The sequence below is a fragment of the Mycolicibacterium vulneris genome, assembly GCF_002104765.1.
Lineage (GTDB): Bacteria > Actinomycetota > Actinomycetes > Mycobacteriales > Mycobacteriaceae > Mycobacterium > Mycobacterium vulneris.
Genome location: NZ_NCXM01000002.1, coordinates 57,672 through 173,014 on the forward strand (window position 1 = coordinate 57,672; position 115,343 = coordinate 173,014).

General features: G+C 68.7%; 84 protein-coding genes, 1 tRNA gene and 7 pseudogenes (1 of these 92 only partly in view). 60 read left to right on the top strand and 32 right to left on the bottom strand.

Annotated features, from left to right (window positions below; genetic code table 11):
* Both B8W69_RS02215 and B8W69_RS02220 read right to left on the bottom strand, forming a co-directional pair.
* Positions 1-794: the 5' end (the start) of a hypothetical protein gene (locus tag B8W69_RS02215; RefSeq protein WP_085288559.1), read on the bottom strand. It extends 1,039 nt beyond the left edge of the window; only the first 794 of its 1,833 coding nucleotides appear in the window; its start codon is at positions 792-794; the stop codon falls past the left edge of the window.
* A gap of 112 nt (positions 795-906) precedes the next feature.
* A complete protein-coding gene (locus B8W69_RS02220; protein WP_085288379.1) occupies positions 907-1,098 on the bottom strand; it encodes a hypothetical protein in 192 nt (63 codons plus the stop codon).
* 134 nt (positions 1,099-1,232) lie between these two features.
* Here B8W69_RS02220 and bioB point away from each other — a divergent pair, with 134 nt between their 5' ends.
* The 3 genes from bioB to B8W69_RS02235 are packed head-to-tail and all read left to right on the top strand — an operon-like array spanning position 1,233 to position 3,183.
* On the top strand, positions 1,233-2,270 hold the full coding sequence (bioB, locus tag B8W69_RS02225) for a biotin synthase BioB (protein WP_085288560.1): 1,038 nt from the start codon (positions 1,233-1,235) through the stop codon (positions 2,268-2,270).
* A 29-nt stretch (positions 2,271-2,299) separates the two neighbouring features.
* Positions 2,300-2,527 carry a biotin synthase auxiliary protein BsaP gene (gene bsaP / locus B8W69_RS02230; RefSeq protein ID WP_085288380.1) on the top strand — a complete coding sequence of 76 codons (228 nt, stop codon included), beginning with the start codon at positions 2,300-2,302 and terminating at the stop codon, positions 2,525-2,527.
* On the top strand, positions 2,524-3,183 hold the full coding sequence (locus tag B8W69_RS02235; RefSeq protein ID WP_085288381.1) for a DUF2567 domain-containing protein: 660 nt from the start codon (positions 2,524-2,526) through the stop codon (positions 3,181-3,183). The genes bsaP and B8W69_RS02235 overlap by 4 nt, the downstream gene beginning before the upstream one ends.
* Here B8W69_RS02235 and B8W69_RS02240 read toward each other — a convergent pair.
* Together B8W69_RS02240 and B8W69_RS02245 are read right to left on the bottom strand one after the other, a co-directional pair.
* Positions 3,178-4,518, bottom strand: a complete 1,341-nt coding sequence (locus B8W69_RS02240; RefSeq protein WP_085288382.1) for a lipase family protein — start codon at positions 4,516-4,518, stop codon at positions 3,178-3,180. The genes B8W69_RS02235 and B8W69_RS02240 overlap by 6 nt on opposite strands.
* 161 nt (positions 4,519-4,679) lie before the next feature.
* A complete protein-coding gene (locus B8W69_RS02245; protein ID WP_085288383.1) occupies positions 4,680-5,405 on the bottom strand; it encodes an NUDIX hydrolase in 726 nt (241 codons plus the stop codon).
* A gap of 46 nt (positions 5,406-5,451) precedes the next feature.
* On the opposite strand from B8W69_RS02245, the gene nadA reads away from it, so the two are divergent.
* The 3 genes from nadA to nadC are packed head-to-tail and all read left to right on the top strand — an operon-like array spanning position 5,452 to position 8,935.
* On the top strand, positions 5,452-6,501 hold the full coding sequence (gene nadA, locus B8W69_RS02250; protein WP_085288384.1) for a quinolinate synthase NadA: 1,050 nt from the start codon (positions 5,452-5,454) through the stop codon (positions 6,499-6,501).
* On the top strand, positions 6,498-8,078 hold the full coding sequence (locus tag B8W69_RS02255) for an L-aspartate oxidase (RefSeq protein ID WP_085288385.1): 1,581 nt from the start codon (positions 6,498-6,500) through the stop codon (positions 8,076-8,078). Before nadA ends, B8W69_RS02255 begins: the two co-directional genes overlap by 4 nt.
* Complete coding sequence (gene nadC / locus B8W69_RS02260) at positions 8,075-8,935, top strand: carboxylating nicotinate-nucleotide diphosphorylase (RefSeq protein WP_085288386.1); 861 nt, start codon at positions 8,075-8,077, stop codon at positions 8,933-8,935. The genes B8W69_RS02255 and nadC overlap by 4 nt, the downstream gene beginning before the upstream one ends.
* A 130-nt stretch (positions 8,936-9,065) precedes the next feature.
* On the opposite strand, the gene B8W69_RS02265 is transcribed toward nadC, so the two are convergent.
* On the bottom strand, positions 9,066-9,479 hold the full coding sequence (locus tag B8W69_RS02265; protein ID WP_085288387.1) for a nitroreductase family deazaflavin-dependent oxidoreductase: 414 nt from the start codon (positions 9,477-9,479) through the stop codon (positions 9,066-9,068).
* Between the two features lie 98 nt (positions 9,480-9,577).
* Here B8W69_RS02265 and hisD point away from each other — a divergent pair, with 98 nt between their 5' ends.
* The 8 genes from hisD to hisI all read left to right on the top strand — a co-directional run bounded on the left by hisD (position 9,578) and on the right by hisI (position 16,055).
* A complete protein-coding gene (gene hisD / locus B8W69_RS02270; RefSeq protein ID WP_085288388.1) occupies positions 9,578-10,924 on the top strand; it encodes a histidinol dehydrogenase in 1,347 nt (448 codons plus the stop codon).
* Positions 10,921-12,063, top strand: coding sequence for a histidinol-phosphate transaminase (locus tag B8W69_RS02275; RefSeq protein WP_085288389.1), 1,143 nt, complete (start codon positions 10,921-10,923; stop codon positions 12,061-12,063). Before hisD ends, B8W69_RS02275 begins: the two co-directional genes overlap by 4 nt.
* The gene (hisB, locus tag B8W69_RS02280; protein ID WP_085288390.1) at positions 12,060-12,680 is read left to right on the top strand and encodes an imidazoleglycerol-phosphate dehydratase HisB; all 621 of its coding nucleotides are present in this window, start codon (positions 12,060-12,062) and stop codon (positions 12,678-12,680) included. Before B8W69_RS02275 ends, hisB begins: the two co-directional genes overlap by 4 nt.
* Positions 12,677-13,300, top strand: coding sequence for an imidazole glycerol phosphate synthase subunit HisH (gene hisH / locus B8W69_RS02285; RefSeq protein ID WP_085288391.1), 624 nt, complete (start codon positions 12,677-12,679; stop codon positions 13,298-13,300). Before hisB ends, hisH begins: the two co-directional genes overlap by 4 nt.
* 82 nt (positions 13,301-13,382) lie before the next feature.
* Positions 13,383-14,114, top strand: a complete 732-nt coding sequence (priA, locus tag B8W69_RS02290; protein ID WP_085288392.1) for a bifunctional 1-(5-phosphoribosyl)-5-((5-phosphoribosylamino)methylideneamino)imidazole-4-carboxamide isomerase/phosphoribosylanthranilate isomerase PriA — start codon at positions 13,383-13,385, stop codon at positions 14,112-14,114.
* A gap of 6 nt (positions 14,115-14,120) precedes the next feature.
* Positions 14,121-14,921, top strand: coding sequence for an inositol monophosphatase family protein (locus B8W69_RS02295; protein WP_085288393.1), 801 nt, complete (start codon positions 14,121-14,123; stop codon positions 14,919-14,921).
* A gap of 1 nt (position 14,922) precedes the next feature.
* On the top strand, positions 14,923-15,711 hold the full coding sequence (gene hisF, locus B8W69_RS02300; RefSeq protein ID WP_065030132.1) for an imidazole glycerol phosphate synthase subunit HisF: 789 nt from the start codon (positions 14,923-14,925) through the stop codon (positions 15,709-15,711).
* Positions 15,708-16,055 (top strand): phosphoribosyl-AMP cyclohydrolase, encoded by a 348-nt coding sequence (gene hisI, locus B8W69_RS02305; RefSeq protein ID WP_085288394.1) that lies wholly within the window; start codon positions 15,708-15,710, stop codon positions 16,053-16,055. The genes hisF and hisI overlap by 4 nt, the downstream gene beginning before the upstream one ends.
* 4 nt (positions 16,056-16,059) lie before the next feature.
* Here hisI and B8W69_RS02310 read toward each other — a convergent pair whose 3' ends face one another.
* Complete coding sequence (locus B8W69_RS02310) at positions 16,060-17,586, bottom strand: serine/threonine-protein kinase (protein ID WP_085288395.1); 1,527 nt, start codon at positions 17,584-17,586, stop codon at positions 16,060-16,062.
* A 145-nt stretch (positions 17,587-17,731) separates the two neighbouring features.
* Here B8W69_RS02310 and B8W69_RS02315 point away from each other — a divergent pair, with 145 nt between their 5' ends.
* Positions 17,732-18,823, top strand: a complete 1,092-nt coding sequence (locus tag B8W69_RS02315; RefSeq protein WP_085288396.1) for a calcium:cation antiporter — start codon at positions 17,732-17,734, stop codon at positions 18,821-18,823.
* 3 nt (positions 18,824-18,826) lie between these two features.
* On the opposite strand, the gene B8W69_RS02320 is transcribed toward B8W69_RS02315, so the two are convergent.
* The gene (locus B8W69_RS02320) at positions 18,827-19,285 is read right to left on the bottom strand and encodes a peroxiredoxin (RefSeq protein WP_085288397.1); all 459 of its coding nucleotides are present in this window, start codon (positions 19,283-19,285) and stop codon (positions 18,827-18,829) included.
* A gap of 73 nt (positions 19,286-19,358) precedes the next feature.
* Between B8W69_RS02320 and B8W69_RS02325 the strand changes: the two genes are divergently transcribed.
* The 10 genes and pseudogenes from B8W69_RS02325 to B8W69_RS31180 form a co-directional block, all read left to right on the top strand.
* Positions 19,359-20,897 carry an anthranilate synthase component I gene (locus tag B8W69_RS02325; protein ID WP_085288561.1) on the top strand — a complete coding sequence of 513 codons (1,539 nt, stop codon included), beginning with the start codon at positions 19,359-19,361 and terminating at the stop codon, positions 20,895-20,897.
* Entirely contained in the window at positions 20,890-21,576 is a 687-nt protein-coding gene (locus B8W69_RS02330; RefSeq protein WP_085288398.1) for a TIGR02234 family membrane protein, read from the top strand. Before B8W69_RS02325 ends, B8W69_RS02330 begins: the two co-directional genes overlap by 8 nt.
* A gap of 112 nt (positions 21,577-21,688) precedes the next feature.
* The gene (gene trpC, locus B8W69_RS02335; RefSeq protein ID WP_007776189.1) at positions 21,689-22,507 is read left to right on the top strand and encodes an indole-3-glycerol phosphate synthase TrpC; all 819 of its coding nucleotides are present in this window, start codon (positions 21,689-21,691) and stop codon (positions 22,505-22,507) included.
* Between the two features lie 69 nt (positions 22,508-22,576).
* Complete coding sequence (trpB, locus tag B8W69_RS02340) at positions 22,577-23,839, top strand: tryptophan synthase subunit beta (RefSeq protein WP_181447324.1); 1,263 nt, start codon at positions 22,577-22,579, stop codon at positions 23,837-23,839.
* Positions 23,836-24,651 carry a tryptophan synthase subunit alpha gene (trpA, locus tag B8W69_RS02345; protein ID WP_085288400.1) on the top strand — a complete coding sequence of 272 codons (816 nt, stop codon included), beginning with the start codon at positions 23,836-23,838 and terminating at the stop codon, positions 24,649-24,651. The genes trpB and trpA overlap by 4 nt, the downstream gene beginning before the upstream one ends.
* Entirely contained in the window at positions 24,648-26,201 is a 1,554-nt protein-coding gene (locus B8W69_RS02350) for a prolipoprotein diacylglyceryl transferase (RefSeq protein WP_085288401.1), read from the top strand. Before trpA ends, B8W69_RS02350 begins: the two co-directional genes overlap by 4 nt.
* A gap of 166 nt (positions 26,202-26,367) precedes the next feature.
* Positions 26,368-26,721: a DUF2752 domain-containing protein gene (locus B8W69_RS02355; RefSeq protein ID WP_342744671.1), complete on the top strand. Its 354-nt coding sequence runs from the start codon at positions 26,368-26,370 to the stop codon at positions 26,719-26,721.
* 65 nt (positions 26,722-26,786) lie between these two features.
* Entirely contained in the window at positions 26,787-28,205 is a 1,419-nt protein-coding gene (gene pyk, locus B8W69_RS02360; protein ID WP_085288403.1) for a pyruvate kinase, read from the top strand.
* Positions 28,206-28,297: 92 nt separating this feature from the next.
* Entirely contained in the window at positions 28,298-29,158 is an 861-nt protein-coding gene (locus B8W69_RS02365; RefSeq protein WP_110881820.1) for an acyl-CoA thioesterase II, read from the top strand.
* A 503-nt stretch (positions 29,159-29,661) separates the two neighbouring features.
* A pseudogene (locus B8W69_RS31180) lies at positions 29,662-30,603 on the top strand (bifunctional lysylphosphatidylglycerol flippase/synthetase MprF); the annotation flags it as partial.
* Between the two features lie 2 nt (positions 30,604-30,605).
* Here B8W69_RS31180 and cydC read toward each other — a convergent pair.
* From cydC to B8W69_RS02410, 7 genes and pseudogenes are all read right to left on the bottom strand, one after another.
* A pseudogene (gene cydC, locus B8W69_RS02375) lies at positions 30,606-32,343 on the bottom strand (thiol reductant ABC exporter subunit CydC).
* A complete protein-coding gene (gene cydD / locus B8W69_RS02380; protein WP_085288405.1) occupies positions 32,330-33,943 on the bottom strand; it encodes a thiol reductant ABC exporter subunit CydD in 1,614 nt (537 codons plus the stop codon). Before cydD ends, cydC begins: the two are co-directional and overlap by 14 nt.
* Positions 33,944-34,005: 62 nt before the next feature.
* Complete coding sequence (gene cydB / locus B8W69_RS02385; protein WP_085288406.1) at positions 34,006-35,046, bottom strand: cytochrome d ubiquinol oxidase subunit II; 1,041 nt, start codon at positions 35,044-35,046, stop codon at positions 34,006-34,008.
* A gap of 35 nt (positions 35,047-35,081) precedes the next feature.
* Positions 35,082-36,554: a cytochrome ubiquinol oxidase subunit I gene (locus B8W69_RS02390; RefSeq protein ID WP_085288407.1), complete on the bottom strand. Its 1,473-nt coding sequence runs from the start codon at positions 36,552-36,554 to the stop codon at positions 35,082-35,084.
* Between the two features lie 87 nt (positions 36,555-36,641).
* A complete protein-coding gene (locus B8W69_RS02395) occupies positions 36,642-37,253 on the bottom strand; it encodes an HdeD family acid-resistance protein (protein ID WP_439330577.1) in 612 nt (203 codons plus the stop codon).
* Between the two features lie 27 nt (positions 37,254-37,280).
* Positions 37,281-38,612 carry an adenylate/guanylate cyclase domain-containing protein gene (locus B8W69_RS02400; RefSeq protein WP_085288409.1) on the bottom strand — a complete coding sequence of 444 codons (1,332 nt, stop codon included), beginning with the start codon at positions 38,610-38,612 and terminating at the stop codon, positions 37,281-37,283.
* Positions 38,613-39,336: 724 nt separating this feature from the next.
* A tRNA-Leu gene (locus B8W69_RS02410) sits at positions 39,337-39,413 on the bottom strand.
* Positions 39,414-39,525: 112 nt separating this feature from the next.
* Between B8W69_RS02410 and B8W69_RS02415 the strand changes: the two genes are divergently transcribed.
* Positions 39,526-40,143: a two-component system response regulator PdtaR gene (locus B8W69_RS02415; protein ID WP_085288411.1), complete on the top strand. Its 618-nt coding sequence runs from the start codon at positions 39,526-39,528 to the stop codon at positions 40,141-40,143.
* A 26-nt stretch (positions 40,144-40,169) separates the two neighbouring features.
* Here B8W69_RS02415 and B8W69_RS02420 read toward each other — a convergent pair whose 3' ends face one another.
* Both B8W69_RS02420 and B8W69_RS02425 read right to left on the bottom strand, forming a co-directional pair.
* Positions 40,170-41,372, bottom strand: coding sequence for a lipid-transfer protein (locus tag B8W69_RS02420; protein ID WP_085288412.1), 1,203 nt, complete (start codon positions 41,370-41,372; stop codon positions 40,170-40,172).
* Between the two features lie 10 nt (positions 41,373-41,382).
* Positions 41,383-41,877 carry a Zn-ribbon domain-containing OB-fold protein gene (locus B8W69_RS02425; protein ID WP_085288413.1) on the bottom strand — a complete coding sequence of 165 codons (495 nt, stop codon included), beginning with the start codon at positions 41,875-41,877 and terminating at the stop codon, positions 41,383-41,385.
* A gap of 164 nt (positions 41,878-42,041) precedes the next feature.
* Here B8W69_RS02425 and polA point away from each other — a divergent pair, with 164 nt between their 5' ends.
* From polA to coaE, 4 genes are all read left to right on the top strand, one after another.
* Positions 42,042-44,702 (top strand): DNA polymerase I, encoded by a 2,661-nt coding sequence (gene polA / locus B8W69_RS02430; protein ID WP_165762539.1) that lies wholly within the window; start codon positions 42,042-42,044, stop codon positions 44,700-44,702.
* A 29-nt stretch (positions 44,703-44,731) separates the two neighbouring features.
* Positions 44,732-45,178 (top strand): DMT family transporter, encoded by a 447-nt coding sequence (locus tag B8W69_RS02435; RefSeq protein ID WP_085288415.1) that lies wholly within the window; start codon positions 44,732-44,734, stop codon positions 45,176-45,178.
* Positions 45,179-45,365: 187 nt separating this feature from the next.
* Positions 45,366-46,802, top strand: a complete 1,437-nt coding sequence (gene rpsA, locus B8W69_RS02440) for a 30S ribosomal protein S1 (RefSeq protein WP_085288416.1) — start codon at positions 45,366-45,368, stop codon at positions 46,800-46,802.
* Positions 46,803-46,820: 18 nt separating this feature from the next.
* A complete protein-coding gene (gene coaE, locus B8W69_RS02445) occupies positions 46,821-48,035 on the top strand; it encodes a dephospho-CoA kinase (protein ID WP_085288417.1) in 1,215 nt (404 codons plus the stop codon).
* Positions 48,036-48,041: 6 nt separating this feature from the next.
* On the opposite strand, the gene B8W69_RS02450 is transcribed toward coaE, so the two are convergent.
* The 4 genes and pseudogenes from B8W69_RS02450 to B8W69_RS02465 form a co-directional block, all read right to left on the bottom strand.
* On the bottom strand, positions 48,042-48,455 hold the full coding sequence (locus tag B8W69_RS02450; RefSeq protein ID WP_085288418.1) for a hypothetical protein: 414 nt from the start codon (positions 48,453-48,455) through the stop codon (positions 48,042-48,044).
* A gap of 56 nt (positions 48,456-48,511) precedes the next feature.
* Positions 48,512-49,198: pseudogene (locus B8W69_RS02455) on the bottom strand (DNA-formamidopyrimidine glycosylase family protein).
* A 78-nt stretch (positions 49,199-49,276) separates the two neighbouring features.
* A complete protein-coding gene (locus B8W69_RS02460) occupies positions 49,277-49,717 on the bottom strand; it encodes a ribonuclease FAU-1 family protein (protein WP_085288419.1) in 441 nt (146 codons plus the stop codon).
* A 96-nt stretch (positions 49,718-49,813) separates the two neighbouring features.
* Positions 49,814-52,570, bottom strand: coding sequence for an ATP-binding cassette domain-containing protein (locus tag B8W69_RS02465; RefSeq protein ID WP_181447317.1), 2,757 nt, complete (start codon positions 52,568-52,570; stop codon positions 49,814-49,816).
* A gap of 415 nt (positions 52,571-52,985) precedes the next feature.
* Here B8W69_RS02465 and B8W69_RS02470 point away from each other — a divergent pair, with 415 nt between their 5' ends.
* The 3 genes from B8W69_RS02470 (at position 52,986) to B8W69_RS02480 (ending at position 58,696) form a co-directional block, all read left to right on the top strand.
* Positions 52,986-54,950, top strand: a complete 1,965-nt coding sequence (locus B8W69_RS02470) for a serine/threonine-protein kinase (protein WP_245843075.1) — start codon at positions 52,986-52,988, stop codon at positions 54,948-54,950.
* A 110-nt stretch (positions 54,951-55,060) separates the two neighbouring features.
* Positions 55,061-57,220, top strand: coding sequence for an excinuclease ABC subunit UvrB (gene uvrB, locus B8W69_RS02475; protein WP_085288421.1), 2,160 nt, complete (start codon positions 55,061-55,063; stop codon positions 57,218-57,220).
* A gap of 57 nt (positions 57,221-57,277) precedes the next feature.
* On the top strand, positions 57,278-58,696 hold the full coding sequence (locus B8W69_RS02480; protein WP_085288422.1) for an MFS transporter: 1,419 nt from the start codon (positions 57,278-57,280) through the stop codon (positions 58,694-58,696).
* Positions 58,697-58,718: 22 nt separating this feature from the next.
* On the opposite strand, the pseudogene B8W69_RS02485 reads toward B8W69_RS02480, so the two are convergent.
* Together B8W69_RS02485 and B8W69_RS02490 are read right to left on the bottom strand one after the other, a co-directional pair.
* Positions 58,719-58,858: pseudogene (locus B8W69_RS02485) on the bottom strand (MgtC/SapB family protein); the annotation flags it as partial.
* 13 nt (positions 58,859-58,871) lie between these two features.
* Positions 58,872-60,455 (bottom strand): mannosyltransferase, encoded by a 1,584-nt coding sequence (locus tag B8W69_RS02490; protein WP_085288423.1) that lies wholly within the window; start codon positions 60,453-60,455, stop codon positions 58,872-58,874.
* Positions 60,456-60,739: 284 nt separating this feature from the next.
* Here B8W69_RS02490 and B8W69_RS02500 point away from each other — a divergent pair, with 284 nt between their 5' ends.
* Positions 60,740-61,183, top strand: coding sequence for a universal stress protein (locus tag B8W69_RS02500; protein ID WP_007776105.1), 444 nt, complete (start codon positions 60,740-60,742; stop codon positions 61,181-61,183).
* Positions 61,184-61,190: 7 nt separating this feature from the next.
* Here B8W69_RS02500 and B8W69_RS02505 read toward each other — a convergent pair whose 3' ends face one another.
* Positions 61,191-61,868 (bottom strand): MBL fold metallo-hydrolase, encoded by a 678-nt coding sequence (locus tag B8W69_RS02505; RefSeq protein ID WP_085288425.1) that lies wholly within the window; start codon positions 61,866-61,868, stop codon positions 61,191-61,193.
* A 133-nt stretch (positions 61,869-62,001) separates the two neighbouring features.
* On the opposite strand from B8W69_RS02505, the gene uvrA reads away from it, so the two are divergent.
* Positions 62,002-64,917: an excinuclease ABC subunit UvrA gene (gene uvrA / locus B8W69_RS02510; RefSeq protein WP_085288426.1), complete on the top strand. Its 2,916-nt coding sequence runs from the start codon at positions 62,002-62,004 to the stop codon at positions 64,915-64,917.
* Positions 64,918-64,923: 6 nt separating this feature from the next.
* Here the strand turns inward: uvrA and B8W69_RS02515 are convergent, their stop codons facing one another.
* Positions 64,924-65,172 carry a PspA/IM30 family protein gene (locus B8W69_RS02515; RefSeq protein ID WP_085288427.1) on the bottom strand — a complete coding sequence of 83 codons (249 nt, stop codon included), beginning with the start codon at positions 65,170-65,172 and terminating at the stop codon, positions 64,924-64,926.
* A gap of 275 nt (positions 65,173-65,447) precedes the next feature.
* On the opposite strand from B8W69_RS02515, the gene B8W69_RS02520 reads away from it, so the two are divergent.
* From B8W69_RS02520 to B8W69_RS02530, 3 genes are read left to right on the top strand one after another with little or no spacing between them, the layout of a single operon-like run.
* Entirely contained in the window at positions 65,448-66,164 is a 717-nt protein-coding gene (locus B8W69_RS02520; protein ID WP_085288428.1) for a hypothetical protein, read from the top strand.
* A 31-nt stretch (positions 66,165-66,195) separates the two neighbouring features.
* A complete protein-coding gene (locus tag B8W69_RS02525) occupies positions 66,196-68,316 on the top strand; it encodes an Rv1355c family protein (protein WP_085288429.1) in 2,121 nt (706 codons plus the stop codon).
* 6 nt (positions 68,317-68,322) lie between these two features.
* Positions 68,323-70,200 carry a putative bifunctional diguanylate cyclase/phosphodiesterase gene (locus B8W69_RS02530; RefSeq protein ID WP_181447318.1) on the top strand — a complete coding sequence of 626 codons (1,878 nt, stop codon included), beginning with the start codon at positions 68,323-68,325 and terminating at the stop codon, positions 70,198-70,200.
* On the opposite strand, the gene B8W69_RS31925 is transcribed toward B8W69_RS02530, so the two are convergent.
* The 3 genes from B8W69_RS31925 to lysX form a co-directional block, all read right to left on the bottom strand.
* Entirely contained in the window at positions 70,197-70,463 is a 267-nt protein-coding gene (locus B8W69_RS31925) for a hypothetical protein (RefSeq protein ID WP_342744669.1), read from the bottom strand. The genes B8W69_RS02530 and B8W69_RS31925 overlap by 4 nt on opposite strands.
* A 158-nt stretch (positions 70,464-70,621) precedes the next feature.
* On the bottom strand, positions 70,622-72,106 hold the full coding sequence (locus B8W69_RS02540; protein ID WP_181447319.1) for an alpha/beta hydrolase: 1,485 nt from the start codon (positions 72,104-72,106) through the stop codon (positions 70,622-70,624).
* A gap of 77 nt (positions 72,107-72,183) precedes the next feature.
* A complete protein-coding gene (lysX, locus tag B8W69_RS02545) occupies positions 72,184-75,516 on the bottom strand; it encodes a bifunctional lysylphosphatidylglycerol synthetase/lysine--tRNA ligase LysX (protein WP_439330578.1) in 3,333 nt (1,110 codons plus the stop codon).
* A 471-nt stretch (positions 75,517-75,987) separates the two neighbouring features.
* Here lysX and infC point away from each other — a divergent pair, with 471 nt between their 5' ends.
* The 4 genes from infC (at position 75,988) to B8W69_RS02565 (ending at position 78,152) form a co-directional block, all read left to right on the top strand.
* Positions 75,988-76,593, top strand: a complete 606-nt coding sequence (gene infC, locus B8W69_RS02550; RefSeq protein WP_085288431.1) for a translation initiation factor IF-3 — start codon at positions 75,988-75,990, stop codon at positions 76,591-76,593.
* Positions 76,594-76,656: 63 nt separating this feature from the next.
* Positions 76,657-76,851, top strand: coding sequence for a 50S ribosomal protein L35 (gene rpmI / locus B8W69_RS02555; protein ID WP_065026668.1), 195 nt, complete (start codon positions 76,657-76,659; stop codon positions 76,849-76,851).
* Positions 76,852-76,931: 80 nt separating this feature from the next.
* The gene (gene rplT / locus B8W69_RS02560) at positions 76,932-77,327 is read left to right on the top strand and encodes a 50S ribosomal protein L20 (RefSeq protein ID WP_007776071.1); all 396 of its coding nucleotides are present in this window, start codon (positions 76,932-76,934) and stop codon (positions 77,325-77,327) included.
* Between the two features lie 24 nt (positions 77,328-77,351).
* Positions 77,352-78,152, top strand: a complete 801-nt coding sequence (locus B8W69_RS02565) for a TrmH family RNA methyltransferase (protein ID WP_085288432.1) — start codon at positions 77,352-77,354, stop codon at positions 78,150-78,152.
* Here the strand turns inward: B8W69_RS02565 and B8W69_RS02570 are convergent.
* Positions 78,139-79,218 (bottom strand): oxygenase MpaB family protein, encoded by a 1,080-nt coding sequence (locus tag B8W69_RS02570; RefSeq protein ID WP_085288433.1) that lies wholly within the window; start codon positions 79,216-79,218, stop codon positions 78,139-78,141. The genes B8W69_RS02565 and B8W69_RS02570 overlap by 14 nt on opposite strands.
* Before the next feature lie 210 nt (positions 79,219-79,428).
* On the opposite strand from B8W69_RS02570, the gene B8W69_RS02575 reads away from it, so the two are divergent.
* The 17 genes and pseudogenes from B8W69_RS02575 (at position 79,429) to B8W69_RS02655 (ending at position 111,844) form a co-directional block, all read left to right on the top strand.
* Positions 79,429-80,340, top strand: coding sequence for an adenylate/guanylate cyclase domain-containing protein (locus tag B8W69_RS02575; protein WP_085288434.1), 912 nt, complete (start codon positions 79,429-79,431; stop codon positions 80,338-80,340).
* Positions 80,341-80,349: 9 nt separating this feature from the next.
* Positions 80,350-81,168, top strand: a complete 819-nt coding sequence (locus B8W69_RS02580) for a rhomboid-like protein (protein WP_085288435.1) — start codon at positions 80,350-80,352, stop codon at positions 81,166-81,168.
* Positions 81,169-81,315: 147 nt separating this feature from the next.
* Entirely contained in the window at positions 81,316-82,359 is a 1,044-nt protein-coding gene (gene pheS, locus B8W69_RS02585) for a phenylalanine--tRNA ligase subunit alpha (protein ID WP_085288436.1), read from the top strand.
* Positions 82,359-84,854 (top strand): phenylalanine--tRNA ligase subunit beta, encoded by a 2,496-nt coding sequence (pheT, locus tag B8W69_RS02590; protein WP_085288437.1) that lies wholly within the window; start codon positions 82,359-82,361, stop codon positions 84,852-84,854. The genes pheS and pheT overlap by 1 nt, the downstream gene beginning before the upstream one ends.
* Positions 84,855-84,884: 30 nt before the next feature.
* A pseudogene (gene argC, locus B8W69_RS02595) lies at positions 84,885-85,944 on the top strand (N-acetyl-gamma-glutamyl-phosphate reductase).
* Positions 85,941-87,149, top strand: coding sequence for a bifunctional glutamate N-acetyltransferase/amino-acid acetyltransferase ArgJ (gene argJ / locus B8W69_RS02600; protein ID WP_085288439.1), 1,209 nt, complete (start codon positions 85,941-85,943; stop codon positions 87,147-87,149). Before argC ends, argJ begins: the two are co-directional and overlap by 4 nt.
* Entirely contained in the window at positions 87,146-88,093 is a 948-nt protein-coding gene (gene argB / locus B8W69_RS02605; RefSeq protein ID WP_085288440.1) for an acetylglutamate kinase, read from the top strand. The genes argJ and argB overlap by 4 nt, the downstream gene beginning before the upstream one ends.
* Entirely contained in the window at positions 88,081-89,283 is a 1,203-nt protein-coding gene (locus B8W69_RS02610; protein WP_281255195.1) for an acetylornithine transaminase, read from the top strand. Before argB ends, B8W69_RS02610 begins: the two co-directional genes overlap by 13 nt.
* 51 nt (positions 89,284-89,334) lie before the next feature.
* Positions 89,335-90,261 (top strand): ornithine carbamoyltransferase, encoded by a 927-nt coding sequence (gene argF / locus B8W69_RS02615; protein WP_085288567.1) that lies wholly within the window; start codon positions 89,335-89,337, stop codon positions 90,259-90,261.
* Positions 90,258-90,752, top strand: coding sequence for an arginine repressor (locus tag B8W69_RS02620; protein ID WP_065126766.1), 495 nt, complete (start codon positions 90,258-90,260; stop codon positions 90,750-90,752). The genes argF and B8W69_RS02620 overlap by 4 nt, the downstream gene beginning before the upstream one ends.
* Positions 90,753-90,778: 26 nt before the next feature.
* Complete coding sequence (locus tag B8W69_RS02625) at positions 90,779-92,002, top strand: argininosuccinate synthase (protein WP_085288441.1); 1,224 nt, start codon at positions 90,779-90,781, stop codon at positions 92,000-92,002.
* Positions 91,999-93,417 (top strand): argininosuccinate lyase, encoded by a 1,419-nt coding sequence (gene argH / locus B8W69_RS02630; RefSeq protein WP_085288442.1) that lies wholly within the window; start codon positions 91,999-92,001, stop codon positions 93,415-93,417. The genes B8W69_RS02625 and argH overlap by 4 nt, the downstream gene beginning before the upstream one ends.
* Positions 93,418-93,528: 111 nt before the next feature.
* Complete coding sequence (locus B8W69_RS02635; RefSeq protein ID WP_085288443.1) at positions 93,529-94,590, top strand: type III polyketide synthase; 1,062 nt, start codon at positions 93,529-93,531, stop codon at positions 94,588-94,590.
* A 141-nt stretch (positions 94,591-94,731) separates the two neighbouring features.
* A complete protein-coding gene (locus B8W69_RS02640; protein WP_085288444.1) occupies positions 94,732-101,127 on the top strand; it encodes a type I polyketide synthase in 6,396 nt (2,131 codons plus the stop codon).
* Positions 101,128-101,146: 19 nt separating this feature from the next.
* Positions 101,147-107,509 carry a type I polyketide synthase gene (locus B8W69_RS02645; protein WP_181447320.1) on the top strand — a complete coding sequence of 2,121 codons (6,363 nt, stop codon included), beginning with the start codon at positions 101,147-101,149 and terminating at the stop codon, positions 107,507-107,509.
* Between the two features lie 2 nt (positions 107,510-107,511).
* A complete protein-coding gene (locus tag B8W69_RS02650; RefSeq protein WP_085288446.1) occupies positions 107,512-110,625 on the top strand; it encodes a type I polyketide synthase in 3,114 nt (1,037 codons plus the stop codon).
* 157 nt (positions 110,626-110,782) lie between these two features.
* Positions 110,783-111,844, top strand: coding sequence for a type III polyketide synthase (locus B8W69_RS02655; RefSeq protein WP_085288447.1), 1,062 nt, complete (start codon positions 110,783-110,785; stop codon positions 111,842-111,844).
* Positions 111,845-111,880: 36 nt separating this feature from the next.
* On the opposite strand, the gene B8W69_RS02660 is transcribed toward B8W69_RS02655, so the two are convergent.
* Entirely contained in the window at positions 111,881-113,671 is a 1,791-nt protein-coding gene (locus tag B8W69_RS02660) for an ABC-F family ATP-binding cassette domain-containing protein (protein ID WP_085288448.1), read from the bottom strand.
* A 17-nt stretch (positions 113,672-113,688) separates the two neighbouring features.
* A pseudogene (locus B8W69_RS02665) lies at positions 113,689-114,090 on the bottom strand (ANTAR domain-containing protein); the annotation flags it as partial.
* Positions 114,091-114,276: 186 nt separating this feature from the next.
* Between B8W69_RS02665 and B8W69_RS32385 the strand changes: the two are divergent.
* A complete protein-coding gene (locus tag B8W69_RS32385) occupies positions 114,277-114,537 on the top strand; it encodes an Mtp family mycobacterial-type pilin (RefSeq protein WP_085288569.1) in 261 nt (86 codons plus the stop codon).
* Between the two features lie 31 nt (positions 114,538-114,568).
* Here B8W69_RS32385 and B8W69_RS02675 read toward each other — a convergent pair whose 3' ends face one another.
* Positions 114,569-114,811 (bottom strand): hypothetical protein, encoded by a 243-nt coding sequence (locus B8W69_RS02675; RefSeq protein ID WP_181447321.1) that lies wholly within the window; start codon positions 114,809-114,811, stop codon positions 114,569-114,571.
* Positions 114,812-114,984: 173 nt separating this feature from the next.
* Positions 114,985-115,275, bottom strand: a pseudogene (locus B8W69_RS02680) (ATP-binding cassette domain-containing protein); the annotation flags it as partial.
* Positions 115,276-115,343: the final 68 nt, after the last annotated feature.

Consider the following 115,343-nt stretch of genomic DNA (forward strand, 5'->3'; position numbering starts at 1 on the left):
GTCAGAGCCGCCGCGCCGGCGATCAGCATGGGCTGGAACACCAGGCGGAATTGTGGAACGCCGAAGTCAAACTCGATCTGATACACCGATAAGCCGATGAACAACCCGCCGAAGGACAGGTAGCGCAGGAAGGTGATGAAGACGCCGTGGTAGACATCCTCGCCTTCGGCGGCCTCACCTTCGCGTTCCAGCATCAGCACCGCGAACAGCGAAAAGCAGGCACCGCCGATCATCATCAAATGCGTTGGCCCCCAGAGGGTTACGTCTTGGCCGAAGATGCGGTGCCAGATGTCGTCGAGCGGGAACCCGACCATCGCGTACAGCCCGCAACCGGCCATCAGCACGCCGCCCACGGGTGCGTGCCAGTTTCGCGTGATGCGCACCGCCGCCGGGCCGGGCTGGTCGAACGGCAGCACGACCGCCGTCATCCCGCCCAGGAAGATGCCGAACAGTCCGATGATGATGAAGTAGTGCGCCGGATTGGCCAGCGGCCCGGGGTCGCGGCCGTTGCCGATATGCCAGCTGACGTCCCAGATGAAACCGAACAGCGCGCAGATGATGGATGTGGTGAACACCAGAACCGGCAGGGCGACCCAGCCGGGCCGGTGGAATTTATCGCCGACTTTGTCGGCGACGCGCGTCAACCAATGAATGCGGTGGGTGCGATGGGCATAGCCCACCCATAGCAATAGCAGGGTGATCACCACCGCGGCGATCGACAGCCCGATCACCTGATTCAGCCCCGCGCCGCGCGCGGGTGCCTCAGCAACAATCACCAGTTCATTCGACCGCATCGTCGTGCCTCCCAACCGCGCCGGGCTGCCCCGGAGGATCCGATTCCGTCAACCGCTTATTACTGCCAAGTAGGGTCGTGATTGTTTGTTTAATGCCCGGATCCAGGGCGCGTCAATCCCGCTCTTTGTCGAACGTGTCGGGATGGGAAGCGTCCTTGCCGCCGCCCGGGGTGTTCCGGCCTTCCCTGCGGTCGCGCAGCGCGATGTACAAGACCACCCCGACGACGATCACCGCAGGCAGAAACGCCGGCGCCGCCAACAGCAGGTAGTGGTGCGCTAGGAATTCGGCGTGCGGAGTCACCATGGTCGTATACCCATAGGTAGGTCGTGTACTTGGGCCGTTACCCTACTTTGAACACCTTTCATTCACCGCTGCCATCACACGTGGCAGATGTGTCCCCACGCGCGGACACGAAAAAGAGGCAAGGGGAGTACCTGGTGACTCAAGCGGCAACTCGACCAACGGCCGAAATCGGCAACGACGAGGACATCCTGGCGGTGGCCCGGCAGCAGGTGCTGGAGGATGGCCAGGGATTGAGCCGGGACCAGGTGCTGCGGGTGCTGCAACTGCCCGACGACCGCCTTGACGAGCTGTTGGCGCTGGCCCACGACGTGCGGATGCGCTGGTGCGGTCCCGAGGTCGAGGTCGAGGGCATCATCAGCCTGAAGACCGGCGGCTGCCCGGAGGACTGTCACTTCTGCTCGCAGTCGGGGCTGTTCGCGTCGCCGGTGCGCAGCGCGCGGCTCGACATTCCCAGCCTGGTCGAGGCGGCTAAGCAGACCGCCAAGTCCGGCGCCACCGAGTTCTGCATTGTGGCCGCCGTGCGCGGGCCCGACGAGAGGCTGTTGGCCCAGGTCGCGGCCGGCATCGAGGCGATCCGCAATGAGGTCGAGATCAACATCGCCTGCTCGCTGGGGATGCTGACGGCCGAGCAGGTCGAGCAGCTCTCCGAAATGGGAGTGCACCGCTACAACCACAACCTGGAGACCGCCCGGTCGTACTTCACCAACGTGGTGACCACCCACAGCTGGGAAGAGCGCTGGGAGACGCTGTCGATGGTCCGCGACGCTGGCATGGAGGTCTGCTGCGGCGGCATCCTCGGCATGGGCGAGACCCTGGAACAGCGCGCGGAATTCGCCGCCGAACTGGCCGAACTCGGCCCCGACGAGGTGCCGCTGAACTTCCTCAACCCGCGGCCCGGCACCCCGTTCGGCGACTTGGAGGTCATGCCGGCGAGCGAGGCGCTGAAGTCGGTGGCCGCGTTCCGGCTGGCGCTGCCCCGCACCATGCTGCGATTCGCCGGCGGCCGGGAGATCACGCTGGGCGACCTGGGTGCCAAGAAGGGCATCCTGGGCGGCATCAACGCCGTCATCGTCGGCAATTACCTGACCACGCTGGGCCGGCCCGCCGAATCCGACCTGGAATTGCTGGACGACCTGCAGATGCCCCTCAAGGGGCTCAACGCCAGCTTGTAGGCCGGCTTCGCGGCTAGGGTTGGAGACTTGTGGTTGGCGATCTGGGCGCTGCGGTGGGTGCCGGCGTCTACAACGTCTACACCGGGGAATTAGGGGGCACCTCAGTGCCGACAGCGGCTCAGTTGGGTCTCGAGCCTCCGCGGTTCTGCGCGGCGTGCGGTCGCCGGATGGTGGTGCAGGTTCGCCCCGACGGCTGGCGCGCGCGCTGCTCGAGGCACGGTGAGGTCGATTCCGGCGATCTGGAGACGCAGCGGTGACCGAGCCGGCCAAGTCCGATGCGCCCCTCGTCACCGTTTCTCGGCGGGCCCGCCTGCGCGCGCTCCTAATCGTGGCCCTGGGCTCGGCGGTCACCGGCCTGGTGATCGGTGGAGTGTGGGCGTGGATCGCCCCGCCGATTCGCGCCGTGGTGGCCCTCACCCGTTCGGGCGAGCGGGTCCATGACTATCTGGGCAACGAGTCGGAGCACTTCTTCGTCGCGCCGGCCCTGATGCTGGGGCTGCTGACCGTGCTGGCGGTGGTCGGCTCGGTCGGGGTGTGGCAGTGGCGCGAGCACCGCGGGCCGGCAATGGTCATCGCCCTGTCGGGCGGCATGGTTGCGGCGGCCGCCCTGGCCTCGGCGGTGGGGGCCGGGCTGGTTCGGCTGAGCTACGGCGACCTGAACTTCGACGCGGTCCCGCTCACCAAGAGCCCGTCGGTCGCGTACGTCACGCAGGCGCCGCCGGTGTTCTTCTCGACCGGTCCGCTGCAGATCGCGGTGACCCTGTTGTGGCCGGCCGGCATCGCGGCCCTGGTCTACGCCGTGCGGGCGGCCGCGGACGCCCGCGACGACCTGGGTGCGCTCCCGCCGGAGCCTAGGCCTTCCGAAGCGCTGCCGGTCGGAGGCGGAGGCGCCGCGGAAGCGCCCGTGTCATAGCGGGCGGCGGCCGATCTTGCGGCCCGTGACGACCTTGGCCGCGATCTTGAGCAGCCGGGCCATGCCGACGTAGGTCATCGGGTTGAACATCGTCGGCCACGTGGTGCGGACCAGGTGCTCGGTCAGCGGGCGGCCTTCGAACCGATCCGTCAGCCAGCGCAGCGTCATCGGCGCCGACAGCGGGTGCAGCATCATGTGCTCGTTGAAGGCGTCGCGGTGGTAGGTGACGTGCGCGCCGCCGGCCGAATACGCGTCGGCGAGCATGTCGATGTCGTGGACGTCGATCAGGTAGTCGTGCACGGCCTGCACGATCAGCACGGGGGGCGTGGGGACGGCGGCACCCAGCTTGATGTGGTCGAAGACGTAGGTGACTTCGGGGGTGGACAGGATCTGCTCGAGCGGCTGGTCGAGATAGTCGCCCATGTTCTTGCCGGCCATCCGCACCACGGCTTCCACCGTCGTCATCTTCTCCAGCGAGTCGAGCAGGGCACGCCCCTCCTCGTTGGTGTGCTCGCGGATCACCCGGTCCAGATCGGGGTAGATGTGCGCGAGCGCGGCCACCACCAGCGCGGGAAGCCCGGACAGGAAGCTGCCGTTGAGCCGGCGGAAGGTATTGCCCAGGTCGCCGACGGGTGAGCCCAGCACCGCGCCGACGATATTCAGCTCGGGCGCGTATTCGGCGCACATCTCGGCGGCCCAGGCGCTGGCCAGTCCGCCACCGGAGTATCCCCACAGCCCGACGGGGGCGGCGGAGGACAGGTTGAGGCGCTCCGAGTTGCGCGCGGCCCGGATGCCGTCCAGGACGCGGTAGCCGGGTTCATACGGCGCGCCCCACAGGCCGCGCAGCCCTTCGTGGTCGGGCACGGAGACGGCCCACCCCTCGGCCACGGCGGCGGCGATCAGGAAGAGCTCGAACTGGCCGATGGCGCCCAGCGCCTTCGCCCGGCGCCGCAGCGCATAGGAGGGGAAGCAGCGCGACGAGACGGCGTCGATCGCGCACTGGTAGGACAGCAGCGGGCAGGCCTGGCCCGCAGCGAGGTCGGCGGGGGCGATCACCGTCGTGGCGGTGGCCTCCGGCTCGCCGTTCATGTCCATGGTCCGGTACAGCAGCTGGACGGCCTTGATGGGCTGCGGGATCAGGCCGAGGAACGCGAGCTCGACGTCGCGCGAGCGCAGCACGGTGCCGGGCTCGGCGTGCTGGAAGCCCAGCGGCGGTTGGTAGAACGGGTCGTCCGAAGGCAGCAGCGGACGCACCTTGTGCTGCAGTTCCTCGTGCGGCGGCCGGGCGATCCATTCCGCGCCCTGCGTGCCTGCGAGGTTGCCGAGCTCAGCCATTGAGGCTCCCTTCGTGGACCACCCGGCATTCTCGCGCACGAACGGCAGGTAACCAAACGTAATCGCCGCAGTGTGCGCGACTCCTCGTCACTCCGGCCAGGTCAGAACGCTACTGAAATTCGAATCGCCCCCACGTCGCCCGATGACGCTTTTCTGCCAGCCTAGCCTGGCAGCCCCGGCGGCCTGAGCGCGGCGAACTCGTCGGTGACCCGCAACGCCGCGTCGGTGAACCGGTACAGCGCGGCCGGGCGTCCGCCGCTGCGCCCGGATTGTGCGATGGTGCCGGTCGCCCGGATGACGCCGCGCCGGGCCAGCACTCGCTGCAGGTTCGTCGCGTCCACCTGATAGCCCAGCGCGGCGCCGTAGATGTCGCGCAGCGTGGAAAGCGCGAATTCCCTTGGCGCCAAAGCGAAGCCGATATTGGTGTAGGACAGCTTGGCGATCAGCCGGGTGCGGGCGTTGTCCACCATCTGACCGTGATCGAAGGCCATCGGCGGCAGGGAGTTCACCGGATGCCAGCGGGTGTCCGGCGGCAGCTCGGGGCTGGCGGGGGAGGGCACCAGGCCCAGGAACGTGGACGCGATCACGCGGGTGTCCGGCACCCGGTGCGGGTCGGAGAACACCGCGAGCTGTTCCAGGTGGGCCAGCTCTTTGAGGTCGACCTTCTCGGCCAGTTGGCGCCGGACCGAGGTGATCATGTCCTCGTCGTTGCGCAGCTGCCCGCCCGGCAGCGACCACTTGCCCTGTTGCGGCTCCCGGGCGCGCTGCCATAGCAGCACGTTCAACTGCGGTTTCGCCGTCCGGCGTCCCTTCGTAACCTGTCCGGTCACTTCGCGAACCTGGAACACGACCGCGAGCACTTCGTGAGCGGTGCTACCATGGACCATGTTTTCGATTATAAGTCGAAAACCTCCTGGGCCGAAAGGAGCCGCCATGACGGTTATCAATCGCATGGACACGCTCGCCGAAAGCATGGTCGCCGACCTCACGAATTCACCCGCCGGGTACGCCGGTGTGGCCGGTGATGAGCAATGGGCCGCCGAGGTTCGCCGCCTGGCCGAGCTGCGCGGCGCCACCGTGTTGGCGCACAACTATCAACTGCCCGAGATCCAGGACGTCGCCGACCACGTGGGCGACTCACTCGCACTGTCGCGGATCGCCGCCGAGGCGCCCGAGGACACCATCGTCTTCTGCGGCGTGCACTTCATGGCCGAGACGGCCAAGATCCTGAGCCCGGACAAGACGGTGCTCATCCCGGACCAGCGCGCCGGCTGCTCGCTGGCCGATTCCATCACCGCCGACGAGCTGCGGGCCTGGAAGGACGAACACCCTGGTGCGGTCGTCGTCTCCTACGTCAACACGACGGCGGCCGTCAAGGCGCTCACCGACATCTGCTGCACCTCGTCTAACGCGGTCGAGGTCGTCGAGTCCATCGATCCCGACCGGGAGGTGCTGTTCTGCCCGGATCAGTTCCTCGGCGCGCACGTCCGCCGGATGACCGGTCGCGAGAACCTGCACGTGTGGGCGGGCGAATGCCACGTGCACGCCGGGATCAACGGCGACGAACTCAACGACCAGGCCCGCGCCAACCCCGATGCCGAGCTCTTCGTGCACCCCGAATGTGGTTGCGCCACTTCGGCCCTGTATCTCGCGGGCGAGGGCGCCTTCCCGCCGGACCGGGTGAAGATCCTGTCCACCGGCGGCATGCTGGAGGCCGCCCACCACACCAACGCACGCAAGGTGCTGGTCGCCACCGAGGTCGGCATGCTGTACCAATTGCGCCGGGCCGCACCGCAAGTCGACTTCCGCGCGGTCAACGACCGCGCTTCCTGCAAGTTCATGAAGATGATCACCCCGGCCGCGCTGCTGCGCTGCCTCGTCGAGGGGGCCGACGAGGTTGATGTCGATCCCGACGTGGCCGCCGCCGGCCGGCGCAGCGTGCAGCGGATGATCGAAATCGGCCAGCCGGGCGGTGGCGAGTGACCGCCCGTCCCCAGTGGACGCACAGCGCCGACGTCGTCGTAGTCGGTACCGGCGTCGCGGGATTGGCCGCGGCGCTGGCCGCGCACCGCGCCGGGGGCAGCGTCGTCGTGCTGAGCAAGGCCGACCAGGCCCGCGGGGCGACCGCCACGCATTACGCGCAGGGCGGTATCGCGGTGGTGCTGCCCGACAATGACGATTCGGTGGAGGCCCACGTCGCCGACACGGTGGTCGCGGGCGCCGGTCTGTGCGACCCCCAGGCGGTCTACTCGATCGTCGCCGACGGCTATGCGGCCGTCGCCGAATTGGTCGGCGACGGAGCACGATTCGACGAAGCCGCGCCGGGCAAGTGGGCGCTGACCCGCGAGGGTGGACACTCCCGGCGACGCATCGTGCATGCCGGCGGCGACGCCACCGGCGCGGAGGTGCAGCGGGCACTCGACCACGCCGCGCGCACCCTGGACATCCGCACCGCCCATGTGGCGCTGCGGGTTCTGCACGACGGTGCGGCCGTGACCGGCGTCCTGGTCGGCACCCCCGACGGGTCCGGAATCATCAGCGCGCCGTCGGTGATCCTGGCCTCGGGCGGCCTCGGGCACCTGTACGGCGCGACCACCAACCCCGAGGGCTCCACCGGCGACGGCATCGCGCTCGGCTTGTGGGCCGGTGTCCCGGTCAGCGATCTCGAGTTCATCCAGTTCCACCCCACGATGCTCTTCGCCCCCGATGCCGCCAGCGGGCGGCGTCCGCTGGTCACCGAGGCCATCCGCGGTGAGGGCGCGAAATTGATTGACCGACAAGGCGATTCGGTGACGGCAGGTGTTCACCCGATGGGGGACCTGGCGCCCCGCGACATCGTCGCCGCGGCCATCGACGCCCGGCTGAAGGCCACCGGCGATGCCTGCGTCTTCCTCGACGCACGCCACATCGGCGACTTCGCCAACCGATTCCCGACGGTGACGGCCGCCTGCCGGGCCGCCGGCATCGATCCCGTCCGGCAGGCCATTCCGGTTGTGCCCGGGGCGCATTACAGCTGCGGCGGCATCGTCACCGACGTCTACGGCCAGACCGAACTGCCCGGGTTGTTCGCCGCGGGCGAGGTGGCGCGCACCGGACTGCACGGTGCCAACCGGCTGGCGTCCAACAGCCTGCTGGAAGGTCTGGTGGTCGGCGGGCGGGCCGGCAAATTGGCGGCCGCGCATGCCACCACGATCGGGCGGGTGCACATGGTCGCGCCCGAGCCGCTCATCCACACCGCGCCCGAGCGCCCCGAGCTGCAGCGCGCGATGAGCCGGGACGCGTCGGTGGTGCGCGATGCCGCCGGGCTGACCCGGCTGTCCACCATGCTGTCGCAGGCGCAGCTGCGTCCCGTGTCCGGCCGCCGCGACTTCGAGGATGTCGTGCTGGCCGTCGCCGCCCGCGCGGTCACGGCCGCGGCCCTGGCCCGCACCGAGAGCCGGGGCTGCCACCATCGCGAGGAATATCCGCAGACCGCGTCCGAGCTGGGACGCAGCAACGTGCTGCGCCTGGCCGACGACCAGAACGCGGTGCTGGTGGAGGCGTTGGCGGCGGTCGTATGACCACGATGTCCGACTGTGAACTGACCGCCGCGCGCGAAACCATCAAGCGGGGCCTGGTCGAGGACCTGCGCTACGGGCCCGACATCACCACCCTGGCCACGGTGCCCGCCGAAGCGGTCGCGACCGCCTCGATGGTGCCCCGCGAGCCCGGCGTGATCGCCGGCATCGACATCGCGCTGCTGGTGCTCGACGAGGTGCTCGGCGCCCGCGGCTACGAGGTGCTCGACCGCGTCGAGGACGGGGCCCGGCTGGAGCCGGGCCAGCCGGTGCTGACGCTGCGCGCCGAGACCCGTGGACTGCTGACCGCCGAGCGGACCATGCTGAACCTGATCTGCCACCTGTCCGGGATCGCCACCGCGACGGCGCACTGGGTGGCCGCCGTGCACGGCACCAAGGCCCAGGTGCGCGATACCCGCAAAACCCTGCCCGGCCTTCGCGTCCTGCAGAAATACGCCGTCCGGGTCGGTGGCGGCGTGAACCACCGCCTAGGCCTCGGCGACGCGGCCCTGATCAAGGACAACCACGTGGTGGCCGCGGGATCGGTGGTCGACGCGCTGCGGGCCGTGCGCGAGGCGGCACCGGATCTGGCGTGCGAGGTGGAAGTGGATTCACTCGAGCAGCTGGACGAGGTGCTGCCCGAGAAGCCCGAGCTCATCCTGCTGGACAACTTTCCGGTGTGGCAGACGCAGATGGCCGTTCAGCGCCGCGATACGCGGGCACCCGCAGTGCTGCTGGAATCCTCGGGCGGGCTCAGCCTGGAGAACGCGGCCGCGTATGCCGCGACCGGGGTGGACTACCTGGCTGTCGGCGCGCTGACCCATTCGGTGCGGGTGCTCGACATTGGCCTCGATATGTAGGTGAATGCCGCTGCGCGCCCCGTCGAGTGTGCATGCTGGGCGTCACTTCTCGGCGTGTCGCCGCCCTCAGCGCACAGTCAACGCCACCAGCGCACACTCAACGCTGCGGTGCTCTCCGCGGGCGATCGCCTCAGGCGATATCGCCGACGAAAACGCCGATCCGGCGCAGCTGCATGCGCGCCAGCGCCGGCAGGCCGTCCCCGTCCGAGCCGGCGGGCAGAATTCGCGGGTTGATCAGGTGCACCGACCGGTTGCGGCTGAACTCCACGTCCGCCTCACCGGCGGCCAGCACGTTCTTCACCCAGTTCGTCTTGCCGTGGCCCAGCGCGATTGCCAGGGTGTTGCCCTTGCGATACGTGGTCACGATGGTCTCGTAGGGCTTGCCGGAGGTGCGGCCTCGGTGCTTGATCGTCGCGGTTCCGGGCAGGTATCGCACGAAGGGCTTCAGTGCCGGGTTGAAGTATTTGATCTGGAAGCGCTCAAACCAGGGCGGGAAGACCATCGGGATGCCCGGGGCGTTGTTGGGGTGATCCTTCGCGGACATGGCGGCTCCCTGGGGCGGCTCTTCTTTTTTCGACGCGGGGTATGGCCTCGATACCGGCACTGTACCGGTCGGATATTGACTTGAGTTCCTCTGGGACAATGGACACCGTGAGCACCACCCGACCGTCGCCGATGGCCCGTATCGACCTGCGGGGCGCGGAGTTGACGGCTGCCCGATTGCGGGCGGCGTTGCCCCGCGGCGGCGCCGACGTGGAGGCGGTGCTGCCCAAGGTCCGGCCGATCGTGCAGGCCGTCGCCGAGCGCGGCGCCGAAGCCGCGTGCGAGTTCGGGGCCACGTTCGACGGGGTGCGGCCCCCGGCCGTTCGGGTGCCCGACGCCGCGCTCGAGAAGGCCCAGGCCGAACTGGACGTGAGGGTGGCCGACGCGCTGCGGGTGATGATCGAACGCACCCGCGCCGTGCATGCCGACCAGCGTCGCACCGACGTCACGACCATCCTCGGCCCGGGCGCCACCGTCACCGAGCGGTGGGTTCCGGTTGACCGGGTGGGCCTCTACGTGCCCGGCGGCAACGCCGTCTACCCCTCCAGCGTGGTCATGAACGTGGTCCCGGCCCAGGCCGCCGGCGTCGGCTCGCTGGTGGTGGCCAGCCCGCCGCAGGCTGCATTCGACGGGCTGCCGCACCCGACGATCCTGGCCGCGGCCCGGCTGCTGGGCGTCGACGAGGTATGGGCCGTCGGCGGCGCGCAGGCGGTGGCGCTGCTGGCCTACGGCGGCACCGACCTCGACGGCGCCGAGCTGGCGCCCGTCGACATGATCACCGGGCCGGGCAACATCTACGTCACCGCCGCCAAGCGGCTGTGCCGGTCGCACGTCGGGATCGACGCCGAAGCGGGCCCGACCGAGATCGCGATCCTGGCCGACCACACCGCCGATCCGGCGCACATCGCCGCCGACCTGATCAGTCAGGCCGAGCACGACGAGATGGCGGGCAGCGTCCTGGTCACCCCCAGCGCGGACCTGGCCGCCGCCACCGACGCGGAGCTGACCAACCAGCTGCAGACGACCGTGCACCGCGAACGGGTGACGGCCGCCCTCGGCGGTCGCCAATCGGCCATCATCCTGGTCGACGACCTGGACGCCGGCGTCGAAGTGGTCAACGCCTACGCCGCCGAACATCTGGAGATCCAGACCGCCGACGCGCCCGCCGTGGCGGGCCGAATCCGTTCGGCCGGAGCCATTTTCGTCGGCCCGTATGCGCCGGTGAGCCTCGGTGACTACTGCGCCGGATCCAATCACGTGCTGCCCACCGCGGGCACCGCCCGGCACTCCAGCGGCCTGTCGGTGCAGACCTTCCTGCGCGGCATCCACGTCGTCGACTACACCGAGGCGGCCCTCAAAGACGTGTCCGGACATGTGATCGCGCTCGCCGAGGCCGAAGACCTGCCGTCGCACGGCGAAGCGGTACGGCGGAGGTTCGAGCGATGAGCGGACAATCGGAGCCCATGCTCGACGACCTGCCGCTGCGCGACGACCTGCGCGGAAAATCGCCTTACGGCGCACCGCAATTGGACGTCCCGGTGCGGCTGAACACCAACGAGAACCCGCACCCACCGAGCAAGGCGCTGGTGGACGACGTGGTGCGGTCGGTGGGCGAGGCCGCGGCCGACCTGCACCGCTACCCGGACCGCGACGCGGTGGCCCTGCGGACCGACCTGGCCGCATACCTGAGCGCCCAGACCGGCGTTGAGCTCGGAGTCGAAAACCTCTGGGCGGCAAACGGTTCCAATGAGATCCTGCAACAGCTGCTGCAGGCTTTCGGGGGTCCGGGGCGCACCGCGATCGGTTTCGTCCCGTCCTATTCGATGCACCCGATCATCTCCGACGGCACCCGTACCGAATGGCTGCAGGCCGCCCGCGCCGACGACTTCGGTCTGGACGTCGACGCCGCCGTGGCCGCCATCGCCCAACGCCGGCCCGATGTGGTCTTCGTCGCCAGCCCGAATAACCCGTCCGGGCAGAGTGTTCCGCTGCCGGACCTGCGGCGGCTGCTCGACGTGACGCCGGGCATCCTGATCGTCGACGAGGCCTACGGCGAATTCTCTTCGCAGCCCAGTGCCGTCGAACTGGTGGGGGAGTACCCCACCAAACTGATCGTCTCGCGCACCATGAGCAAGGCGTTCGCGTTCGCCGGCGGCCGGCTGGGCTACCTGATAGCCACCCCGGCGGTGATCGACGCGATGCTGCTGGTGCGGCTGCCGTATCACCTGTCGGTGCTCACCCAGGCCGCCGCGCGCGCCGCGCTGCGGCACGCCGATGACACCCTGGGCAGTGTGGCGACGCTGATCGCCGAACGCGAGCGTGTCTCAACCGCCTTGGCCGGCATGGGGTTTCGGGTGATTCCCAGCGACGCGAACTTCGTGCTGTTCGGCGAATTCGCCGATGCGCCGGCCACCTGGCAACGTTATCTGGACGCCGGTGTGCTGATCCGCGACGTCGGCATCCCCGGCTATCTGCGCGCCACCACCGGACTGGCCGAGGAGAACGACGCCTTCCTGCGCGCCAGCGCCCAGATCGTCGCCACCGAACTGGCACCAGTTACCCCCAGCCCCGTAGGAGCACCGTGACAGCGACCGCTACCCGTCGTGCGCGCATCGAGCGCCGCACGAAGGAATCCGACATCGTCATCGAACTCGACCTGGACGGCACCGGACAGGTCGACATCGAGACCGGTGTGCCGTTCTACGACCACATGCTCACGGCCCTGGGCAGTCACGCCAGTTTCGACTTGACCGTGCGCACCAAGGGCGACGTCGAAATCGAAGGACACCACACCATCGAGGACACCGCCATCGCGCTGGGGCAGGCGCTCGGCCAGGCCCTGGGCGACAAACGGGGCATCCGGCGGTTCGGCGACGCGTTCATCCCGATGGACGAAACGCTGGCCCATGCGGCGGTCGACGTGTCCGGCCGACCCTATTGCGTGCACAGCGGAGAACCGGATCACCTGCAGCACACCACCATTGCCGGCAACTCGGTGCCGTATCACACGGTGATCAACCGGCACGTGTTCGAATCGCTGGCGATGAACGCGCGCATCGCGTTGCATGTGCGCGTCCTGTACGGGCGCGACCCGCACCACATCACCGAGGCGCAGTACAAGGCGGTTGCCCGTGCGCTGCGTCAGGCGGTCGAGTCCGACCCCCGGGTGTCGGACGTGCCGTCCACCAAAGGGGTTCTGTGACGGCACTCAAGAAAGTTGTTGTCCTTGACTACGGCTCGGGCAACCTCCGGTCGGCTCAGCGTGCGCTCGAGCGGGTCGGCGCGTCGGTCGAGGTGACCGGCGACGCCGGTGCCGCGGCCGCCGCCGACGGCCTGGTGGTGCCCGGCGTCGGTGCCTACGAGGCCTGCATGACGGGGCTGCGCAACATCGGCGGCGAGCGCATCATCGCCGAGCGGATCGCCGCCGGGCGCCCGGTGCTGGGCGTCTGCGTCGGCATGCAGATCCTGTTCGCCCGCGGGGTCGAATTCAGTGTCGAGACAGAGGGATGCGGCCAGTGGCCGGGCTACGTCACTCGACTGCAGGCGCCGGTCATCCCGCACATGGGCTGGAACGTCGTCGAATCCGGGCCCGGCACCGTCTTGTTCAAGGGACTCGATGCCGACACCCGGTTCTACTTCGTGCACTCCTATGCCGCGCAGCAGTGGGAGGGTTCGTCGGAGGCGGTGCTGACGTGGGCCACCCACGAGGGCCCGTTTCTGGCCGCGGTCGAGGACGGGCCGCTGTCGGCCACCCAATTCCACCCCGAGAAGAGCGGGGATGCGGGCGCGGCCGTGTTGAGCAATTGGGTCCAGGGATTGTGAAGGGCCTCGCGAAAGCGCTTTCTAACAAGCAACAGCCGGGGATGCGCGTAACGCGTTGCGATCTCGGCACACAGGAGGGAATGTGTTGATCTTGTTGCCCGCGGTCGACGTGGTCGACGGCCGCGCCGTGCGTCTGGTGCAGGGCAAGGCGGGCAGTGAAACCGAGTACGGCTCGGCGCTGGACGCCGCGCTGACCTGGCAGCGCGATGGCGCCGAATGGATCCATCTGGTCGACCTGGACGCGGCGTTCGGGCGCGGCTCCAACCGCGAACTGCTGGCCGAGGTGGTCGGCAAGCTCGACGTGCAGGTGGAGTTGTCCGGCGGGATCCGCGACGACGATTCGCTGGCCGCCGCCCTGGCCACCGGCTGCGCCCGGGTGAACCTGGGCACGGCGGCCCTGGAGGACCCGCAGTGGTGCGCCCGGGCGATCAGCGAGCACGGCGACAAGGTCGCCGTCGGCCTGGACGTCCAGATCGTCGACGGCGCGCACCGGCTGCGCGGGCGGGGCTGGGAAACCGACGGCGGCGACCTGTGGGAGGTGCTGGAACGCCTTGACGGGCAAGGGTGTTCGCGGTTCGTGGTCACCGACGTGACCAAGGACGGGACGCTGGGCGGCCCCAATCTGGACCTGCTGGCATCCGTCGCCGACCGCACCGACGCACCGGTGATCGCCTCCGGCGGCGTGTCCAGCCTCGATGACCTGCGCGCGATCGCCACCCTCACCGGCCGCGGGATCGAGGGCGCGATTGTGGGCAAGGCCCTCTACGCGGGCCGGTTCAGCCTGCCTCAGGCGCTGGCCGCGGTGGCGGAGTAGCGCCGCATGGACGTGCACACGCTGGTGGCGCAGGCGTCGGCGATTCTCGACGACGCGGTCGAACCGTTCCTTGCCGGCCACCGCGCCGATTCGGCGGTCCGCAAGAAGGGCAACGACTTTGCCACCGACGTCGACCTCGCGATCGAGCGAGCGGTGGTCGCCGCACTCGTCGAGGCCACCGGGATCGGGGTGCACGGCGAGGAATTCGGCGGTTCGGCCGTCGACTCGCCATGGGTGTGGGTGTTGGATCCCGTCGACGGCACCTTCAACTACGCGGCCGGATCGCCGATGGCCGGAATCCTGCTCGGCCTGCTGCACCACGGTGACCCGGTGGCCGGACTGACCTGGTTGCCGTTCATCGACCAGCGCTACACCGCGGTGGCGGGCGGCCCGTTGCGCAAGAACGGGGTGTCGCAGCCTCCGCTCGCCGACATCGATTTGGCCGACGCCCTGGTCGGCGCTGGGTCGTTCAGCGCGGACGCGCGCGGCCGGTTCCCGGGGCGCTACCGAATCGCGGTGTTGGAGAACCTCAGCCGGGTCTCCTCGCGACTGCGCATGCACGGCTCCACCGGGCTTGACCTGGCGTTCGTCGCCGACGGAATACTGGGTGCGGCAGTAAGTTTCGGTGGCCATGTATGGGACCACGCCGCCGGGGTGGCGCTGGTCCGGGCCGCGGGCGGTGTCGTCACCGACCTGGCCGGCGAGCCGTGGAGTCCTGATTCGGATTCCGCGCTGGCGGCCGGTCCCGCCGCGCACGCCGAGGTCCTGGAAATACTGCGCGCCACCGGCCGACCGGAGGACTACTGAGATGGCCCCGAATCCGCACGGCCTCGCGGTGCGAGTGATCCCATGCCTGGACGTCGACGGCGGCCGGGTGGTCAAAGGTGTCAACTTCGAAAACCTCAGGGACGCAGGCGATCCGGTGGAACTCGCGGCCGCCTATGACGCCGAAGGCGCCGACGAGCTGACCTTTCTCGACGTGACCGCGTCGTCGTCCGGGCGGGCCACCATGCTCGATGTGGTGCGCCGCACTGCCGAGCAGGTCTTCATTCCGCTGACCGTCGGCGGCGGGGTGCGCACTGTGGCCGACGTCGACGTCCTGCTGCGTGCGGGCGCCGACAAGGTGTCCATCAACACCGCCGCGATCGCCCGGCCCGAGCTGCTGGCCGAGATGGCACGCCAGTTCGGATCCCAGTGCATCGTGCTGTCCGTCGATGCCCGCACGGTGCCGCCGGGCGCGGTGCCGACGCCGTCGGGCTGGGAGGTCACCACGCATGGCGGGCGGCAGGGCACCGGGCTGGATGCGGTCGAGTGGGCTTCGCGCGGAGCCGATCTGGGGGTCGGGGAGATCCTGCTGAACTCGATGGACGCCGACGGCACCAAGGCCGGGTTCGACTTGGAGATGCTGCAGGCGGTGCGGTCCGCGGTAACCGTGCCCGTCATCGCCAGCGGCGGCGCCGGGGCGGCCGAACACTTCGCGCCCGCGATCGCGGCCGGCGCCGATGCGGTGTTGGCGGCCAGCGTGTTTCACTTCCGGGAGCTGACCATCGGTCAGGTGAAGGCCGCCATGGCCGCAGAAGGGATCACTGTGCGATGACGCTCGACCCGCAGATCACCGCGCGGCTGAAGCGCAACGCCGACGGCCTGTTCACCGCCGTCGTGCAGGAGCGCGGCAGCGGTGATGTGCTGATGGTCGCCTGGATGGACGACGCGGCGCTGGCCCGGACCATGGAAACCCGCGAGGCGACGTATTATTCACGATCTCGCGGTGAGCAGTGGATCAAGGGCGCGACGTCCGGCCACACCCAATACGTCCACTCGGTGCGCCTGGACTGCGATGGCGACACCGTCCTGCTGACGGTCGATCAGGTCGGCGGCGCCTGCCACACCGGCGATCACAGCTGCTTCGATGCCGACGTGCTGCTGGCACCGGAGCGCTGACCGCCTAACCCGGCATTGCATCGAGTCCGTTGGCCGCGGCCACCGCGGCGCGGGTCCATTCCCGGCGCGCGACGGCCGGTTCGATCCGGTCGCGGCGAATGGCTTCGACATCGATCGCCGTTCCGCTGATCGCCGCGCCGGGCACCCGGAAGGAAAAGCCGCGTTCATCGGTGGCGACGGCCAAAATCGCGTCGCTGTCGGTGAAACCGTTGGCGCGCATGGTGTCCTCGGCCCAGCGGAATGGCTTGAGGCCGGCGAAATCCTTGACGTACACCACCCATAGTCGAATGCCGCGGTGGGTGTGCAGGTTGTTCAGTGCCCGTTCGACCGTGTTGTGCTCGACGGGGCCGAGCACCCCCGACTGATCGGTGATCTGGCTGGACAGCTTCAGGGCCGGCTTCGACGGCGGCGCAACGGTATTCGCGGTGGTCCGCGCGGAGGGCGCCGAGGCGCCGGGGTCCGGCTGGTCGTCGTGGCCGTTCAGCAGGCGGACCCCGACGACGGCGGCAACCGCGACCAGCGCCGCTGCGACCAGCACCACCACCAGTGCCATCGCCCCGACCCGGCCGCCGCGTGCCGGTGGCGCGGCGCCTTCCGGGGACGGCGGTTTTACGATGACTTCCGTTGGTGCAGCGATGATCTCGGTGGGGCCCGCCGCATCGGGCGGTGCGGTGCCCGCTTGGCCCGCCAGCGCCGCGGCGAAATCCGCGCACGACGCGTAGCGCTCGGACGGGTGCTTGGCGAGTGCCTTGGCGATGACGGTGTCGAGTTCGGCCAATTCGGGCCGCCGCTGGCTGATCAGTGGTGGCGGTGCGGACAGGTGCTGGCCGATGACCACCGCCGGGTTGGAATGATGAAACGGGGCCGACCCGGTCAACAGGTTGTAGGCCGTGCACCCCAGCGCATATTGGTCGGCCTGCGCATCGAGGTCCGCACCCTGCAGTTGCTCGGGCGCGCAGTAGGCGGTGGTGCCCACCAACATGTTCGTCGCGGTCAGGCCGCTGATCTCACCCAGCTCGCGGGCGATACCGAAATCGGCCAGCAGGATCCGCCGCCGCGGGTTGGCGTCACCGAGCAAGATGTTGGCGGGTTTGACGTCGCGGTGCAGCAGGCCCCGCGAGTGGGCGTAATCGAGTGCATCGGCCACCGCCGAAATGATCTCAATAACGTCAACTTTGGGCATGCCGGACCGATAGCGGCTGCGCAGCAGCTCCGCGGCGTCGATACCCTCCACGTAGTCCATCGACAGCCACAGCTTTCCCTCGAACTCGCCGCGGTCGTGGATGCCGACGATGTGCTCGTTGTACAGGCTGGCAGCCAGATCGGCCTCGCGGTTGAAGCGTTGGCGGAACTCGTCGTTCGCGGTCAGCTCGCCGGACAGCACCTTGAGCGCGTCGCGGCGGGGCAGCCGCGGGTGCTGGGCCAGATAGACCTTGCCCATGCCGCCGGCGCCCAGCCGCCGAACGATGGTGTAGCCGGCAAACACCTGTCCTGGGGTCAGGCCTTCGCCGTCGGCACCGCTGTCGAGCATGTGAGCATGCTACTGACGCCGTCGCGGCCGCAACCGGTTATCGCCGACCGAGCCGCGTCCGGCGCTGGCCGTGGGTGACCAGCAATCGTGTCTGCGGTCACTTTCCGCAGGCGCGGGCGCGCGCCTTCGACAAGAATGGCGGTCAATGTCGAAATGGTCGTCCTGGAACGTCGTTGTGCCGGTCCTTTCCATTGTCGTGCTGGCATTGATCTGGGGCAGGACGCTCGGGCCGGTGCTGGTCGGGATGACGGCGCTGTTTCTCATCGGTGCGGTGGTGGCCGCGGTGCATCACGCCGAGGTGGTCGCACACCGGGTCGGCGAGCCGTTCGGCTCGTTGGTGCTCGCGGCCGCGGTGACGGTCATCGAGGTCGCCCTGATCGTCGAACTGATGTCGTCCGGCGGTAACGAGACGGCGACCCTGGCCCGCGACACGGCCTTCGCCGCGCTGATGATCACCACCAACGGCATCGCCGGTCTGTCGCTGCTGCTCGGTTCCCGGCGCTACGGCGTGACGCTGTTCAACGCCGAAGGCACCGGCGCCGCCCTGGCCACCCTGACCACGCTGGCGACCTTGAGCCTGGTGCTGCCCACGTTCACCACCAGCGAACCGGGCAACGAGTTCTCGCCCGGCCAGCTGGCCTTCGCCGCGGTCGCCTCACTGCTGCTTTACCTGCTTTTCGTTTTCACGCAGACGGTGCGGCATCGCGACTTCTTCCTGCCGATTGCGCAGAAAGGCCAGAAACGCCTCTTCGAGGACGAAAGCCACGCCGACCCGCCCAGCGGCCGGACGGCACTGACCAGCCTGGGGCTGATGCTCGGTGCGCTGGTGGCGGTGGTCGGCCTGGCCGAGCAAGAAGCGCCGGCCGTCGAGCACGCGGTCACCGCGGCGGGATTCCCGCAGACCTTCGTCGGTGTGGTGATCGCCGCGCTGGTGTTGCTCCCGGAGACCCTCGCGGCGGTGCGCGCGGCCCGGCAAGGCCGCATCCAGATCAGCTTGAACCTGGCCTACGGCTCGGCGCTGGCCAGCATCGGGTTGACCATCCCGGCGATTGCGCTGGCGTCGATCTGGCACGAAGGCCCGCTGGCACTCGGTCTCGGCGCCACTCAGCTGGTGTTGCTCGCGCTGACCGTCGTGATCAGCATGCTGACCGTCGTCCCCGGCCGGGCCACCCGGTTGCAGGGCGAGGTCCACCTGGTGCTGCTGGCCGCCTACGTGTTCCTGGCGATCAGCCCCTGACGGTCAGGCCCGGGCGCGCAACGTCGCCAGCGCCTTGTCGGCGTGGCTGTCCATGTTGAACTCGCTGGAGATCACCTCGAGCACGGTGCGGTCGGTGTCGATGACGAACGTGGTGCGCTTGACCGGCATCAGCTTGCCGAGCAGGCCGCGCTTGACGCCGAACTGGTTGGCGACGGTGCCGTCGGTGTCCGACAGCAGCGGGTAGTCGAATTTCTGCAGGTCGGCGAACTTAGCCTGCTTCTGCACGGCGTCGGCGCTGATGCCCACCCGGTTGGCCCCCACCGCGGCGAATTCGGAGGCCAGGTCGCGGAAGTGGCACGCTTCCTTGGTGCAGCCGGGCGTCATCGCGGCCGGGTAGAAGAACAGCACCACGGGCCCGCCGGAGAGCAGTTCGCTGAGCTTGCGCGGCGTCCCGGTCTGATCGGGCAGTTCGAAGTCCGCGACGGTGTCACCAGGTTTCATGGCGGACACGCTACGCCCGCTAGCTTCGTCGGGCTGGCCCGAAGCACAGCGACCCGTCTGGGAGGATGGTTCGGTGCACGCCCACCTCGCCGCGACGACCTCACGAGAGGATTTCCGCGGGCTGGCAGCCGAGCACCGCGTGGTTCCGGTGACCCGCAAGGTGCTGGCCGACAGCGAGACGCCGCTGTCGGCCTACCGCAAACTCGCCGCCAACCGCCCGGGCACCTTTCTGCTGGAGTCGGCCGAGCACGGCCGGTCCTGGTCGCGGTGGTCATTCATCGGCGCCGGAGCGCCGTCGGCGCTGACCGTGCGCGACGGTGAGGCCGTCTGGCTGGGCGAGGTGCCACAGGACGCGCCGACCGGGGGCGACCCGCTGCAGGCGCTCCGCGCCACATGCGAGCTGCTGGCCACCGGGCCGCTCGAAGGGCTGCCGCCGCTGTCGGGCGGCATGGTCGGGTTCTTCGCGTACGACATGGTGCGGCGCCTGGAACGGCTGCCCGAACTGGCCGTCGACGACCTGCAGCTGCCCGACATGTTGCTGCTGCTGGCCACCGACGTGGCGGCGGTCGACCACCACGAGGGCACCATCACGCTGATCGCCAACGCCGTGAACTGGAACGGGACCGACGAGCGGGTGGACGAGGCCTACGACGACGCGATCGCCCGCCTGGACGTGATGACCGCGGCGCTGGGCCAGCCGTTGCCGTCGACGGTCGGCACGTTCGAGCGGCCCGAGCCGCGCTACCGCGCGCAGCGCAGCGTCGAGGAGTACGGAAAGATCGTCGACTACCTCGTCGAGCAGATCGCCGCCGGTGAGGCCTTCCAGGTGGTGCCCTCGCAACGGTTCGAAATGGACACCCACGTTGACCCGATCGATGTGTACCGGATGTTGCGGGTCACCAACCCGAGCCCCTACATGTATCTGCTGCAGGTACCGAATGGTGCTGGCGGAACTGACTTTTCGATCGTCGGCTCCAGTCCGGAGGCGCTGGTCACCGTCGCCGACGGCACGGCGACCACCCACCCGATCGCCGGCACCCGGTGGCGCGGGGACACCGACGAAGAGGACCAGCTGCTGGAAAAGGAGCTGCTGGCCGACGAGAAGGAACGCGCCGAGCACCTGATGCTCGTCGACCTGGGCCGCAACGATCTGGGCCGGGTCTGCGCGCCGGGCACCGTGCGCGTCGAGGACTACAGCCACATCGAACGCTATAGCCACGTCATGCACCTGGTGTCGACGGTGACCGGCACGCTCGACGAGGGACGCACCGCGCTGGACGCGGTGACGGCCTGCTTCCCGGCCGGCACGTTGTCCGGCGCACCGAAGGTCCGGGCCATGGAGCTCATCGAAGAGGTCGAGAAGACGCGCCGCGGCCTGTACGGCGGCGTGGTCGGCTACCTGGACTTCGCCGGCAATGCCGACTTCGCGATCGCCATCCGCACCGCCCTGATGCGCGACGGCATCGCCTATGTGCAATCCGGTGGCGGCGTGGTGGCGGACTCCAACGGCCCCTACGAGTACACCGAGGCGACCAACAAGGCCCGCGCGGTGCTGGGCGCGATCGCGGCCGCCGAGACGCTGACCGAACCCGGCCCCAGCGGCCATGAGTGAGGCCGGCGCGGACACCGGCCGGCCGAACAGCCGGTGGCTGATCCGGATTGCCCAGGCAGTGCTGGTGATTGCCGCCGGGACGTTGTGGGTGGCGTCGCGCCTGCCGTGGGTCGTCATCCGGTCGTTCGACGGGCTGGGGCCGCCCAAACAGGTGACCTTGGCCGGTGGGGCGTGGTCGGCGGCGCTGCTGCCGTTGGCGCTGCTCCTGCTTGCCGCGGCCGTCGCCGCCATCGCCGTGCGGGGTTGGCTGCTGCGCGCGCTGGCGGGCCTGCTGGCGGTGGTCAGCCTGGCGGTGGGCTACCTGGGGATCAGCCTGTGGGCGCTGCCCGACGTGGCAGTACGCGGCGCCGAGCTGGCGCACGTCTCGGTGATGTCGCTGGTGGGAAGCGAGCGGCGGTACTGGGGCGCGGGCGTCACCGTGGCCGCTGCGGCGTGCACGCTGATCGCCGCCGTCCTGCTCATGCGCTCCGCGTCCGACTCGGGGTCGGCCCGCTCGAGCGCAATAAAGTACGCGGCACCGGCGACGCGCCGGTCGAATGTGCGACGCGAAGAGGCCGACGGGGCGATGCTGGAGGAGCCGGAGACGCCGGGAATGTCGGAGCGGATGATCTGGGATGCGCTTGACGAGGGACGCGACCCAACCGATCGGCCGAACGAGCCTGACACCGAGGGTCGGTGACGGACCGCAAGCCGCGGGCCGCTACCCTTCATTCACGTCGTCGCAATCGGCCGGGGACAACACAGTGGCCGTGGGATGACAGCGGGCGACAGGGCGAAGGGAAACGACAGGCATGAGTCCGGCAACCGTGCTTGACTCCATCCTCGAGGGAGTCCGGGCCGACGTTGCCGCGCGTGAAGCGCTGATCAGCCTGTCCGAGATCAAGGCCGCCGCAGCGGCCGCGCCGCCGCCGCGCGACGTGATGGCCGCCCTGCGCGAGCCCGGAATCGGTGTCATCGCCGAGGTCAAGCGCGCCAGCCCGTCGGCGGGTTCGCTGGCGACCATTGCTGACCCGGCGAAACTGGCGCGGGCCTACGAAGACGGTGGCGCCCGCATCATCAGCGTGTTGACCGAGGAGCGTCGCTTCCACGGCTCGCTCGACGACCTCGACGCGGTTCGCGCGGCCGTCTCGATACCGATTTTGCGCAAAGACTTTGTCGTGCAGCCCTATCAGATCCACGAGGCGCGCGCGCACGGCGCCGACATGTTGCTGCTGATCGTCGCGGCGCTGGAGCAGTCGGCGTTGGTGTCGATGCTGGACCGCACCGAATCACTGGGCATGACGGCGCTCGTCGAGGTGCATACCGAGGAAGAAGCCGACCGGGCGCTCAAGGCCGGGGCCAACGTAATCGGCGTCAACGCGCGCGATCTGGCGACACTGGAGGTGGACCGGGATTGCTTCGCGCGCATCGCTCCGGGGCTGCCCAGCAACGTGATCAGGATCGCCGAATCCGGTGTGCGCGGTACGGGAGACCTGCTGGCGTACGCCGGTGCGGGCGCCGACGCCGTCCTGGTCGGCGAAGGCCTGGTCAAAAGTGGTGATCCGCGTGCCGCGGTTGCCGACCTGGTCACCGCGGGCACCCATCCGTCCTGTCCGAAACCGGCTCGCTAGTCACTACGTCACTGAAGAGCCCCAGCGCTGAAACGTTGAACCCATGAGCCATCCCTGCGTAGAGACTTGGTGATGGTGGACCTGTCCCGCCCGGACCTTCCGCTCGCGAGCGCAGCCATCGCCGAACCCACCCGCCACGAACCCGATGCGGGTGGCCATTTCGGTGTGTACGGCGGCCGCTACGTCGCCGAGGCGTTGATGGCCGTGATCGAAGAGGTCACCGCGGCCTACGAGAAGGAACGTGTCAACCAGGATTTCCTGGACACGCTGGATTACCTGCAGGCGAACTACGCCGGCCGGCCGTCGCCCCTTTACGAGGCCCGCCGGCTGTCCGAACAAGCCGGCGCGCGCATCTTCCTCAAGCGAGAAGACCTGAACCACACCGGTTCTCACAAGATCAACAACGTGCTCGGCCAGGCGTTGCTGGCCCAACGGATGGGCAAGAAGCGAGTGATCGCCGAGACAGGGGCCGGTCAGCACGGCGTCGCGACCGCCACCGCGTGCGCCTTGCTCGGCCTGGAGTGCGTGATCTACATGGGGGCGGTGGACACCGAGCGTCAGGCGCTCAACGTGGCGCGGATGCGCCTGCTGGGAGCGACGGTCGTCTCGGTGGAAAGTGGTTCCAGGACGCTCAAGGACGCCATCAACGAGGCGTTCCGGGATTGGGTTACCAACGCCGACAACACCTTCTATTGCTTCGGCACCGCGGCCGGCCCGCATCCCTTTCCAGCCATGGTGCGCGACTTTCAGCGGATCATCGGCCTCGAGGCGCGCGCCCAGATCCAGGCCCAGGCGGGCCGGTTGCCCGACGCCGTGGTGGCCTGCATCGGCGGCGGTTCCAACGCCATCGGGATCTTCCACCCGTTCATCGACGATCCGAATGTGCGGCTGGTCGGATTCGAGGCGGCCGGCGACGGCGTCGAAACCGGCAGGCACGCCGCGACCTTCAGCGGCGGCTCGCCCGGCGCGTTTCAGGGATCGTTCTCGTATCTGCTGCAGGACGAGGACGGGCAGACCATCGAATCCCATTCCATCTCAGCGGGTCTCGACTATCCGGGAGTTGGTCCAGAACATGCGTATCTGCGCGAGACGGGCCGCGCCGAGTACCGTCCGATCACCGACTCCGAGGCGATGGATGCATTCCGGGTCCTGTGCCGCACGGAGGGAATCATCCCGGCCATCGAATCCGCGCACGCCGTGGCGGGTGCGCTGAAATTGGGCCCCGAGTTGGGGCAGGGCGCGATCATCGTGGTGAACCTGTCCGGGCGCGGCGACAAGGACGTCGAGACCGCTGCGAAGTGGTTCGGGCTGTTGGGATCCAGCGATCGATGACGGTCAAACACAGCGAAGCGGGCAAGCTCGAGTCGATCTTCGATGACTGCCGCAAGGACAACCGCGCGGCGCTGATCGGCTACCTTCCCACCGGTTACCCCGACGTGCCGACGTCGATGAAGGGGATGACGGCACTGGTCGAATCGGGTTGCGACATAATCGAAGTCGGGGTTCCCTATTCGGACCCGGGCATGGACGGCCCGACCATCGCCAAGGCCACCGAGATCGCGCTGCACGGGGGAGTGCGCGTTCGCGACACCCTTGCCGCGGTCGAGGCGATCAGCGCGGCCGGCGGCCGCGCCGTGGTGATGACCTACTGGAACCCGGTGCTGCGCTACGGGGTTGACGCGTTCGCCCGGGATCTGGCATCCGCGGGCGGGTTCGGCCTGATCACGCCGGATCTCATCCCCGACGAAGCCGAGCAGTGGTTGGCGGCCTCCGACGAGCACCGGTTGGACCGGATCTTTTTGGTGGCGCCGTCCTCGACGCCGCAGCGGTTGGCGATGACGGTCGACGCGTCGCGTGGATTCGTCTACGCGGCCTCGACGATGGGCGTGACCGGGGCGCGCGACGTGGTGTCCAACGCCGCGCCCGAGTTGGTGAGCAGGGTCAAGGAGGTCTCCGACATACCCGTCGGTGTCGGTCTGGGGGTGCGCTCGCGAGAGCAGGCCGCCCAGATCGGCAGCTACGCCGATGGTGTCATTGTCGGGTCCGCGCTGGTATCGGCACTGGGGGACGGGGGGGTGACTGCATTGCGTGCACTGACTGAGGAACTCGCCGCCGGTGTTCGTCAGAGGGCGGCCGCCTCGTGACGAAGCTACTGGCCTATTTCCCGAGCCCGCCACAGGGCGTGTGGCACCTCGGCCCGCTGCCAATCCGGGCCTATGCGCTGTTCATCATCGCCGGCATCGTGGCCGCACTGCTGATCGGTGACCGGCGCTGGGAGGCACGCGGCGGTGAGCGCGGCGTGATCTACGACATCGCCCTGTGGACGGTGCCGTTCGGCTTGATCGGTGGCCGGCTCTATCACTTGGCCACCGACTGGCGCACTTATTGGGGCCCCGGTGGTGCCGGATTCGGGGCGGCCGTACGGATCTGGGACGGCGGCTTGGGCATTTGGGGCGCGGTGGCGCTCGGCGCCGTCGGCGCCTGGATCGGCTGCCGCAGGCATGGGATTCCGCTTCCGGCCTTCGCCGACGCGCTGGCCCCGGGAATCATTCTGGCGCAGGCCATCGGCCGGCTCGGCAATTACTTCAACCAGGAGCTCTACGGTCGCGAAACCACGCTGCCGTGGGGCATGGAGGTCTTCTACCGCCGAGACCCCTCGGGTTACATCGACCCGCACTCGCTGGATGGCGTCTCGACGGGCCAGATCGCGTTCGTGGTGCAGCCGACCTTCCTCTACGAATTGATCTGGAACCTCCTGATTTTCGTCGCGCTGATCTATGCGGACCGGCGCTTCACACTGGGCCACGGCCGGCTGTTCGCCCTGTACGCGGCGGGCTATTGCGTGGGGCGGTTCTGTGTCGAGTTGCTGCGCGACGACACCGCCACCCACATCGCCGGCATCCGGATCAACTCGTTCACATCGACTTTCGTGTTCATCGGGGCCGTGGTGTATCTGATGGCGGCGCCGAAGGGCCGCGAAGATCCCGAGAGCCTGCGCGGCAACCAGTACCTCGACGAGGAGGAGGCCGAAGCCGAACCGGAGGAGGAGCCCGCGACGGTGGCCGCAGCGACGACCGCGGCGGGCGCTGCGGGCGTCGCGGCAGCCGATGCGCCGACATCGTCGCTGGGGACGGCGGAAGCTGACGAAACCGCCGCCGCCGATGCGGAAGCCGAAGAACCGGTGGCGGACTCGGCGGAGGCCATCGAGGCGGAGCCCAGCGCGGCCGAGGTCGAAGAGCCCGAGGCCGACCAGCCCAAGGTCGAGGAGTCCGAAGAGGCCGAGGCGGAAGCGGAATCCGACGAGACGGAAGCCGAGGCCGAGCCTGAAGAGGTCGAAACGGAAGATGTCGAAACTGAGGATTCCGAAGCGGAGGAGCCTGAAGCCGAAGCCGAAGAGCCCGAAGCCGTAGAGCCGGAAGCCGAAGCCGAAGAGCCCGAAGCCGTAGAGCCGGAAGCCGAAGAGCCCCAAGTGAAAGCCGAGGAGTCGGAAGCCGAGGAAGCGGAAGCGGAAGAGGCCGAGCCCGAAGCCGAGGCCGAAGAGCCGGAGGCCGCAACGGAAGACGAGCCGGCCGCCGAGACACCGGAGGCCGAGACACCCGAACCCGAGAAGCCCGAAGCCGCAACGAGCCCAACCCAGCCAGAAACCCGTCGGCGATGGGGCTCGCGACTGAGGAACCGGCTGTCGGGCCGGTAACCACCGGCGTGCCCCGATGTCACCGCTCGGGGCGCAACGGATCTGGCATGCTGAGAAGCGTGACCAACGCGAGGTCGGCGGCTAGATGAGGCAACCTCGTCCACCCGCGCAACACCACCCGCGCGGCCTGCGGCGCCATCGCCTCTCCATCGCGGCCGGGACCGGCGTGGCGCTGGGTGGCGCGCTCGGCTACGTCGCGCTGGCCGACCCGCACAGCCCGAGTGCGATCTACCCGACGTGTCCGTTCAAATGGCTCACCGGCTGGAATTGCCCGTTTTGCGGCGGGCTGCGGATGACGCACGACGTGCTGCACGGCGACCTGATGGCCGGCGTCCACGACAACGTCTTCCTGCTGGTAGGAATCCCGCTGCTGGCCGCATGGCTGCTGGTGCGCCGCGCCCGCGGCAAGGGGTTGCCGCCCAGGGCCGCGTTGCTGACCGTCGTAATTGCGACGATCGCGTGGACCGTGCTGCGTAACCTGCCCGCCTTCCCCTTGTTTCCCACCGTTCTTGGTGGGTAAAAGCACACTGCGCGGCGGGCGCTATCTGCGGGCCGTGCGGGTTACAGCGACTATGCTGGGTCGGCGTGAGTAGACGCGGAAAGATCGTCTGCACCCTTGGCCCTGCGACCAATTCGGATGAATCGATCCTGGCCCTGGTTGAGGCCGGAATGGACGTCGCAAGGCTGAACTTCAGCCACGGCGACTACTCCGATCACAAGGCCGCCTGCGAGCGCGTCAGGTCCGCTTCCGACGCCACGGGCCGCGCCGTCGGCGTGCTCGCCGACCTGCAGGGCCCCAAGATCAGGCTGGGGCGTTTCGCGACCGGGCCCACGTACTGGGCCGACGGCGAAACGGTGCGGATCACCGTCGCCGACTGCGAGGGCGACCACGACCGGGTGTCGACCACTTACAAGAAGCTGGCCGAGGACGCCGCCGTCGGCGACCGGATCCTGGTCGATGACGGCAAGGTCGGCCTGGTGATCGAAGGCATCGAGGGTGACGACGTCATCTGCACGGTCGTCGAGGGCGGGCCGGTCAGCAACAACAAGGGCATCTCGCTGCCCGGCATGAACGTGTCCGCACCGGCCTTGTCGGAGAAGGACATCGATGATCTCACCTTCGCGCTCGAGCTCGGTGTCGACCTGGTCGCGCTCTCATTCGTGCGTTCGCCCTCGGACGTCGAGTTGGTGCACGAGGTGATGGACCGGGTCGGCCGGCGGGTGCCGGTGATCGCGAAGCTGGAGAAGCCGGAGGCCGTCGACAATCTGGAGGCCATCGTGCTGGCCTTCGACGCGATCATGGTGGCACGCGGCGACCTGGGCGTCGAGCTGCCCCTGGAAGAGGTCCCACTGGTGCAGAAGCGGGCCATCCAGATGGCCCGGGAGAATGCGAAACCCGTGATCGTGGCGACCCAGATGCTCGATTCGATGATCGAGAGCTCACGGCCGACCCGGGCTGAGGCCTCCGACGTCGCCAACGCCGTCCTGGACGGCGCCGACGCGGTGATGTTGTCCGGGGAAACCTCGGTGGGGAAGCATCCGCTGGCGGCCGTTCGGACCATGGCGCGCATCATCTGCGCGGTCGAGGACAACTCCACGGCCGCGCCGCCGCTGACGCACGTGCCGCGCACCAAGCGCGGCGTGATCTCGTATGCGGCCCGCGACATCGGTGAGCGGCTCGACGCCAAGGCGCTGGTCGCTTTCACCCAGTCCGGCGACACGGTCAAGCGCCTCGCGCGCCTGCACACCCCGCTGCCGCTGCTCGCCTTCACCGCGTGGCCCGAGGTGCGCAGCCAGCTGGCCATGACCTGGGGCACCGAAACGTTCATCGTCCCGATGATGACCTCCACCGACGGCATGATCCGCCAGGTCGACAAGTCGCTGCTGGAACTCGGCCGCTACAGGCGTGGCGACCTGGTGGTCATCGTCGCCGGCGCGCCACCTGGCACAGTAGGGTCAACCAACCTCATCCATGTGCATCGGATCGGGGAGGACGACGTCTAACTAGAGGAGAGCGTGTGCCGGCCGGCTGTGAGTCTCAAGAGCCGAATGCGGTTGACGAACCCGCGACACAGACCCATCCGGACTTCGCGGAGCTGCTGGCGACACTCGACCTCCACCGCGTCGACGACGACGTGTTCATCGGCTCGCATCCCAGCAAGAATCCCATGCGGACCTTCGGCGGTCAGCTCATGTCGCAGTCGTTCGTCGCGAGCAGCCGCAGCCTGGTTCGCGACGACCTGCCGCCGGGCGCGCTGTCGGTGCACTTCATCAACGGGGGAGACACCACCAAGGACATCGAATTCCGCGTGACGCGGCTGCGCGACGAGCGCCGCTTCGCCAATCGGCGCGTCGACGCGATGCAAGACGGCATGCTGCTGTCTACGGCCCTGGTCTCCTACATGGCCGGCGGCCGCGGCCTGGAACACGGCGTCGAGCCGCCGGAGGTGGCTGACCCGCACACGCAGCCCACCATCGGTGAACTCCTGCGTGGCTACGAAGAAACCGTTCCACACTTCGTCAACGCCCTGCAGCCCATCGAGTGGCGTTACACCAACGACCCTGCCTGGGTGATGCGCACGAAGGGCGATCGGCTCCCGCACAATCGGGTCTGGGTCAAGGCTTTGGGAGAAGTTCCCGACGACCCCGTATTGCACACGGCGACAATGGTGTATTCGTCGGACACCACGGTATTGGACTCGGTTATCACCACACACGGACTTTCCTGGGGATTCGACCGCATATTCGCCGCCTCGGCCAATCATTCCATTTGGTTTCACCGGCAGGTCAACTTCAACGACTGGGTGTTGTACTCAACATCGTCGCCGGTGGCGGCCGATTCGCGGGGACTGGGCACCGGACACTTCTTCGACCGATCCGGGCAACTGCTCGCCACGGTAGTGCAAGAAGGCGTGCTGAAATACTTCCCATCTTCCGGCCGACAAAACGTGACCTAATAGCTACGAAATCTCCGCGCGAATCCGTTCCCTAAACGGCCGTGATCGGGCGTAGCGTTGACGTAGTCGGGTATTCGGTGCAGAGGCGGTGATCTCAACCCGCCCAGCTGGTGTCAGCGCATCGGGAGGTGATTGTGAACGGGCCAGTGGTGGACGTCACGGCAGCAAGACCCCGCGCGCGCGAACGCGTTGTCGTGTCGGTCGATTCGCTCGCGGTCCGCTTGATCGGCGCGTTGGCGCTGTTCGGCGCGGCATGCTGGCTCATCGAGATCCTCGCCCGGCACCACAGCCACCCGAGCTGGAACTACACCGACCGGTTGGCCTGGTCGCTGACCGTGCTGGTCGCGGTGGCCTGGATGGCTCGCGGCATCTTCCTCGGCCGGCCCGTGACGACCTTGCACGCCGCCGCCGCCGCCTTTTTCGTGCTGGCGGGACTGGGCCTGCATGTGCTGTCGTTCGATTTGCTCGGTGACCTGGTGATCGCAAGCTCGGGCATGGCGTTGATGTGGCCGACGACCTCGTATCCGCGGCCCGGTGACCTGCCGCGTGTCTGGAAGCTGATCAACGCGACCGGCGGCGACGCGCTCGCGCCGTTCACCATGCAGACCGGCAAGAGCTATCAGTTCACCGCCGACGGCAGCGCGGCGCTGGCCTACCGGACGCGGATGGGAATCGCCGTGGTCAGCGGTGACCCGATCGGTGACGAGGCCCACTTCCCGGAACTGGTTGCCGATTTCGTCGCCACCTGCCACGCCCACGGATGGCGCATCGCCGTGGTGGGATGCGGCGAGCGGCGACTTGGCCTGTGGACCGATTCGACGGTCGTGGGACAATCGTTGCGGCCCATACCGATTGGCCGCGATGTGGTGGTCGATGTGTCCGGCTTCGACATGGTGGGCCGCCAGTTCCGCAACCTGCGCCAGGCGGTGAAGCGCACCCACAATTGCGGCGTGACAACGGAAATCGTGTCGGAGCAGGAACTCGACGACAAGCTGCTGGCCGAGCTGACCGAGGTGGTGCGCGAGTCATCCAAGGGGGCCCACGCCGATCGCGGATTCCACATGAATCTCGACGGCGTGCTGGAGGGGCGCTTCCCGGGAATCCAGCTCATCATCGCCCGAGACAAAGCGGGCACGGTGCAGGCGTTCCACCGGTACGCCACGGGCGGCGAGGGCAGCGACATCACCCTCGATGTACCGTGGCGCCGGCGGAGCGCCCCCAACGGCCTCGACGAGCGGCTCAGCGTCGACATGATCATGGCCGGCAAAAAGACCGGGGCGCAGCGGGTATCGCTTGCGTTTGCCGCGTTCCCGGAGATTTTCGACGACAAGAACCGCGGCTGGACGCAGCGCGTCTTCTACCGGTTGATCCACATTCTCGACCCGTTGATCGCGCTCGAGTCGTTGTACCGGTATGTGCGCAAGTGGCACGCGCTGGACGCCCGGCGCTACGCGGTGATCTCCATGACGCAGATCGTCCCGCTACTGTTCGTGCTGCTGTCGCTGGAGTTCATGCCGCGCCGGCGACACCTCTGAGTCCGCCCGCGCCACCTCGTCATCGACGCGTAGTTGCCGACAGCCCAGTCCCTCGGGCAGGTGGTGCGTCGCCACCACCACCGTCCGCTGTGCGGACATCAACCGCGAATCCGGGGCCAACAGGTCGCGGAGAACCTGTTCGGCGTCGGTGGCATCGAGGTGTTCGGTGGGCTCGTCGAGCAGCACGATCCGCGTGGGCGAGATCACCGCCCGGGCCAGCAACAGCCTTCTGCGCTGACCGGCCGAAAGGGCTTGCGCCCCAGCGGTGAGCACCGTGGACAAGCCGTCGGGCAGACGGGCAAGCCAGGCGCCCAGGCCGACCGCGTCCAGTGCTGCCGTCAATTCGTCGTCGGGACAGTCTCCGCGGGCGACCAACAGGTTGTCGCGGATGGTGGTGGCGAAAATATGGGCGTCCTCGGCGAAAAACCCGATCGCGCTGCGTAAGTCGGCCTCGCCGAACTCGTTCACGGCGGTACCGTTCAGCGTCACCCGCCCGTCCAGGGGCGGCAGCAGGCCGGCGAGCGTCATCAATAGCGTCGTCTTGCCGGAACCGCTGGCGCCCGTGACGGCCAGCCGCGCACCCGGCGGCAGATCCACCGCTATCCGAGTCAAGCGTGCCGCGCCGTCATGACCGGAATGCACGTCGGCCGACAACCGCCCGGTGCCTAAGGGTGCGCTCGCCGTCGCGAACCCGGGTCCGGGCGGGGTCAGCTCGAGCAGGCGGCGCGCGGCGATCCGCGACCGCGTCAGTTGGACCGCGGCGGCCGGTAACGGCGTCATCGCCTCGAAGGCGGACAGCGGCAGCAGCATCAGCACGGCCAGCGTGGTGGGCGCGACCGCGTGCGCCAACCCGATCCCGCACACCACCGCCCCCAGCACGCTCGCCCCGATCGCGGCGGTCGGCATCGCCTCGGCAATGGCCGCCGGTTTGGCGGCGGCGTCCAGGGCATCGCCCCAAGCGCGTTGCCGGCGTTGTGATTCGGCGATGACATCGGGTAGCAGGCCGGCGACCCGAAGCTCGGGGGCATGTTCGAGGGCGGCCATCGCGGACGTGTCGCGTTCGGAATGATGCTGCCGCGCAACGTCTTCCTGGGCTGCGGCGGCTCGGCCGGCGATCCGGGGCGCGACCAAGCCGGCGATCAGCAGGCAGACGGCCAGCACCAGGGCCGCCGCCGGTGAGATGGCCGCGACGACCGCGGTTGCCGCCGACGCCAGCACCACCGCGACCCCGATCGGCACCAGGGCGCGCACTAGGACGTTGGCCAGCTCGTCGACGTCAGCGCCCACCCGCGCCACCAGTTCACCGCTCTGCAGCCGCACGGCGGCCGCCGCCGGTCCGCGCGCCAGCCGTCGGTAGATCTGTACCCGTGCGGTGCCCGCCGCACGCAGGGCCGCGTCGTGGGTGGCCAGTCGCTCGCAGTAGTGCAGCACGCCACGCGAGATCGCGAACATCCGAACCGCGACCGCCGCCACCGACAGGTCCAGCACGGGCGGCATCTGCCAGGCCCGGGTGATCAGCCATGCCGAAACACCGGCCAGGGCCAGCGCACTACCCAGCGAGAGCACCCCGAGCGCAATCGCCGCCAGGATGCGGGGCAGCCGCGGGCGCAGCAGCATCAAAGCGCCGATGAGCGGATCAGGCTGACGCATAACGCACCCCCCGGTCGGCGACGACTTCGATGACCCGGTCGCCGATGGCCACCACCGGCGCACGATGGCCGACGACGATCACGGTCGCACCGGCCCGGGCCCGCTCGACGATGGCCCGCAAGACGCGTTCCTCGGTGGCCGCGTCCAGGTGCGCGGTCGGCTCGTCGAGCAACAGCACGGCGGCCGTCGAGCCGAGCGCACGGGCCAGACTCAGCCGTTGCCGCTGCCCCAACGACAGCCCGACACCGTCGCGCCCGAGCGCGGTGCCGCCGCCATTCGGCAGCTCGGCCAGCACCGCCTCGAATCCAGAATCGGCACAGGCCTTTTCGGCGTCGTGCAGATCTCCGAGCAGCTTCAGGTTGTCGTCGACGGTGCCCGGCACGAGCACCGGTTGCTGGGGGAGCCAGGACAGCTGCGCCCACCAGCCGGCCGGCTCCAGGTCGGCGACGTCAACGCCGTCCACGACGACCCGGCCCGACGACGGCACGCTGATGCCGGCGATCGCCTGCAGGGTGGTGCTCTTGCCGGCGCCGTTGTGCCCGGTCAGCACGGTCACCGACCCGGGTTCGATGACCGCGCTCAGATCGTGCGGTGCGTGGCCGTCGCGGCCATCCACGGTCAGATGGTCGAGGCGGATCCGCGCGCCGCGCGCGATGACCGTCTGGGTCCCGGCCGTCGACGCGGCCGGCTCGCCGATGAGCGCGAACGCGGCACCGGCGGCGGCCCTGCCGTCTTGCGCGGCATGGAATTCCACGCCGATCCGGCGCAGCGGCCAGTACACGTCCGGCGCCAGCAACAGAACGGTCAAACCCGTGGTCAGTGTCATCTCGCCGAAGACCAGTCGAAGGCCTATTCCGACGGCGATCAACGCCACCCCGAGCGTGGCCAGCAGCTCCAGCACCAGGGCCGACAGGAACGCGATCCGCAGCGTCGCCGTGGCCGAGCGGCGGTGCGCCGCGGCCAGTTCGGCGATGCGATGTTCGGGGCCCGAGCTGCGGCCCAGCGCCCGCAGGGTGGGGATGCCGGCGATCAGGTCCAGCAACCGCGCCTGCAGCGTGGTCATCGCGGCCAGCGCCGCGGCCGACCGGTCGGCGGTCGCCAGTCCGATCAGCACCATGAAGATCGGTATCAGGGGCAGTGTAATCGCGACGACCACCGCCGATTTCAGGTCGTAGGCCGCGACCACGGCGACGGTGGCCGGGGTCAGGATCGCGGCGAGCATCAACGTCGGCAGGTAACCGGTGAAGTAGGGGCGCAAGCCATCCAGCCCGCGGGTGACCACGACAGCGGCGGTGTCGCGTTCCGCCGCGAGTTCGCTGGGTTGCCTGGCGGTCACCGCGGCAAGCACCTGGCCGGACAGATCGGCGATGACCGCGCTGGCTCCCCGTTGCCCCAGCCGGGCCTGAAGCCAATGCGTCACCGCGCGGACTACCCACAGCGCCAACAGAATTGACAGCGGACCCAGCCAGACATGCAGGCCCCGGGGGGCGGGTTGGCCGACGACGCCGGCAACGATGTGCGCCAAGACGATCGCCGATCCGATCGCGCAGCCGGAGATCAGCACGCCGCAACCCACCACGGCGACGAGGTAGCGGCGCACCGCCGCCGAGGCTCGCCACAGTCTCGGGTCTAGCGGCGCCCGGCTGGTGCGGTCCGTGCCGCTCAGGACGGGCGCCTTGCCAGTCCGATCGGCGCGGGTATCCGGTCGGCCGAGATCCGTTGCCGGAAGATCCAATACGACCAGGCTTGGTAGATGACGGTCAGCGGGGCCATGAACGCCGTCACCCATGTCATGACTTTGAGGGTGTAGTGGGTGGAGGAGGCGTTGTAGATGGTCAGGCTCCACTGCTTGTTCAGCGTCGAGGGCACCAAGTTCGGATACAGCGAGCCGAAGAGCAGGATCACCACGGCCGCGACGACCAGCGCGACGCAGGCGAACGCCCAGCCGTCGGACGCCCGGCGCCACACCAGCAGCACCGCCGCCAGTTGAGCCAGCACCGCCACGGCCAGCACCAGCCAGGTCCAACCCTTGCCATGAGCCAGTTGCGTCCAGAGGCCGAATGCCGCAACCAGTCCGGTGACCGGAAGCGATAGCCAGACGCCGAACCGGTATGCGTCCTCGCGGATGGCGCCGGAGGTCTTCAACGCGACGAATGTCGCGCCGTAGAACAAGAACAGTCCGGCGGTGGCCAAGCCGCCCAGCAGGGTGTAGGCGTTGAGCACATCGGTGATCGAGAGGTGAATGTGGCCGTCGGCCTCGACCGGGAGTCCGCGCACCAGGACGGCGAACGCGACGCCCCACAAGACGGCCGGCAGCCAGGACCCGGCCGCGATGGCGACGTCGGCCCAGCCGCGCCATTTGGTGTCATCGATCTTGCCGCGCCACTCGATCGCCACGGCGCGCACGATCATGCCGAAAAGGATCGCCAGCAGCGGCAGGTACAGCATGGAGAACACGGTGGCATACCACACGGGGAAGGCGGCGAACATCGCCGCGCCGCCGACGATCAGCCAGACCTCGTTGCCATCCCACACCGGTCCGATGGTGTTGAGCGCCGTGCGGCGCAGCGGTTCGGGTTCGCCGATGCCGACGCGGGCGAACGGCTCCATCAACATGCCCACGCCGAAGTCGAAGCCCTCGAGGATGAAGAAACCCAGGAACAGCACCCCGATGATGCCGAACCACACTTCCTGCAGTCCCACCGTCGCAACTCCTTTCGGCGTCGGGTAAGCCCTCGTCAGTACGCGAACGACAGAGGTGCCACCTCGTCATCGCTGGGCACTTGTGGGGGAGCGGGTTCGGCGTCGTGTTCCAGCGGCCCTTCGACGGTGTAGCGCTTGAGCAAGAAGAACCAGAGGACCGCGAGCACCGCGTAGACCAGGGTGAAAGTCACCAGAGAGGTGATGACCATGCCGGGCACGTGATGCGACACCCCTTCGCGGACAGTCATCCGAATCAATTGGTCCCCAGTGGGATTGGGCGCCACCACCCAGGGCTGGCGGCCCATCTCGGTGAACACCCAGCCCGATATGTTGGCCAGGAACGGCATGGGGATGGTGAGCAGGGCGAACCAGGACATCCAGCGGCTCTTGGGTGTTCGCCCGCGGCGGGTGACCCACAATACGGTCAGGGCGAACAACACCGGGATCGCCAGGAATCCGATCATCGCCCGGAAGGACCAGTAGGTGACGAACAGGTTCGGCCGGTAGTCGTCGGGTCCGAAGCGCTGCTGATACTCCTGCTGCAACTCGTCCACCCCGCGCAGCGTCACGCCGCTGAACTTGCCTTCGGCCAGGAACGGCAGCACGTAGTGCACCTTGATGATCTCGGCGACGCTGCCGCAGTTGTTGTGCGTTCCGATCGTCAGCACCGAGAAGTCGGGGTCGGTCTGGGTGTGGCACAACGCCTCCGCCGACGCCATCTTCATCGGCTGCTGGACGAACATCAGCTTGCCCTGCCGGTCACCGGTGAAGAACAGGCCGACAGTGGCGAGCAGCACCACCCCGCAGCCCAGGATGGCCGCCGGGCGAAACATGGTGCGGGCATCGGTTTGCGCTTCGGGCGTGGTGGACCCCTGCCTGCGTGAGCGCACCATCCACCACGCGCTGACCGCGGCGACGAAGGTGCCCGCAACCAGGAGCGACCCGGCCACGGTGTGCGAAAACGCCGCTTGCGCAGTGTTATTGGACAGCAGGGCGAAGACGTCGTCCAGCTCGGCGCGTCGCGTCGCCGGGTTGTAATGCGCGCCGACCGGGTGCTGCATGAACGAGTTCGCCGCGATGATGAAGAACGCCGACGCGTTGACGCTGAACGCCACGATCCAGATGCAGGCCAGGTGTATCAGCTTCGGCAACCGGCTCCAGCCGAAGATCCACAGCCCGATGAACGTCGACTCGAAGAAGAAGGCGAACAACCCCTCCATCGCCAGTGGCGCACCGAAGATGTCGCCGACGAACTTCGAGTACTCCGACCAGTTCATCCCGAACTGAAACTCTTGGACGATCCCGGTCGCCACGCCGATGGCGAAGTTGATCAGGAACAGCTTGCCGAAGAATTTAGTCAGTCGGTACCACGCGGCGTTGCGGGTGGCCACCCACACCGTCTGCATGATGGCGATCAGCGGCGCCAAACCGATGGTGAGCGGCACGAAGATGAAGTGGTAGACGGTTGTGATACCGAACTGCCACCGCGAAATATCGACGACATTCATCTGTCATCTCCCGAGACTGCGGAGGGCCGATCAACGGCTACGACAGAGTGTAGTAGATGAGTCGGCGCCTCCGCTACCGGTGGCCTGTCAGCCGGTGAGGGTTTTGGACGCCTTGCGGATTCCGAACGACGAAATGATCTCGAACACGCCGATGACCGCGAACCACGCACCGACCACATAGGCCAACGTGACAATCGACGCGAACGGCGACGCCAGCACGACGATGCCGGCGAGCAGGCTGATCACGCCGATGAAGATGTTCCAGCCCCGGCCCGGCAGGTGCGGGTCACTGACGGCCGAAACCGTCGTGCCGACGCCGCGGAAGATGAACCCGATGCCAATCCAGATGGCCAGCAACAGGATTGCGGTCAGGGGGTCCTTGCCGAAATGGCGGAAGGCCAGCAACGCCAGGATCAACGACGCTGCGCCACTGATGAACAGCAGGATCCGGCTGCCCGCCGACACGTGAAGCGAGAACGCAAAGACAACCTGCGCGATACCGGTGATCAAAAGATAAACGCCGAAGGCGACGGCGGCGACCAGGATAGAAATTCCCGGCCACGCCAGCACCAGGACACCGAGGACAAGAGACAGAATTCCTGACAGCAGAGCGGATTTCCACAGATGCGGCAGCAAGCTTGGAACGGGGTGGGTTCCAGCAGAGCCAGGGGAGATAGTCATGGCCGCAGTCTGGCACAAACGCGAGCCGTGGTACAGGGACTTTCGTCAGACGTGGACGGTGCGCGGATCTTCGGCACGCAGGTCGGTGGGTTCTTCGCCTGCCTTGCGGCCGATTAGATACCAGGTGCGCATAACGCCCTTGCCCTTGATCTCGATCCGGCCGCGCTCCTGCAGAACGAAGTCGTGTTTGAGGCGTTCATACATCGCCTCGGGCACTTGAATTCGGCCCACCGAATCGGTGGACTCCATCCGCGACGCGACGTTGACGGCGTCACCCCACACGTCGTAGAAGAACCGGCGCGAACCCACGACGCCGGCCACGACGGGTCCGCAGGCCATGCCCATCCGCAACGGGATCGCGTGACCATGCGGATCCTTCAGTGCCGCAGCAATATTGGCCATGTCGAGCGCCAAATCGGCCAGGGCGAAGGCGTGATCCGGCCGCGCGCGCGGCACCCCGCTGACCACCATGTAGGAGTCGCCGCTGACCTTGATCTTCTCCAGACCGTGCCTGTCCACCAACTCGTCGAAGGCGCCGTACAGCAGGTCGAGGAACCGCACCAAATCGGCCGGGCTGGTGCTGCTGGCACGTTCGGTGAAGCTGACGATGTCGGCGAACAAGACGGAGGCCTCGTCGTACTTGTCGGCAATCACGTTCCGGTCCGCGCTTTTGAGACGCTCGGCGATGCTGCCCGGCAGCATGTTGGCCAGCAGCGCCTCCGACCGCTCGTACTCGGATTCCATCACCGCCTCGGCGCGCTGGGTGTCGCGCAGCGCGAACCACACCGTGATGAACACCATCACGCAGGCGGAGACGATGGTGACGACGAACATCATGGACTGCGCCCAAGCCGGCACCAGCCCGGTATCGCGGGGAACCAGGAATTCCAGGGCGATGATCAGGCCGGCGGCGATCGCCGCCAGGATTGCGGCCAACACGATGTGATCAAGCCCCAGCACCAGCACCACCAGGCAGGCGCCCACCACCAAGAAGAACTGGGCACCCGAGGCGGTGCCCGAATCCCAGCAGGTGGCGAAGACCGTGACGTAGGCGGCGCCGATGAAGGTCAGCGGTGCAACCAGATCACCGAAGCGGTGCAGCCACGGCACACACGCGAAGATCACCGCCGAGACGACATTGAGGAGCAGCATCTGCCAGATCCAGGCGCCGGTAACGACCTGCAGTACGACGAAAGTGGTGCAGACTGCCACGGCCAGCCAGGCCGCGATCGTGAGCACTCGGTACTGGCGTGCGGCGCTGTCGGCGTAGTGCTGATTGCGGTCGCGTGACTGGGCCCGCACCGCGGCCACGCAGTCCGGGTGCTTCGAGGAGCCGTCTAGGCGTGTTGGTGGGGCACCACACTTCTTGGCCGCCACGGGTGTAAGCCTAACCGCTGAGCAGCGAATTTTGTCGGCCGCCGGATGAATATTGCCGTTTTCGCTCCCGCAAGTTTCCCGAGTCTGATAACAACTTTGTTATCGGGTTGTAATCGGGCTTGCGAATGGATCGTTATGGTTATTTAACACGTGTTCGGCAGTGCTGTTAGACACGTGTTCGCCTCGACTAAGGGGTGCCTGATGGCGGGTCTCAGGAGATTCGTTCTTGCGTCAATCCTTGCCCTCACCGCTGTGCTCATGGACGGCTGTAGTGCCGCCTGTAGCGAGCCGAGTTGGCTCCTCCGGGTCGCCGGCGACTCCATCGGCAACGATGCCACGGGGCTGAATGTCTCTGCGTCAGACCAGGTCTGCATCACCCGATCATTCGGCGACTGAACCGGACGGTGGGCCTCGACGAGGGGTGAGGCCCACCCCAACGGTCCGGTCTGCACGGGGATCCCCGAGCATTGGCTCTCTCGATCGAAGCCAGTGCTGGAAGCATTTCCGCGCGTGGCCGCGCGCGGGCGGAAAAGCAATATGAATTCATCGCGCTCGTGCTGAATGCAATGCTTTTCATAATTGCGCGAAGTTTATTAAATACGCAGAATCCATACCGTTGGACGGTATTTGGCGGCAGTAACAGACCGCCGGGTTTGGGGGGCCCGCGGAGGCGCAACTTTGGTACCGGAAGCGGCAGCGGCTCGCGCCAAGTACACGCGGTGTCTGGTGCCCTCGGTGAGATTCGAACTCACACTGGACGGGTTTTGAATCCGTTTCCTCTGCCAGTTGGGATACGAGGGCGCGCGGCCTCTTACCTTAGAGGCAGCCTCCCACCATAGAGGATCATGAGTGCTCAACTGCCTCACCGCCCCCGAGGTCGCTGGTCTGAGGCGATCACGACACAATATGCGTCATGACAGGCCCCACGACCGACACCGACGCCGCTGTGCCGCGCCGGGTCCTGATCGCTGAAGACGAAGCGCTCATCCGAATGGATCTCGCCGAGATGCTCCGAGAGGAGGGGTACGAGATCGTCGGGGAGGCCGGCGACGGACAGGAAGCCGTCGAATTGGCCGAGCGCCATCAGCCGGACCTGGTGATCATGGACGTGAAGATGCCACGCCGTGACGGCATCGACGCGGCCTCGGAGATAGCCAGCAAGCGGATCGCCCCGATCGTGGTGCTGACCGCGTTCAGCCAACGCGACTTGGTGGAGCGGGCGCGCGACGCCGGGGCGATGGCCTACCTGGTGAAGCCGTTCACCATCAGCGACCTCATCCCGGCCATCGAGTTGGCCGTCGCCCGCTTCAGCGAGATCGCCGAGCTCGAACGCGAGGTGGCCTCGTTGTCCGACCGGCTGGAGACACGCAAGCTCGTGGAGCGCGCGAAAGGGCTGCTGCAGAGCGAGCAGGGCATGACCGAGCCCGAGGCCTTCAAGTGGATTCAACGGGCCGCCATGGACCGCAGGACCACGATGAAACGGGTGGCCGAAGTCGTGCTGGAGACCCTGGATCCGTCCAAAGACGCTTGAGGGTTTAACACCGGCGGCCGTAGGCCCTAAAGCGCGACGATCACCGACGAGCCGTGCCCGAACAGGCCCTGGTTGGCCGTCACCCCGACGGTGGCGTTCTCCACCTGCCGGCCGGTGGCCTGGCCACGCAGCTGCCACGTCAACTCGCAGACCTGAGCGATCGCCTGGGCGGGGATCGCCTCGCCGAAGCACGCCAGCCCACCCGACGGGTTGACCGGGACACGCCCGCCGATCGTGGTGGCGCCGCTGCGCAGCAGCTCCTCCGCTTCGCCCTTGGCGCACAACCCCAGGTGCTCGTACCAGTCGAGTTCCAGCGCGGTGGACAGGTCGTAGACCTCGGCCAGGCTCACGTCCTCGGGCCCGATGCCCGCCTCGGCATAGGCCGCATCGAGGATCTGATCCTTGAACACCCGCTCCGGTGCGGCCACGACAGCGGTGGAATCCGTTGCGATGTCCGGCAATTCGGGCAGGTGCTGCGGATAGCGCGGCGTGACCGTGCTGACCGCGCGCACCGACGGCACGCCCTCGAGTGAGCCGAGGTGCTTGCGGGCGAACTCGGCGCTGGCCACGATCAGCGCCGCGGCGCCGTCGGAGGTGGCGCAGATGTCGAGCTGCCGCAGCGGGTCGGAGACCACCGGACTCGCCAGCACGTCCTCGACCGAAGATTCCTTGCGGTAGCGGGCGTTCGGGTTCTGCAGGCCGTGCTTGGAGTTCTTCACCTTCACCGCGGCGAAGTCCTCGGACGTCGCGCCGTAGAGGTCCATCCGGCGCCGCGCCAGCAGCGCGAAGTACACGGGGTTCATCGCACCGATGAGGTGGAAGCGCTGCCAGTCGGGATCGTTCTTGCGCTCGCCGCCGACCGGGGCGAACGCGCCCTTCGGGGTGGTGTCGGCGCCGATCACCAGCGCGACCTCGCAGAAGCCCGCCAGGATGTGGGCACGGGCGCTCTGCAGCGCCTGCGAACCGCTGGCGCAGGCCGCGTAGCTGGAGCTGACCGGCACGCCGTTCCAGCCGAGCTTCTGCGCGAACGTCGACCCCGCGATGAAGCCCGGATAGCCGTTGCGGATGGTGTCGGCGCCGGCGACCAGCTGGATCTGCTGCCAGTCCAGCCCCGCCTCGGCCAGCGCGGCGCGCGCGGCGACCACGCCGTATTCGGTGAAGTCGCGGCCCCATTTGCCCCACGGGTGCATCCCGGCGCCGAGGATGTAGAGCGGTTCCGGAGCGCTCATTTCGCGATCCTCATTTGTGCCGCTCCTCCTCATCGCTGCGCTCTGCATCGTCGTCGGCACGCTTCCACGCGTGCACGAGGCGTTCGACGCCGTCGGCGTCGGTGAACAGGGTCATGGTCGCCAGCTCCATCTCGATGCCGACCTTCAGGTCGGCGGCCAGGGTGCCCTCGACCACCTTGCCGAGCACGATGATGCCCTCGTCGGCCAGCTCCACCGCGGCGATGGCGAACGGCTCGAACGGGTCCGCCGCCGGGTAGGGCGCGGGGGGCGGGTACCGGTTCTCGGTGTAGCTCCACAGCGTTCCCCGGGTCGACAGAGCGACGGACTCTAGGGTGTCGCTGGCGCACGCCGGGTTGGGGCAGTTGTTCTCTCGCGGCGGGAAGACGTAGGTGCCGCACTCGGGGCACTTACTGCCGATCAGATAGGGGCTACCGGCCCCGTCAGGAGTCGAGTCGGTGGCGAACCACCCGTCGATCGCGGGCTCTTGGCTGGTGACCTCTGGCACTGGGCCAGACTACCCAGCCCAAACTCAAAACTGAAACGTGTTGCAGTTCTCCTGGTGGCACGGTCGGGACGCCTGGCCCGTCACACCGGGTGCTTAGAGTGAGAGCCGTGCCCGCCACGAAAACCACGACGAAGGCCAGCGAGGAAGAAACCACGCCGACGCTGATGCTGCTGGACGGCAACTCGCTGGCGTTTCGGGCGTTCTATGCGCTGCCCGCCGAAAACTTCAAAACCCGCGGCGGGCTGACCACCAACGCGGTCTACGGCTTCACCGCCATGCTGATCAACCTGCTGCGCGACGAAGCCCCGACGCACATCGCCGCGGCGTTCGACGTGTCGCGGCAGACCTTCCGCTCCGAGCGCTACCCGGAGTACAAGGCCAATCGGTCGGCGACGCCCGACGAGTTTCGCGGCCAGATCGACATCACCAAGGAAGTCCTCGCGGCATTGGGCATCACGGTGCTGGCCGAGGAGGGTTTCGAAGCGGACGACCTGATCGCAACGCTGGCCACACAGGCCGAAAACGAGGGCTACCGGGTGCTGGTGGTCACCGGCGACCGTGACTCGTTGCAGCTGGTCAGCGACAACGTGACGGTGCTGTATCCCCGCAAGGGCGTCAGCGAGTTGACCCGCTTCACCCCGGACGCCGTCGTCGAGAAATACGGGCTGACGCCCAAGCAGTACCCCGACTTCGCCGCCCTGCGCGGCGATCCCAGCGATAACCTGCCCGGCATTCCCGGCGTGGGGGAGAAGACCGCCTCCAAATGGATCGGCGAGTACGGGTCGCTGCAGGCGCTGGTCGACAACGTCGATTCGGTGCGCGGCAAGGTGGGCGACGCGCTGCGCGAACATCTGGCCAGCGTCATCCGCAACCGCGAGCTGACCGACCTCGTCAAAGACGTGCCGCTGGCCCAGACCCCGGACACGTTGCGGCTGCAGCCGTGGGATCGCGACCAGATTCACCGGCTCTTCGACGACCTGGAGTTCCGGGTGTTGCGGGACCGGTTGTTCGAAACCCTGGCCGCGGTGGAGCCCGAGGTCGACGAGGGCTTCGACGTGCGCGGCGGTGCGCTTGAAGCCGGCGAGCTCGCCTTGTGGCTGGCCGAGCACAGCTCCGGAAAGCGGTTCGGCCTGGCCGTCGTCGGCACGCACCTGGCCTACGACGCCGACGCCACCGCGCTGGCCATCGTCTCCGCCGACGGTGAGGGCCGCTACATCGACACCGCGACGCTGGATCCCGAAGACGAAGCGGCGCTGGCGTCTTGGCTTGCCGACCCCGGTCCGCCCAAGGCGCTGCACGAGGCCAAGCTGGCGATGCACGACCTGGCCGGACGGGGCTGGACGCTGGCCGGCGTCACCTCCGACACCGCGCTGGCGGCCTACCTGGTGCGGCCCGGGCAGCGCAGCTTCGCCCTCGACGACCTTTCGCTGCGCTACCTGCGCCGCGAGCTGCGCGCGGAAAATCCCGAACAGCAACAACTTTCGCTGCTCGATGACAACGAGGGCGCCGACGACCAGGCGGTGCAGACACTGATTCTGCGCGCCGTCGCGGTGCTCGACCTGGCCGACGCGCTCGACGAGGAGTTGGCCCGCATCAACTCCACGTCGCTGTTGAGCGGCATGGAGCTCCCGGTGCAGGCGGTGCTGGCTGGCATGGAAAATGCCGGTATCGCTGTCGATTTGGAGCTGCTCAACGAGCTGCAAAGCGATTTCGCCCATCAGATCCGCGACGCGGCCGAGGCGGCGTACGCGGTGATCGGCAAGCAGATCAACCTGGGCTCGCCAAAACAGTTGCAGACGGTGCTCTTCGACGAGCTGGAGATGCCGAAGACCAAGCGCACCAAGACCGGCTACACCACCGACGCGGACGCGCTGCAATCGCTTTTCGACAAGACCGGCCATCCGTTCCTGCAGCATCTGCTGACGCACCGCGACGCCACCCGGCTCAAAGTCACCGTCGACGGGTTGCTGAACTCGGTGGCCTCGGACGGGCGCATCCACACCACGTTCAACCAAACCATCGCCGCCACCGGCAGATTGTCGTCGACCGAGCCGAACCTGCAGAACATTCCGATCCGCACCGAGGCGGGCCGGCGGATCCGCGACGCGTTCGTCGTCGGCGACGGCTACAGCGAGCTGATGACCGCCGACTACAGCCAGATCGAGATGCGGATCATGGCCCACCTGTCCAAGGACGCGGGCCTCATCGAGGCGTTCAACACCGGCGAGGACCTGCACTCGTTCGTCGCCTCGCGGGCATTCGGCGTGCCGATCGAAGAGGTCACCGCCGAGCTGCGCCGCCGGGTCAAGGCGATGTCCTACGGCCTGGCCTACGGATTGAGCGCCTACGGGCTTTCCGCGCAGCTGAAAATCTCCACCGAGGAAGCCAAAGACCAGATGGAGCAATACTTCGCCCGGTTCGGCGGGGTGCGCGACTACCTGATGGACGTCGTGGAGCAGGCCCGCAAGGACGGCTTCACGTCGACGGTCTTCGGCCGCCGTCGCTACCTGCCCGAACTCGACAGCAGCAACCGTCAGGTGCGCGAGGCCGCCGAGCGGGCGGCGCTCAACGCGCCGATTCAGGGCAGCGCGGCCGACATCATCAAGGTGGCGATGCTCCAGGTCGACAAGGCGATCAAGGACGCCGGGCTGTCCTCCCGGATTTTGCTGCAGGTGCACGACGAGCTGCTGTTAGAGGTCGCCACCGGCGAGCGAGAAGAGCTGGAGGCGCTGGTACGCGACAAAATGGGCGGCGCGTACCCGCTCGACGTCCCGCTGGAGGTGTCGGTGGGTTACGGCCGCAGCTGGGATGCTGCGGCGCATTAGACGACTAGCGCGCCGACCCAGGGAGTGTCATGAACGCAGGCTGGATCGTTCCGTTCATCGTCCTGGGCGGCGCGCTGCAGACATGCGGAGCCGCTATGAACGGCCAGCTCTACAAGCACCTGATCAACCCGTGGCTGGCTTCGGCGATTTCATTCGCGGTGATCACCGTTTTCTTCATCGCCGCATTCGCGTTGATGCCGAGACCGCTGCCCACCGCCAGGGATGTCGCGTCGATGCCTTGGTGGGCCGTGATCGGCGGCCTGGTCGGGGCCGTCCAGGTCTATGCCGGCCTCACCCTGGTCAACCGGGTCGGGGCCGGCACGTTCATGGGCATCACCGTCACGTCAGCGCTCATCATGTCGCTGGTGATCGACCATTTTGGCTGGTTGCGGCTGGATCCTCACCCGATCACGCTGCTCAGGGCCGTCGGCGGCGTGCTCATGGTGTGCGGAGTAGTGCTGATCGCCAAGTTTTGACAGGCGGCTCGTCGCGAGCGGAACGCCACGGTGAAAGCGGACCAAAATTTGCCCGCACGTCATACCCGCGTCAGATATGCAGAGGTATGAGCGGCCGAGTTTGGCCAGCATGAGCACAGTCGAGTAGCCTCGACAGGTAAATCCCAATTGTCCCTACGACCAAACCTGTCCGGAGCAACCCAACAACATGCCGAGTCCCGCCGTCACCTCGCCGCAAGTAGCCGTCAACGACATTGGCTCGAGCGAGGACTTTCTCGCCGCAATAGACAAAACGATCAAGTACTTCAACGATGGCGACATCGTCGAAGGCACGATCGTCAAAGTGGACCGGGACGAGGTGCTCCTCGATATCGGCTACAAGACCGAAGGGGTCATCCCCGCCCGCGAACTCTCCATCAAGCACGATGTCGACCCCAACGAGGTCGTTTCCGTCGGTGATGAGGTCGAAGCCCTGGTCCTCACCAAGGAGGACAAAGAGGGTCGTCTGATTCTCTCCAAGAAGCGCGCGCAGTACGAACGCGCCTGGGGCACCATCGAGGCGCTCAAGGAGAAGGACGAGGCCGTCAAGGGCACCGTCATCGAGGTGGTCAAGGGTGGCCTGATCCTCGACATCGGGTTGCGCGGCTTCCTGCCCGCCTCGCTGGTCGAGATGCGCCGGGTGCGCGATCTGCAGCCGTACATCGGCAAGGAGATCGAGGCCAAGATCATCGAGCTGGACAAGAACCGCAACAACGTGGTGCTGAGCCGCCGCGCCTGGCTGGAGCAGACCCAGTCCGAGGTGCGCAGCGAGTTCCTCAACCAGCTGCAGAAGGGCGCCATCCGCAAGGGTGTGGTCTCCTCCATCGTCAACTTCGGTGCATTCGTCGACCTCGGCGGTGTGGACGGTCTGGTGCACGTCTCCGAGCTGTCCTGGAAGCACATCGACCACCCGTCCGAGGTCGTGCAGGTGGGCGACGAGGTCACCGTCGAGGTGCTCGATGTCGACATGGACCGCGAGCGGGTTTCGTTGTCGCTGAAGGCGACTCAGGAAGACCCGTGGCGCCACTTCGCCCGCACCCACGCCATCGGCCAGATCGTGCCCGGCAAGGTCACCAAGCTGGTTCCGTTCGGTGCGTTCGTGCGTGTCGAGGAGGGCATCGAGGGTCTGGTGCACATCTCCGAGCTGGCCGAGCGGCACGTCGAGGTCCCCGACCAGGTGGTCGCCGTCGGCGACGACGCGATGGTCAAGGTCATCGACATCGACCTGGAGCGCCGCCGAATCTCGTTGTCGCTCAAGCAGGCCAACGAGGACTACACCGACGAGTTCGACCCGGCGAAGTACGGCATGGCCGACAGCTACGACGAGCAGGGCAACTACATCTTCCCCGAGGGCTTCGACTCCGAGACCAACGAATGGCTCGAGGGCTTCGAGACGCAGCGCAACGAGTGGGAAGCCCGCTACGCCGAGGCCGAGCGCCGGCACAAGATGCACACGGCGCAGATGGAGAAGTTCGCCGCCGCCGAGGCTGCCGGGCACACCGAGCAGTCGCCGGGCAACGGCGCTCCTCCGGAGAAGGCGGGCGGATCGCTGGCCAGCGACGCCCAATTGGCCGCTCTGCGGGAGAAACTCGCCGGCAACGCGTGACGCTCTGCTGAGCACGCCATGCTGCGGATCGGGTTGACCGGTGGCATCGGCGCCGGCAAGTCGGCGTTGTCGTCCACTTTCGAGCAATGCGGTGCCGTCATCGTCGACGGTGACGTCATCGCGCGTGAGGTGGTGCAGCCGGGAACCGAGGGCCTGGCCGCGCTGGTCGAGGCGTTCGGAAGCGACATCCTGCTTGCGGACGGATCGCTGGATCGACCGGCGTTGGCCGCCAAGGCCTTTCGCGACGACGAGGCACGCAAGACGCTGAACGGGATTGTCCACCCGCTGGTGGGCAATCGCCGTTCGGAGATCATCGCCTCGGTGCCCGAGGATTCCGTTGTGGTCGAGGACATTCCGCTGCTGGTGGAGTCCGGGATGGCGCCGCTGTTCCCGCTCGTCGTCATCGTCTACGCCGACGTGGAGGTGCGGCTGCGGCGGCTGGTCGACCAGCGCGGCATGCCGGAGGATGACGCCCGCGCGCGGATCGCCGCGCAGGCCAGCGACGAGCAGCGCCGCGCGGTCGCCGACATCTGGCTGGACAACTCGGGCAGCCCCGAGGATCTGGTACAGCGGGCGCACGACGTGTGGAACACCCGCATCGTCCCGTTCGCGCACAACCTGAGCGCCCGCCAGATCGTCCGGGCTCCGGCCCGGTTGGTGCCGCCCGACCCGAGCTGGGCTGACCAGGCGCAACGAATTGTGAACCGCCTCAAGACCAGTTGCGGTCACCGCGCGCTGCGCGTCGATCACATCGGCTCGACCGCCGTGCCGGACCTCCCGGCCAAGGACGTCATCGACGTCCAGATCACCGTCGAATCCCTCGCCGTCGCAGATGAACTCGTCGAGCCGTTGCTGTCCGCCGGGTACCCTCGCATCGAGCACGTCGCCGAGGACGTGGCCAAGTCCGACGCCCGCAGCACCGTCGAGAGCTACGACCACCGCGACGATGCGGAGCTGTGGCTCAAGCGAATTCACGCCTCGGCCGATCCCGGTCGACCCACCAACGTGCACATCCGGGTGGACGGCAGGCCCAACCAGCAGTTCGCCCTGCTGTTCGTGGACTGGCTGACGGCCAACCCCGACGCCCGCGCCGAGTACCTGAACGTCAAGCGCGCCGCCGACGAGGGGGGCGGCGGAGACACCGCGGCTTACGTCGAGGTCAAAGAACCGTGGTTCCACGACGCGTACCGACGCGCCTGGGAGTGGGCCGACTCGACCGGCTGGAAGCCCTGACCCGGATCAGGGCAACGGCGCGCCGCACTGCAGCGCCCCGTTGTTGGGATCGCTGTTACCGGCCGTCGGTCTCACCATTTGGTCGGTCTGGGTGAAAACGTTGTCGTCGGCGTCGATCTCGCAGTGCACGTTGGCCGCGTAGGGAAAATGCAGCACAATCCGCAGGCCGGCCTGCGCCGGGTCGGGAAGCACGGTGTTGGCCTCGAATACGTTGCCGGGCATGGAAGGAAGGCCGGTCGTGCTCGTCTGGCCGCCGTTGGTCACGAACGTGGCCTGGCTACCGGTCGTCAGAGCGTCGATCCTCGCTCGGTAGGTGATGTTGTGCAGATCCGCTCTTACGATCGGGGGATTCAGCTGGGCGACGGCGGCGATGACCGTCAGGGCGGCGATCGGCATCCACCTGCGGGATTGGGAGCTCATAGCAGCTGAGATTACGCGTAACGTCGTCTGGCCCACCAGGCTGTTCGGTGGAGCTCCTAGGGCTGGCAATGGGGACACCAGAACGACATCCGGCCGCCGATCCGGCCGTGGCGAACCTCCGTGTGCAGCACCTGCGTCATGGCGCGATGCAAGTCCTTGACGGCTTCGTCGTCCAACTCCGCAACCGGAACGAGGGGCCGTATCCTGGCGCGCCAGCAGATTCGTCGACAAGCAGATGGCCGAGACCCGCGATCACCGACTGGTCCATCAGCGTCGGCTTCACGCGACCGCGTCGCCCGGCCATCACGTCGCGAAACTCTCGCAGGTCCATGCGTAGCGCGTCGGGCCCCTGCGGGCCCAGTACGTCCGCCAGATCGTCCTCGTCGTCGGCCAGCCAGATCCCGCGCAGCTTGCGCAGGTCGGCGTAGCGCAGTTCACCCTTATCGAGCGACACCACCAGGCGCTCATACTTTTCCGGTTCGGCGCCCGCGTCGGTGTAGTACGGGTGTCCGGTCATCCCCACTGTGGATCAGGAGCGCCGGGCCATCGGTCGGCAGTATCAGCCATTTGCCGTGCCGGCACGGCGCGCGGAATCGATGCCCGGCAAGGCGCCGGGCGAGCGCGCCGGCGGACGCGTTCCGCAAAATTCCGGGGTCGAGCATAGCTACGTGTTCAATCCGGCGGCGGGGCAAGGCTTTAGCAAGCTCGCGCCGGAACCCTTCGACATCCGGCAGTTCAGGCACGAAGTTTCGCCGTCATCACGCGGTGCCGGGCGACGAAAGGCATTTCACGTGAATACCCGCCACCGGCCGGGAAAACGGCTACGGCCCGCGCCAGGTCAGCGCCATGCCGTGGTGCGCCAGCCACCGCGACAGGTCATAGCCGTTGCAGGCCAACCCATCGACGGCGGTCACGGCGCGTCGCACCGCCTGCTCGGCGGCCTCGGGGGTCAGCAATCCGTGCCGGACGGCATCGAGCAACTCGTCGACGTCGGTGAGCTCGGCCCTGGCACCGGTGCGGACCTCGATGTCCAGGTAGTGGTCCTCGGAATGCCACGCGGTGGGACCGGGTGAGTATTCGCCCACATCCAGGTAGTAATCGTGGTCACGTTCATGCCCGGGATTGAAGTGAAACACGGTGGCGCGCAAGCCCAACGACGGCAGCAGCCAGGACTCGAGGTAATGGAACTGGACGCGACCGGGAGTGGGGCGGGCGATGTAGAGGCCCCACGGGTGCACCGCGTACTCGTCGACGGTCCGCACGATGCCCTTGGGATCGGTGTTCGTGCGGGCCAGCAGGTCGAACGTCTCGTGCTTCGGCGCGTGAATGATGTCACCCTACCGCCGCGGGGCGATTCCCTACCGGCGCAACCGGATCTTCCACCGCACGAACCCGGCGTAGAAGAGCGACAACGCGGCCAGCATGCCCATGTCCAGCAGCCAGATGTTCGGCGTGTGTTGCCAGAACCGGTCTTGGGACAGCAGCGAATCGGGCACCAGGTGGCGCAGATCCACCGTCGACGACGCCGCCGCATAACCCCAGCGCGCCGGCATCGCCCACGACAGCTGGTTCAAACCGAGCCGGCCGGTCACTGGGACCATCCCGCCGCACAGCACCAGCTGCGCCATCACCGTCACCACGAACAGCGGCATGATCTGCTCGCTGGACCGAACCAGCGACGAAATCGCCAGGCCCAGAATGGCCGAGGCGACACACGTCGCCGCCACGGTGGCGAACAGTTCGAAGGTGGCCCCGACAGTCGAGTGGCCGAACAGCACCGCGCCGCGCGTCGGGGCGCCCTTGCCGATCACCACGATCGCCGTCACGATCGCCGACTGCAGTATCGCGAACCCGCAGAACACCGCGCTCTTGGCGAGCAGGTAGGCGGTGGTCGACAACCCGACCGCCTGCTCACGCTGGAAGATGGCGCGTTCGCCGACCAGGTCGCGAATTGTCAAGGCGGTACCCATGAACGCCGCGGCCGGCATCAGCAGGGCCAGTATCTGCGCGGCCTCGTCGGGCGTCCCCGCGTTGGGTGCCGGCACATGGAATCCGTTGCTGCCCGGGACGGTCAGCGACAGCGAGCCGAGGATGAACGGCAGCAGCGCCAGAAAGACGAAGTAGGCGCGGTCGGCGATCACCAGGCGGATTTGGCGGCGGGCGATCGTCGAGATCTGGCGCCGCACGCTGGTGTGCACCGGTTCGCCGAGGCTGCTCGGCTCGTCGGTCTTGTCCGGCAGGTACTTCTGCGGCCGCTTCTGCGCCTCGTTCTGCTCCAGGAAGCGGCGGTTGGCTTCGTCGGGGTCGGCGCCGACCTGGGTGAAGATCTTCGCCCAGTTGGTGGTGCCCATCGCCCCGCCGATCTGGTCGGGCGCGCCGCAGTAGGCCGTCTTGCCGCCGGGCGCCATCAGCAACACCTGGTCGCAGACGTCCAGGTAGGACAGCGAGTGCGTCACCACCAGCACGACACGACCGGCGTCGGCCAGCTGGCGCAGCATCGTCATCACCTGCAGGTCCAGCGCGGGATCCAGGCCCGAGGTGGGCTCGTCCAGGATCAGCAACGACGGCCCGGTCAGCAATTCGAGGGCCACCGAGGCGCGTTTGCGTTGGCCGCCGGACAGCTTCTCGACGCGGGTATCGGCGTGCTTGGTCAGGTCGAGCTCCTCGAGCACCTGGGCGACGACGTTGGCGCGGTCCGCTTTGCTGGTGTCGGGCGGCAGCCGTAGCTCGGCCGCGTAGCCCAGCGCCTGATTGACGGTCAGCTGGCGATGCACCACGTCGTCCTGCGGGACGATGCCGATCCTGCTGCGCAGCGAGGCGTATTCGGCGTGAATGTTGTGGCCCTCGAACGTCACCGAGCCGGACGTCGGGGTGGTGTAGCCGGCGATGAGCCGGGCCAGGGTGCTCTTTCCGGCGCCCGAACCGCCGATCACCGCGGTCAGGGTGCCGGGGCGCGCGGTCAGCGAGATGTCGTCCAGTAGTTGTTTGCCGTTGTCGACGACGTACTTGACGTCGCGCACTTCCAGGCCGCCGGTACGGGTGGCGGCGCGGCCGTGTTCGGTCAGGGTGCCGTCGCGGAACACCAGGTCGACGTTGCCGATGGTGACGATGTCGTCCTCGGACAGGATGGCCGACCCGATCCGGGTGCCGTTCACAAACGTTCCGTTGACGCTGTTGTCCCGAATCTCGGTGCCCAGCTGGGTGGGCACCAGGGTCGCGTGCTGACGCGACGCCAGGACGTCGGAGACGACGATGTCGTTCTCGGCCGCCCGGCCGATCGTCATGGCACCGGCCGTGCCGGCGGCCGACGACGCGCGCGGGGAGAGCAATCTCACAAAACGCGTCGCCAGGTTCGACACGTCCGCCGTCTTGGCGTCGATGACGGTGAATTCTGCTGCGGGCGTGGCGGATGGCTGCGGCGGTGCGGCGGTTTCGCCCGCCACGGGCGGCGTGACCTGCAACCTTGCCGGCGAGCCGGGGTCGATGGCGGTGACCTGGTCCGGCGGTGTGCCACGCGGCGCCGGTGGCGGCGGCACGCGGGGCGGCGGCGCCTGACGGGGCGGTGTCGACGGCTGTCGCGGCGGTGCGTTCGGCGGTCTGGCCGGCTGCCGGGGTGGCACGGGGCGCGACGGCGCCCCCTGCGGACCGCCGCGCGCCGGGCTCCGGCCCAGGCCGCCCGGCCGGGCCTGCGGTGGCCGCGGCGGGTGGGTCGGGTTGGTTTGCTCAGCAACCGCGGACCACGGCAGGGTCGGCGGTCCGGAATCGTGGCTCGGCCGGGTCCGTGGCGGATGCCCGGCATGACCCTGCTGCGGCCCGATCACGAAGGTCAGACGTGGGCCCTGCGGGTTTCCGATGTGAATGCTCTGGCCGTCGTGAATATCGACCACCGGCATCCGGTAGCCGTTCAGGTAGGTCCCGTTCAGCGAGCCGTTATCGATTGCCAGCCAACGGCCTTGGTCGAATCGCAGGATCAGATGCGCGCGCGAGATCCGCGGATCGGCGATGCGCACATCGGCCTGCACGTCGCGCCCGACGACCACCTCGTGGCCGGCCGCGAAGGATCGTTGGGACCCGTCGTGCCGGATTGTCAGGATGGGCGGGGCGGGTCGAGTCACTACACAAGTATCGGCCCGCGTTGGCAGTGCGCTCTATTGGACCCAGCTGTGACTTCGCTTTGTTTCGATTCGGCCACTCATAGCCCTTTCATAGCCTGCTGCGACGAATCGCCTACGGCGGTGCGGCATTATTCGAACGGGAGGAGAAGTTCGATTGTGTCCGCGCGCCGAGCACAGCGTTGTGCCGGCAGCTGGCGAGACGGAGTAGAGGGCCCAATCGCTATGCGCATGCCCATGGTGTGCGATCCGCATCACAGTGCGGTGACACCTGGGCGGTGCAGGAAAACGAGGGGGCAAGGCATTGACGAACGAACACAAGGGAACTACGCGGCGCATCGGCGCCGGACGACGGCTGCTGAGCAACCCGCGACAAGCGAGTGAGGCGTTGCGCGCGGGTTTTCAGTCGTTGCCCGCCATGCCCATCGGGCAGCTGTTCCGCCGGATACCCCCCGTCGAATCCACGCCGAACGTGGAACCCGTAGTGGCGCAACAGCCCAACGAGTCGTCGGGGTCGCGCCTTGCGGTGGGTAACGGCGCGTCGTTCGCCGGCTACACGATTCTGCGGCAACTGGGTGCGGGCGGCATGGCCGAGGTCTATCTCGCGCTGCACCCCAGGTTGCCCCGCCGCGACGTGATCAAGGTCCTGGCCGAGGCGGTGACCGCCGACCCGGAGTTTCGCGAAAGGTTCAACCGAGAGGCCGATCTCGCGGCGACGCTGTGGCACCCGCACATCGTCGGTGTGCACGACCGGGGCGAATTCAACGGGCATCTGTGGATTTCGATGGACTACGTCGAGGGCACCGACGCCTCGCGGCTGGTCAAGGAGAACTACGCCGACGGGATGCCGATCCACGAGGTGTGCGCCATCGTGCAGGCGGTCGCGGGCGCGCTGGACTACGCCCACGACCGTGGGCTGCTGCACCGCGACGTCAAGCCGGCCAACATCCTGCTCACCCATCCGGACGAGGGGGAGCGCCGAATCCTGTTGGCGGACTTCGGCGTCGCGCGTCACCTCGGCGACATCAGCGGGATCACCGAAACCAACGTCGCGGTCGGAACCGTGGCATACGCCGCGCCCGAGCAGCTGACGGGTTCCCCCATCGACGGCCGGGCGGACCAATACGCTTTGGCCGCAACGGCTTTCCACCTGCTCACCGGGGCGCCGCCGTTCCAGCACTCCAACCCGATCGCGGTGATCAGTCAGCACCTGCACGAGGACCCGCCCCGACTCAGCGATTTCCGCCCCGATCTGGCCGAGCTCGACGAGGTGTTCTTCCGCGCCCTCGCCAAGCAACCCGAGGACCGATTCGAGCGCTGCCGCGCGTTTGCCGCCGCCGTCAGCGAACCGGCCGGCGGTGCCTCCGAGGCCGGCTCCGGCGGCCAGCCGCGCGCCGCCGTGTCTACACCGCATCGCCGGCGCGGACCCGTCGGCGTCCTTGCCGGCCTGAGTCGCCGGTTTTCGGCGAAGACCCGGTGGGCCACCGCGCTGGTGGGTGCGGTGCTCATCGCCGTCGCGGCGACCTGGTCGCTGCTCTACTCGTTCCAGCCCGACACGCCGCCGAGCAACCCCGCGCTCGCGTCGAGGCCGTCCGCCCCCGCCGCCAGTGCCGCGCCCACCGCGGGCGGACCGGTGCTGAACGGGACCTACAAGCTGGACTACGACCAGACCAAGCGCACCACCAACGGCATCTCGATCCGGCACGACGGGGCCGCCACCAGCTGGTGGGCATTCCGGTCCGCGTGCACCACCAACGGATGTGCAGCCACCGGGACCCAGCTGGACGATGCCACCCATCAGGTGGCCGACACCACCGACGGGGGACTGACCGACACCTTGCGCTTCGTCGGGGGCTACTGGCAGGGCGCTCCGGCGCAGCAGCGGGTGGGCTGCACTCAGCCCAATGGCCAGGTCCGGGCCACCCAGCAGGAAACCATTGCCTGGTCGCTGGCGCCGCAGGCCGACGGCACGCTGCGCGGCACGCTGACCGAGACCGTGCTGAGCAACGAGTGCGGCGCCCAGGGGGCGGTGGTGCGGGTGCCCGTGGTGGCCACCCGGACCGGCGACGTGCCCGCCAAGGTGACGTTGGGCGACCCCACCCAGGTCATCAATACCTCGACCACCGCGTCCGCCCCGGCGCCGCCGGTGCTCGGCGGGCTGTGCAGCGACGTCGGCAAGGTCGCCTACGACCCGACCAACAACGAGCAGATCGTCTGCGAGGGCAGCAGCTGGGCCAAGGCGCCGATCACGATGGGCGTGCACGCCGCCGGCAGCTCATGCGACCGGCCGGGCACGTCGGTGTTCGCCATGAGCACCTCGAGCGACGGCTACCTGCTGCAATGCGATCCGGTCACCCGGACGTGGACGCGGCCGGCGGGCTAGCCAACGCCGCCGTCGGGGCGGTCGGTCTCCGGGTACCGTGCCTTGGCGGGTCCTGACCTGGGCGGACCACCTCCAAAGCACGTGTCGGTGATCGGTTCTACCCTGGTGGCATGGCATTCGCCACGGAGCATCCCGTACTAGCGCATTCGGAGTATCGCGCTGTCGACGACGTCGTGCGCGTCGGCGGCGACTTCGAGGTGGTCAGCCCGCACGATCCCGCCGGTGACCAGCCGGCCGCTATCCAGGAGCTGGAACGCCGGATCAGGGCGGGCGAGCGCGACGTCGTGCTGCTGGGCGCCACCGGTACCGGCAAGTCGGCCACCACCGCGTGGCTGATCGAGCGGCTGCAGCGGCCCACCCTGGTGATGGCACCCAACAAGACGCTGGCCGCCCAGCTGGCCAATGAGCTGCGAGAGATGTTGCCGCACAACGCGGTTGAATACTTCGTCTCGTACTACGACTACTACCAGCCAGAGGCGTACATCGCCCAGACCGATACCTACATCGAGAAGGACAGCTCGATCAACGACGACGTGGAGCGGCTACGGCACTCCGCGACGTCCTCGCTGCTGTCGCGCCGCGATGTGGTCGTGGTGGCGTCGGTGTCGTGCATCTACGGCCTGGGCACGCCGCAGTCCTACCTGGACCGCTCGGTCGAGGTGCGGGTGGGCGCCGAGGTGCCGCGGGATGCGCTGCTGCGGCTGCTGGTCGACGTCCAGTACACCCGCAACGACCTGTCGTTCACCCGCGGCTCGTTCCGGGTGCGCGGGGACACCGTGGAAATCATCCCGTCCTACGAAGAGCTGGCGGTGCGCATCGAGTTCTTCGGCGACGAGGTCGAGGCGCTTTACTACCTGCACCCGCTGACGGGCGACGTGATCCGCCAGGTGGACTCGCTGCGGATCTTCCCGGCCACCCACTACGTGGCCGGCCCCGAGCGGATGGCGCACGCGATCTCGACGATCGAGGCGGAGCTGGCCGACCGGCTGGCCGAGCTGGAGGGCCAGGGCAAGCTGCTCGAGGCGCAGCGGTTGCGGATGCGCACCAACTACGACATCGAGATGATGCGCCAGGTCGGGTTCTGCTCGGGCATCGAGAACTACTCCCGGCATATCGACGGCCGGGGTGCGGGCTCGCCGCCGGCGACCCTGCTGGACTACTTCCCGGAAGACTTCCTGCTGGTCATCGACGAATCGCACGTCACCGTCCCGCAGATCGGCGGCATGTACGAGGGCGACATGTCGCGCAAGCGCAACCTGGTCGAATACGGGTTCCGGCTGCCGTCGGCGTGCGATAACCGCCCGCTGACCTGGGAGGAGTTCGCCGACCGGATCGGGCAGACGGTGTACCTGTCGGCTACCCCCGGCCCCTACGAACTCAGCCAGTCCGGCGGCGAATTCGTCGAGCAGGTGATCCGGCCCACCGGTCTGGTGGACCCGAAAGTGGTGGTCAAGCCGACCAAGGGGCAGATCGACGACCTGATCGGCGAGATCCGGAAGCGCACCGAGGCCGACCAGCGGGTGCTGGTCACGACGCTGACCAAGAAGATGGCCGAGGACCTCACCGACTACCTGCTCGAGATGGGCATCCGGGTGCGCTATCTGCACTCAGAGGTCGACACGCTGCGCCGGGTCGAGTTGCTGCGCCAGCTGCGGCTGGGCGAGTACGACGTGCTGGTCGGCATCAACCTGCTGCGCGAGGGCCTGGACCTTCCCGAAGTGTCTCTGGTGGCGATCCTGGACGCGGACAAAGAGGGCTTCCTGCGGTCGTCGCGCAGCCTGATTCAAACCATCGGCCGCGCCGCGCGCAACGTCTCCGGTGAGGTGCACATGTACGCCGACACCATCACCGATTCGATGAAAGAGGCCATCGACGAGACCGAACGGCGGCGGGCGAAGCAGGTCGCGTACAACGAGGAACACGGCATCGACCCGCAGCCGCTGCGCAAGAAGATCGCCGACATCCTCGACCAGGTCTACCGCGAGGCGGACGACAGCGAGACGGTGGGGATCGGCGGGTCAGGGCGCAATGCGTCCCGCGGCCGGCGCGCGCAGGGTGAGCCGGGCCGCGCAGTTAGCGCGGGGGTGTTCGAGGGCCGCGATACGGCCAGCATGCCGCGCGCCGAGCTTGCCGACCTGATCAAGGACCTCACTGCCCAGATGATGGCCGCGGCCCGTGACTTGCAGTTCGAGCTGGCGGCGCGGTTCCGCGACGAGATCGCCGACCTCAAGAAGGAACTGCGTGGGATGGACGCCGCCGGCCTGAAATGAGTTTGCTGGCAACAGATCTCCGGCTCTTATCTCCGCGTGACCCCATACGGTAGAGGGGTGACCGACGCGGCGACTATCAACGGCGGCTGGCGCGAGCTGCTGGGCCCGAGGTACCTGAGAACTTCCATCCTGCTGGCCGGCGGGGTGGCGCTCTACGCCACAAATGAGTTCCTGACCACCAGCTTATTGCCCAACACCATCGCGGAAATCGGCGGCAGCCGGCTCTACGCGTGGGTGACGACGCTGTACCTCGTGGGGTCGGTCGTCGCGGCGACGATGGTCAATCCGATGCTGCTGCGCATCGGGGCGCGGTCGTCATACCTGATGAGTCTCGCGGTGTTCGGCATCGCCAGCCTGGTTTGTGCTGCCGCGCCAACCATGCATGTTTTGATTGCTGGACGGGCCATGCAGGGGGTGGCCGGCGGCTTGCTGGCCGGCCTGGGTTACGCGGTCATCAACTCCGCCCTGCCCCGCTGGTTGTGGACGAGGGGCTCGGCGCTGGTGTCCGCGATGTGGGGGGTCGCGACCGTGGTCGGGCCCACCACGGGAGGCCTGTTCGCGCAGCTCGGGATCTGGCGATGGGCTTTCGTCGCGATGGCCATCGTGACCTTGCTGATGGCCCTGCTGGTTCCGGTCGCACTGGCCCGCGTCAACCCGACGTCCGGCCTCTCCAGGATGAAGGTCCCGGTGTGGTCGCTGCTGATCATCGGGGTGGCGGCGCTGGCCGTCAGCGTCGCGCAGATTCCGCGCAACGCCGTCGCGACGTATGGGCTGCTCGCGGCGGGCATCGGGCTGGTTGGTGTCTTCGTGATCGTCGACTGGCGGATGCATGCGGCCATCTTGCCGCCCAGCGTGTTCTCGCCCGGCCCCCTGAAGTGGATCTACCTCACCATGGGCGTGCTGATGGGCGCGGCGATGGTGAACACCTACGTACCGCTGTTCGGGCAGCGGCTGGCCCACCTGACGCCGATCGCGGCCGGATTTCTGGGGGCGGCGCTCGCGCTGGGCTGGACGGTGAGCGAGATCGTCAGCGCATCGCTGGAGAACCCGCGGACGATCGGGCGGGTGGTCATGGTGGCGCCGATGGTGGCCGCGTCGGGCCTGGCGCTGGGCGCCGTCGCCCGGCACGGCGACGACTCGGCCTGGACCGCCGCGCTGTGGGCGGTGGCCCTGCTGGTCGCCGGCATCGGAATCGGGATGGCCTGGCCGCACCTGTCGGCCCGCGCGATGGCCTCCGTCGCGGACCCGGCCGAAGGCAGCGCCGCTTCCGCGGCGATCAACACCGTCCAGCTGACGTCCGCCGCGATCGGTGCCGGATTGGCCGGTGTCGTCGTCAACACCGCGACCGGCGGCGAGGAGATGGCGGCGCACCTGCTGTTCACGGTGTTCACCGCGTTGAGCGCGGCCGGTGTGGCGGTGTCCTACGCCGCGACGCGGGCCACCCGGCAGGCCGAGCCGGTCGCCACCGGGGGCTGAGGCTCAGTCGGGGGCGTCCTCGGGTCGTCAGCCCGTGCACCGCCCCCCGCGCCGGGTGATGATGATGCTCGCACCCAGGAAGTCGATCCCCCAAACCACTTGGGCCGCAACGCGTGACGGGTCCAGCACATTCGTACCGGCGGACAGGACGTCGATGAAGCCGGCGAAGCGCAGATCACCGCGTGGACTTGACAACCTGCGAGTAGTGGAACTGCCACCGCTCGACGATGTGGAAGCCGAGGTAGCCCGGGAACCGGTACGCCGGGGCGCGCCCGAATGCGCTTCCGGGCGGTAGCGATTGCCCGGCCTGATGGTCGGGCAGCGAGTTGTCTTTGTCGGTGATGGTCCAGATCGCCGGGCATTTATTGATTTTGGCCGTCGTCAGCCACACGGCGACGTGCCCGTCCCACAACGATCCGACCTTCGGGCCGTACACGCCGCGCTCCACGTCGATCAACGAGCGGAAGGCCGCCGGGCGGGTGGCCAGCAGCGCACGAATCGGCCCGGGCTTCCACGTCACGGTGTTGTCCACCATCAGACAGTCGCCGGGGGTGGCGTGGGAGCTGATCAGATCGGCGACCTGGCTGTAGTCCCAGCCCTCTTTGGCATACGGCCAGCGTTGAACGAACAGGTAATTGGGCACGGCGGCTAAGGCGAACAGCAGCACCCCGCCGGCGATGGGCCAGGGTCGGCGGGCGACGGTGACGAGGCAGACGGCCAGGACGACGGCCATCGCGGGGGCGGTGAAGATCAGGTAGCGCGGGTAGTAGATCGGCTCGCTGACGGCCGAATAGATGACGACCAGCGCGGTGGGGATCACCATCCACGCCGTGGCGATGAGCAACAACCGGCGCAGGTCGCCGGCCGGGGCCGGCACGCCGGCCAACCGTGTCACGGCCGCCGCGACGATCAGGACCGCGCTCGCGACGGCGAAGGCCACGCTGTGGTCGAAATACTGGCGGAGGATGATGTCGAACGCGTAATGCCAGCTGACGGGGTAGATCCAGTTGACCTGCCAAACCTGATTGTGCGCGAAGACCAGGAAGGGCGTCATGGCCGCCACGGCGACGGCCGACGCGGCGGCCCACCAGAGCGCCGGAGACCTGCGCGCGCCCTTGGGTGCCAGCAGCAGCAGCATCGCGCCGTACACCGGCACCAACAGCACCAGGTTGAGGTTGAGCAGTATCGACAGCATCAATCCCAGCGCGTACCAGACCCACCCGCGCGGCCGATTCCGCCGGACGGTCACGACGAACAACACCGTCAGCCAGACGGCCGCGGCGGCCACGAAGGCGTACGGACGCGCTTCCATGCCCGCCCAGGTCGTGCGGGGCAGGATCGCGAAAATCGCCCCCGCGCACACCGCCGCGGGCCGCGTCGAGAACTGCCTGGTGAACACCGTGACGCCGGCGGCGGCGGCTCCGATCGCCAGGGAACTGGGGAATCGCGACCAGAATTCGGTAGGCGGGAACAGCGCGAACCAACCGTGCATCAGCAGGTAATACGCGCCATGGACGGCGTCGATGTGACCCAGCAACCGCCACAGCTCTGGCAAAGTCCGGCTGGCCGAGGCCGATATCGTCGCCCCTTCGTCGAACCAGAGCGACGGCCGGCAGGCCCACGCGGCGCTGAGCACGGTGGCGAACAGGGCGATTGCCCACGGATCGAGCAACCCACCGCGCGCACGCCCGGACGCGGGCTCGGCCCCGAAATCCCCGGCACGGGGCTCGACGGTGGGCTCGAGGGTGGGCATGGACATGATGCTTGTTACTGTAAGGCGCCGTTGATGGAACGGGTCACAAACCGCGTCCGGTGCATTCGCACGTCGTGATCACTTTTCCGAAAAGCGGCGTAATGCAATGCCTTCCGCGTTGGCCCTGCACATTCGATTGTTTTGCCATTGGCGATAGTGTCCGTTGTTGCAGCCAGCGCCCGCAAATTGCGGACGCGCCACGCCACGCTGTGTCGTTAATCTGCCTCCTGCGCATCGAGTAAACGCGCTACTGTCTTGGGTTGGCTGACCAACCGAAACTGGGAGGGTAAATGGGCGCCTATCGGACTGTGGTGGTAGGAACCGATGGCTCGGATTCGTCAATGCGCGCGGTGGAGAAGGCGGCGCAGATCGCGGGAGCGGACGCCAAGCTGATCGTGGCTTCGGCGTACCTGCCCCAACATGAGGACGCCCGGGCCGCCGACGCCCTGCGGGACGAAAGCTACAAGGTTTCGGGCACCGCCCCGATTTACGCGATCCTGCGTGACGCCAAGGACCGCGCCCACGCCGCCGGCGCGCAGAACATCGACGAGCGACCCATCGTCGGGGCGCCGGTCGACGCGCTGGTGCACCTCGCCGAGGAGGAGCAGGCCGATCTGCTCGTGGTCGGCAACGTCGGCCTGAGCACGATCGCCGGCCGCCTGCTGGGGTCGGTGCCGGCCAACGTCTCGCGTCGGGCCAAGACCGACGTGTTGATCGTGCACACCACGACGTAGCCGCGCGCTACCAGCCGCGCTCGCGCCATTCGCTCAGGTGCGGGCGCTCGGCGCCTAACGCCGTGTCGTCGCCATGGCCGGGATAGATGATCGTGGAGTCGTCATACACGTCGAACACCCGGGTGCTGACGTCCTCGATCAGCTGGGTGAAATCGCCCGGCTGCCACGTCTTCCCGACGCCGCCCGGAAACAGGCAGTCGCCGGTGAACAACTGGGTGACCCCGCCGGTCGCGGGCCCGTCCAGGGCCAGCGCGATCGAGCCCGGGGTGTGCCCGCGCAGGTGGATGACGTCGAACGTCAGCTCGCCGATCTGCACGGTGTCGCCGTTGCCCAGCAAACGGTCCGGTTTGACCGGCAGCGGTTCCGCGTCGATCTCGTTGGCGGCGGTCGGGGCCCCGGTGGCGGCCGCCACCGCCTCCAGCGCCTGCCAGTGATCGAAGTGCTGGTGGCTGGTCACGATCAGCGACACCTTCGGCGCGTGCTGCCGGATCAGGTCGATCAGCACGTCCGCGTCGTTGGCGGCGTCGATCAGCAGTGTTTCGCCGGTAGCGGAACAAGTGACCAGATATGCGTTGTTGTCCATGGGGCCGACAGAGGCCTTTAAAATTGTGGCGCCGGGTAGGGTCCGGCGGGCCGCGGTACCGGGGTCAACGTGTCCGGTGTAGTTGTCGTCCACTGCTGTCATACCGGTCACGCTACTGGTCAAAACATGCTTGTCGGTATGGGCACATAGCATGGAATGCGCCGTGCGCAATTCCGGTTCGGATTCCGCAGTGCGGCTACCAGAAGTCGCCAGATAGTTCCTGAGAGGGGCAGCGTTGGCTGACCGTCTGATCGTCAAGGGCGCCCGCGAGCACAACCTGCGCGGCGTCGACCTCGACCTGCCCCGCGACGCGCTGATCGTCTTCACCGGGCTGTCGGGTTCGGGCAAATCGTCGCTGGCCTTCGACACGATCTTCGCCGAGGGGCAGCGCCGGTACGTGGAGTCGCTGTCCGCCTATGCCCGTCAGTTCCTGGGCCAGATGGACAAGCCGGACGTCGACTTCATCGAGGGCCTGTCCCCGGCGGTGTCCATCGACCAGAAATCCACCAACCGCAACCCGCGCTCGACCGTCGGCACCATCACCGAGGTGTACGACTACCTGCGGCTGCTCTACGCGCGAGCTGGCACGCCGCACTGCCCGATCTGTGGCGAGCGGATCGCCCGCCAGACCCCGCAGCAAATCGTCGATCAGGTGCTGGCGATGCCGGAGGGCACCCGATTCCTGGTGTTGGCCCCGGTGGTGCGCACCCGCAAGGGCGAGTTCGCCGACCTCTTCGAGAAGCTCAACGCCCAGGGCTACAGCCGGGTGCGGGTCGACGGCGTCGTGCACCCATTGACCGATCCGCCGAAGCTGAAGAAGCAGGAAAAGCACGACATCGAAGTGGTGGTGGACCGCCTGACCGTCAAGGCCTCCGCCAAGCAGCGGCTCACCGATTCGGTGGAAACCGCGCTGAACCTGGCCGACGGCATCGTCGTGCTCGAGTTCATCGACCACGAACACGACGCACACAACCGGGAGCAGCGGTTCTCCGAGAAGCTGGCCTGCCCCAACGGGCACGCGCTGGCGGTCGACGACCTGGAACCGCGGTCGTTCTCGTTCAACTCGCCCTACGGCGCCTGCCCGGAGTGCAGCGGCCTGGGGATCCGCAAGGAAGTCGACCCCGACCTGGTGGTGCCCGACCCCGAGCGCACCCTGGCCGAGGGCGCGGTGGCGCCGTGGTCGGCGGGCCACACCGCGGAGTACTTCACCCGGATGATGGCCGGGCTGGGCGACGAGATGGGCTTCGACGTCGACACCCCGTGGCGCAAACTGCCGGCCAAGGCCCGCAAGGCGATTCTCGAGGGCTCCGATCACCAGGTGCACGTGCGGTACCGCAACCGGTATGGCCGGACCCGGTCCTACTACGCCGATTTCGAGGGCGTGCTGGCCTTCCTGCAGCGCAAGATGGCCCAGACCGAGTCCGAGCAGATGAAGGAACGCTACGAAGGCTTCATGCGGGACGTGCCGTGTCCGGAGTGTGACGGAACCCGGCTCAAGCCGGAGATTCTGGCCGTCACGCTGGCCGCGGGGGACCGGGGCACGAAGTCCATCGCCGAGGTCTGCGAGCTGTCGATCTCGGACTGCGCGGACTTTCTGAACGGGCTCACCCTCGGCCACCGCGAGAAGGCGATCGCCGGGCAGGTGCTCAAGGAAATCCAGTCGCGGCTTGGCTTTTTGCTCGACGTGGGGCTGGAGTACCTGTCGCTGTCCCGCGCCGCGGCAACGCTGTCCGGCGGTGAGGCGCAACGGATTCGGCTGGCCACCCAGATCGGGTCCGGTCTGGTCGGCGTGCTCTACGTGCTCGACGAGCCGTCCATCGGACTGCACCAGCGCGACAACCGCCGGCTCATCGAAACCCTAACGCGGTTAAGGGGTTTGGGTAACACGCTGATCGTCGTCGAGCACGACGAGGACACCATCGCGCACGCCGATTGGATCGTTGACATCGGCCCGCGAGCCGGTGAGCACGGGGGCGAGATCGTGCACAGCGGCACCTACAGCGAGCTGCTGGCAAACAAGGATTCGATCACCGGCGCCTACCTGTCGGGCAAGGAACGCATCGAGATGCCGGCGAAGCGGCGCGCGGTCGACCGCAAGCGTCAGCTGACCGTGGTCGGCGCCCGCGAGCACAATTTGCGCGGCATCGACGTGTCTTTCCCGCTCGGTGTCCTCACCTCGGTGACCGGAGTGTCCGGATCCGGCAAATCGACGCTGGTGAACGACATCCTGGCCGCGGTGCTGGCCAACCGGCTCAACGGTGCCCGGCAGGTCCCCGGCCGGCACACCCGGGTCACCGGGCTGGATCACCTGGACAAGCTGGTGCGGGTGGACCAGTCACCGATCGGTCGCACGCCGCGATCCAACCCGGCCACCTACACCGGGGTGTTCGACAAGATCCGCACCCTGTTCGCCGCCACCACAGAGGCCAAAGTCCGTGGCTATCAACCGGGCCGGTTCTCGTTCAACGTCAAGGGCGGCCGCTGCGAGGCCTGCACCGGCGACGGCACCATCAAGATCGAGATGAACTTCCTGCCCGACGTGTACGTGCCGTGCGAGGTCTGCCACGGCGCCCGGTACAACCGGGAAACCCTGGAGGTGCACTACAAAGGCAAGACCATCTCCGAGGTGCTGGACATGTCCATCGAGGAGGCGGCGGAGTTCTTCGAGCCGATCACCGGCATCCACCGCTACCTGCGCACCCTGGTCGACGTGGGGCTGGGATATGTGCGGCTCGGCCAGCCCGCCCCGACGCTGTCCGGCGGCGAGGCGCAGCGCGTCAAACTGGCCGCCGAACTGCAGAAGCGTTCGACCGGGCGCACGGTGTACATCCTCGACGAGCCCACCACGGGCCTGCATTTCGACGACATCCGCAAGCTGCTGAAGGTCATCAACGGCCTTGTCGACAAGGGCAATACGGTCATCGTCATCGAGCACAACCTGGACGTGATCAAGACCTCGGACTGGATCGTCGACATGGGGCCGGAAGGCGGCGCCGAGGGCGGAACCGTTGTCGCGGAAGGCACTCCGGAGGACGTCGCCGCCGTGCCGGAGAGCTACACCGGGAAGTTTCTCGCCGAGGTGATCGGCCGCAGCCCGGCGCCATCCAGCGCTCCGCGGCGATCGAACCGGCGCCGCAAAGTCACCGCCTGAGCCCGGTCATCCCTGATCGGGGCGCATCGATTCCCGGATCTGGGCCAGCCGCTCGGCCGCGGCACGCTGGCGTTCGTCGTATTGTTCGTCGACCGAACGGCCTTCGGGTGATTCCGCGTCGAGTTCGGCGGCGCCTTGCGCCGTCGCATACCGCGCCTCGATCTGGTCGCGCACCGACTCGAAGGTCGGCACACCGGCGTCGTCGTATTCGGGGACGGGCCCGGTGGAGCCGGGCGTGACTGGTTCGTCGGGCATGCCGTCACGGTACTGCGACGACGGATCGAAAATGCCGCATCACCGTTTCGATGCGGCAGCGTCAATATCGACGTCGCGGCACTACACCGAGTCCCGGCGGCCAAACAAATGCGCCGCAAGAGCCCTTTCGTGACCCATAGCCTTCGCGCTGCAGTCGAATTCGTCTTTTTATGTCACAATCCCTTTGGTTAAATTGTCGCGAGTCAAATTAACAAACGATTCAGAGGCGTTCAAAAAATTACTCGTTAGTAACAGCGAATAGGCGGAGGTCACGTATGGAAGCGGTGCAAATCACGGGGCTCGGGATTGACGGTCCGTGGTCGGAAGCGGGGCTTGGTTGGCGTGATCACGCGACGGGGTGCTGGATCACCGCGGCGACGCCGGCCACGGAGCCCGATCTGTGGAATCAGTACCTGGAAGGCGCGCTGAACAGCTATCGCCGGCACGGGCTGGATTGGGTGCTCGACCTCGGCCAGATTCAGGATGGAACCGATACGTCCCTGTTTTTTGCTGCGCGTGACCCACAGGGGCGAGTCGTCGGAGGTACGCGTGTTGTCGGGCCTTTGCGCTCGCCGGAGGACTCCCACGCTCTCGAGGAATGGAAAGGCAACCCGGGCCTTCCGTTACTGCGCCATATGATTTTCAACCGGCTTCCGTTTGGCGTCGTGGAGGTGAAAGGCGCGTGGACCAATTCGCGCGAATATGGCAATCGCGCGCTGTCCACCATGCTGGCCCGTACCGCGCTGCCGACGATGACTTTGCTGGGTGTCCAGTTTGTGATGGCGACCGCGGCGGCCCACGTGCTGGAGCAGTGGCAGTCCTCCGGCGGCGTCGTGGCTAACCGCGTACCGGCTGCGGCCTATCCCACTGAGGACTACCGGACCAAGGTGATGTGGTGGGATCGCCGCACCCTTGCCACACATGCCGAGCCGGCACAATTTAAGCTGATGTGCGCCGAGAACGCCGAAATCCTCAGCCGCATCTCGGCGTAGGTGAGGTCGGGTCTACGCCGTTGGGAGTTGGATGGGCCATAGCTACGAGCGCCACCAGACCGGCGGTGCAGTGGTTCTCGCTGGCGATATCGCCGCGGACCGCGAGGTACTGGAACGGCTCAGAGCGACACCGGGTATCGACTTCATCGACCGGTCAGGGCCCGATCCGGCGGGTGGGGACGCCGCTGGCCGCTGGGCGTACTTCCCGTGGCGCAACGCCGTTGTGCGGATCGCCGGCCCGCGGGCTTTTGCTGCCGCCCGACTCGACCGCAACCGGCATCTGATCACCTCCGCCGAGCAGGAGCGGCTGCAACGCCTGCGCATCGGCATCGTCGGCCTGAGTTCGGGTCACGCGATCGCGTACTGCCTGGCGGCGCAAGGGCTTTGCGGCGCATTGCGATTGGCCGACGGTGACACGCTGGAGCTGTCCAATCTGAATCGCGTCCCGGCGACGGTCCTCGATCTCGGCCTCAACAAAGCCACCGTCGCCGCACGGCGGATCGCGGAACTCGATCCGTACCTGAGCCTGGAGGTCTTCACCTCCGAGGTGACCGCCGAACTCGTCGACGAGTTTCTGGACGGCCTGGATGTGCTGATCGACCAAGCGGATTCGCTGGACATCAAGGTTTTGCTGCGCGAGGCGGCCCGCAACCGTGGCATCCCGGTGCTCATGGCCACCAGCGATCGGGGTCTACTCGATGTGGAGCGCTTCGACCTGCGGCCGCAACCCGCGGTGATGCACGGGTTGCTGGGCGATATGGACACGACGGCGCTGAGCGGATTGTCGACCCGGGACAAGCTGCCATACCTGTTGCGGCTTTTGGACGCTCGGCAATTGTCCGCCCGAGGGGCGGCCTCGCTGGTCGAGGTCGGACAGACGTTGGGCGGGTGGCCTCAGCTGGCCGGCGACATCTGGGTAGGTGCCGCCGCGGTGGCCGAGGCGGTGCGCCGGATCGGACTGGGCGAGCCGCTGCGGTCCGGCCGGGTCCAGATCGACATCGCGGGCGCGCTCGACGGTCTCGTCTCGCCCGTGCCGCGGGATGCCGCCCTGCCGGCACCGGCCGATGACGTCGCCGGAGTCACCGGGCCGGGCGCAACAAAAGCCGGGATCGCCGAAGCCGTTGCGAGCGCGGCGATCCGCGCCCCTTCCGGCGGCAATGTCCAGCCGTGGCGGATCGCCGTGGACGACACCTCGATTCAGCTGCTGCTGGCTGCCGAGGATTCGGCGACCATGGACGTCGAATTTCGGGCCAGCGCGGTCGCGCTGGGCGCGGCCATGTTCAACGCGCGCGTCGCGGCGGCCGCGCACGGCGCACTGGGCCCGGTCAGCTTTCGTGACGACCACCCGCACACGGTGCTGCACGGCGAGATGCGGTGGGGCGACGGTGACGACCCCGAACTGGCGCAGCAATACCGGGCGATGCTGGCCCGGCAAACAAATCGCCACCCGGGTTGTGCCGTCGCGGTCCCCCCGGAAACCGCCGAGCGCCTGGCGGCCGCCACGGCCGGTGAGGGCGCGCGGCTGCGACTCATCACCGATCGCGACCAAATCGTCGCCGTCTCAGGCATACTGGCCGAAGCCGACCGTATCCGTTATCTGACCCCTCGCCTGCACGCGGAAATGGTGTCGGAGCTACGTTTTCCGGCTGATCCGTCACCGGAGACAGGAATCGATGTCCGTGCCCTGGAACTGGATGCCGGTGAGTTGGCGGCCCTGGAACTCGTCCGGCGCCCCGATGTCATGGTCGAGCTGGCGCGCTGGGATGGCGGTGGGGTGCTGGGCGACGTCACCCGCCAGCGAGTCACCGCCAGCGCGGCGCTGGCGGTGGTCACGGTGACGGGTTCCGCGCTCACCGATTACGCCCGCGGCGGCGCCGCGCTGGAGGCGCTCTGGATCGCCGCGGAACGCAGCGGCTTCGGCGTGCATCCGGTGTCGCCGGTGTTCCTGTACGCGCACGACGACAACGACTTCCAGACCCTGTCGCCGGCTTACGTCCAGGAGCTGAAGGGGCTGCAGCGCGCCTTCCGGGCTCGCGCCGGGCTCGGCGCCGGTGAGCACGAAATCCTGGTGCTGCGCCTGGTGTCCGGTCCGCCGCCGTCGGTGCCGGCAAGGCGCCGCTCGCTGAGCGACAGTCTGCGCGCGCAAGGGTAAGCGGCCATGCACAACAGCGAAAACGGTGCTGCGCCAAAGACTCTGGCCACCATCGTCACGTCCGTGGCGACGAAGCTGATGGGCGCAACCTCCACCACCGCAGCAGATATCAGCACGGAGATACTGGCCGAACTGGTGGCGATCCTCGACGTGGACGTGAGTTTCCTGCGCTACAACGATCCCAACATCCGCGCCACCGTCCTGGTGGCCGAATGGCCACCGCGGCCTGACATCCCCGACCCCGATCCGCTGCACACGATCTACTTCGCCGACGCGGACCCCATCTTCGCCATGTGCGAGCACGCCAAAGAACCGATCGTGCTGCGTCCCGAATCCGCGAACGAGGACTACCAGCGCACCATCTCGGAGGCGAGCGGCATTCCGGCGATCTCCCTGTCGTCGGTCCCGCTGCTCTCCGGCGACGTCACCACCGGTGTGCTGGGTTTCGTGAAGTATGGTGATCGGGCGTGGACGCAGGATGAGCTCAATACGCTCACGGTGGTCGCCACGATGTTCGCCCAGGTGCAGGCCCGTTTGATCGTCGAGGACCGGCTGCACTACCAGGCCGAGCACGATGACCTGACAGGATTGCCCAACCGTCGAACCCTGTTGGCGCATCTGAATTCCCGCGTCGCCGAAGGGCGGTCGGGCCCGGTCGCGGTGCTCGTCTTCAACCTCGACCGGCTCAAGGCGATCAACGACTACCTCGGCCACGCCGCCGGTGACCAGTTCATCTGTGACTTCGCCGCCCGGACCACCGAAGCCATGCAAGGCACGGGCATGATCGCCCGGCTCGGCGGGGACAAATTCGTCGTCGTCCCCGCGTCGGCGATGGACCTCGAGGCCGCCCAACGGCTCGCCGAGTCGTTGCGAACCCAAGTCAAGGACCACGTGACCATCGACGGGGTGGTCCTCAACCGCACCGTGAGCGTTGGCGTCGCAACGGGCGCCCCCGGGACGGACTCGAGCCTGGATCTGCTGCGGCGTGCCGACGAAGCGCTGATCGCCGCCAAGGGCAGCGGGGGAGACAGCATCGGGCTGTTCTCCGCCGAAATGCTCACCCGTCGCGAACTGCGCAACGACATCGAGCTGCACCTGCAGGCCGGGATCGAATCGGATGCGCTCACCGTCGCGTACCTGCCCGAGGTCGACATGCCGTCCGGAAAGATCTTGGCGGTCGAAGCATTGGTGCGCTGGCAGCATCCCACCCGGGGCCTGCTGCATCCGGACGAATTCGTGCCGGTGGCCGAATCCATCAATCTCGCCGCGGAACTCGGCAACTGGATGCTGAATGCGGCGTGCGCTCACCTGGCGCAGTGGCGGGCACAGGGTGTGGGGCGCGACATCATGCTGCGCGTCAACGTCTCGCCGGCCCAGCTCGTCGCGCACGACCTGGTCAACACCGTTGCGCGCACGCTGGAGAAGTTCGGCCTCGACGGCTCGTCGATCGGGCTGGAGGTCACCGAAAGCCTGCTCATCCAGGACCTGGTGAACACCCGCACCACGCTGCTGGGCCTCACCGAGCTCGGGATCAACATCGCCATCGACGATTTCGGCACCGGGTTCAGCGGGATGGGTCTGCTGCGGACGCTGCCGGTGGGAACGCTGAAAATCGACCGCGGCTTCGTGCTGGATCTCGCCACCTCCGCCGACGACCGCGCCATCGTGCGGGCGATCATCGGCCTGGCCCGGGCGCTCGGCCTGGACGTCGTCGCCGAGGGCGTGGAGTCCGAAAGCGCGGCGAGCGTGCTTCTCAACGAAGGTTGTTCGCGCGCACAGGGATTCCTGTTCTGCCAACCCATTTCCGCGGAGGAGACCCGGCGGCTGCTGGCCGAGGGCTCGGTTCCGGTCCGGATCGACCGAACGGAGCCCCGAGCCCGCTAGGGCGATCGACGCTCGAAATACCGGACCATCTGTTGCCAGTACACCAGCGTCAGCGCCATCTGCGCCACGACGGCGATCAGCGCCGGGCGCAGCCGATGCCGGCGCGCGGCGATCACCGCCACCAACGCGGCCGCCGACGTCGCCGCGCTGACCAGCATCGCCGCATCGCGGGGCCGGCGGCTCATCCACAGCTCTTCGCCCAGCATCGCCCGCGTCGACCATGCGCGCTGATGCGCCGGCTTGCCGAAGACCACGGGATTCATGGTCGGTCACAACGCAATCCACACCGTGTGGACCCGTCGCCGCGTCCAGACCGGAATAAGGATCAGCGGCGTGCTGGCCCGCCGGGTCCATGCGCTGAACGGATGGCAGTGCCGGACGAAGGCGGCGCGCCGAACCAGCGCGACGGACAGCGCGGTCGCTATCGCTTGGCGGTATTGGAACGTTCGGCCGGGACGACCACCGGGGCACCCACGGTGGGCGCGGATGCGGCGGGCAACGGCGTCCGCGGAATTCCCGGGGTGCCGAGCTCCCCGGCGAGCCAGGGCAGCGAGGCCGCGAACACGCGGTCCGCGAACGGCCAGTCGTGCTTGCCGGGCTGCGGCACCACCGCGCAGTCGATTCCCTCGGAGCGGCCGAGCGCACACAGCGAATAGGCGGCGGCGCTCTGATTGCCGGGATTGGCGGCCGCCTCGCGTCCGGCGAGCCGGATGGCGCCGCTGTCGGTCAGCTGGAGGTCGCGGCGTGGGGTGGGCGGGCCGTCGGACGAGATCGCGAACCAGCCGGCCACGTCGCGGTATGGGCCGTGCCGGTTGATCACCGTGGTCGGATCGAAAGCCGCCCAGGCGTCGGCGTTTCCGCCGAACAGCCTGGCGATGGACTGGGCCTTGTTGCCGGCGTTCGGGAAGAAGTCACCGGCGACGTCGACGAACGCGCTGAACATGTCGGGGTGCATGACGGTCAGATCCACGGCGCAGGTCCCGCCCATGGACCAGCCCGCGACACCCCAGTTGGCCCGCTTCGCGCTGACCCCAAAACTCGAAATCATGAACGGCACAACATCTTTGGTCAGGTGGTCGGCCGCGTTGCCCCGGACCCCGTTGACGCATTCGGTGTCGTTGTTGAACGCGCCGCCGGAATCCACGAACACCAGCACCGGCGCGTTGCCGTCGTGCGCGGCGGAGAAGTCGTCAATCGTCTTGACCGCGTTGCCCGCACGGGTCCAGTCCGCCGGCGTGTTGAACTGCCCGCCGATCATCATCACGGTCGGCAGCGGCGGGGGTGGGGTGGTGGCGAACCATTCGGGCGGCAGGTAGACCAGCTCGCCGCGGTGTCTGAAGTGCGACCCGTCCGAGGGGATCGCCACCGGCACCACGGTGCCGTGGGCTGGCCGGATTCGGCTGGCGGCCATCGCGGTGACGGTGGCCCGATCGGTTTGGTAGGGCAGCGGTCCCGACGTCAGCTGGCTCCACGCCGACTGCACGGTGGGGAAGTAGCCCACCCAGAGGTTGAGCATCAGCGCGGTGCTGAGCAGGCACAGGGGCACGGCCAGCACCGCGGCGCCGCGCCGCCAGCGGCGCGCGGTGCTCCAGCCCAGCACCAGCACCGCCGCCGCCATGCCCGTCAGCGTGACCCAGAGCCACAGGGCGGCCGGGGCGGGGTCGTCGGACAGACCGCGGTCGACGATGTACCAGTGCGTCAGGTAGGCCGCCACCCCGCCGGCCAGCGCGGCCGCCGGCATCCACACCGTGCGCCAGCGGCGCGACCGCCAGCCGACCGCCAACGTCAGCACCACCGCGGCGAGCACTTGGATCGTCGCCGGCACCCAGCCATGCATCAGCGAGGTGTGGCTACTTGCCAGGAACTGCGCGGGAGCGCCGTCCATCGAGGCTGTCACGTGACTCATTGTGATCTATTGGTAACAAGCCTGGAACATATTCACCTAATGTTCGCTCTGGGCTTTCTGGACGGTCGCGGCCTCAGCTAATGCGGCTTGGCCAGCGGAAATGGCAATGTCTCGCGGATACTGCGGCCGGTTATGAGCATGACGAGCCGATCGATGCCCATTCCCAGGCCCCCGGTGGGCGGCATGGCGTATTCCATCGCCTGCAGGAAGTCTTCGTCGAGCTCCATCGCCTCGGGATCTCCGCCGGCAGCTAACAGCGACTGCTCCTGCAGCCGGCGGCGCTGCTCGACCGGATCGGTGAGCTCGCTGTAGGCGGTGGCCAGCTCGACGCCCCACGCCACCAGGTCCCACCGCTCGGCGACGCCCGGCTTGCTGCGGTGCGGCCGCGTCAGCGGGGACACCGAGGTCGGGAAGTCGATATAGAAGGTCGGCTCCTCGGTCCGGTCCTCGACCAGGTGCTCATACAGCTCCAGCACCACCGCGCCCGCATCCCAGTGCGCCCGATAGGGGACGTGCGCGGCGTCGGACAGCTTGCGCAGGGCGGACAGCGACGTCGCGGGGTCGATGTGCTCGCCGAGCGCCTCGGACACGGCGTCATGAACGGTCTTGACCGCCCAGACCCCGGAGATGTCGACCGGTTCCAGCCGGCCGTCGGCGCCGTGCCGCATCACGATCTGCTTGCCGTGCGCGGCCTGGGCGGCGTTCTGGATGAGCTCACGGCATCCGTCGATCCACACCTTGTAGTCGGCGTGCGCCTGGTAGGCCTCCAGCAGGGTGAATTCCGGGTTATGGCTGAAGTCCACGCCCTCGTTGCGGAAGGCCCGGCCCAGTTCGAAGACCCGTTCCACGCCGCCGACGCACAGCCGCTTGAGGTAGAGCTCCGGCGCGATGCGCAGGAACAGGTCCAGGTCGTAGGTGTTGATGTGTGTGACGAACGGCCGGGCGGTGGCTCCACCGTGGATCTGCTGCAGGATCGGGGTCTCGACCTCGATGAAGTCCTTGGCGAACAGCGTCTGCCGGACCGAGCGCAACACCTCGCTGCGCGCCTTGATCAACTCGCGCGACTCGGGATTGACGGCCAGGTCGACGTAGCGGGTCCGCACCCGCGCTTCCGGGTCGGTCAGCCCCTTCCACTTATTCGGCAACGGCCGAAGGCACTTACCGATCATCCGCCAGTCCGCGACGATCAGCGAACGGCTGCCCTTCTTGGAAAAGCCCATGTGCCCGGACACTTCGACCAGGTCGCCCAGGTCAATGGCCGCGGTGAAGTCGGCGGTCCGTCCCCGCTGCAGCTGCGAATTGTCCAGCAGCACTTGCATTTCCCCCGACCAGTCACGCAGCTGGGCGAACAGCACGCCGCCGTAGTCACGAATCCGCAGGATCCTGCCCGAGACGGTGATGTCGTCCCGGTCGTCCGCGTCCAGCGCCTTCGCGACGGTATGGCTGGGCGGAGTTCCGACCGGATACGCGTCGATGCCGCTGCGCTGCAATGTAGTCAGCTTGGCCAGCCGCACCCGGACCTGTTCGGGCAGGCGGGACCTGGACTCCTCCTCGTCGGCGGTGTCACGGCGTTCCCGCAGCTCGCTGACGTCCGGGGCGCTGCCGTCGTGGTGCAGCAGTCCGGATTCGGCCAGTCGCGGCGGGACGGCGGGGTAGTGGCCGGTGTGCGTCTTGCGCCGGCCGAACGGCAACACCAGGAACCCCTCGGCGAGGGCCGAGGCGACGCCGACCCGCGGAATCAGGCGGGCGTCCTCGTAGCAGGCGTAGCGCGGCACCCACTCCGGCTGGTACTTCATGTTCGAGCGGTACAGCGTTTCCAGCTGCCACCACCGCGAGAAGAACAGCAACAACCCCCGCCACAGCCGGGCGACGGGACCGGCACCGAGCTGGGCGCCCTGTTCGAATGCCGAGCGGAACATCGCGAAGTTCAGTGAAATGCGGGTGATGCCAAGGGCTTCGGCGTTGAGCGCCAGGTCGCTGACCATCAGCTCGATGGTGCCGTTGGGGGACTGCGGCGAACGGCGCATCAGGTCCAGGGAAACGCCGGTGGTGCCCCAAGGAACCAGCGACAGCATCGCCACGACGCTGCCGTCCCGGTCCAGCGCTTCGACCAGCAGGCAGTCCCCGTCGGCGGGGTCGCCGAGCCGGCCCAGCGCCATGGAAAAGCCGCGCTCGGTCTGGGTATCGCGCCAGGCGTCGGCGCGGGCGATGGTGTCGGCCATCGCGTCGGCGCTGATGTCGCGGTGCCGGCGGATCCGCACGGTCAGCCCCGCCCGACGGGCCCGGGTCACGGCCTGGCGCACCCCGCGCATGTCGGGGCCGGACAGCTTGAAATCGGACGTCCGCAGGATGGCCTCGTCGCCCAGCTCGAGCGCGTTCAGACCGCCTTCCCGGTATGCCCGCGCTCCCTGGGTGCTGGCGCCCATCACACCGGGTGCCCAGCCGTAGGTCTGGCACAGAGCCAGCCAGGCGTCGATGGCCTGCGGCCAGGCCCTGGGATCGCCGATCGGGTCGCCGCTGGCCAGGCAGACCCCGATCTCGACGCGATAGGTGATGGCGGCACGCCCGCTCGGGGCGAAGACCACGGACTTGTCGCGGCGGGTGGCGAAGTAGCCCAGCGAGTCGTTCTTGCCGTACAGCTCGAGCAGCCCGCGGATCGCCGATTCGTCCTCACCGGTCAGCGCGTTCTCCGCGCGCTGGGATTGGAAGAGCACGATCGTCGCCAGGATCAGCGCCAGGGCACCGAACAACCCGAAGATCGCGTTGAGGAACACGTGCGGCCGGCCGGTGAACAGGTCCGGATCCGCGAGCGCGAACCCCACCACCCGGTTGGCCACGTACGGCAGCCGGTCCTGGCGGGCGAGCGTTCCCGGGAACAACTCGACCAGGCCCCAGGACACCAGGATCCCGACCACGTCGCCGGCGACCAGCACCACGGCCGCCTTGACCAGTGCGCCCCTGCGGACCTTTGCCCAGAACTCCCGGTAGGCCAATGCCAGCAGCACTATCACGACGACGTGCAAAGCCAGCCCGAGGTTCTCGCCGAAGGTCTCGGCGGCGGTGTTGTCGCCCGCCGCGATATCGGCGGCGTTCAAGGCGGCGAAAAGGATCGTGTTGCCCAGCAGCAGTACCCAGGCGATGCGCTTGCGCGCGGTCAGCGCCGCGGCCAGCAGGGCCAGGATGAACGACCATGCGATGCTGGTGTCCGGGAAGTTGAACAGGTAGCTGTTGATGAACTCGCGCGGGACCTTGATGAAATATCTGATCAGCGGGGACACGCTCGCCAGCAGTGACACGGTGGCGATGACGCCCACGGTCCACCCGGCCGCCGCCGGCACCCACCGATACCGCGAGTTGGACCGGCTGCTGGGCCCCAAACGCGGTCCCGAACGAGGAGATGCGAGTGTCACAGACCGCGAGGATATGCCCTCAATCCATGAAAAGCTTGTCTAAGCGCTAAGTGTGGCGAATGCGAGTTCGCACGTGTTTTTCGGCCGGGTTATGGCCCGTTGCGGAGCGGTTCGTCCGGCCGAAGTGCTAAAAGCCACCTCAAGGCTGCTAAACTGGCCCCTGCGACCATCCCGGCGAGCGCCGGGAACAGTTAAGTGGAGTCCCACTCCCACCGCGCGCCGACGAAATCCCTGAGCGGATCTTCCAAGGTTCAGCGGTCCGGTCACAGGCATCGCGGATGCCTGTTCCGCGGGCAACGCGGGCGGCTCGAGCAGTTTCCAGCCGCGATCGGTCGGCATTGGGCCCTGCTTGTGCAGGGCTTTTTTGCTAGTGGTGTGGTGTCTCCGCCGCTGCTTCCCGGACCGACCCAGACAACTGGTCGTCACGCACGACATTTACACGACATTTAGAAGCCCAACAAGGGAGGCCCCATCAGCACTGAGACCCGCGTCAACGAGCGCATTCGCGTACCTGAAGTCCGATTGATCGGCCCAGGGGGAGAGCAGGTAGGCATAGTGCGCATCGAAGACGCACTGCGCGTCGCTGCGGACGCCGATCTCGACCTTGTCGAAGTTGCTCCGAACGCCAGGCCGCCGGTCTGCAAGATCATGGACTACGGCAAGTTCAAATACGAAGCGGCGCAAAAGGCGCGCGAATCCCGCCGGAACCAGCAGCAGACCGTCGTCAAAGAACAAAAGCTGCGACCGAAGATCGACGATCACGACTACGAGACCAAAAAGGGTCACGTCATCCGCTTCCTGGAAGCGGGATCGAAGGTGAAGGTCACCATCATGTTCCGCGGACGTGAGCAGTCGCGGCCTGAGCTGGGCTACCGGTTGCTCCAGCGCCTGGGTGCGGACGTCGCCGAGTACGGGTTCGTCGAAACGTCCGCCAAGCAGGACGGCCGCAACATGACGATGGTGCTGGCACCGCATCGCGGCGCGAAGACTCGCGCCAAGGCGCGGCATCCGGAAGGACCCGGCGGCGGCGCGGCACCGGACGATGCGGCCGCCGAAGCCGAACCTTCGTCCAACTGACCGTTAGACAACAGCGAGGGCTCGAGTACTCAGCACTCGAGCGCTTCATAGAACAGAGGAAACATGCCCAAAGCCAAGCCCCACAGCGGCGCGTCAAAGCGGTTCCGGCGCACCGGAACCGGCAAGATCGTCCGCCAGCAGACCAACCGCCGGCATCTGCTCGAGCACAAGCCCTCGAAGCGGACCCGCCGCCTCGACGGCCGAACCACGGTGTCGGCCAACGACACCAAGCGCGTTAACAGCCTCCTGAACGGCTGACCACCGCGCCGGCCAGACCCGCATCGCGGGCTGGCACGGCGACCCGACCAACTAATTGTGAACGAGAGTAGGAACATCCAATGGCACGCGTGAAGCGGGCGGTCAACGCCCACAAGAAGAGGCGCAGCATCCTGAAGGCCTCGAAGGGCTATCGCGGCCAGCGATCCCGGCTCTATCGCAAGGCCAAAGAGCAGCAACTTCATTCACTGAACTACGCCTACCGCGACCGTCGTGCGCGCAAGGGCGAGTTCCGCAAACTGTGGATCTCGCGGATCAACGCGGCGGCGCGCGCCAACGACATCACCTACAACCGGCTGATCCAGGGCCTCAAGGCCGCCGGTGTGGAAGTGGACCGTAAGAACCTGTCCGACATCGCGATCGCCGACCCGGCCGCCTTCACGGCGCTGGTCGACATCGCGCGGGCGGCACTGCCCGAGGACGTCAACGCTCCCTCGGATTCCGGAGAAGCGGCCTAACCAGACACCGTACGGACCGGCCAGGTGCTGACCGAACGTTCGGCCAGGGTCGCCGCGGCGGTCAAGTTGCACCGCCACGTCGGCCGCCGGCGGACGCGCCGATTCCTCGCCGAAGGCCCCAACCTGGTGGAGGCCGCCGCCCGCCGCGGCCTGGTTCGCGACGTCTTCGTCACCGAAGTCGCCCAGCAGCGTCATGCGTCGCTGCTGGCGACTTTGGCATCCGCGGGATGCCCGGTGCATCCGGTCACCGAGCGCGCGGCAAAAGCGCTGTCCGACACCGTCACCCCGGCCGGGCTGGTCGCCGTCTGTGAAACGCCGCAGACCCACCTGCAGGACGTGCTGGTCGGCACGCCCGCGCTGGTCGCGGTCGCCGTCGAGGTCAGCGAGCCGGGCAACGCGGGCACCCTCATCCGCCTCGCCGATGCGATGGGCGCGGCGGGCGTGATCCTCGGCGGCCACAGCGTCGACCCGTACAACGGCAAGTGCCTGCGCGCGTCGGCCGGCAGCATCTTCTCGGTCCCGGTCGTCGTCGCGCCGGACACGCTCGCCATCGTCGACGCGTTGCGTGCCGCGGGCCTGCAGCTGCTCGCCACCACCGTGGACGGGGAGACGCGGCTCGACGAGGCCACCGACCTGCTCGGCGCACCGACGGCGTGGCTGTTCGGCCCCGAATCACACGGTCTGCCAACCGAAATCGCGGCGGCGGCCGACCGCCGCATGCGCATCCCGATGGCCGGCGGCGCGGAGAGCCTCAACGTGGCGTCGGCCGCGGCCATCTGTCTGTATCAGAGCGCGCGGGCGCTGAGCCTGCCTACGCGGCCGTAGCCGCCCGCTTCGGCCGGCCGCGGCCCGCGCGCAGGCCGGCCAGCGACAGCGTCGTATGCACCAGGGATCCGGCGCGTTCCATCAGGGCCCGGGCGGGCTGCAGCGCGGGCTCCAGCGGCGACTTGGGCGACGGCGGAAAGTAATGCATCGGCAGCCCGCGGCGGTCACGCGGCGGCGCCATGAACGGCGGGGCCTCGACCAGCGGCGCGTCGGTGGGTAGCCGACCCTCGGCGCGGCGGTAGGCAGCCAGCGCGCGCGGGTGCAGCCGGATCTCGTCGGGCACCGCCACGAAGGCCAGTTCGACGAGCTTGCCGAACAAGCGCAGCAACACCTCGTCGCCTGGTGTCCAGCGCATTCCGGCCTTCTCGCGCACCGCGGGCTCGAAGAGTCCCGCCGCGATCCAGCGCTGGCCAGCGACCAGCGGCTTGAAGATCTGGTCCCAGACGGGGGTTGGCATCAGGACGAACTTGGGCTTCGGGATTCGCATCTGGAAGATGTCGAGTGTCGCCCGGTTGATTTCCAGGGTGTCGCGGCCGGTGCGCTCCCAGTACTCCTGGAAGTCCTCCCACGTTTCGGGCACCGGCCGCATGCTCATCCCGTACATCCGGTACCACTGCACGTGCTCGGCGAACAGCTGCCGCTTCTCGGCCTCGGTCAGGCCGCCGCAGAAGTACTCGGCCACCTTGACGATCAACATGAAAAACGTGGCGTGCGCCCAGTAGAAGGTCTCCGGGTCGAGCGCGTGATAGCGGCGCCCGGCGGCGTCGGTGCCCTTGATGGTGTGGTGGTAGCTGGTGATCTGCCGGCCGGTCTGCGCTGCCCGGTCGCCGTCGTAGACCACGCCCATGATCGGGTATACCGACCGGGCGACCCGCTGCAGCGGCTCCCGCAGCACGATCGAATGCTCCTCGACGGCCGCGCCGAGTTTGGGGTACATGTTCTGGATCGCCCCGATCCAGACACCCATCATTCCGGTGCGCAGATCGCCAAAATACTTCCAGGTCAGGGAATCTGGTCCGAGCGGGTCCGCGGATTCGCCCCCGCCAGCGTGCACCGTGCCAGTCATCGCGGCCTCCTGCTCCGATTGGGCTCACGATAACTTTGACAACGGGCGTTGTCTACGATTTCGGCGATGTGTTCGCGAGGGTGTTATCGAGCTTCCACATCGGTGTGGCGCCATTGTGATCAGGTGGTTTTGTGCGAGATGTGACACATCCGGCAGAACCGTCGCGGACTGTCGTTGCCTGCTTCTGGCGAAAACAAATAACCTGGCCAGGTGGAACTCGCGCGTCGCGATCTGGACCCGGGTGAGCCCGAAGAGACCGAGGCGCAATCCGTTACGCAACGCTCTCCATTGCACAGCGCGACTCAATGGCTGCACAGCCGCAACCGCAGCCCCGGGGCGGTTGCGTTCATCCGGCGCGCGCGCAAGATGCTGCCCGGCGACCCCGAGTTCGGCGATCCGCTGTCTACGGCGGGCGACGGCGGTCCGCGCGCCGCGGCGCGCGCGGCCGACCGGCTGCTGGGGGACCGCAACGCCGTGTCACGCGAGGTGAGCCTCGGAGTGCTGCAGGTGTGGCAGGCGCTGACCGAGGGGGTGTCCCGGCGACCGGCCAACGCGGAGGTGACGCTGGTCTTCACCGACCTGGTGGGCTTCTCGACGTGGTCCCTGCAGGCCGGCGACGACGCGGCCCTCGCGCTGCTGCGCCAGGTGGCGCGGGCGCTCGAGCCACCCCTGCTCGACGCCGGCGGACACATCGTCAAACGAATGGGCGACGGCCTGATGGCCGTATTCGGCGACCCGACGGTCGCCGTGCGGGCCGTGCTAACCGCCAAGGAGGCGCTGAAATCGGTCGAGGTGGCGGGTCATACGCCCCGGATGCGGGTCGGGATTCACACCGGGCGACCGCAGCGGCTGGCGGCCGACTGGCTCGGTGTCGATGTGAATATCGCCGCACGAGTTATGGAAAGAGCCACCAAGGGTGGAATCATGGTGTCGAGTTCAACGTTAGATCTGATACCGCAAAGCGAGTTGGACGCGTTGGGCGTCGAGGCCAAACGCACGAGGAAGCCGGTTTTCGGGGCGAAGCCCGCCGGCATTCCCGACGATTTGGCGATATATCGCCTCAAGACTCTTAAGGAGTTGTCAGGCCCTGATGACACAGCCGAGACGAAATCGCAGCCATAATGGATGCCAATGTTAGGGGGCATCGTGTCCCGGCTCGCCCGGGTCCAATTCACTGTGGGTTATGCGGCGCTGCTCCTTGCCATCAGCTGCGCCATCCTGGCCCTCGGCCCGCACGCACATGACGTCATCGTTCAGCGGGCCAGCACCAACGTGCACAACCTGGCCCATGGTCACCTGGGCACGCTGCTGGGCAGCGCGCTGGTGGTCGACGCCGGCCCGCTCTACTTCTGGCTGCCCTTCCTGACCTGCCTGCTGGCGCTGGCCGAGCTGCATCTACGCACCATCCGGCTGGTGGTGGCCTTCCTGGTCGGCCACATCGGCGCGACGCTGCTGGTGGCCGCCGCCCTGGCCGCGTCGGTCGAGTTCGGCTGGCTGCCCGTGTCGATCACCCGGGCCAGCGACGTCGGCATGAGCTACGGCGCTCTGGCGGTGCTCGGCGCGATGACGGCGGTGATCCCGTCGCGCTGGCGGGCCGCCTGGGTCGGCTGGTGGGTGTCGGCGGGCATCGCTTCGGCGATCATCGGCGGCGACTTCACCGACGCCGGCCACACCGTCGCGGTGATCCTGGGCGTGCTGGTCTCCGCCCGGTTCCGGCAGCCGATCCACTGGACGCCGACGCGATACCTGATGCTGGCGGCGTCCTCGGGCTTCGGCTTCCTGATGCTGGCCCACCACTGGGGGACCCTGGCGGCGACACCGGTGTTCGGCCTCGTCGGCGCCTTCGTCGCCTACCAGCTGGCGAAGTTGGCCGGCGGTCGACGCCTTGCGGCCTTGCCGCTCGAGGGTGGCGACACGCTGGCCGGCCCGCAGCCGGCCGTCGCAGGCTAAGCCACTTCGCGACCGTCGCAGGTGCTCGCGCGTCCGCGGGCAGCTCAACTGCCACGCGCACGCCGGGCGCCACGCGCCGAATCACTATGATCAGCACTTGCCGCTGGGCAATGTGCAGCCAACCTTCAGCAAGGAGAGTGTCGTCGCGTGGGTGATCAACCCGTCGACCTGTCGCCGGAAGCCCTGGCCCGAGCGGTCAGCGCCGCCCGGGAGGCCTTCACGCGCGCCGGCGATCTCGACATGCTCGCGAGCGCCAAGACCGAGCACCTCGGCGACCGCTCACCGCTGGCCCTGGCGCGCCAGGCGCTGGGCGGCGTCCCCAAGGACGAGCGGGCCGACGCCGGCAAGCGGGTCAACGCCGCCCGGACCGACGCCCAGCAGGGCTACGACGACCGGCTGGCGGTCCTGCGCGCGGAACGCGACGCCGCGGTGCTGGTCGCCGAAGGCATCGACGTCACGCTGCCGTCCACCCGGCAGCCGATCGGCGCCCGGCACCCGATCACGATCCTGGCCGAACACATCGCCGACACCTTCATCGCCATGGGTTGGGAACTGGCCGACGGTCCCGAGGTCGAGTCCGAGCAGTTCAACTTCGATGCGCTCAACTTCCCGGCCGACCACCCCGCCCGCAGCGAGCAGGACACCTTCTACATCGCGCCCGACGGTTCCCGGCAGCTGCTGCGCACCCACACCTCGCCGGTGCAGGTGCGCACCCTGCTCGCCCGCGAGCTGCCCGTCTACATCGTCTCGATCGGCCGTACGTTTCGCACCGACGAACTCGACGCCACCCACACGCCGGTGTTCCATCAGGTCGAGGGCCTGGCGGTGGACCGCGGCCTGACCATGGCGCACCTGCGCGGGACGCTGGACGCGTTCGCGCGCGCCGAGTTCGGCCCCGAGGCCCGCACCCGGATCCGGCCGCACTTCTTCCCGTTCACCGAGCCGTCCGCGGAGGTCGACGTGTGGTTCGTCGGCAAGAAGGGCGGCGCCGGCTGGGTGGAATGGGGCGGCTGCGGGATGGTGCATCCAAACGTGTTGCGCGCCGCGGGGATTGATCCGGCTGTCTACTCCGGCTTCGCCTTCGGGATGGGCCTGGAACGATCGCTGCAGTTCCGCAACGGGATTCCGGACATGCGCGACATGGTCGAGGGCGACGTCCGGTTCTCGCTGCCGTTCGGGGTGGGTGCCTGATGCGCGTTCCGTACAGCTGGCTACGTGAGGTCGTGGCGGCCGGCGCGCCGGACTGGGACGTCGCCCCCGCCGAGCTCGAGCAGGCGCTGGTGCGCATCGGCCACGAGGTCGAAGAGGTGGCCACCCTCGGGCCGGTCGAGGGGCCGCTGACCGTGGGCCGGGTAACGGCCATCGAAGAACTCACCGGTTTCAAAAAGCCGATCCGGTTCTGCCACGTCGACGTGGGCGAGGGCAAAGACCGTGAGATCGTCTGTGGCGCAACAAACTTCGCTGTGGGTGACCTGATCGTCGCGGCGTTGCCCGGCACCACGCTGCCGGGCGACTTCAAGATCGCCGCCCGCAAGACCTACGGCCGCAACTCCGACGGCATGATCTGCTCGGCGGCGGAACTCGGTCTGGGCGCCGATCATTCGGGGATCCTGGTGCTGCCGCCGGGCACCGCCGACCCGGGCGCCGACGGCGCCGCGGTGCTCGGTCTGGACGACGTGATCTTCCACCTGGCGATCACGCCCGACCGCGGCTACTGCATGTCGCTGCGCGGCCTGGCCCGCGAGATCGCCTGCGCCTACGATCTGGACTTCGTCGACCCCGCCGGCGGTCAGGTGATCAAGCCGCTGCCGGTCAACGGCGAGGCCTGGCCGCTGACCGTGCAGCCCGGCACCGGCGTGCGACGCTTCGCTCTCCGTCCGGTCACCGGCATCGACCCCGCGGCCGTATCGCCGTGGTGGCTGCAGCGCCGGCTGCTGTTGTCCGGCATACGCGCGGCCTCCCCGGCGGTCGACGTGACGAATTACGTGATGCTCGAGCTCGGTCACCCCATGCACGCGCACGACCGCAAGCGGATCACCGGAAGCTTCGGCGTGCGGTTTGCCCGGCCCGGCGAGACCGTGGTGACCCTCGACGACATCGAGCGCAAACTCGAGCCGACCGACGTCCTCATCGTCGACGACACGGCGACCACCGCGATCGGCGGCGTGATGGGCGCGGCGAGCACTGAGGTGCGCGCCGATTCGACCGACGTGCTGCTCGAGGCCGCGGTCTGGGATCCCGCCGCCGTCTCGCGCACCCAGCGCAGACTGCACCTGCCCAGCGAAGCCGCCCGCCGCTACGAGCGGGGTGTGGATCCGGCCATCTCGGTGGCCGCGCTGGACCGGTGCGCCACACTGCTCGCCGACATCGCGGGCGGAGTGGTCTCCGACAGCCTGACCGATTGGCGCGGCGAGCCACCGCGCGATGACTGGTCGCTCCCGGCCATCGAGATCTCCGTGGACCTGCCGGATCGCGTCGCCGGGGTGCCCTACGCGCCGGGCGCGACCGTCAAGCGGCTCGCCCAGATCGGCGCCGACGTGGCGGAGCGGGGCGACACGTTGACGGTGACCCCACCCAGCTGGCGGCCCGACCTCGTGCAGCCCGCCGACCTCGTCGAGGAGGTGCTGCGCCTGGAGGGGCTGGAGGCCATTCCGTCGGTGCTGCCGCCGGCGCCGGCCGGCCGGGGCCTGTCCGCCGTGCAGAGGCGTCGCCGCGCCATCGGCAAGGCCCTGGCCCAGTCCGGCTACGTCGAGATCCTGCCGACGCCGTTCCTGCCCGCGGGTGTGTTCGACCTGTGGGGCCTGCCGGCCGACGACCCGCGGCGCACCACCACCGACGTGCTCAACCCGCTGGAGGCCGACCGCCCACACCTGGCCACCACGCTTCTTCCCGCCCTGCTGGAAGCGTTGGTGCGCAACGTATCTCGCGGCCTGGTCGACGTCTCGCTGTATGCCCTGGCGCAGGTGGTCCAGCCGACGTCGGACACCCATACGGTGGATCTCATCCCCGTCGACCGTCGGCCCACCGACGCCGAGATCGCCGTGCTCGACGCGTCGTTGCCGCGGCAGCCGCAGCACGTCGCGGCGGTGCTCACCGGCCTGCGCGAGCCCCGCGGACCCTGGGGGCCGGGCCGCCGGGCCGAGGCCGCCGACGCATTCGAGGCGGTCCGCATCGTCGCCCGGGCGAGCGGAATCGACGTGCGGTTGCGCGCGGCGCAGCAGCTGCCGTGGCATCCCGGGCGGTGTGCTGAAGTGCTCGTCGGGGACACCCCGGTGGGTTACGCGGGCCAGTTGCATCCCGCGGTGATCGAGCGCTCCGGGCTGCCCAAGGGCACCTGCGCCCTCGAGCTGAACCTGGATGCGATGCCCATCGCCGTCGCGCTGCCCGCGCCCCGGGTGTCGCCGTTCCCGGCCGTCTTCCAGGACGTCAGCCTGGTGGTGGCCGCGCACGTACCGGCCCAGGCGGTGGCCGACGCCGTCCGCGAGGGCGCGGGGGAGCTGCTCGAAGACCTGCAACTGTTCGACGTGTTCACCGGCCCGCAGATCGGCGAGGACCGCAAGTCGCTGACCTTCGCGCTGCGGTTCCGCGCGCCCGATCGCACGCTCACCGAGGACGACGCCACCGCGGCCCGCGACGCGGCGGTCCGCCGCGCCGCCGAGGCGGTCGGCGCGGAGCTCCGCGCCTAGTGGAATGGATTTGCAAACCACTGCATAACCATGCAGAATCGGCGGAATGGCCGACGGAATGAAGGTGGCGGTTGCCGGTGCCAGCGGCTACGCGGGCGGTGAAATCCTACGCCTGCTGCTCGGGCACCCGGCCTACGCGCACGGGCGCCTGACGATCGGCGCGGTGACCGCGGCCGCCAGCGCCGGCAGCACGCTCGGTGAGCACCACCCACACCTGACGCCGCTGGCCCAGCGCGTGGTCGAGCCGACCGAGCTCGACGTGCTCGCCGGCCACGACGTGGTGTTCCTGGCGCTGCCGCACGGTCATTCGGCCGCGCTGGCCGAACGGCTCGGCCCCGGCACCCTCATCATCGACTGCGGCGCCGACTTCCGACTCACCGACGCCTCCGCGTGGGAGCGGTTCTATGGATCACCGCACGCCGGCAGCTGGCCCTACGGGCTGCCGGAGCTGCCCGGCGCGCGTGAGCGGCTGCGCGGGGCCCGCCGCATCGCGGTTCCGGGCTGCTACCCGACCGCGGCGCTGCTGGCGTTGCTGCCCGCGGTGGCCGAGGACCTCATCGAGCCCGCCGTCACCGTCGTCGCCGTCAGCGGCACCTCCGGGGCCGGTCGCGCCGCCAAGACCGACCTGCTGGGCGCGGAGGTCATCGGCTCGGCGCGGGCATACAACATCGCCGGGGCGCACCGGCACACCCCCGAAATCGCCCAGGGCCTGGGCGCTGTCACCGGCCGTGACGTCACCGTGTCGTTCACCCCGGTGCTGATCCCGACGTCGCGGGGCATTCTGGCGACCTGCACCGCGCGCACCCGCGCGCCGCTGTCACGGCTACGGGAAGCCTACGAAAAGGCTTACCACGCAGAACCTTTCATCTACCTGATGCCCGATGGGCAACTGCCCCGCACCGGCGCGGTGATCGGCAGCAACGCGGCGCACATCGCCGTCGCGGTGGACGAGGCGGCGAACACCTTCGTGGCCATCGCCGCAATCGACAACCTGGTCAAGGGAACGGCCGGCGCCGCCGTGCAGTCGATGAACCTGGCGCTGGGTTGGCCGGAGACCGAAGGCCTTTCGGTGATCGGGGTGGCGCCATGACTCAAACGACGGCACGGTTGGTGCGCGAACAGGGCGTCACCGCGCCGGCCGGATTCCGGGCCACCGGCATCGCCGCCGGGATCAAGGCCTCCGGCAATCGCGACCTGGCCCTGGTCTTCAACGAGGGACCCGACTACGCGGCGGCGGGGGTGTTCACACGCAACAAGGTCAAGGCCGCGCCGGTGCTGTGGAGCCAGCAGGTGCTGAGCACCGGCGCGCTGCGCGCGGTGATCCTCAACTCCGGTGGCGCCAATGCCTGCACCGGACCCGGCGGGTTCCAGGACACGCACGCCACCGCCGAGGCCGTCGCGGCCGCGCTGTCGGACTGGGGAACCGAGACCGGCGCCATCGAGGTCGCGGTGTGCTCGACCGGGTTGATCGGTGACCGGTTGCCGATGGACAAGGTGCTCGCCGGCGTGCGCACGATCGTGCAGGACATGGCCGGCGGCCTGTCCGGCGGCGACGAGGCGGCCCAGGCGATCATGACCACCGACACCGTGCCCAAACAGGTCGCGCTGCACCATCCGGGCAACTGGACGGTCGGCGGGATGGCCAAGGGCGCCGGCATGCTCGCCCCGTCGCTGGCGACGATGCTCTGCGTGCTCACCACCGACGCGGCCGCCGACGCCGCAGCCCTGGACTCCGCGCTGCGTCACGCCAGCGCCCGCACCTTCGACCGGCTCGACATCGACGGCGCCTGCTCGACCAACGACACGGTGCTGCTGCTGGCCTCGGGGGCCAGCGGCATCGCGCCCAGTCAGGCCGAGCTCGACGAGGCCGTGCTGCGGGTCTGCGACGACCTGTGCGCCCAGCTGCAGGCCGACGCCGAGGGTGTCACCAAGCGGGTCAACATCACCGTGCAGGGGGCGGCCTCCGAGGACGACGCCCTGGTCGCCGCCCGGACGATCGCCCGCGACTCGCTGGTCAAGACTGCGGTGTTCGGCTCGGACCCCAACTGGGGCCGGGTGCTCGCCGCCGTCGGCATCGCGCCCATCGCCCTGGATCCCGACCGGATCACGGTGTCGTTCAACGGCTTTGCGGTCTTCGCCGACGGGGTGGGGGTGCCGGGTGCGCGCGAAGTGGATCTGTCCGAAGCCGACATCGACATAACGGTCGATCTGGGGCTCGGCGAGGGCCGGGTGACCATCCGGACCACCGATCTGTCGCACGGCTACGTCGAAGAGAATTCGGCCTACAGCTCATGACCCTGAAAACCGAAGCGACCGCAGCGCTGTCCACCGCGGTCAAGGCGCAGGTGCTCGCCGAAGCCCTGCCCTGGCTCAAGCAGCTACACGGCAAGATCGTCGTCATCAAGTACGGCGGCAACGCCATGACCGACGACACGTTGCGCCACGCGTTCGCCGCCGACATGGCGTTTCTGCGTAACTGCGGCGTCCATCCCGTCGTCGTGCACGGCGGGGGCCCGCAGATCACCGCGATGCTGCGCCGGCTCGGCATCCCGGGCGACTTCAAGGGCGGATTCCGGGTCACCACACCGGAAGTGCTCGACGTGGCGCGGATGGTGCTGTTCGGCCAGGTCGGCCGCGAGCTGGTCAACCTGATCAACGCGCACGGGCCGTATGCCGTCGGCATCACCGGCGAGGACGCCCAGCTGTTCACCGCCGTGCGGCGCAGCGTCACCGTGGACGGCGTGGCCACCGATATCGGCCTGGTCGGGGACGTCGAGCGGGTAAACACCGCCGCGGTGCTGGATCTGATTGCGGCACGGCGTATTCCGGTGGTGTCGACGCTGGCCCCGGACGCCGAGGGCGTGGTGCACAACATCAACGCCGACACCGCCGCGGCGGCGCTGGCCGAGGCGTTGAACGCCGAGAAGCTGTTGATGCTCACCGATGTCGAAGGCCTGTACACCAGCTGGCCGGACCGCGGTTCGCTGGTCAGCGAAATCGACACCGCCACACTGTCGCAACTGCTACCCACGCTGGAGGCGGGCATGATTCCCAAAGTCGAAGCCTGTCTGCGGGCGGTGACCGCGGGCGTGCCGAGCGCGCACGTCATCGACGGGCGGGTCGAACACTGCGTGCTGGTCGAGCTTTTCACCGACGAGGGCACCGGCACCAAGGTGGTGCGCGCCGGCGACGATGCAGAGCGCAGCGATGAGGAGGAGCGGCGCAGGTGGAAAGCGTGAAGGCGACGGATGCCATGAAGCAGCGGTGGGAAGCCGTGATGATGAACAACTACGGCACCCCGCCGATGGCCTTGGCCAGCGGCGACGGCGCCGTGGTCACCGACGTGGACGGCGAGACGTATCTCGACCTGCTCGGCGGCATCGCGGTCAATGTCCTCGGCCACCGCCACCCCGCGATCATCGAGGCCGTCACCCACCAGATGTCGACGCTGGGCCACACGTCCAACCTGTATGCCACCGAACCGAGCCTCGCGCTGGCCGAAGAACTGGTAAACCTGCTCGGCGCCGATTCCCCGGCGCGGGTGTTCTTCTGCAACTCCGGTACCGAGGCCAACGAGGTGGCGTTCAAATTGTCCCGGCTCACCGGACGCACCAAACTGGTTGCCGCACAAGAGGCTTTCCACGGCCGCACCATGGGCTCGCTGGCGCTGACCGGGCAGCCGAGCAAGCAGGCGCCGTTCGCGCCGCTGCCCGGCGACGTCACGCACGTGCCCTACGGCGACACCGACGCCCTGGCCGCGGCGGTCGACGACGCCACCGCCGCCGTGTTCCTGGAGCCGATCATGGGGGAGAGCGGCGTCGTCATCCCGCCCGAGGGATACCTCGTCGCCGCCCGCGACATCACCGCGCGGCACGGGGCGCTGCTGGTACTCGATGAGGTGCAGACCGGGATGGGCCGCACCGGAACGTTTTTCGCCCACCAGCACGACGGCATCACCCCCGACGTCGTGACGCTGGCCAAGGGGCTCGGCGGCGGCCTGCCCATCGGCGCCTGCCTGGCCATCGGGCCGGCCGCCGACCTGATGACACCCGGCCTGCACGGCAGCACCTTCGGCGGCAACCCGGTCTGCGCGGCGGCGGCGCTCGCGGTGCTGCGGGTGCTGGCCGAGGAGAACCTGGTCCGGCACGCCGAGGTGCTGGGCAAGTCGCTGCGCCACGGCATCGAGGCGCTGGGCCACCCGCTGATCGACCACGTGCGCGGCCGCGGGCTGCTCTGCGGCGTGGCGCTCACCGCGCCGCGCGCCAAGGGCGCCGAAGCGGCCGCCCGCCGGGCCGGGTTCCTAATGAACGCGGCCGCACCCGACGTCATCCGGCTGGCGCCGCCGCTGATCATCACCGAAGCCCAGGTCGACGGCTTCGTCGCCGCGCTGCCGGGCATCCTCGACGAAGCAGCAGGAGCCGCAGCATGACTCGCCGCGCGCCAACGACGATGCAGAGCGAAGCGATGGGGAGTGGCGCAGATGGCTAAGCATTTCCTTCGCGACGACGACCTGTCGCCCGCCGAGCAGGCCGAGGTGCTGCAGCTGGCCGCCGAACTGAAGAAGGATCCATTCAGCGCCCGCCCGCTGGAGGGTCCGCGCGGCGTCGCCGTCCTGTTCGACAAGAACTCCACCCGCACCCGGTTCTCGTTCGAGGTGGGCATCGCCCAGCTCGGCGGGCACGCCGTCGTCGTCGATGCCCGCAGCACCCAGCTGGGCCGCGACGAAACCCTGGAGGACACCGCGCGGGTGCTGTCGCGCTACGTCGAGGCCATCGTCTGGCGCACGTTCGGCCAAGAGCGCCTCGACGCGATGGCCTCGGCCGCGACGGTGCCGGTGGTCAACGCGCTCTCCAATAAGTTTCACCCTTGCCAGGTGCTGGCCGATCTGCAAACGATCGCCGAGCGGAAGGGATCGCTAACCGGTTTGCGGATGGCCTATTTCGGTGACGGCGCCAACAACATGGCCCACTCGCTGATGCTCGGTGGCGTCACGGCCGGTCTGCACGTCACCATCGCCGCACCCGACGGATTCGCCCCGGACGAGGCGTTCGTGGCCGCGGCCCGGCGGCGCGCCGAGGACACCGGCGCCTCGGTCACCGTCACCGCCGACGCCGACGCGGCCGCCCGCGGCGCCGACGTCCTGGTCACCGACACCTGGACGTCGATGGGGCAGGAGGAGGACGGGATGGACCGCGTCACCCCGTTCAAGCCGTACCAGATCAACGCCCGGCTGCTGTCCCTGGCCGACCCGGAAGCCATTGTGCTGCACTGCCTTCCGGCTCACCGCGGCGACGAGATCACCGACGAGGTGATGGACGGCCCGGCCAGCGTGGTCTGGGACGAGGCCGAAAACCGGTTGCATGCCCAAAAAGCGCTGCTGGCCTGGCTGCTGGAGCGGTCGCGATGACTCGCAGCAAGGCCACACCCGAAACCACCCGGGCCGGCCGGCAGGCCCGCATCGTGGCCATCCTGTCGTCGGCCGAGGTGCGCAGTCAGAGCGAACTGGCGGCGCTGCTGGCCGACGAGGGCATCGACGTCACCCAGGCCACCCTGTCGCGGGACCTGGAAGAACTGGGCGCGGTGAAGCTGCGCGGCGCCGACGGCGGCGTCGGCGTGTACATGGTTCCCGAGGACGGCAACCCGGTGCGCGGGGTGTCCGGCGGTACCGCGCGGCTGTCCCGGCTGCTGAGCGAACTGCTGGTGTCGGCCGACGCCAGCGCCAACCTCGCGGTGCTGCGCACCCCGCCCGGCGCCGCCGACTACCTGGCCAGTGCGATCGACCGCGCGGCACTACCGTACGTCGTCGGCACCATCGCCGGCGATGACACCGTCTTCGTGGCCGCTCGAGAGCCGATGACCGGCGCCGAGCTGGCCACCACCCTGGAAAAACTCACGTAAGCGTTTCAACCTAAGGAGATTGGTTCATGTCAGAACGCGTCATCCTGGCATATTCCGGCGGTCTGGACACCTCGGTGGCCATCAGCTGGATCGGCAAGGAGACCGGCCGTGAGGTCGTAGCGGTGGCGATCGACCTCGGCCAGGGCGGCGAAGACATGGAGGTCATCCGCCAGCGCGCCCTGGACTGCGGCGCGGTGGAAGCCGTCGTCGTCGACGCCCGCGACGAGTTCGCCGACGGCTACTGCCTGCCCACCATCCTGTCCAATGCCCTCTACATGGATCGCTACCCGCTGGTGTCGGCGATCAGCCGGCCGCTGATCGTCAAGCACCTGGTGGCGGCGGCCCGCGAGCACGGCGGCAGCATCGTCGCGCACGGCTGCACCGGCAAGGGCAACGACCAGGTCCGGTTCGAGGTCGGATTCGGTTCGCTGGCACCCGATCTCGAGGTGCTGGCGCCGGTCCGCGATTACGCCTGGACGCGGGAGAAGGCGATCGCGTTCGCCGAAGAAAACGCCATCCCGATCAACGTGACCAAGCGCTCGCCGTTCTCCATCGACCAGAACGTGTGGGGCCGCGCGGTGGAAACTGGCTTCCTGGAACATCTTTGGAACGCCCCCACCAAGGACGTGTACGCCTACACCGAGGACCCCACGCTGAACTGGAGCACGCCCGACGAGGTGATCGTCGGGTTCGAGCGCGGCGTGCCGGTGACGATCGACGGCAAGCGGGTGTCTGTGCTGCAGGCCATCGAGGAACTCAACACCCGCGCCGGCGCCCAGGGCGTCGGCCGCCTCGACGTCGTCGAGGACCGGCTGGTGGGCATCAAGAGCCGCGAGATCTACGAGGCGCCCGGCGCCATGGTGCTCATCACCGCGCACACCGAGCTCGAACACGTCACGCTGGAGCGCGAGCTGGGCCGGTTCAAGCGGCACACCGACCAGCGTTGGGCCGAGCTGGTTTACGACGGGCTGTGGTACTCGCCGCTCAAGGACGCACTGGAAAGCTTCGTCACCAAAACCCAGGAGCACGTGACGGGCGAAGTGCGAATGGTGTTGCACGGCGGCCACATTGCGGTCAACGGGCGGCGCAGCGCGGAATCCCTGTACGACTTCAACCTGGCCACCTACGACGAGGGCGACAGCTTCGACCAGTCCGCCGCCAAGGGTTTCGTCTACGTGCACGGGCTCTCGTCGAAGATCGCGTCCCGCCGGGACCGGGCCTTCGACGACAAGGGCCCGGCCCAAGCGTGAGCACTCGCGAGGGGTCCTTGTGGGGCGGGCGGTTCGCCGACGGCCCGTCGGATGCGCTGGCCGCCCTGAGCAAGTCCACCCACTTCGACTGGGTGCTGGCCCCCTACGACATCGTCGCCTCGCGGGCCCACACCGTGATCCTGTTCCGGGCCGGGCTGCTGAACGAGGAGCAGCGCGACGGGCTGCTGGCCGGTTTGGATCAGCTCGCCGAGGACGTCGCCGACGGCAGCTTCGCGCCCCTGGTCACCGATGAGGACGTGCACGGGGCGCTGGAACGCGGGCTGATCGACCGGGTCGGGCCCGACCTGGGCGGCCGGCTGCGGGCCGGTCGGTCGCGCAACGACCAGGTGGCCACCCTGTTCCGGATGTGGCTGCGCGACGCGGTGCGCCGGGTCGCCGCCGGGGCGCTCGAGGTCGTCGGCGCGCTGGCCGCCCAGGCCGCCGCCCACCCGAGCGCCATCATGCCGGGCAAGACCCATCTGCAGTCCGCGCAGCCGGTGCTGCTGGCCCATCACCTGCTGGCGCACGCCCACCCGCTGCTGCGCGACGTCGACCGGATCGTCGATTTCGACCGGCGCGCCGGAGTGTCCCCGTACGGGTCGGGCGCGCTGGCCGGCTCGTCGCTGGGCCTGGATCCCGATGCGATCGCCGCGGAGCTCGGTTTCGCCGCCGCGGCCGACAACTCCATCGACGCGACCGCGTCCCGCGATTTCGCGGCGGAGGCCGCCTTCGTGTTCGCCATGATCGGGGTCGACCTGTCCCGGCTGGCCGAGGACGTCATCCTGTGGAGCTCGACGGAATTCGGCTACGCCACCCTGCACGATTCTTGGTCGACCGGCAGCTCGATCATGCCGCAGAAGAAGAACCCCGACATCGCCGAGCTGGCGCGCGGCAAGTCCGGCCGGCTGATCGGGAACCTGACCGGCCTGCTGGCCACGCTGAAGGCCCAGCCGCTCGCCTACAACCGTGACCTGCAGGAAGACAAGGAACCGGTGTTCGATTCGGTGGCCCAGCTGGAGCTGGTGCTGCCCGCGATGGCCGGGCTCATGGGCAGCCTGACCTTCGACGTCGAGCGAATGGCCGCCCTGGCCCCGGCCGGCTACACCTTGGCCACCGACATCGCCGAATGGCTTGTGCGCCAGGGGGTGCCGTTCCGGTCCGCGCACGAGGCCGCCGGCGCCGCGGTGCGCGCCGCCGAACAGCGGGCGGTCGGGCTCGACGAGCTGACCGACGACGAATTGGCCGCCATCAGCCCCGATCTCACGCCTCAGGTGCGTGAGGTTTTGACGATCGAGGGCTCGGTGGCGTCGCGCGATGCGCGGGGGGGCACCGCGCCGGCGCGGGTCGCCGAGCAGATCGAAACCGTCCTGGCCAGCGTCGATGCCCTCAAAAGCCAGCTGCGCGGCGACGATTGAGATGAGGTTGGTTTCCCTGACGGGCCGTGGCGGGCAGACTAGACTTCGGGCTCAAAGCGATCCGCTTGAACGTTTCGGGCCGGGTCCTCGTCACCAAGGGGTGGGAGAACAATGAGCGTCGTCGCCGGCGTCTTCGGTGCGCTACCGCCGCACCGATACTCCCAGCGCGAGCTCACCGACTTCTTCGTCAACATCCCGGAGTTCGAGGGCTACGAGGACATCGTCCGGCAGCTGCATGCCAGCTCCAAAGTCGGCAGCCGTCACCTGGTGCTGCCGATGGAGCAATACCCCGCGCTGACCGACTTCGGCATCGCGAACCGGGTCTTCACCGAACACGCCGTGAAGCTGGGCTGCGACGCGCTGTCCGGCGCGCTCGACGAGGCGGGACTGCAGCCCCGGGACGTCGACGTGCTCATCACCACCACCGTCACCGGCCTCACCGTGCCGTCCGTGGACGCCCGGATCGCCGCGCAACTCGGCCTGCGCGACGACGTGCGACGGGTGCCGATGTTCGGCCTCGGCTGCGTGGCCGGCGCCGCGGGAATGGCCCGCGTGAACGACTACCTGCGCGGCGCACCGGACGCGGTGGCCGCCCTGCTCTCCGTCGAACTGTGCTCGCTGACCTATCCCGGATACAAGCCGTCGCTGGCCGGTATGGTCGGCAGCGCCCTGTTCGCGGACGGGGCAGCGGCGGTGGTGGCCGTCGGCGAGCGGCGCGCCGAACAACTGGCCGCCGGCGGGCCCACCATCATCGACTCGCGCAGCCACCTGTACCCCGATTCGCTGCGCACCATGGGCTTCGACGTCGGCGCCACCGGCTTCGAGCTGGTGCTGTCCAAGGACGTCGCGGCCGTCGTCGAGCAGTACATCGCAGCGGATGTCACAGAGTTCCTGGGGGCGCACGGCCTGACGACGGCGGACATCGGCGCATACGTGAGCCACCCCGGCGGCCCCAAGGTCATCGAGGCCATCAACGCTGCGCTCAGCCTGCCGCCCGAGGCCCTCGAGCTCACCTGGCGTTCACTCGGCGAGATCGGCAACCTCTCGTCGGCGTCGGTGCTGCACGTGCTGCGCGACACCATGGCCAAGCCGCCGCCGAGCGGAAGCCCCGGTCTGATGCTCGCGATGGGTCCAGGATTCTGTTCCGAACTGGTGTTGTTGCGTTGGCACTGATCCTCGCCCGCGCGCTCCCGTTCCTACCGTAAGGCGTCGGCTTTTTGGGCGTTGAAAAGAGTGTGTGGCGGTGGGACCCCGGTTGGCGTGGGGGACCCGCCGCGGAGGTATCGCTGTGAGTGACACGAGAGGCCGCCTTCGATGAACGGCAACACCGAAGAGCTGATCAAGGCTCTTCGCCAGTCGCTGAAAGACAACGAGCGGCTCAAGCGCGAGAACCGCCAGTACCTGGCTTTGATAGCAGAACGAGCGACCGAACCGGTGGCGGTGGTCGGCATGGCCTGCCGGTACCCGGGCGGCGTGAATTCACCAGAGGCTCTGTGGCAGATGGTGGTCGAGGGCCGCGATGTGGTCTCGGAGTTCCCCGCGGACCGCGGCTGGAACCTGACCGGTCTGTTCGACGCGGATCCCGACGCCGTGGGCAAGTCGTACGCGCGGTGCGGCGGGTTCCTCTCGGATGTCGGCGATTTCGACGCCGCGTTCTTCGGGATCGCCCCCAGCGAGGCGCTGGCCATGGACCCGCAACAGCGCCTGCTGCTCGAGGTGTCTTGGGAGGCGTTGGAGCGGGCCGGGATTGACCCCGCCACCCTGCGCGGCTCGGCGACCGGTGTGTTCGCCGGGATATTCCACGGCTCCTACGGGGGTCAGGGACGGGTGCCGGGACACCTGGAGCGATACGGTCTGCGCGGTTCGACGCTCAGCGTCGCCTCAGGCCGGGTGGCCTATTCGCTGGGCTTCGAGGGCCCGGCCGTCTCGGTGGACACGGCGTGTTCGTCGTCGCTGGTGGCGCTGCACCTGGCGGCGCAGTCGTTGCGTTCCGGTGAGTGCGATCTGGCGCTGGCGGGCGGCGTGACCGTGATGGCCACACCGGCGATGTTCATCGAGTTCAGCCGGCAGCGGGCGCTGGCCGCCGACGGCCGGTGCAAGGCGTACGCGGGTGCCGCCGACGGCACCGGGTTCTCCGAAGGCGTCGGCGTGCTGGTGCTGGAACGGCTGGCCGATGCCCGGCGGCACGGACATCCGGTGCTCGCGGTGTTCCGCGGGTCCGCGGTGAATCAGGACGGCGCCTCCAACGGCCTGGCGACTCCCAACGGTCCGTCGCAGCAACGGGTGATCAAGGCGGCCCTGGCCAACGCGCGGCTGGGCACGGCCGACGTCGATCTGGTCGAGGGCCACGGCACGGGCACCACGCTCGGGGATCCCATTGAGGCGCAAGCGGTTCTGGCGACCTACGGGCAGGACCGGCCCGCGGATCAGCCGCTGTGGCTGGGCTCGATCAAATCGAACATGGGTCACACCTCGGCCGCCGCGGGCGCCGGCGGAGTGATCAAGATGGTGCAGGCGATTCGCCACGGGGTGATGCCCAAGACGCTGCACGTGGATGAGCCGACGCCGCATGTGGATTGGACCGCCGGGGCGGTGTCGCTGCTGACGGAGCAGCGGCCCTGGCCGGCGGTGGACCGGCCGCGCCGCGCGGGAGTCTCGTCCTTCGGCATCAGTGGCACCAACGCGCACGTCATCGTGGAGCAATACGAACCCGAACCCGAAACCGCCACCCGCCCAGGCGATGACGTGGTGGTGCCGTGGGTGCTCTCGGCCCGCTCGGGTGAGGCGCTGGCCAACCAGGCAGCGCGGCTACTGGCCCGGGTGAAGGCCGATCCCGGTGTGCGGGTGCTGGACGTGGGCTGGTCGCTGATCGCGACGCGGTCGCGCTTCGATCACCGCGCGGTGATCGTGGGCGCCGACGGCGCGCAGTTGCTGCGCGGACTGACGGCGCTGGCGGCCGGCGAGCAGGGCGCGGGCCTGGTGGTCGGCCGCGCGCAGCCGGTGGCCAAGACGGTGTTCGTGTTCCCCGGCCAGGGCTCGCAATGGGTCGGCATGGGCGCCCAATTGCTGGACAGCTCGAGGGTATTCGCCGAGCACCTGCAGCGCTGCGACAAGGCGCTCGCCGAATACGTCGACTGGTCGCTGATCGACGTGATCCGCGGCGGCCCGGGCGCACCCGGGCTGGACCGGGTGGACGTGGTGCAGCCGGCGCTGTGGGCGGTGATGGTGTCGCTGGCCGAACTGTGGCGGTCGGTGGGCGTGTCGCCCGATGCGGTGATCGGCCATTCGCAGGGCGAGATCGCGGCGGCCTATGTGGCGGGGGCGCTGTCGCTGGAAGACGCCGCCCGGGTGGTCGCGCTGCGCAGCCGGCTGCTGGTCCAGTTGTCGGGCCGGGGCGGCATGGTCTCGTTGGCGTGCAGTCTGCCGCGCGCCGAGCAGCTGATCGCCGGCTGGGGTGAGCGGCTGAATATCGCCACCGTCAACGGTGTTGCGGCGGTGGTGGTCTCCGGCGAGGTGGACGCCCTGGCCGAGCTGATGCAACGGTCCGAAGCCGACAACATCCGCGCCCGCAGGATCGACGTCGACTACGCATCGCATTCGGCACAGGTGGACGTGATTCGCGAGTCCCTCGCCGACGCGCTGCACGACCTGGCGCCCCGGTCGTCGGCGGTCGCCTTCTTCTCCACTGTCACCGGTGAGCTGATGGACACCGCGGGGCTGAACGCCGACTACTGGTTCCAAAGCATCCGGCACACCGTGCAATTCGAGCGGGCGGTGCGCGGCGCGTGCGACGCGGGCTATCACGCGTTCATCGAATCCAGCCCGCATCCCGTGCTGATGGCCGCCATCGAAGAAACGATGCCCGACAGCGAGCGGGCGTGCGTCATCCCGTCGCTGGGCCGCGAGGACGGCGGCCTGGACCGCTTCTGGCTATCGGCCGCCCAGGCCCACGTGGCGGGCGTGGCCGTCGACTGGCGCGCCGCGATGGCCGGCCTGGGTGGCCGGGCCGTCGACCTGCCGACGTACGGGTTTGTCCGGCAACACTTTTGGCTTCCGGGCGGGTCGACGGGGTCGCAAGACGTCGCCACCCTGGGCCTGGCCGCCGCCGAGCACGGGTTGCTCGGTGCGGTGGTGCCGCGGCCCGATTCCGGCGGTGTGGTGCTGACGGGCCGGTTGTCGACCGCGGCCCACCCGTGGCTGGCCGATCACACGGTGGGCGAGACGGTGCTGTTCCCCGGGGCCGGGTTCGTCGAGTTGGCCATCCGCGCCGGCGACGAGGTCGGCGCTGCGGTGCTCGACGAGCTGACCTTGTCGGCTCCGTTGCTGCTGCCCCCGGCCGGGGGCGTGCAGGTACAGCTGGTGGTCGGCGCGCCCGACCAGTCGGGGTTGCGGCGCTTGTCGGTGTATTCCGCTGGCGACGAACCGGATTCGGAGTGGGTGTTGCATGCCGAGGGGTTGCTGCGGCCGGGCACGGTGACACCGGCCGCGGACTTCTCGATCTGGCCGCCCGCCGGGGCGAGCGCGGTGGACGTCACCGGCGCTTACGCCCGGCTGGCGCAGCGGGGCTACGACTACGGCGGCGCCTTCCGGGGTCTGCGGGCCATGTGGCAGCGCGGGGACGAGCTCTTCGCCGAGATCGTCGTGCCCGACGACACCGGAACGCAGGATGGTGGCTTCGGAGTGCATCCCGTGCTCCTGGATGCGGCGCTGCACGCGATCGGCGTCGCCGCCGAGCAGGACCAGACCGTGTTGCCGTTCTCGTGGCAGGGTGTGTCGCTGCACGCCTCGGGCGCGTCGCGGGCGAGGGTCCGGATCGCGCCGGCCGGCCCCGGATCGGTGTCCGTGGAACTGGCTGACGGAGCCGGACTTCCGGTGCTCTCGGTGCGATCCTTGGCCATGCGCCCGGTCTCGGCCGAGCAGTTGTCGGCGGCTCCCGCGCAGCGCTCCGAGGGATTGCTCGACGTGACGTGGTCGCCGATCGCACTGGGCGCCGGCGAGGGCGGTGCCGAGGCCACGCTGTGGGAGCTGGGCGATCACGGCGGCGACGTGGTGAAGGCCGTGCACGCCGCGGCCGCCGAGATTCTGGCGACGTTGCAATCGTGGTTGCCCGACGAAAACGCCGGGGTGCTGGCCGTGCAGACCCGCGGGGCCGTCGCCCTTGCCGGCGAAGACGTTTCGGACCTGGCCGGTGCGGCGGTATGGGGCCTGGTGCGCTCGGCGCAGGCCGAGCACCCGGGCCGGATGGTGCTGATCGACTCCGATGGCTCCGTCGACGCCGGCGCGGTGATCGACTGCGGCGAGCCGCAGGTGGTGGTGCGCCAGGGCGTGGCGTACGCGGCGCGGCTGCGGCCGGTGCGCACGGGCTCCGCCGTCGCGCTGCCTCCCGCCGGCTGGCGGTTGGATGCCGGTGGCGAGGGCACGCTGGAGGACCTGGTCGTGAGTCCTTGCCCACCAACCGAATTGACCGGCGGGCAGGTGCGGGTGGCGGTGGCCGCCATCGGTGTCAACTTCCGCGATGTCCTGGTGGCCCTGGGGATGTATCCCGGCGGCGGGCAGCTGGGCGCCGAGGGCTCCGGCGTGGTCGTCGAGGTGGGACCCGACGTGACCGGGCTGGCCGTCGGTGACGCGGTGATGGGGCTGCTCGGTGTCGTCGGTTCCGAGGCCGTGGTGGATCACCGAGTGGTGACACCGGTGCCGGCGGGCTTGTCGTTGGTGGCGGCCGCGGGCGTGCCGGTGGTGTTCCTGACGGCGCTGTACGGGCTGTCGGTGCTGGGCGGGCTGCGCGCCGGCGAGCGGGTCTTGGTGCACACCGCCACCGGCGGGGTGGGCATGGCCGCGGTGCAGCTGGCCCGGCACTGGGGCGCCGAGGTGTTCGTCACCGCCAGCCGCGGTAAGTGGGACACCTTGCGCGCGATGGGATTCGACAACGACCACATCGGTGATTCGCGCACGACGGAGTTCGAAGCGAAATTCTCGGTTGCTACCAATGGTGCCGGGTTCGACGTCGTGCTCAACTCGCTGGCCGGTGAGTTCACCGACGCGTCGTTGCGGCTGTTGGCTCCCGGCGGACGATTCATCGAGATGGGCAAGACCGATGTGCGCGATCCGCACGTCATCGCCGACGAGTATCGGGGTGCGGATTATCGGGCGTTCGACCTGATGGAGGCCGGCCCCGACCGCACCGGGGCCATGCTGGCCGAGATCGTGGGACTGTTGGCCGAAGGCGTCTTGAAACCGTTGCCGCTGAAGACCTTTGACGTCCGCTGCGCCTCGGCGGCCTATCGCTACGTCAGCCAGGCGCGCCACATCGGCAAGGTCGCGCTCACCGTCCCGTCGGGGCCCGGTGAGGTGCTCAGCGGCTGCACTGGGGGCCTGGCGGGCGCCAGCGTGGTGATCACCGGTGGCACCGGGATGGCCGGTTCGGCGCTGGCCCGCCACCTCGTCGACCGTTACCGGGTGGCGAACCTGGTGCTGGTCAGCCGGACCGGCGCCCGGGCCGCCGGGGTCGCCGAACTGGTGGCCGGGCTGCAGCAGGCCGGCGCGCAAGTGTCGGTGGTGGCCTGCGATGTCGCCGACCCCGACGCGGCATCGGCGATGCTGGCCCAGATACCGGCGCAGTACCCGCTGCGCGGAATCGTGCACGCCGCCGGCATTCTCGACGACGGGCTGATCTCGTCGCTGACCCCGGATCGGGTGGATGCGGTCCTGCGCGCCAAGGTCGACGGGGCCTGGAACCTGCACGAGCTCACCCGGCACCTGAATCTCTCTGCGTTCGTGGTGTTTTCGTCGATGGCGGGGATCGTGGGCACCCCGGGTCAAGCCAACTACGCGGCGGCCAACAGTTTCCTCGACGGGTTGGCTGCCTATCGGCGCGCCCACGGACTGCCCGGTCTGTCGCTGGCCTGGGGCCTGTGGGAGCAGGCCTCGGCGATGACGGCGCACCTCGGGGATCGCGACAAGGCCCGGATGAGCAGGATCGGGCTGGCGCCGCTGTCCACCGAACAGGCGCTGGCGGCGTTCGACGCCGCGATGCTGGTCGACGCTTCAGTGCTGGTGGCCGCGCGGGTGGACCGGGCGGCCCTGTCCGACAACATCGCCGCGCTGCCTCCGCTGTTGCGCGAACTGGTGGCAGGCCCGACCCGGCGCGTCATCGACGACACGGACGTCGCCGCGTCGACGACCGGCCTTTCGGCGCGCCTGCACGGGCTGACTCCGGAGGCGCGACAGCGCGAACTTGTCGACCTGGTGTGCGGCAACGCGGCGATGGTGCTGGGCGTGCCCAATCCGGCCGACATCGACGCCGGCCGCGCCTTCCAAGAGCTCGGCTTCGATTCGCTGACCGCCGTCGAACTGCGCAACCGGCTCAAAAACGCGACGGGCCTTACCCTTTCACCGACGCTGATCTTCGACTATCCGACGCCCACCGCGCTGGCCGCGCACCTGGACACCCAACTGGCCGGCACCGCCGGAGGCGACGACCAGCCGAACCTGATGGGTCGCTTCAACGACGTCACCCGCGAACTGCAGGCGCTGCTCGGCGCACCCAACTGGAACGCCGACGACAAATCGGTGCTGCGGGCCCGCATACACAGCCTGCTCGCCGCGCTCCCGGCAAGCGAACCTTCCGATTCCGCACAGCTCGACGACGACCTCGCCGCCGCCACCGAAAGCCAACTCTTTGCGATTCTCGATGAAGAACTCGGCCGCTGACACCCCACAAGGAGCAACGATGCCGGGCACCACGCAGCACGTCGACTACCTGAAACGCCTCACGGCGGACCTCAGGCGGACCCGGCGGCGCGTCGCGGAACTGGAGGGCCAACTCTCCGAGCCGGTCGCCGTGGTGGGCATGGCGTGTCGCTACGCCGGTGGCGTCGAATCGCCAGAAGACCTGTGGCAACTCGTGATCGAGGGCCGCGACACGGTGTCGGACTTCCCGGCCGACCGCGGCTGGGACGTCGAGGGGTTGTACGACCCCGACCCCGACACCAAGGGAAAGATGTACACCCGGCAGGGCAGCTTCCTGCAGGACGCGGGAGACTTCGACGCCGGATTCTTCGGCATCGGGCCCAGCGAGGCGCTGGCCATGGACCCCCAGCAACGGATGATGCTGGAGATCTCCTGGGAAGCGTTGGAGCGGGCCGGCATCGACCCCTTCGCGCTGCGCGGCTCGGCGACCGGTGTATTCGCCGGGGTGATCCACGCCGGCTATGGCGGCGAGGTGAAAGGCGAGCTGGAGGGCTACGGGCTCACCGGCTCGACGCTGAGCGTGACCTCGGGCCGGGTGTCCTACGTGTTGGGCTTGGAAGGCCCCGCGGTGTCGGTGGACACCGCGTGTTCGTCATCGCTGGTCTCCATGCATCTGGCCGCGCAGTCGCTGCGGTCGGGAGAATGCGATCTGGCGCTGGCCGGCGGGGTGACCGTGATGGCCACCCCCGCGGCCTTCGTCGAGTTCAGCCGTCAGCGCGCGCTTGCCCCCGATGGTCGCTGCAAGGTGTACGCCGGTGCGGCGGACGGGACTTCGTGGTCGGAGGGCGCGGGCGTCCTGGTGCTGGAGCGGTTGGCCGATGCGCGGCGCCTGGGGCATCCCGTGCTGGCGGTGCTGCGCGGCACGGCGGTCAATCAGGATGGCGCGTCGAACGGGTTGACCGCGCCCAATGGGCCGTCGCAGCAGCGGGTGATCCGGGCGGCGCTGGCGAACGCCGGGCTGACGGCCGCGGACGTGGATGTGGTCGAGGGTCACGGGACCGGGACAGTGCTCGGGGACCCCATCGAGGCCCAGGCGCTGCTGGCGACCTACGGGCAGGATCGTCCCGCGGACCGGCCGCTGTGGTTGGGGTCGATCAAATCCAACATCGGGCATACCTCGGCCGCGGCGGGGGTGGCCGGGGTGATCAAGATGGTGCAGGCGATCCGGCACGGGGTGATGCCCAAGACGCTGCACGTGGATGTCCCGTCGCCGCATGTGGATTGGTCGGCCGGCGCGGTGTCGCTGTTGACCGAGCCGCAGCCGTGGCCGGATCACGGCGGGATACGGCGGGCGGGCGTCTCGTCGTTCGGGATCAGCGGCACCAACGCGCACGTGATCGTCGAGCAGGCCCCCGCGCAACTCGACAGCGAAGCCGAATCGGTTGCGGGGCCGTCGAATCCGGTGATCCCGTGGGTGATTTCGGCCCGGTCGCCCGAGGCGTTGGCCGGCCAGGCCCAACGGCTGCTGGACCGGCTGCACGCCGACGCGGGTGTGCGGGCGGTGGACGTGGGGTGGTCGCTGGCGACCACCCGGGCTGCCTTCGAGCACCGCGCGGTGCTGGTCGGCGCCGACCGTGAGGGCCTGACGGCGGGGTTGGCTGGGCTGGCGTCAGGGCGGCCTGACCCGAGCACGCTGGTCGGCCGGACCCGGTCGGCGGGCAAGCGAGTGTTCGTCTTTCCCGGCCAGGGCTCGCAGTCCCTCGGGATGGGTGCCGAGCTGTATGACCGTTTTCCCGTGTTCAAGCAGGCCTTCGACGAGGCGGTCGCGGCGGTGGACGCTCACGCGCGGCTGCCGCTGCGCGAGGTGATGTGGGGCTCCGACCCGGAGTTGTTGCAGAGCACCGAGTTCGCTCAGCCGGCGTTGTTCATCGTAGAGATCGCGTTGGCCGCGCTGTGGCAATCCTTCGGTGTGACACCGGATGTGGTGATCGGCCATTCGGTGGGCGAGATCGCCGCCGCGTGTGTGGCCGGGGCGGTGTCACTGCCCGACGCGGCGCGGCTGGTGGCGGCGCGCGGCCGGCTGATGGCCGGGCTGCCCGCCGGCGGCGTGATGGTCGCGGTGAGCGCAACCGAAGCCGAGGTTGCTGGACTGCTGAACGGTGCCGTGAGCATCGCGGCGGTCAACGGCCCGCGATCGCTGGTGCTCTCCGGTGAGCAGGACGCAGTGGGGGCGGTCGCGGACCGGCTGGCCGCGGCCGGCGCGAGGGTGCGCCGGCTGGCCGTCTCGCACGCGTTTCACTCGCCGTTGATGGAGCCGATGACAGGGGAGTTCGCGACGGTGGCCGCGGACATGTCGGCGGGTCAGCCGCGGATCGCCCTGGTGTCCAACCTGACCGGGCAACTGGCCGGCCCCGACTACGGGTCCGTCGGGTACTGGGTCGACCACGTGCGCAAGCCGGTGCGATTCGTCGACGGTGTGCAGCTGGCCGAATCGCTGGGTGCCGGGGTGTTCGTGGAGGTGGGTCCGGGTGCGGCGCTGTCGTCCGCGGTGGAGCAATCCCTGACGACCGACCGGGCGACCTCGGTGGTGACCATGGCCAAGGGCCGCCCGGAAGCGGACTCGCTGCTGCGGGCGGCGGCCCAGCTGTTCACGGCCGGCGCCGACGTGCGGTGGGCCGCGGCGTTCGCCGACCCCACCGCGCACCGTGTCGAGCTGCCCACGTATGCCTTTGTGCGGCGCCGATTTTGGCTGTCCAGCGATTCGGTGGGTTCGGCCAACATCGCCAGCCTGGGTCTGGCAGAGGCCGGACACGCGCTGCTGGGCGCGGTGGTGGACCGGCCGGATTCCGGCGGTGTGGTGTTGACGGGCCGGCTTTCGTTTGCCGCCCAACCATGGCTGGCCGACCACGCGGTGGCCGGCACGGTGCTGTTTCCGGGAGCCGGCTTCGTCGAGTTGGCGTTGCGGGCCGGCGACGAGGTCGGCTGCTCGGTGATCGAGGAGTTGACGCTGTCGGCGCCGCTGGTGGTGCCCGCGGCCGGGGTGGTGCACGTTCAGGTCGTGGTGGCTGCGGCCGGCGATGCGGGAACACGCCCGATCGCGGTGTATTCGCGTGCCGCACAATCGGATTGGGTGCAACACGCCGAGGGAGTGTTGAGTGACGGCGCGCCCGCCCCGGCCGCCGACCTGTCGGTGTGGCCGCCGCTGGGTGCGGACGCGGTGGACGTGACCGGCGCGTACGACGACCTGGCGGGTCGCGGCTACGGGTACGGGCCGACCTTTCGGGGGTTGCGGGCCGTATGGCGAAGGGGGACTGAGACTTTCGCCGAGGTGGAGCTTCCGCAACAGGCCGGGGTGTCGACCAGTGGGTTCGGCATCCATCCGGTGGTCCTGGATGCGGCGCTGCATGCGCTGGGCGCGGCCGACGAGCGGATCGAGACCGTCTTGCCGTTCTCGTGGCAAGGAGTGAGCCTGAACGCGGCCGGCGCGTCCCGGGTCCGGGTCAGGCTGGCGCCGGTCGGCGCCGGTGCCGTGTCGGTCGAGCTGGCCGACTCCTCCGGGCTGCCGGTCCTGTCGGTGCGCGAGCTGGTGACGCGCGCCGTGTCGGCCGATCAGCTGACCGCGGCCGTGGCGGCCCGCTCGGGTAGCGGTGAGCTGCTCGACGTGGTGTGGTCACCGGCCTCGTTGTCCGGCAACGGCATTGGCGCAGATATCACCGTCTGGGAGTCGCCGGCCGCCGGCTCGGACGCGGTCAGCTCGGTCTACCGGGCCACGCACGAGGCCCTGGGTCTGTTGCAATCCTGGCTGACGGGTGAGGCGGCCGGGGTCCTGGTGGTGCTGACCCGCGGGGCGGTGGGGCTGGCGGGCGAGGACGTCGCGGACCTGGCCGGTGCCGCGGTGTGGGGGTTGACGCGTTCGGCGCAGGCCGAGCACCCCGGCCGGGTGGTGCTGGTCGATACCGACGGAACGCTCGATGTCGCAACCGTGATCGGTTGTGGCGAGCCGCAATTGGTGGTGCGCGACGGCGTGGCCTTCAGCGCCCGGCTGAAGCCGGCCGACCAGCGACCCCTGCTGCAGCTGCCCGCCCCGCCGTCGGTGTGGCGGCTGGCCGCCGGCGATGCCGGGACGCTCGAGGACCTGGCGGTGCAGGAGTACCCGCCGCCGGCGCTGGAGGCCGGTCAGGTGCGGGTGAGCGTCGCCGCCGCCGGGGTGAACTTCCGCGATGTGCTGGTGGCGCTGGGCATGTACCCGGGCGCCGCGCAGCTGGGCGCCGAGGGCGCCGGAATCGTCACCGAACTCGGCGCCGGCGTGGCGGATTTGGCCGTCGGGGATTCGGTCCTGGGGATCTTCGGGCTGGCCGGCTCCGAGGCCGCCGTCGATCACCGATTGGTGACCCGGGTGCCGCGGGGCTGGTCGATGACGCAGGCCGCGGCCGTGCCGGTGGTCTTCTTGACGGCCTATTACGGGCTGTCGGTGCTGGCCGGCCTGCGCGCCGGGCAGCGGGTGCTGGTGCACGCCGCCACCGGCGGCGTGGGCATGGCCGCCGTACAGCTGGCCCGGCATTGGGGCGCGGAGGTGTTCGCGACCGCCAGCCGCGGCAAGTGGGACACCCTGCGCGCCATGGGATTCGACGAGGCACACATCGCGGATTCCCGCACCCTGGAGTTCGAGCAGAAATTCCCCTGCGGCATAGACGTGGTACTCAACTCCCTGGCGGGGGAGTTCAACGACGCGTCGCTGCGGCTGTTGGGGCCCGGCGGCCGCTTCATCGAAATGGGCAAGACCGATCTGCGTGACCCCGAAGCCGTCGCGGCGGCCCATCCCGGGGTGACGTATCGCGCGTTCGACCTGATGGAGGCCGGCCCCGACCGCATCGCCGAGATGTTGGCGGAACTGATGGAGCTGTTCGCGGGCGGGGTCCTGGTGCCGTTGCCGGTCAAGGCATTCGACGCGCGCAGCGCCGCCGACGCCTACCGGTTCGTCAGCCAGGCTCGCCACATCGGCAAGGTCGTGCTCACCATGCCGGACGGGCCCGCCGGCCTGGCCGGCGGCACCGCACTGATCACCGGCGGCACCGGCATGGCGGGTTCGGCGATGGCGCGGCATCTCGTCGAGCGGCACCGGGTACCCCACGTGCTGCTGGTCAGTCGCAGCGGTGAACGTGCCGACGGCATGGGCGATCTGGCCGCCGAATTGCGCGAAAAGGGCGCATCGGTGACCGTGGCGGCCTGCGATGTCGGCGACCGGGATGCGCTCGCGGCGTTGCTGGCGCAGGTGCCCGCACAGTACCCGCTGCGCTCGGTGTTCCACGCGGCGGGCGTGCTCGACGACGCGGTGATCGCGTCACTGACGCCCGCGCGCATCGACACGGTGTTGCGGGCCAAGGTCGATGGGGCCTGGCATCTGCACGAGCTGACCCAAGGGCTGGATCTGACCGCGTTCGTGGCGTTTTCGTCGATGGCTGGCATCGTGGGTGCGCCGGGCCAGGGGAACTACGCGGCGGCCAACAGCTTCCTCGACGCGCTCGCGGCGCACCGCCGAGCTCACGGGCTAGCGGGACTCTCGGTGGCCTGGGGGATGTGGGAAGAGACCTCGACGATGACCCAGCACCTCGGCGAGCGTGACAAGGCCAGGATGAGCCGGGCCGGGCTGAGCGCGTTGTCCACTCGGCAGGCGCTGGAGCTGTTGGATGCCGCGTTGCTGACCGAACACCCGATGGCAGTGGGCACCCGGCTGGACCGGGCAGCGCTGGCGCACCACAGCGACACGCTGCCGCCGCTGCTGAGCCAGTTGGCCACCCGCCCGGCCCGCCGCATCCTGGAGCACACCGACATGGTGTCCCTGACGGGGCTGCGCGCGCGGCTCGAGGGCATGACCGCAGAGCAGCGGCGCAGCGAACTGGTGGAATTGGTCTGCAGCAACGCGGCCACGGTACTGGGCCACAGCTCCGCGGACGTCAACGCCGACGACGCGTTCGGCGACCTCGGGTTCGATTCGCTGACCGCCGTGGAACTGCGCAACCGGCTGAAAATCGCTACCGGGCTTACCCTTTCGCCCACGCTGATCTTCGACCAGCCCACGCCGGCCGCGCTCGCCGAACATCTCGACACCCAGCTGGCCGGCAGCGCCCCCGGCGCCTCTATGCCCGGCGCCGCCACACCGCCCGATCGCATGGCCCGCTTCAACGACATCGCCCGGGAGCTGCAGGCGCTGCTCAACCAGCCCGATCTGAGCCCCGGCGATAAGGCGCAGCTCGTCAGCCGGCTCGAAGGCCTGTTGACCACGGCAACCGGCCCGGCACCGGCCCCGCTGCTGGAGCACACCGAGGACGCGTTCGACGACGACATCTCCACCGCCACCGAGAGCCAGCTGTTCGCGATCCTCGACGACGAAGTCGGCCCCTGACCTTGGCCTCGACAGACGTAGCGATCATCGGGCTGGCGTGCAGGTTCCCGGCCGCGGCGAGCCCCGGCGCGTTCTGGCGCCTGATCCGCGACGGGCGTGAGGCCACCCGATTCGCCGGGGACGCCGCGGAATTCGACGCCGACTTCTTCAACCTGTCGCCGCGAGAAGCGAGCGCGATGGATCCACGGCAACGCCTTGCCCTGGAGCTGACCTGGGAGTTGCTCGAAGACGCCTTCCTGGTGCCGGAAACACTGCGGGGAGAACCGGTTTCGGTCTTCCTCGGGGCGATGACGGACGACTACGCCGCACTGACGCTGCGCGACCTCGCCGACAACCTGGACCACCACACCTTCACCGGGATCAGCCGGGCGATGATCGCCAACCGCATCTCGTACGCCTTCGGGCTGCACGGGCCCAGCATGACCGTCGACTCCGGCCAGTCGTCTTCTCTGGTGGCGGTGTACCTCGGCTGCGAAAGCGTGGCCACCGGCCGATCCGCGCTGGCCATCGCGGGCGGGGTCCACCTCAACCTGGCCGACGAAATCGGAATGCTGGAACGCGAATTCGGTGCGGTTTCGGTGTCGGGTCACACGTATGCGTTCGATCAGCGCGCCGACGGCTACGTGCGCGGTGAAGGCGGCGGACTGGTCCTGCTGAAGCCCTTGCCGTCAGCGCTGGACGACGGTGACCGCATCCACGCGGTGATTCGCGGCGGCGCCGTCGGCAACGCCGGGCGCGGCGCGACCGCCCAGACCGTGCCCTCGGCGCACGGCGAAGCGGACGTGATCCGGCGCGCGCTCGCCGATGCCGGCCTGCCGGCCGGCGACATCGACTACATCGAGGCGCACGGCACGGGGACCAAGGTCGGCGACGCGATCGAAGTGCAAGCGCTGGGGGAGATCTTCGCCGAGCGCGCCCACGATCCGGTGCGGGTGGGATCGGTCAAGACCAACATCGGCCACACCGGCGGCGCCGCGGGGGTCGCGGGCCTGCTCAAGGCCGTACTGGCGATTGAAAATGCCGCGATCCCGCCCAGCCTCAACTACGCCGAGCCCGAAACTGAGTTCAATCACCTTGGGCTGCAGGTGAACTCCGCGCTGACGCCGTGGCCGCCGGTGGATCGCCCGCGCCGGGCCGGGGTGTCCTCGTTCGGCATGGGCGGCACCAACGCGCACCTCATCGTCGAGCAGTTCGAGCAGCCGCACGCCCAGCCGGAATTACGGCCGGCGGAATCGCCCGCGGATGCGGACGAGGTGCTGCCGTGGGTGCTGTCGGGCCGCTCCGAACAGGCGCTGGCCAACCAGGCGTGGCGGTTGTCGGCCTATCTGGCCGACCGGGCCGATCTGAGCCCCCTCGACATCGCCTGGTCGTTGGTCAGCACCCGGACGGTCTTCGAGCACCGCGCGGTGGTGGTGGGCGGCGATCGTGGGGCGCTGGCAACGGGTTTGGCGGCCCTCGCGGCCGGGGAGTCCCGACCGGGCGTGGCGGTGGGCCGGGCTGGGTCTTTGGGGTCGTTGGGCAAGACGGTGTTTGTGTTCCCGGGTCAGGGGTCGCAGTGGTTGGGGATGGGGCGGCAGCTGTATGACCGGTTGGACGTGTTCGCCCGCGCCTTCGACGAGGCCGCCGCTGCCGTCGACGCTCATCTGCGGGTGCCGCTGCGTGAGGTGATGTGGGGCTCCGACCCGGAGTTGTTGCGTAACACCGAGTTTGCCCAGCCGGCTTTGTTCGTGATCGGCATCGCGCTGACGGCGTTGTGGCAGTCCTTGGGTGTGACACCGGATGTGGTGATGGGGCACTCGGTCGGCGAGATCACCGCGGCGTGTGTGGCCGGGGTGCTGACGCTCGCGGACGCGTCGCTCATGGTGGCGGCGCGGGGACGGTTGATGGCCGGGCTGCCGGGCGGCGGGGTGATGGTGGCGGTCGGCGCCGCCGAGGCCGAGGTGGCCGGGTTGCTGAACGACGGGGTGAGCATCGCGGCGGTCAACGGCCCTGACGCGGTAGTGCTTTCGGGCGCGCAGATGCCGGTCGACGCGCTGGCGGACCGGCTGGCCCGCGAGGGCCGGCGGGTGCACCGGCTGGCGGTATCGCACGCGTTTCATTCGCCGCTGATGCAGCCCATGGTCGCGGAGTTTTCCGCGGCGGTGGCCGGCATTGAGGTGGGGGAGCCGCGAATCGGGTTGGTGTCCAACGTGACCGGTCGGCTGGCGGGCGCCGGCTACGGGTCGCCGCAGTACTGGGCGGAGCATGTCGGCCGGCCGGTCCGATTCTTCGACGGCGTGCGCGCCGCCGAGGCGGCCGGCGCCGGGATCTTCGTGGAACTGGGTCCGGGTGCGGCGTTGACGGCCGCGGTCGACCAATCGGTGAGTGCCGAGCGGGCCGTCTCGGTGCCCAGCCTGGCCAGGGATCGGCCCGAGGCGGAATCGCTGCTGGGCGCGGCCGGACAATTGTTCACCCGTGGCCTCGACCTGAACTGGACGGGCGTGTTCGTCGGGCTGAACGCGCGACGCGTCGAGTTGCCGACGTATGGCTTTGTCCGGCAGAGGTTTTGGCTGGGCGCCGAGGGTGCCGCTGCAACGGGGGCTCCGCCCGCGACGGCTTCTCGAACGCCCGACCTGGCGCACCGGCTGCTCGGACTGGCGCCAGACGACCAGCACCGCGTGCTGGTCGAGCTGGTCTGCGAACACGCGGCGGCGGTGTCGGGCCATCCGGACGGCCACGCCATCGACCCCGACCGCGCTTTCGGCGACCTCGGCTTCGACTCGATGACCGGAGTCGAACTGCGCAACCGCCTCACCAGCCATACCGGCCTGGCTTTGTCGCGAACGCTGATCTTCGATTACCCGACGCCGGCCGCGCTGGCCGATCACCTTCGCCGGCAACTACTCCATGACGAGCCGGCGGAATCGGACGAGGAAAAGATTTGGTCGGCACTGCGCAAAATTCCGGTGCGCGAGCTTCGCAGAACGGGATTGCTCGAAAAACTTTTATTGCTCGCCGGCACGCCGGAAACGCCCGTCTCCGATGCAAATGCCGGCGCCGACGAAATCGACGCGTTGAGCCCCGATGCGTTAATCGCGATGGCGCTCGGCTCGGCGGACGAGGTGGACACCGAATGATGAATTCCCCACTGGCGGACGTGATTACGCCAACGCAGAGACTATCTAATACGACATGTGTTCAATACGTTGAATTTTTGCAAGACCGAACCGTACCGCATAAACTTTCGTGTTCAAGGAAATTGGTTCTGCTGGTTGGCAAGCAAGAGGTTAGAGCATGAGCGTCATCGCGGGTGTTTTCGGCGCGTTGCCGCCACATCGGTATAGCCAGAGCGAAATTACCGACCAGCTCGTCGAGTTGCCGGCGTTGAAGGAGCACGAAGAGGTTGTCCGGCGGCTCCACGCCGCCGCCAAGGTCAACAGCCGCCACTTCGTGCTGCCCCTCGAGCGCTACCACGAGCTCACCGACTTCAGCGCGACCAACGCGATCTTCATCGACAAGGCCCTGGAGCTGGGCTGCGACGCGCTGCTGGGCGCGCTCGACGAGGCCGGGCTGCAACCGCAAGACATCGACATGATCGCCACCACGACCGTCACCGGCATCGCGGTGCCGTCCCTCGACGCCCGGCTGGTGGGCCGGCTGGGCCTGCGCCCGGACGTGCGCCGGATCCCGATGTTCGGGCTGGGCTGCGCGTCCGGGGCCGGGGGTGTGGGCCGGTTGCACGACTACCTGCGGGGTGCGCCGGACGGCGTCGCCGCCCTGGTGTCGGTCGAGCTGTGTTCGCTCACCTTCCCTACGGTCAGGCCGACCGTGTCGGGACTGGTCGGCACGGCGATGTTCGGCGACGGCGCCGCGGCCGTCGTCGCCGTGGGCGACCGTCGTGCCGAGCAGCTGAATTCCGCCGGTCCCGACATCCTGGATTCGCGCAGCCGGCAGTACCCCGAATCGCTGCACATCATGGGCTGGAACATCGGCTCGGACGGCATGCAGCTGGCGATGTCCCCGGAACTGCCCAAGGTCATCGAGCGCTACCTGGCCGACGACGTGAACAGCTTCCTCGCCGCACACCGGCTGACCAAGGACGACGTTGGCGCCTGGGCCACGCACCCCGGCGGCCCCAAGGTGATCAACGCGATCGCCACCAGCCTGGAACTGCCGCCGGAGGCGCAGGAACTTACCTGGCGCTCGCTCGGGGAAGTCGCCAACCTGTCGTCGGCGTCGGTGCTGCACATCCTGCGCGACACCATCGCCAAACCACCGCCCAGCGGCAGCCCCGGGCTGATGCTCGCGATGGGTCCCGGCTTCGGCTCCGAACTGGTGCTGCTGCGCTGGCACTGAGCGCCTGACCGCGCCCCGCCGCCCGCCGCGCCAGCCTCATTCGAGCAGCTCGGAGAGCTCCAGCCAGCGGCTCTCCGTCGCGGCCACCTCGTCTTCCAGCGCACGCAATTCCTGGGTGAGCCGGGTGATGCCGACGTGGTCGGACTGGTCGTGCGCGGCGAGTTCGTTGTGCTTGTCCTCGATCCGGTCCGCCAGGCGTGCAAGCTGGCGATCGACCGAGGCCACCTCTTTCTCCGCGGCGCGGCGTTGCGCGCCGGACATCGCCTGGGGCGCGGGCTCGGACGGCCGCGACGATCCGGCGGTCGCCTCACCGGTCCGCTGCTCGGCCAGCCGCAGATACTCGTCGACACCGCCGGGCAGATGCCGCAACCGGCCGTCGAGCACCGCGTACTGTTGATCGGTGACCCGCTCCAACAGGTAGCGGTCGTGCGAGACGACGATCAGCGTGCCCGCCCACGAGTCCAGCAGGTCCTCCATCGCGGCCAGGGTGTCGGTGTCGACGTCGTTGGTCGGCTCGTCGAGCAGCAACACGTTGGGCTCGGACAACAGCGTGAGCATCAGCTGCAGCCGCCGCCGCTCACCGCCCGAGAGATCCTCGACGCGGGCGGACAGCTGGCCGCGGCCGAACCCGAGCCGCTCCAGCAGCTGCGCCGGGGTGACTTCGCGGCCGTCGACCTGATAGCCGCCCTGCAGCCTGCCCAGCACATCGGCAATCCGGTCGCCGCCGACCGCGGCCAGGGCATCGCCCTGCTGGTCGAGCACCGCCAGCCGCACGGTCTTGCCGCGCTTGACCCGCCCCGCGTCCGGGGCGATGCTGCCGTCGATCAGCCCCAGCAGCGTCGACTTGCCGGCGCCGTTGGCCCCGACGATGCCGGTCCGCTCGCCGGGGGCGATCCGCCACTCGATGTCGCGCAGCACCGGGCGGCCCCCAGAAGACGGGAACGAGACCGACACGCCGAGCAGGTCGACCACGTCCTTGCCCAGCCGCGCGGTGGCCAGCTTGGCCAGCTCGACGGTGTTGCGCAGCGGCGGCACGTCGGCGATCAGCTGGTTGGCCGCCTCGATCCGGAACTTGGGCTTGGACGTCCGCGCCGGCGCCCCGCGGCGCAGCCACGCCAGCTCCTTGCGCATCAGGTTCTGCCGCTTGGCCTCGGCGAGGGCGGTCATTCGGTCTCGTTCGACGCGTTGCAGCACGTAGGCCGCGTACCCGCCGTCGAACGGTTCGACGATCCCGTCGTGCACCTCCCACGTCGTGGTGGCGACCTCGTCGAGAAACCAGCGGTCGTGGGTCACCAGCAGCAGCCCGCCGGTGTTGCGTGCCCACCGTTGGCGCAGATGGCTTGCCAGCCAGGTGATGCCCTCGATGTCCAGATGGTTGGTGGGCTCGTCGAGTGCGATGACATCCCACTCGCCCACCAGCAACTGGGCCAGCTGCACCCGGCGGCGCTGGCCGCCGGACAGCGTGGCAACCGTTGCCTCCCAGGCGATGTCGGAGACCAGGCCCGCGACCACATCGCGGACCCGCGCGTCACCGGCCCATTGGTGTTCGGCCGCCTTGCCGACGAGTGTCCAGCCCACGCTGTGTTCCGGGTCCAGGGTGTCGGCCTGGCTCAGCGCGCCGACCCGCAGCCCGCTGCGCCGGGTGACCCGGCCGGAGTCGGGCCGTTGCTGGCCGGTGAGCAGCCTCAGCAGGCTGGATTTGCCGTCGCCGTTTCGCCCGACGATGCCGATGCGCGCGCCGTCGTTGACCCCGAGCGTGATCGATTCGAAGACCACCTGAGTCGGATATTCGAGGTGTACGGCCTCAGCTCCAAGTAGGTGCGCCACCGGGCAAAACTACCGTCCTACTCGAGGGTGAGGAGCGCCTGGTCGATCGGGCTTCGCGTCTCCGGCGACGCCGCCTGATGGGCCAGCGCGGCCAGGAAGCGGCTGGCGATTTCGCGCAGTTTGAGGTTGGCTTCCTGGGATCGCCAGACCAACGTTTCAAACGCTCGCTCGGGAGAGACGTTATAGGCGGCCATCAGCACTCCTTTCGCCTGTTCGATTTGCGCGCGGGAGTCCGCCACCGCGGACAGCACTTTGGTGATGTCGGAGTGCAGTGAGTCGGTGACGTCGACGTAGAACCCGGACGTGCCGATGAGGTTGCAGTCGTCATCGAGCATCCGGTCGCCGACGACGACGCAGTGGGTGCGCCCGCGGGTGTCGACGATGCGGTGCCGGCTGCTGAACGGCTTGCCCTTGCGCACCGGACGGGGACACGCTGATGGTGCAGACGACGAGAGATGAAGCGCTCGAATCCAGCGAGCACCGGCATGCCGTGGCGCAAGCGGTGCTTGCCGGGCAGCGGGCGGAGCGGGCGCGACAATCGTGGCCGGCGTAAATTTCTGCCACGGAACCGGATTGGTCTGCCCTGACGTGGGTACAGGTCGATGATGAAGAAGACTGTGCGCATCGCAGCATCGGCGGTCGCCTTGACCGCTGGGTTAAGCCTCGCCGGGTCCGGGGCGGCCGCAATCGCCCATGCTCATCCCGCGCCTTTGCCTGAGTACCACTGGTGCCCCGGCCAGTGGTGGGATCCGGCCTGGGGCGGTAACTGGGACGCGGGTCGCTGCCACGACGACCACTGGTACGACGGTGAAGCACGCGACCAGGGTCACTGGCACAACGGGCCGTGGGATCAAAACTGGCACTGATGCCGTGGGGGGGCGATGATCGCGCAGCGGATCACGTTGCGCGGGATGGTATTTCGCGCAAGCGCTTGAGCACGAGTCGTCCCACCTGCATCGAGATAGCCGGCGAGAGGCGCTCCAGGTACCACAGCGCCTTCCACCAGGCCGGCACGATGATGATCGCTTGGTTTCGCAGCACGGCACGAAGGACGAGGGCGGCGAATTTGTCGGGTGCCATCGGCCGCGTCGGTTCCCACGATTTGAGTATGTCCTCGTCGCTGGCCCCGATGTTGGTCATGCGGCCGTACGCGCCGCCGTGTTTCGCACCGACCTGATCACCGATGCTGAGGTGCTGGCTGGGGTCGATGCGCGGGTGGGGCTACACACGCCTCGAACCTCAAGGCGCTGTGCCGGCTGCATCACCTTCTGAAGACCTCTCCGGCCTCAACGATCAGCGACCGACCCCTGCCCCCACTGATGTTCGGCCTGGTCGCCGACAACCGTCCAGCCCACGCTGTGCTCCGGGTCAAGGGTGTCCGCTTGGCTCAGCGCGCCGACCCGCAGTCCGCTGCGCCGGGTGACCCGGCCGGAGTCGGGCTGCTGTTGACCGGTGAGCAGAGCCACCAGGCTGGACTTGCCGTCGCCGTTCCGCCCGACGATGCCGACGCGCGCGCCGTCGTTGACTCCCAGTGTGACCGACTCGAAGACGACCTGAGTCGGATATGCCAAACCGACGGCCTCAGCTCCCAGTAGGTGCGCCACCGGCCCGACGGTCGCAAAGACGCGTAAATATGGGCGGGCGTCTTCCGACCGACTGAAGGTCGGCGAAC

Bases quoted from the DNA above. Each gene is read 5' to 3' on its own strand.
- B8W69_RS02220 (WP_085288379.1), bottom strand. From the start codon at position 1,098: ATGGTGACTCCGCACGCCGAATTCCTAGCGCACCACTACCTGCTGTTG.
- B8W69_RS02240 (WP_085288382.1), bottom strand. From the start codon at position 4,518: ATGGCTGAGCTCGGCAACCTCGCAGGCACGCAGGGCGCGGAATGGATC.
- B8W69_RS02245 (WP_085288383.1), bottom strand. From the start codon at position 5,405: ATGGTCCATGGTAGCACCGCTCACGAAGTGCTCGCGGTCGTGTTCCAG.
- nadA (WP_085288384.1), top strand. From the start codon at position 5,452: ATGACGGTTATCAATCGCATGGACACGCTCGCCGAAAGCATGGTCGCC.
- nadC (WP_085288386.1), top strand. From the start codon at position 8,075: ATGACCACGATGTCCGACTGTGAACTGACCGCCGCGCGCGAAACCATC.
- B8W69_RS02265 (WP_085288387.1), bottom strand. From the start codon at position 9,479: ATGTCCGCGAAGGATCACCCCAACAACGCCCCGGGCATCCCGATGGTC.
- hisD (WP_085288388.1), top strand. From the start codon at position 9,578: ATGGACACCGTGAGCACCACCCGACCGTCGCCGATGGCCCGTATCGAC.
- B8W69_RS02275 (WP_085288389.1), top strand. From the start codon at position 10,921: ATGAGCGGACAATCGGAGCCCATGCTCGACGACCTGCCGCTGCGCGAC.
- B8W69_RS02295 (WP_085288393.1), top strand. From the start codon at position 14,121: ATGGACGTGCACACGCTGGTGGCGCAGGCGTCGGCGATTCTCGACGAC.
- hisF (WP_065030132.1), top strand. From the start codon at position 14,923: ATGGCCCCGAATCCGCACGGCCTCGCGGTGCGAGTGATCCCATGCCTG.
- hisI (WP_085288394.1), top strand. From the start codon at position 15,708: ATGACGCTCGACCCGCAGATCACCGCGCGGCTGAAGCGCAACGCCGAC.
- B8W69_RS02310 (WP_085288395.1), bottom strand. From the start codon at position 17,586: ATGCTCGACAGCGGTGCCGACGGCGAAGGCCTGACCCCAGGACAGGTG.
- B8W69_RS02315 (WP_085288396.1), top strand. From the start codon at position 17,732: ATGTCGAAATGGTCGTCCTGGAACGTCGTTGTGCCGGTCCTTTCCATT.
- B8W69_RS02320 (WP_085288397.1), bottom strand. From the start codon at position 19,285: ATGAAACCTGGTGACACCGTCGCGGACTTCGAACTGCCCGATCAGACC.
- B8W69_RS02330 (WP_085288398.1), top strand. From the start codon at position 20,890: ATGAGTGAGGCCGGCGCGGACACCGGCCGGCCGAACAGCCGGTGGCTG.
- trpC (WP_007776189.1), top strand. From the start codon at position 21,689: ATGAGTCCGGCAACCGTGCTTGACTCCATCCTCGAGGGAGTCCGGGCC.
- trpA (WP_085288400.1), top strand. From the start codon at position 23,836: ATGACGGTCAAACACAGCGAAGCGGGCAAGCTCGAGTCGATCTTCGAT.
- B8W69_RS02390 (WP_085288407.1), bottom strand. From the start codon at position 36,554: ATGAATGTCGTCGATATTTCGCGGTGGCAGTTCGGTATCACAACCGTC.
- B8W69_RS02415 (WP_085288411.1), top strand. From the start codon at position 39,526: ATGACAGGCCCCACGACCGACACCGACGCCGCTGTGCCGCGCCGGGTC.
- B8W69_RS02420 (WP_085288412.1), bottom strand. From the start codon at position 41,372: ATGAGCGCTCCGGAACCGCTCTACATCCTCGGCGCCGGGATGCACCCG.
- polA (WP_165762539.1), top strand. From the start codon at position 42,042: ATGCTGCTGGACGGCAACTCGCTGGCGTTTCGGGCGTTCTATGCGCTG.
- B8W69_RS02435 (WP_085288415.1), top strand. From the start codon at position 44,732: ATGAACGCAGGCTGGATCGTTCCGTTCATCGTCCTGGGCGGCGCGCTG.
- rpsA (WP_085288416.1), top strand. From the start codon at position 45,366: ATGCCGAGTCCCGCCGTCACCTCGCCGCAAGTAGCCGTCAACGACATT.
- coaE (WP_085288417.1), top strand. From the start codon at position 46,821: ATGCTGCGGATCGGGTTGACCGGTGGCATCGGCGCCGGCAAGTCGGCG.
- B8W69_RS02450 (WP_085288418.1), bottom strand. From the start codon at position 48,455: ATGAGCTCCCAATCCCGCAGGTGGATGCCGATCGCCGCCCTGACGGTC.
- B8W69_RS02470 (WP_245843075.1), top strand. From the start codon at position 52,986: ATGCCCATCGGGCAGCTGTTCCGCCGGATACCCCCCGTCGAATCCACG.
- uvrB (WP_085288421.1), top strand. From the start codon at position 55,061: ATGGCATTCGCCACGGAGCATCCCGTACTAGCGCATTCGGAGTATCGC.
- B8W69_RS02490 (WP_085288423.1), bottom strand. From the start codon at position 60,455: ATGTCCATGCCCACCCTCGAGCCCACCGTCGAGCCCCGTGCCGGGGAT.
- B8W69_RS02500 (WP_007776105.1), top strand. From the start codon at position 60,740: ATGGGCGCCTATCGGACTGTGGTGGTAGGAACCGATGGCTCGGATTCG.
- B8W69_RS02505 (WP_085288425.1), bottom strand. From the start codon at position 61,868: ATGACAGCAGTGGACGACAACTACACCGGACACGTTGACCCCGGTACC.
- B8W69_RS02515 (WP_085288427.1), bottom strand. From the start codon at position 65,172: ATGCCCGACGAACCAGTCACGCCCGGCTCCACCGGGCCCGTCCCCGAA.
- B8W69_RS02520 (WP_085288428.1), top strand. From the start codon at position 65,448: ATGGAAGCGGTGCAAATCACGGGGCTCGGGATTGACGGTCCGTGGTCG.
- B8W69_RS02525 (WP_085288429.1), top strand. From the start codon at position 66,196: ATGGGCCATAGCTACGAGCGCCACCAGACCGGCGGTGCAGTGGTTCTC.
- B8W69_RS02530 (WP_181447318.1), top strand. From the start codon at position 68,323: ATGCACAACAGCGAAAACGGTGCTGCGCCAAAGACTCTGGCCACCATC.
- B8W69_RS31925 (WP_342744669.1), bottom strand. From the start codon at position 70,463: ATGAATCCCGTGGTCTTCGGCAAGCCGGCGCATCAGCGCGCATGGTCG.
- B8W69_RS02540 (WP_181447319.1), bottom strand. From the start codon at position 72,106: ATGAGTCACGTGACAGCCTCGATGGACGGCGCTCCCGCGCAGTTCCTG.
- rpmI (WP_065026668.1), top strand. From the start codon at position 76,657: ATGCCCAAAGCCAAGCCCCACAGCGGCGCGTCAAAGCGGTTCCGGCGC.
- rplT (WP_007776071.1), top strand. From the start codon at position 76,932: ATGGCACGCGTGAAGCGGGCGGTCAACGCCCACAAGAAGAGGCGCAGC.
- B8W69_RS02570 (WP_085288433.1), bottom strand. From the start codon at position 79,218: ATGACTGGCACGGTGCACGCTGGCGGGGGCGAATCCGCGGACCCGCTC.
- B8W69_RS02580 (WP_085288435.1), top strand. From the start codon at position 80,350: ATGTTAGGGGGCATCGTGTCCCGGCTCGCCCGGGTCCAATTCACTGTG.
- pheT (WP_085288437.1), top strand. From the start codon at position 82,359: ATGCGCGTTCCGTACAGCTGGCTACGTGAGGTCGTGGCGGCCGGCGCG.
- argJ (WP_085288439.1), top strand. From the start codon at position 85,941: ATGACTCAAACGACGGCACGGTTGGTGCGCGAACAGGGCGTCACCGCG.
- argB (WP_085288440.1), top strand. From the start codon at position 87,146: ATGACCCTGAAAACCGAAGCGACCGCAGCGCTGTCCACCGCGGTCAAG.
- argF (WP_085288567.1), top strand. From the start codon at position 89,335: ATGGCTAAGCATTTCCTTCGCGACGACGACCTGTCGCCCGCCGAGCAG.
- B8W69_RS02620 (WP_065126766.1), top strand. From the start codon at position 90,258: ATGACTCGCAGCAAGGCCACACCCGAAACCACCCGGGCCGGCCGGCAG.
- B8W69_RS02625 (WP_085288441.1), top strand. From the start codon at position 90,779: ATGTCAGAACGCGTCATCCTGGCATATTCCGGCGGTCTGGACACCTCG.
- B8W69_RS02635 (WP_085288443.1), top strand. From the start codon at position 93,529: ATGAGCGTCGTCGCCGGCGTCTTCGGTGCGCTACCGCCGCACCGATAC.
- B8W69_RS02640 (WP_085288444.1), top strand. From the start codon at position 94,732: ATGAACGGCAACACCGAAGAGCTGATCAAGGCTCTTCGCCAGTCGCTG.
- B8W69_RS02645 (WP_181447320.1), top strand. From the start codon at position 101,147: ATGCCGGGCACCACGCAGCACGTCGACTACCTGAAACGCCTCACGGCG.
- B8W69_RS02655 (WP_085288447.1), top strand. From the start codon at position 110,783: ATGAGCGTCATCGCGGGTGTTTTCGGCGCGTTGCCGCCACATCGGTAT.
- B8W69_RS32385 (WP_085288569.1), top strand. From the start codon at position 114,277: ATGAAGAAGACTGTGCGCATCGCAGCATCGGCGGTCGCCTTGACCGCT.
- B8W69_RS02675 (WP_181447321.1), bottom strand. From the start codon at position 114,811: ATGACCAACATCGGGGCCAGCGACGAGGACATACTCAAATCGTGGGAA.